Origin of the sequence: Streptomyces sp. RPT161, from assembly GCF_027533845.1 — a bacterium.
GTDB lineage: Bacteria > Actinomycetota > Actinomycetes > Streptomycetales > Streptomycetaceae > Streptantibioticus_A > Streptantibioticus_A silvisoli_A.
In genome coordinates, this window is sequence record NZ_JAPZVN010000006.1 from 55,631 (window position 1) to 167,944 (window position 112,314).

The 112,314-nt window shown below is 68.9% G+C and carries 105 protein-coding genes and 3 pseudogenes (1 of these 108 running past the window's edge); 43 read left to right on the forward strand and 65 right to left on the reverse strand.

What is annotated here, in order from left to right; translation table 11 throughout:
• Positions 1-62: 62 nt before the first annotated feature.
• Entirely contained in the window at positions 63-1,073 is a 1,011-nt protein-coding gene (locus tag O5O46_RS14915) for an alcohol dehydrogenase (RefSeq protein ID WP_269855902.1), read from the forward strand.
• A 179-nt stretch (positions 1,074-1,252) separates the two neighbouring features.
• Positions 1,253-1,939: a TetR/AcrR family transcriptional regulator gene (locus O5O46_RS14920; protein WP_333482379.1), complete on the forward strand. Its 687-nt coding sequence runs from the start codon at positions 1,253-1,255 to the stop codon at positions 1,937-1,939.
• A 107-nt stretch (positions 1,940-2,046) separates the two neighbouring features.
• On the opposite strand, the gene O5O46_RS14925 is transcribed toward O5O46_RS14920, so the two are convergent.
• From O5O46_RS14925 to O5O46_RS15005, 17 genes are all read right to left on the reverse strand, one after another.
• A complete protein-coding gene (locus tag O5O46_RS14925; protein ID WP_269855904.1) occupies positions 2,047-3,561 on the reverse strand; it encodes an SDR family oxidoreductase in 1,515 nt (504 codons plus the stop codon).
• Positions 3,558-4,493, reverse strand: a complete 936-nt coding sequence (locus tag O5O46_RS14930; protein ID WP_269855905.1) for a DUF3626 domain-containing protein — start codon at positions 4,491-4,493, stop codon at positions 3,558-3,560. Before O5O46_RS14930 ends, O5O46_RS14925 begins: the two co-directional genes overlap by 4 nt.
• Positions 4,494-4,639: 146 nt before the next feature.
• Positions 4,640-7,204 carry an ABC transporter permease gene (locus tag O5O46_RS14935; RefSeq protein ID WP_269855906.1) on the reverse strand — a complete coding sequence of 855 codons (2,565 nt, stop codon included), beginning with the start codon at positions 7,202-7,204 and terminating at the stop codon, positions 4,640-4,642.
• 120 nt (positions 7,205-7,324) lie between these two features.
• Positions 7,325-8,107 (reverse strand): ABC transporter ATP-binding protein, encoded by a 783-nt coding sequence (locus O5O46_RS14940; protein ID WP_269855907.1) that lies wholly within the window; start codon positions 8,105-8,107, stop codon positions 7,325-7,327.
• A 294-nt stretch (positions 8,108-8,401) separates the two neighbouring features.
• Positions 8,402-9,079: a response regulator gene (locus tag O5O46_RS14945; RefSeq protein ID WP_269855908.1), complete on the reverse strand. Its 678-nt coding sequence runs from the start codon at positions 9,077-9,079 to the stop codon at positions 8,402-8,404.
• Positions 9,076-10,797 (reverse strand): sensor histidine kinase, encoded by a 1,722-nt coding sequence (locus O5O46_RS14950; RefSeq protein ID WP_269855909.1) that lies wholly within the window; start codon positions 10,795-10,797, stop codon positions 9,076-9,078. Before O5O46_RS14950 ends, O5O46_RS14945 begins: the two co-directional genes overlap by 4 nt.
• A gap of 115 nt (positions 10,798-10,912) precedes the next feature.
• Positions 10,913-11,362, reverse strand: coding sequence for a DUF1931 family protein (locus O5O46_RS14955; protein WP_269855910.1), 450 nt, complete (start codon positions 11,360-11,362; stop codon positions 10,913-10,915).
• 47 nt (positions 11,363-11,409) lie between these two features.
• A complete protein-coding gene (locus tag O5O46_RS14960) occupies positions 11,410-13,104 on the reverse strand; it encodes an FAD-dependent oxidoreductase (protein ID WP_269855911.1) in 1,695 nt (564 codons plus the stop codon).
• 35 nt (positions 13,105-13,139) lie between these two features.
• A complete protein-coding gene (locus O5O46_RS14965; protein ID WP_269855912.1) occupies positions 13,140-13,403 on the reverse strand; it encodes a UBP-type zinc finger domain-containing protein in 264 nt (87 codons plus the stop codon).
• 15 nt (positions 13,404-13,418) lie between these two features.
• Positions 13,419-13,880: a thioredoxin gene (gene trxA / locus O5O46_RS14970; protein WP_269855913.1), complete on the reverse strand. Its 462-nt coding sequence runs from the start codon at positions 13,878-13,880 to the stop codon at positions 13,419-13,421.
• Positions 13,881-13,901: 21 nt separating this feature from the next.
• Positions 13,902-16,538, reverse strand: coding sequence for an ATP-dependent chaperone ClpB (gene clpB, locus O5O46_RS14975; protein WP_269855914.1), 2,637 nt, complete (start codon positions 16,536-16,538; stop codon positions 13,902-13,904).
• Positions 16,529-16,927 (reverse strand): chaperone modulator CbpM, encoded by a 399-nt coding sequence (locus O5O46_RS14980; RefSeq protein ID WP_269855915.1) that lies wholly within the window; start codon positions 16,925-16,927, stop codon positions 16,529-16,531. Before O5O46_RS14980 ends, clpB begins: the two co-directional genes overlap by 10 nt.
• Before the next feature lies 1 nt (position 16,928).
• Positions 16,929-17,885, reverse strand: coding sequence for a J domain-containing protein (locus tag O5O46_RS14985; protein WP_269855916.1), 957 nt, complete (start codon positions 17,883-17,885; stop codon positions 16,929-16,931).
• Positions 17,886-17,889: 4 nt separating this feature from the next.
• Positions 17,890-18,402, reverse strand: a complete 513-nt coding sequence (locus O5O46_RS14990; protein ID WP_269855917.1) for a nucleotide exchange factor GrpE — start codon at positions 18,400-18,402, stop codon at positions 17,890-17,892.
• A gap of 9 nt (positions 18,403-18,411) precedes the next feature.
• Entirely contained in the window at positions 18,412-20,307 is a 1,896-nt protein-coding gene (gene dnaK, locus O5O46_RS14995) for a molecular chaperone DnaK (protein ID WP_269855918.1), read from the reverse strand.
• 271 nt (positions 20,308-20,578) lie between these two features.
• The gene (locus tag O5O46_RS15000) at positions 20,579-21,403 is read right to left on the reverse strand and encodes an LLM class F420-dependent oxidoreductase (protein WP_269855919.1); all 825 of its coding nucleotides are present in this window, start codon (positions 21,401-21,403) and stop codon (positions 20,579-20,581) included.
• 153 nt (positions 21,404-21,556) lie between these two features.
• Positions 21,557-23,878 (reverse strand): FUSC family protein, encoded by a 2,322-nt coding sequence (locus tag O5O46_RS15005; protein WP_269855920.1) that lies wholly within the window; start codon positions 23,876-23,878, stop codon positions 21,557-21,559.
• Positions 23,879-24,432: 554 nt separating this feature from the next.
• Here O5O46_RS15005 and O5O46_RS15010 point away from each other — a divergent pair.
• Complete coding sequence (locus O5O46_RS15010) at positions 24,433-26,130, forward strand: PucR family transcriptional regulator (protein ID WP_269855921.1); 1,698 nt, start codon at positions 24,433-24,435, stop codon at positions 26,128-26,130.
• A gap of 84 nt (positions 26,131-26,214) precedes the next feature.
• On the opposite strand, the gene O5O46_RS15015 is transcribed toward O5O46_RS15010, so the two are convergent.
• The 11 genes from O5O46_RS15015 to O5O46_RS15065 form a co-directional block, all read right to left on the reverse strand.
• Positions 26,215-26,577 carry a gas vesicle protein K gene (locus O5O46_RS15015; RefSeq protein ID WP_333482380.1) on the reverse strand — a complete coding sequence of 121 codons (363 nt, stop codon included), beginning with the start codon at positions 26,575-26,577 and terminating at the stop codon, positions 26,215-26,217.
• A gap of 1 nt (position 26,578) precedes the next feature.
• Complete coding sequence (locus O5O46_RS15020) at positions 26,579-26,806, reverse strand: gas vesicle protein (RefSeq protein WP_269855923.1); 228 nt, start codon at positions 26,804-26,806, stop codon at positions 26,579-26,581.
• Complete coding sequence (locus tag O5O46_RS15025; RefSeq protein WP_269855924.1) at positions 26,796-27,623, reverse strand: GvpL/GvpF family gas vesicle protein; 828 nt, start codon at positions 27,621-27,623, stop codon at positions 26,796-26,798. The genes O5O46_RS15020 and O5O46_RS15025 overlap by 11 nt, the downstream gene beginning before the upstream one ends.
• On the reverse strand, positions 27,613-27,984 hold the full coding sequence (locus O5O46_RS15030; RefSeq protein WP_269855925.1) for a gas vesicle protein: 372 nt from the start codon (positions 27,982-27,984) through the stop codon (positions 27,613-27,615). The genes O5O46_RS15025 and O5O46_RS15030 overlap by 11 nt, the downstream gene beginning before the upstream one ends.
• Positions 27,985-28,007: 23 nt before the next feature.
• Entirely contained in the window at positions 28,008-29,174 is a 1,167-nt protein-coding gene (locus O5O46_RS15035) for an SRPBCC family protein (protein WP_269855926.1), read from the reverse strand.
• Positions 29,167-29,781 (reverse strand): hypothetical protein, encoded by a 615-nt coding sequence (locus O5O46_RS15040; protein ID WP_269855927.1) that lies wholly within the window; start codon positions 29,779-29,781, stop codon positions 29,167-29,169. The genes O5O46_RS15035 and O5O46_RS15040 overlap by 8 nt, the downstream gene beginning before the upstream one ends.
• A 54-nt stretch (positions 29,782-29,835) precedes the next feature.
• The gene (locus O5O46_RS15045) at positions 29,836-30,084 is read right to left on the reverse strand and encodes a gas vesicle protein GvpG (protein ID WP_269855928.1); all 249 of its coding nucleotides are present in this window, start codon (positions 30,082-30,084) and stop codon (positions 29,836-29,838) included.
• Positions 30,085-30,095: 11 nt separating this feature from the next.
• The gene (locus O5O46_RS15050) at positions 30,096-30,809 is read right to left on the reverse strand and encodes a GvpL/GvpF family gas vesicle protein (protein WP_269855929.1); all 714 of its coding nucleotides are present in this window, start codon (positions 30,807-30,809) and stop codon (positions 30,096-30,098) included.
• Between the two features lie 3 nt (positions 30,810-30,812).
• Entirely contained in the window at positions 30,813-31,247 is a 435-nt protein-coding gene (locus tag O5O46_RS15055; RefSeq protein WP_269855930.1) for a gas vesicle structural protein GvpA, read from the reverse strand.
• Positions 31,248-31,279: 32 nt separating this feature from the next.
• The gene (locus O5O46_RS15060) at positions 31,280-31,597 is read right to left on the reverse strand and encodes a gas vesicle protein GvpO (protein ID WP_269855931.1); all 318 of its coding nucleotides are present in this window, start codon (positions 31,595-31,597) and stop codon (positions 31,280-31,282) included.
• A 525-nt stretch (positions 31,598-32,122) separates the two neighbouring features.
• On the reverse strand, positions 32,123-32,872 hold the full coding sequence (locus O5O46_RS15065) for a TioE family transcriptional regulator (protein WP_269855932.1): 750 nt from the start codon (positions 32,870-32,872) through the stop codon (positions 32,123-32,125).
• A gap of 58 nt (positions 32,873-32,930) precedes the next feature.
• On the opposite strand from O5O46_RS15065, the gene O5O46_RS15070 reads away from it, so the two are divergent.
• Entirely contained in the window at positions 32,931-34,133 is a 1,203-nt protein-coding gene (locus tag O5O46_RS15070; protein ID WP_269855933.1) for an erythromycin esterase family protein, read from the forward strand.
• Positions 34,134-34,872: 739 nt separating this feature from the next.
• Here the strand turns inward: O5O46_RS15070 and O5O46_RS15075 are convergent.
• Positions 34,873-35,778, reverse strand: a complete 906-nt coding sequence (locus O5O46_RS15075) for a helix-turn-helix transcriptional regulator (protein WP_269855934.1) — start codon at positions 35,776-35,778, stop codon at positions 34,873-34,875.
• 173 nt (positions 35,779-35,951) lie between these two features.
• Here O5O46_RS15075 and O5O46_RS15080 point away from each other — a divergent pair, with 173 nt between their 5' ends.
• The 3 genes from O5O46_RS15080 to O5O46_RS15090 all read left to right on the forward strand — a co-directional run bounded on the left by O5O46_RS15080 (position 35,952) and on the right by O5O46_RS15090 (position 38,341).
• Positions 35,952-36,557: a non-oxidative hydroxyarylic acid decarboxylases subunit B gene (locus O5O46_RS15080; protein ID WP_269855935.1), complete on the forward strand. Its 606-nt coding sequence runs from the start codon at positions 35,952-35,954 to the stop codon at positions 36,555-36,557.
• Between the two features lie 87 nt (positions 36,558-36,644).
• Positions 36,645-38,066: a non-oxidative hydroxyarylic acid decarboxylases subunit C gene (locus O5O46_RS15085; RefSeq protein ID WP_269855936.1), complete on the forward strand. Its 1,422-nt coding sequence runs from the start codon at positions 36,645-36,647 to the stop codon at positions 38,064-38,066.
• 29 nt (positions 38,067-38,095) lie between these two features.
• A complete protein-coding gene (locus O5O46_RS15090) occupies positions 38,096-38,341 on the forward strand; it encodes a non-oxidative hydroxyarylic acid decarboxylases subunit D (protein WP_269855937.1) in 246 nt (81 codons plus the stop codon).
• A gap of 279 nt (positions 38,342-38,620) precedes the next feature.
• Here O5O46_RS15090 and O5O46_RS15095 read toward each other — a convergent pair whose 3' ends face one another.
• Entirely contained in the window at positions 38,621-39,079 is a 459-nt protein-coding gene (locus O5O46_RS15095; RefSeq protein ID WP_269855938.1) for an Lrp/AsnC family transcriptional regulator, read from the reverse strand.
• 62 nt (positions 39,080-39,141) lie between these two features.
• Between O5O46_RS15095 and O5O46_RS15100 the strand changes: the two genes are divergently transcribed.
• Complete coding sequence (locus tag O5O46_RS15100; RefSeq protein ID WP_443072540.1) at positions 39,142-39,888, forward strand: AzlC family ABC transporter permease; 747 nt, start codon at positions 39,142-39,144, stop codon at positions 39,886-39,888.
• Complete coding sequence (locus O5O46_RS15105; protein WP_269855939.1) at positions 39,881-40,213, forward strand: branched-chain amino acid transporter permease; 333 nt, start codon at positions 39,881-39,883, stop codon at positions 40,211-40,213. Before O5O46_RS15100 ends, O5O46_RS15105 begins: the two co-directional genes overlap by 8 nt.
• A gap of 212 nt (positions 40,214-40,425) precedes the next feature.
• Here O5O46_RS15105 and O5O46_RS15110 read toward each other — a convergent pair whose 3' ends face one another.
• The gene (locus tag O5O46_RS15110; RefSeq protein ID WP_269855940.1) at positions 40,426-41,028 is read right to left on the reverse strand and encodes a GNAT family N-acetyltransferase; all 603 of its coding nucleotides are present in this window, start codon (positions 41,026-41,028) and stop codon (positions 40,426-40,428) included.
• Positions 41,029-41,352: 324 nt separating this feature from the next.
• Between O5O46_RS15110 and O5O46_RS15115 the strand changes: the two genes are divergently transcribed.
• A complete protein-coding gene (locus tag O5O46_RS15115; protein WP_269855941.1) occupies positions 41,353-43,149 on the forward strand; it encodes a coagulation factor 5/8 type domain-containing protein in 1,797 nt (598 codons plus the stop codon).
• Positions 43,150-43,251: 102 nt separating this feature from the next.
• On the opposite strand, the gene O5O46_RS15120 is transcribed toward O5O46_RS15115, so the two are convergent.
• Together O5O46_RS15120 and O5O46_RS15125 are read right to left on the reverse strand one after the other, a co-directional pair.
• Entirely contained in the window at positions 43,252-43,749 is a 498-nt protein-coding gene (locus O5O46_RS15120) for an SRPBCC family protein (protein WP_269855942.1), read from the reverse strand.
• Complete coding sequence (locus O5O46_RS15125; RefSeq protein WP_269855943.1) at positions 43,737-44,639, reverse strand: RNA polymerase sigma-70 factor; 903 nt, start codon at positions 44,637-44,639, stop codon at positions 43,737-43,739. The genes O5O46_RS15120 and O5O46_RS15125 overlap by 13 nt, the downstream gene beginning before the upstream one ends.
• Positions 44,640-45,223: 584 nt before the next feature.
• On the opposite strand from O5O46_RS15125, the gene O5O46_RS15130 reads away from it, so the two are divergent.
• A complete protein-coding gene (locus tag O5O46_RS15130; RefSeq protein WP_269855944.1) occupies positions 45,224-46,234 on the forward strand; it encodes an iron-containing redox enzyme family protein in 1,011 nt (336 codons plus the stop codon).
• Positions 46,235-46,253: 19 nt separating this feature from the next.
• Here the strand turns inward: O5O46_RS15130 and O5O46_RS15135 are convergent, their stop codons facing one another.
• The 4 genes and pseudogenes from O5O46_RS15135 to O5O46_RS15145 all read right to left on the reverse strand — a co-directional run bounded on the left by O5O46_RS15135 (position 46,254) and on the right by O5O46_RS15145 (position 48,086).
• Entirely contained in the window at positions 46,254-46,493 is a 240-nt protein-coding gene (locus O5O46_RS15135) for a CDGSH iron-sulfur domain-containing protein (RefSeq protein ID WP_269855945.1), read from the reverse strand.
• Positions 46,474-47,136, reverse strand: coding sequence for a HemK2/MTQ2 family protein methyltransferase (locus tag O5O46_RS15140; RefSeq protein WP_269855946.1), 663 nt, complete (start codon positions 47,134-47,136; stop codon positions 46,474-46,476). The genes O5O46_RS15135 and O5O46_RS15140 overlap by 20 nt, the downstream gene beginning before the upstream one ends.
• Positions 47,137-47,380: 244 nt before the next feature.
• Positions 47,381-47,806, reverse strand: a pseudogene (locus tag O5O46_RS35480) (thiamine pyrophosphate-binding protein); the annotation flags it as partial.
• A gap of 109 nt (positions 47,807-47,915) precedes the next feature.
• Positions 47,916-48,086 carry a hydrophobic protein gene (locus O5O46_RS15145; RefSeq protein WP_269855947.1) on the reverse strand — a complete coding sequence of 57 codons (171 nt, stop codon included), beginning with the start codon at positions 48,084-48,086 and terminating at the stop codon, positions 47,916-47,918.
• Positions 48,087-48,224: 138 nt separating this feature from the next.
• On the opposite strand from O5O46_RS15145, the gene O5O46_RS15150 reads away from it, so the two are divergent.
• The gene (locus tag O5O46_RS15150; RefSeq protein WP_269855948.1) at positions 48,225-48,410 is read left to right on the forward strand and encodes a CsbD family protein; all 186 of its coding nucleotides are present in this window, start codon (positions 48,225-48,227) and stop codon (positions 48,408-48,410) included.
• A 245-nt stretch (positions 48,411-48,655) separates the two neighbouring features.
• Here the strand turns inward: O5O46_RS15150 and O5O46_RS15155 are convergent, their stop codons facing one another.
• Complete coding sequence (locus O5O46_RS15155; RefSeq protein ID WP_269855949.1) at positions 48,656-48,910, reverse strand: immunoglobulin-like domain-containing protein; 255 nt, start codon at positions 48,908-48,910, stop codon at positions 48,656-48,658.
• A gap of 163 nt (positions 48,911-49,073) precedes the next feature.
• Here O5O46_RS15155 and O5O46_RS15160 point away from each other — a divergent pair, with 163 nt between their 5' ends.
• Positions 49,074-49,994, forward strand: coding sequence for a patatin-like phospholipase family protein (locus tag O5O46_RS15160; protein ID WP_269855950.1), 921 nt, complete (start codon positions 49,074-49,076; stop codon positions 49,992-49,994).
• Positions 49,991-51,025: a 1-acyl-sn-glycerol-3-phosphate acyltransferase gene (locus O5O46_RS15165; RefSeq protein ID WP_269855951.1), complete on the forward strand. Its 1,035-nt coding sequence runs from the start codon at positions 49,991-49,993 to the stop codon at positions 51,023-51,025. The genes O5O46_RS15160 and O5O46_RS15165 overlap by 4 nt, the downstream gene beginning before the upstream one ends.
• Positions 51,026-51,350: 325 nt before the next feature.
• Here the strand turns inward: O5O46_RS15165 and O5O46_RS15170 are convergent, their stop codons facing one another.
• Positions 51,351-51,692, reverse strand: a complete 342-nt coding sequence (locus O5O46_RS15170; protein ID WP_269855952.1) for a VOC family protein — start codon at positions 51,690-51,692, stop codon at positions 51,351-51,353.
• Between the two features lie 541 nt (positions 51,693-52,233).
• On the opposite strand from O5O46_RS15170, the gene O5O46_RS15175 reads away from it, so the two are divergent.
• Both O5O46_RS15175 and O5O46_RS15180 read left to right on the forward strand, forming a co-directional pair.
• Positions 52,234-52,677 (forward strand): hypothetical protein, encoded by a 444-nt coding sequence (locus tag O5O46_RS15175; protein WP_269855953.1) that lies wholly within the window; start codon positions 52,234-52,236, stop codon positions 52,675-52,677.
• A 354-nt stretch (positions 52,678-53,031) separates the two neighbouring features.
• A complete protein-coding gene (locus O5O46_RS15180; RefSeq protein ID WP_269855954.1) occupies positions 53,032-54,144 on the forward strand; it encodes an RICIN domain-containing protein in 1,113 nt (370 codons plus the stop codon).
• 212 nt (positions 54,145-54,356) lie between these two features.
• Here the strand turns inward: O5O46_RS15180 and O5O46_RS15185 are convergent, their stop codons facing one another.
• The gene (locus tag O5O46_RS15185) at positions 54,357-55,388 is read right to left on the reverse strand and encodes a helix-turn-helix transcriptional regulator (protein WP_269856118.1); all 1,032 of its coding nucleotides are present in this window, start codon (positions 55,386-55,388) and stop codon (positions 54,357-54,359) included.
• Between the two features lie 93 nt (positions 55,389-55,481).
• Here O5O46_RS15185 and O5O46_RS15190 point away from each other — a divergent pair, with 93 nt between their 5' ends.
• A complete protein-coding gene (locus O5O46_RS15190) occupies positions 55,482-55,892 on the forward strand; it encodes a VOC family protein (RefSeq protein ID WP_269856119.1) in 411 nt (136 codons plus the stop codon).
• Positions 55,893-56,033: 141 nt separating this feature from the next.
• On the opposite strand, the gene O5O46_RS15195 is transcribed toward O5O46_RS15190, so the two are convergent.
• Positions 56,034-56,606: a helix-turn-helix domain-containing protein gene (locus O5O46_RS15195; protein ID WP_269855955.1), complete on the reverse strand. Its 573-nt coding sequence runs from the start codon at positions 56,604-56,606 to the stop codon at positions 56,034-56,036.
• Positions 56,607-56,756: 150 nt separating this feature from the next.
• Between O5O46_RS15195 and O5O46_RS15200 the strand changes: the two genes are divergently transcribed.
• Positions 56,757-57,884, forward strand: coding sequence for an arylsulfotransferase family protein (locus O5O46_RS15200; RefSeq protein WP_269855956.1), 1,128 nt, complete (start codon positions 56,757-56,759; stop codon positions 57,882-57,884).
• Complete coding sequence (locus tag O5O46_RS15205; RefSeq protein ID WP_269855957.1) at positions 57,881-59,224, forward strand: uracil-xanthine permease family protein; 1,344 nt, start codon at positions 57,881-57,883, stop codon at positions 59,222-59,224. The genes O5O46_RS15200 and O5O46_RS15205 overlap by 4 nt, the downstream gene beginning before the upstream one ends.
• A gap of 122 nt (positions 59,225-59,346) precedes the next feature.
• On the opposite strand, the gene O5O46_RS15210 is transcribed toward O5O46_RS15205, so the two are convergent.
• The 3 genes from O5O46_RS15210 to O5O46_RS15220 form a co-directional block, all read right to left on the reverse strand.
• Positions 59,347-60,591, reverse strand: coding sequence for a cytochrome P450 (locus O5O46_RS15210; RefSeq protein WP_269855958.1), 1,245 nt, complete (start codon positions 60,589-60,591; stop codon positions 59,347-59,349).
• 114 nt (positions 60,592-60,705) lie between these two features.
• Entirely contained in the window at positions 60,706-62,100 is a 1,395-nt protein-coding gene (locus O5O46_RS15215) for an NAD(P)/FAD-dependent oxidoreductase (RefSeq protein ID WP_269856120.1), read from the reverse strand.
• Positions 62,101-62,108: 8 nt separating this feature from the next.
• Positions 62,109-62,372 carry a ferredoxin gene (locus O5O46_RS15220; protein ID WP_269855959.1) on the reverse strand — a complete coding sequence of 88 codons (264 nt, stop codon included), beginning with the start codon at positions 62,370-62,372 and terminating at the stop codon, positions 62,109-62,111.
• A 154-nt stretch (positions 62,373-62,526) separates the two neighbouring features.
• Between O5O46_RS15220 and O5O46_RS15225 the strand changes: the two genes are divergently transcribed.
• From O5O46_RS15225 to O5O46_RS15255, 7 genes are all read left to right on the forward strand, one after another.
• On the forward strand, positions 62,527-63,018 hold the full coding sequence (locus tag O5O46_RS15225) for a winged helix-turn-helix transcriptional regulator (RefSeq protein ID WP_269855960.1): 492 nt from the start codon (positions 62,527-62,529) through the stop codon (positions 63,016-63,018).
• A 225-nt stretch (positions 63,019-63,243) separates the two neighbouring features.
• On the forward strand, positions 63,244-63,684 hold the full coding sequence (locus O5O46_RS15230) for a VOC family protein (RefSeq protein WP_269855961.1): 441 nt from the start codon (positions 63,244-63,246) through the stop codon (positions 63,682-63,684).
• A gap of 191 nt (positions 63,685-63,875) precedes the next feature.
• Entirely contained in the window at positions 63,876-64,121 is a 246-nt protein-coding gene (locus tag O5O46_RS15235; RefSeq protein WP_443072541.1) for a hypothetical protein, read from the forward strand.
• 120 nt (positions 64,122-64,241) lie between these two features.
• Complete coding sequence (locus O5O46_RS15240) at positions 64,242-65,351, forward strand: LppY/LpqO family protein (protein ID WP_269855962.1); 1,110 nt, start codon at positions 64,242-64,244, stop codon at positions 65,349-65,351.
• A 177-nt stretch (positions 65,352-65,528) separates the two neighbouring features.
• Positions 65,529-65,750, forward strand: coding sequence for a hypothetical protein (locus tag O5O46_RS15245; protein WP_269855963.1), 222 nt, complete (start codon positions 65,529-65,531; stop codon positions 65,748-65,750).
• 348 nt (positions 65,751-66,098) lie between these two features.
• Positions 66,099-67,043, forward strand: a complete 945-nt coding sequence (gene sigJ / locus O5O46_RS15250) for an RNA polymerase sigma factor SigJ (protein ID WP_269855964.1) — start codon at positions 66,099-66,101, stop codon at positions 67,041-67,043.
• A gap of 93 nt (positions 67,044-67,136) precedes the next feature.
• Entirely contained in the window at positions 67,137-68,336 is a 1,200-nt protein-coding gene (locus O5O46_RS15255; RefSeq protein WP_269855965.1) for an NAD(P)/FAD-dependent oxidoreductase, read from the forward strand.
• A gap of 317 nt (positions 68,337-68,653) precedes the next feature.
• Here O5O46_RS15255 and O5O46_RS15260 read toward each other — a convergent pair whose 3' ends face one another.
• From O5O46_RS15260 to O5O46_RS15270, 3 genes are all read right to left on the reverse strand, one after another.
• The gene (locus O5O46_RS15260; RefSeq protein ID WP_443072545.1) at positions 68,654-69,103 is read right to left on the reverse strand and encodes a DUF2267 domain-containing protein; all 450 of its coding nucleotides are present in this window, start codon (positions 69,101-69,103) and stop codon (positions 68,654-68,656) included.
• 128 nt (positions 69,104-69,231) lie between these two features.
• Entirely contained in the window at positions 69,232-69,630 is a 399-nt protein-coding gene (locus tag O5O46_RS15265; protein WP_269855967.1) for a DUF2267 domain-containing protein, read from the reverse strand.
• 98 nt (positions 69,631-69,728) lie between these two features.
• Positions 69,729-70,163, reverse strand: coding sequence for an Hsp20/alpha crystallin family protein (locus O5O46_RS15270; RefSeq protein ID WP_269855968.1), 435 nt, complete (start codon positions 70,161-70,163; stop codon positions 69,729-69,731).
• 130 nt (positions 70,164-70,293) lie between these two features.
• On the opposite strand from O5O46_RS15270, the gene O5O46_RS15275 reads away from it, so the two are divergent.
• The 4 genes from O5O46_RS15275 (at position 70,294) to O5O46_RS15290 (ending at position 74,956) form a co-directional block, all read left to right on the forward strand.
• Positions 70,294-70,956, forward strand: coding sequence for a type III effector protein (locus tag O5O46_RS15275; RefSeq protein WP_269855969.1), 663 nt, complete (start codon positions 70,294-70,296; stop codon positions 70,954-70,956).
• 286 nt (positions 70,957-71,242) lie between these two features.
• Positions 71,243-72,655 carry a family 2B encapsulin nanocompartment shell protein gene (locus O5O46_RS15280; protein WP_269855970.1) on the forward strand — a complete coding sequence of 471 codons (1,413 nt, stop codon included), beginning with the start codon at positions 71,243-71,245 and terminating at the stop codon, positions 72,653-72,655.
• A 103-nt stretch (positions 72,656-72,758) separates the two neighbouring features.
• Entirely contained in the window at positions 72,759-74,042 is a 1,284-nt protein-coding gene (locus tag O5O46_RS15285) for a family 2 encapsulin nanocompartment cargo protein terpene cyclase (RefSeq protein ID WP_269855971.1), read from the forward strand.
• A gap of 17 nt (positions 74,043-74,059) precedes the next feature.
• Entirely contained in the window at positions 74,060-74,956 is an 897-nt protein-coding gene (locus O5O46_RS15290; protein WP_269855972.1) for a geranyl diphosphate 2-C-methyltransferase, read from the forward strand.
• A 125-nt stretch (positions 74,957-75,081) separates the two neighbouring features.
• Here O5O46_RS15290 and O5O46_RS15295 read toward each other — a convergent pair whose 3' ends face one another.
• Positions 75,082-75,588, reverse strand: coding sequence for a nuclear transport factor 2 family protein (locus tag O5O46_RS15295; protein ID WP_269855973.1), 507 nt, complete (start codon positions 75,586-75,588; stop codon positions 75,082-75,084).
• Between the two features lie 411 nt (positions 75,589-75,999).
• Positions 76,000-76,935 (reverse strand): LysR family transcriptional regulator, encoded by a 936-nt coding sequence (locus O5O46_RS15300; protein WP_269855974.1) that lies wholly within the window; start codon positions 76,933-76,935, stop codon positions 76,000-76,002.
• Between the two features lie 134 nt (positions 76,936-77,069).
• Here O5O46_RS15300 and O5O46_RS15305 point away from each other — a divergent pair, with 134 nt between their 5' ends.
• Entirely contained in the window at positions 77,070-78,338 is a 1,269-nt protein-coding gene (locus O5O46_RS15305) for an MFS transporter (RefSeq protein WP_269855975.1), read from the forward strand.
• 155 nt (positions 78,339-78,493) lie between these two features.
• Here O5O46_RS15305 and O5O46_RS15310 read toward each other — a convergent pair whose 3' ends face one another.
• Complete coding sequence (locus O5O46_RS15310; protein ID WP_269855976.1) at positions 78,494-78,847, reverse strand: hypothetical protein; 354 nt, start codon at positions 78,845-78,847, stop codon at positions 78,494-78,496.
• Positions 78,848-78,861: 14 nt separating this feature from the next.
• A complete protein-coding gene (locus tag O5O46_RS15315; RefSeq protein WP_269855977.1) occupies positions 78,862-78,984 on the reverse strand; it encodes a hypothetical protein in 123 nt (40 codons plus the stop codon).
• Positions 78,985-79,116: 132 nt separating this feature from the next.
• Here O5O46_RS15315 and O5O46_RS15320 point away from each other — a divergent pair, with 132 nt between their 5' ends.
• A complete protein-coding gene (locus O5O46_RS15320; protein ID WP_269855978.1) occupies positions 79,117-79,527 on the forward strand; it encodes a VOC family protein in 411 nt (136 codons plus the stop codon).
• Between the two features lie 929 nt (positions 79,528-80,456).
• Here the strand turns inward: O5O46_RS15320 and O5O46_RS15325 are convergent.
• Together O5O46_RS15325 and O5O46_RS15330 are read right to left on the reverse strand one after the other, a co-directional pair.
• On the reverse strand, positions 80,457-80,645 hold the full coding sequence (locus O5O46_RS15325) for a transposase (protein ID WP_269855979.1): 189 nt from the start codon (positions 80,643-80,645) through the stop codon (positions 80,457-80,459).
• Positions 80,646-80,745: 100 nt separating this feature from the next.
• Complete coding sequence (locus O5O46_RS15330; RefSeq protein ID WP_269855980.1) at positions 80,746-81,384, reverse strand: TetR/AcrR family transcriptional regulator; 639 nt, start codon at positions 81,382-81,384, stop codon at positions 80,746-80,748.
• Positions 81,385-81,517: 133 nt separating this feature from the next.
• Between O5O46_RS15330 and O5O46_RS15335 the strand changes: the two genes are divergently transcribed.
• The 4 genes from O5O46_RS15335 (at position 81,518) to O5O46_RS15350 (ending at position 85,219) form a co-directional block, all read left to right on the forward strand.
• Complete coding sequence (locus tag O5O46_RS15335; protein ID WP_269855981.1) at positions 81,518-82,450, forward strand: alpha/beta hydrolase family protein; 933 nt, start codon at positions 81,518-81,520, stop codon at positions 82,448-82,450.
• A 41-nt stretch (positions 82,451-82,491) separates the two neighbouring features.
• The gene (locus tag O5O46_RS15340; protein ID WP_269856121.1) at positions 82,492-83,352 is read left to right on the forward strand and encodes an LLM class flavin-dependent oxidoreductase; all 861 of its coding nucleotides are present in this window, start codon (positions 82,492-82,494) and stop codon (positions 83,350-83,352) included.
• Between the two features lie 15 nt (positions 83,353-83,367).
• Positions 83,368-84,336, forward strand: a complete 969-nt coding sequence (locus tag O5O46_RS15345) for an alpha/beta hydrolase (protein ID WP_269855982.1) — start codon at positions 83,368-83,370, stop codon at positions 84,334-84,336.
• Positions 84,337-84,892: 556 nt separating this feature from the next.
• Positions 84,893-85,219 carry a hypothetical protein gene (locus O5O46_RS15350; protein WP_269855983.1) on the forward strand — a complete coding sequence of 109 codons (327 nt, stop codon included), beginning with the start codon at positions 84,893-84,895 and terminating at the stop codon, positions 85,217-85,219.
• 250 nt (positions 85,220-85,469) lie between these two features.
• Here the strand turns inward: O5O46_RS15350 and O5O46_RS15355 are convergent, their stop codons facing one another.
• Positions 85,470-86,495, reverse strand: a complete 1,026-nt coding sequence (locus tag O5O46_RS15355; protein ID WP_269855984.1) for an NADP-dependent oxidoreductase — start codon at positions 86,493-86,495, stop codon at positions 85,470-85,472.
• Positions 86,496-86,667: 172 nt separating this feature from the next.
• Here O5O46_RS15355 and O5O46_RS15360 point away from each other — a divergent pair, with 172 nt between their 5' ends.
• The gene (locus tag O5O46_RS15360; RefSeq protein WP_269856122.1) at positions 86,668-87,663 is read left to right on the forward strand and encodes a GlxA family transcriptional regulator; all 996 of its coding nucleotides are present in this window, start codon (positions 86,668-86,670) and stop codon (positions 87,661-87,663) included.
• Positions 87,664-88,300: 637 nt separating this feature from the next.
• Here the strand turns inward: O5O46_RS15360 and O5O46_RS15365 are convergent.
• From O5O46_RS15365 to O5O46_RS15390, 5 genes and pseudogenes are all read right to left on the reverse strand, one after another.
• On the reverse strand, positions 88,301-89,176 hold the full coding sequence (locus O5O46_RS15365) for a cyclase family protein (RefSeq protein ID WP_269855985.1): 876 nt from the start codon (positions 89,174-89,176) through the stop codon (positions 88,301-88,303).
• Between the two features lie 644 nt (positions 89,177-89,820).
• Positions 89,821-89,930: pseudogene (locus tag O5O46_RS35485) on the reverse strand (IS982 family transposase); the annotation flags it as partial.
• A 586-nt stretch (positions 89,931-90,516) separates the two neighbouring features.
• The gene (locus O5O46_RS15375; protein ID WP_269855987.1) at positions 90,517-92,424 is read right to left on the reverse strand and encodes a YncE family protein; all 1,908 of its coding nucleotides are present in this window, start codon (positions 92,422-92,424) and stop codon (positions 90,517-90,519) included.
• Between the two features lie 194 nt (positions 92,425-92,618).
• Complete coding sequence (locus O5O46_RS15380) at positions 92,619-93,074, reverse strand: hypothetical protein (RefSeq protein WP_269855988.1); 456 nt, start codon at positions 93,072-93,074, stop codon at positions 92,619-92,621.
• A 1,540-nt stretch (positions 93,075-94,614) separates the two neighbouring features.
• On the reverse strand, positions 94,615-94,818 hold the full coding sequence (locus O5O46_RS15390; RefSeq protein ID WP_269855989.1) for a hypothetical protein: 204 nt from the start codon (positions 94,816-94,818) through the stop codon (positions 94,615-94,617).
• 599 nt (positions 94,819-95,417) lie between these two features.
• Between O5O46_RS15390 and O5O46_RS15395 the strand changes: the two genes are divergently transcribed.
• The 3 genes from O5O46_RS15395 (at position 95,418) to O5O46_RS15405 (ending at position 97,149) form a co-directional block, all read left to right on the forward strand.
• Complete coding sequence (locus O5O46_RS15395; RefSeq protein ID WP_269855990.1) at positions 95,418-95,753, forward strand: ArsR/SmtB family transcription factor; 336 nt, start codon at positions 95,418-95,420, stop codon at positions 95,751-95,753.
• Entirely contained in the window at positions 95,753-96,457 is a 705-nt protein-coding gene (locus O5O46_RS15400; RefSeq protein ID WP_269855991.1) for a cation transporter, read from the forward strand. The genes O5O46_RS15395 and O5O46_RS15400 overlap by 1 nt, the downstream gene beginning before the upstream one ends.
• A 251-nt stretch (positions 96,458-96,708) precedes the next feature.
• A complete protein-coding gene (locus O5O46_RS15405) occupies positions 96,709-97,149 on the forward strand; it encodes a class I SAM-dependent methyltransferase (protein ID WP_269855992.1) in 441 nt (146 codons plus the stop codon).
• A 761-nt stretch (positions 97,150-97,910) separates the two neighbouring features.
• On the opposite strand, the gene O5O46_RS15410 is transcribed toward O5O46_RS15405, so the two are convergent.
• On the reverse strand, positions 97,911-98,333 hold the full coding sequence (locus O5O46_RS15410; RefSeq protein WP_269855993.1) for a hypothetical protein: 423 nt from the start codon (positions 98,331-98,333) through the stop codon (positions 97,911-97,913).
• Between the two features lie 533 nt (positions 98,334-98,866).
• Positions 98,867-106,747, reverse strand: coding sequence for a type I polyketide synthase (locus O5O46_RS15415; protein WP_269855994.1), 7,881 nt, complete (start codon positions 106,745-106,747; stop codon positions 98,867-98,869).
• Between the two features lie 675 nt (positions 106,748-107,422).
• Here O5O46_RS15415 and O5O46_RS15420 point away from each other — a divergent pair.
• The gene (locus tag O5O46_RS15420; protein WP_269855995.1) at positions 107,423-107,884 is read left to right on the forward strand and encodes a DUF6228 family protein; all 462 of its coding nucleotides are present in this window, start codon (positions 107,423-107,425) and stop codon (positions 107,882-107,884) included.
• A 182-nt stretch (positions 107,885-108,066) separates the two neighbouring features.
• Here O5O46_RS15420 and O5O46_RS15425 read toward each other — a convergent pair whose 3' ends face one another.
• The gene (locus tag O5O46_RS15425) at positions 108,067-108,438 is read right to left on the reverse strand and encodes a LysR family transcriptional regulator (RefSeq protein ID WP_333482382.1); all 372 of its coding nucleotides are present in this window, start codon (positions 108,436-108,438) and stop codon (positions 108,067-108,069) included.
• Positions 108,439-108,571: 133 nt separating this feature from the next.
• On the opposite strand from O5O46_RS15425, the gene O5O46_RS15430 reads away from it, so the two are divergent.
• Both O5O46_RS15430 and O5O46_RS15435 read left to right on the forward strand, forming a co-directional pair.
• Positions 108,572-109,003 (forward strand): tautomerase family protein, encoded by a 432-nt coding sequence (locus O5O46_RS15430; protein ID WP_269855996.1) that lies wholly within the window; start codon positions 108,572-108,574, stop codon positions 109,001-109,003.
• Between the two features lie 694 nt (positions 109,004-109,697).
• Positions 109,698-109,883, forward strand: a pseudogene (locus O5O46_RS15435) (Tn3 family transposase); the annotation flags it as partial.
• 100 nt (positions 109,884-109,983) lie between these two features.
• On the opposite strand, the gene O5O46_RS15440 reads toward O5O46_RS15435, so the two are convergent.
• The 3 genes from O5O46_RS15440 to O5O46_RS15450 all read right to left on the reverse strand — a co-directional run.
• Complete coding sequence (locus O5O46_RS15440; protein WP_269855997.1) at positions 109,984-110,709, reverse strand: dienelactone hydrolase family protein; 726 nt, start codon at positions 110,707-110,709, stop codon at positions 109,984-109,986.
• 138 nt (positions 110,710-110,847) lie between these two features.
• Positions 110,848-111,024, reverse strand: a complete 177-nt coding sequence (locus tag O5O46_RS15445; RefSeq protein WP_269855998.1) for a hypothetical protein — start codon at positions 111,022-111,024, stop codon at positions 110,848-110,850.
• Between the two features lie 268 nt (positions 111,025-111,292).
• On the reverse strand, positions 111,293-112,314 hold the 3' portion of the coding sequence (locus tag O5O46_RS15450; RefSeq protein WP_269856124.1) for an RNA polymerase sigma factor. Its footprint extends 124 nt past the window's final position; only the last 1,022 of its 1,146 coding nucleotides appear in the window; its start codon lies beyond the right edge, outside the window; its stop codon occupies positions 111,293-111,295.

Sequence of the window (112,314 nt, forward strand, 5' to 3'; positions counted from 1 at the left end):
GAAGCGTCCTAGGCCTTTCAGCCTCATCAAGTTCTTGTCTGCAGCAATAAGGAGAAATGGTTATGGCGTCCTCGACGATGCGTGCCGCGCAGGCGGTTACGGCGGGTGGCGAGTTCGTGATGGCGACTGTTCCGGTGCCGGAGCCCGGGCCGGGTCAGGTGCGGATCAAGGTGCACGCATGCGGTGTGTGCGCGGGGGAGAACATCGTGCGCCTCGGTCTGTTCGGTGCGCAGCTTCCGCGGGTTCCCGGCCATGAGGTGGCCGGTGTGGTGGACGCGTTGGGGCCTGGTGTGACCGCCTGGCAGGCGGGGGACCGCGTCGGTATCGGCTGGCATGGCGGGAGCTGCTTCGTCTGTGACCCCTGCCGTGAGGGTGACTTCACCAACTGCGTCGACCGCAAGATCGTCGGACTGCACTACGACGGTGGTTACGCGGAGTACATGGTGGCACCCCAGGACGCCCTCGCCCGTATTCCGGACGCGTTGTCGTTCGAGGAGGCGGGGCCGTTGATGTGTGCGGGAATCACCACGTTCAACTCCCTGCGCAACTCCGGCGCGCGCCCGGGCGAGACGGTGGCGGTTCACGGTATTGGCGGTCTGGGGCATCTGGCGGTGCAGTTCGCCGACAAGATGGGCTTTCGGACGGTAGCCATCAACCGTGGCCGTGCCAAGGAGGAACTGGCGCGTCAGTTGGGAGCTGATGAGTACATCGACAGCAACGAGGGCAGCGCGGGTGAGGCACTGGCGCGCCTCGGCGGCGCGGCCGTCATCTTGTCGACCGTCGGTTCCAGCCCGGCACAGTCGGACCTGGTGCAGGGGTTGAAGCCCAACGGTCGGCTGCTGATCGTCGCCGCTGACCACCAGCCGATCGATGTCTCGCCGGACGCGCTGGTCTTCGGTCGGCGTTCGGTTGGTGGCTGGTACAGCGGCAACGCCAAGGACAGTGAGGAGACGATGGCATTCGCAGCGCTCAAGGGGGTGCGCCCGATGGTAGAGACGCACCCGTTGGAGCAGGCCGAGGCAGTCTTCCAGTCCATGGGCAAGGCGCAGTTCCGAGCCGTGCTCGTGCCGTAGCCGGTAGCCGGTTGCCGAAAGGCATTCTTCGGCGCGCAGCGCGAGGGAGGGAGCGCGGGTGGTACGGCTTCCTCCCTCGCATGCCGTCGTGCGCCTTGGCATAGGTCCGGTGCCAACGTCGTGCGTATCGTCGCTAACAGTGGTCATCTAGCATTGGTTCTATGGTGGGTTGTGAGGCTGTGGACACGCGTGAACGCATTCTGATCGCTGCGGCGGACCTGCTGGCCGAGGGTGGTGCTGATGCTGTCTCCACTCGTGCGGTCAGTGCGGCGGCCGGGGTCCAGGCGCCCACGCTCTACCGCCTGTTCGGGGACAAACAGGGTCTGCTGGATGCGGTGACCGCCTATGGCTTCGAGCGCTATCTGGCTGACAAGCAGGCGATGGCGGCGACCGAGGATCCGGTGGAGGATCTGCGGCGTGGGTGGGACCTGCACGTGGAGTTCGGCCTGACACATCCGTCGTTCTACGTGTTGATGTACGGGGCGGTGCGTCCTGGCGAGCGTCCAAGCGCGGCGGGGGAGACGTACCGGGTGCTGTTGGGCATGCTGGGGCGGGTGGCGCGGGCGGGGCGTTTGCGGGTGCCGGTGGAGCAGGCTGCGGAGATGATCCAGGCCACCTGTGCCGGCGTCGCCCTCGCCCTGATCTCCGCCCCGGCTGATGCACGCGACATGGGTCTGTCGACACGGACCCGGGATGCGGTGCTGGCCACCTTGACCACCCAAAGCGCCCCAGCCAACGAGGAGGTATCGGTCTCTTCGCGGGCCATCGCGTTGGACGCGGTGCTGTCGCGTTCCTCTGATGCGTTCACGGCGGCCGAGTTCGCGTTGTTGCGTGAGTGGCTCGCCCGGCTTGCGTCCAGGCCGTAGCGCCCCGTGCGGCCCTTGCTTTCGACGGCAAGGGTCGCACGGGCGAACATGACGCCGGACGTCCCGCAGCCCCTGGTCGGCCGGTCAGGACGTCAGCGGCGTCGCCGTCACCACGGGGTGGGGGCGTAGTCCTTGAGGAAGCACCCGTAGAGGTCTTCGCCCTGTTCGCCGCGGACGATGGGGTCGTAGACCCGCGCCGCGCCGTCGACCAGGTCCAAAGGAGCGTGGAAGCCCGCGTCGGCCAGACGGATCTTGTCGGGGTGCGGGCGTTCGTCGGTGATCCAGCCGGTGTCCACCGCGGTCATCAGAATGCCGTCGGCCTGGAACATCTCCTGCGCGCTGGTGCGGGTGAGCATGTTGAGCGCGGCCTTGGCCATGTTGGTGTGGGGATGCCCGGCGCCCTTGTAGCCTCGGCTGAACTTGCCTTCCATCGCTGAGACGTTGACCACGTACGTACGTCGGGCCGGGGAGGCCGCGAGCGCCGGACGCAGTCGGCTGATCAGGATGAACGGCGCGATGGAGTTGCACAGTTGGACTTCGAGCATCTCGACCGGCTCGACTTCGGAGACGGTCTGCACCCAGCTGTTGGAGGCGGCCAGGTCGGGGACGAGCCCGCCCGCGTCGATCGCCGTACCAGCCGCGATCCGGGCTGGCGAGGCCGAGCCCGTGACCAGTGCCAGCGAGGTGACCTCCTGCGCGCCGAGTGCCTCGTGTTCCCCGCCGGCCTGACCGGGCAGCGCCGGGTGGTCGACGCTCCCGCTGCCGAAACGGCCGATCACCTCGCTCGTGGGCAGTTCTCCGGCGGGCAGGGGCGCGGACTCGGCCGCGACCAGCTCGGAGTAGGCGGCGGGGGAGCGGCGCACGGTCTGCGCGGCGTTGTTGATCAGGATGTCCAGCGGGCCGGCGGCGGCCACCGAGTCGGCGAGCGCGACCACCTGGGCCGGGTCGCGCAGATCGATCCCGACGATCTTGAGACGGTGTAGCCACTCGGCGCTGTCCGGCATCGCTTTGAAGCGGCGGATCGCGTCGTTGGGGAAGCGGGTGGTGATGGTGGTGTGCGCGCCGTCACGTAGCAGCCGCAGGGCTATGTACATGCCGATCTTGGCTCGGCCGCCGGTGAGCAGTGCGCGGCGGCCGGTCAGGTCGGTTCGCGCGTCGCGCCGAGCCCGGTTCTTCGCGGCGCAGTCCCGGCAGAGCTGGTGGTAGAAGGCATCCACTTCTACGTAGCGAGCCTTGCAGGTGTAGCAGGAGCGCGGGCGCTGAAGGATGCCGGCTATCTCGGTGGTGGTGGGGGTGGTGAGCCCGAAGACGCCCGCGGTCTCGTCGTCGATCCGGCCAGGCGCGCCGGTGGCGGTTGCGGCCGTCACCGCGCGGTCATGGGCAGTCTTGCGCGCCCGGTTCTCCTGGCGGCGGCGCTGTTTGACGGTGCGGAAGATGTGGGCCACGGCCTTGCGGACGGTGATCGCGTCCGGGTGGTCGATCGGCAGGTCGTCCAGTTCGGCGAGGACGTCGAGGCACAGCTGCAGGCGCTCCGGGGCCAGGCCCGGCCCGAACTCGGGTGCGGTGCCGTCCACGGCGTCCGGTTGGTCGTTGGTGTGCTGGTGTTCCGTGGTCGCCGTCATGGCCGTGTGCTGCTCTCTCTTTCGCTGGTTCCCACCCGATTATCCGTGAACTGTACGGAGTGGTCGGGCGGCCGCCCCACTGGGCCCGCGTCCAGCGGCGGAGGGCCGAAGCGCGCCAGGCAGTGCCAGACCTTCTTCAGGTCCTGCGGGTCGTAGCGGCCTGTCCGTACGGCATCTCCGATGATCTTCGGGTCGATCCGGCCGTCGACCGCGATCTCGGCTCCCAGGTCGACGTACCGCTGTCCGCGGTAGCCCGGGTGGCGGCGCAGACGGTCCACGCTGAGCCGGAAACCGGGATGCCACTCGATGGGGCACGGGAGTCGGCGGGCTGCGTCCTCCACGGTCGTGCCGCGGTAGCTGGGATCGAGAACCAGCGCCTCGACGTGGCGGTCGAGCCTGACCGGCCCGTGGATCTGCGCCTCGATGTGACCGTCCATGGCATCCAGGCCACCGGCCTCAGCCAACTCGATGAGCGAGAAACGAGCCGCGACGCCGAAGTCGGACGGCTCGGTGGAGCTGTCGGGGTAGCAGAACGTGGTTCGGGCCAGGGTGTCGCCGGTGAGCCGGAAGTGGGAGGAGCCGAATCGCGGTGCCCCACCCGCGGGGTCGCGCCGGAAGTTCAACGCACCGTAGACAGGGCGTTCGTCGGCGGCCACATGGTCGTAGGCGCCCGCGAAGATGCGGCTCTCCCAGCGCCATCGGTCCCCGCCCGGGTGAGCGGTCAGACCACCGTTGCTGGTGCCCGTTACGAACTGGGAGCGATAGACACGGTCCGCCGCCATCTTGAGCAGGATCGGCTGGCCGTCCGCTGCCCGGTCGGGGTGAAAGTTCATCGTCAGCCGCAGCCGAGGGTCGAGCGGATCTCCCGAGGACAGGGCCGTGACGTGGTGCAAAGCCCTCTTCTGCGGAGACCAGCCGGTGCCGGTTCCCATCGGTGAAGTGTGCAGGAACACAGTCCGCCACCACATCTCAATTAGCCTGCGCACGGTCCCCGAATCAGGGGCCTGAAAGGACGTGTGCGGGGAGCATGCCGGACCGCCCGCCGTCAGCTTCGCTGCGGCGGGCGGTTGCCGCGGCCCTACAGCTCCGTGGCTGCTCGCAGCGGACTGAGCGCGGCTGCGCGGCGGGCCGGGAGGGCCGCTGCGACCGCGCCGAGCGCGAGAGACATCAGGCATACGAGCGCCAGCGTTCCCCAGGGGAGTGCGAGCGAGTACTGCGTGATCGCGCCGTTGGCCAGCGCGCCGACCGCCCAGGCCCCGAACAGTCCGCCGAGCAGGCCGAGCAGTGTGCCGAAGGCGGCGACGGTCACCGCCTCCAGGCGGATCATTCGTCGGATGCCGACACGATCCATGCCGATGGCGCGCAGCACGCCGATCTCGCGAGTGCGCTCCGAAACCGACATCGCCAGGGTGTTGACGATTCCGAGCGCGGCGATCACGACGCCGATGACGAGCAACCCGTACATCAGCGTGAGCAGGTTCCCCACGGTTCCGGCGGCCTCGTGGACGAGTTGCCCCCGGTCCTGGACCTTCAGCAGCGGGTTGTTGCCCACGGCGGCGCGCAGCCGGCTCTCCGTGTCCTTCGACACGGCGTTGTTGTCGGTGCGGACCAGGAGGCGTTGGACGGAGCCGGGCATGAAGCTGTTGTTCTGGACTTCGGGGCGGTAGCCCAGCGCGTCGCGGGCCACCGGGTTGTCCTCGTAGACGCCCACAACGCTGTACTGCTTGAAGTCCTGGCCCCGGCCGATGCTCGCGTTGAGTCGGCTGCCCGCGCTCAGGCCGCCTTGCTCGGCGAGGGTGCGGGACACGGCGATTCGGCCTGGTCCGAGATTCTTGGCGGAACCGCTGACGAAGTGGAGCTTCATGACGCTGTTCACGGTTTCCGGGTCGACGCCGGAGATCTGCTGGGACTTGCCGCCGGTGAACAGGGTGGAGTCCGCGATGGCGCTGGCGGTCCGCACTCCGGAGGTGTCGGCCACCCGCCGTACGGCGGCCGTGTCGATGGCGGTCGTGGTGTCACGGGTGCTGATCACGTAGTCGGCCCCGAGGCCGGACGCCGCTTGACGGTCGAGGGCCTGCCCGGTGGAGTTGCCGATGACGGCGAGCCCGGCGACCAGCGCGGTGGTGATCATCAGGGCGGAGGCGGTGGCCGCGGTACGCCGCGGGTCGCGCAGGGCGTTCTCCCGTGCGAGGTGGCCGATGACGCCGAAGCGGGTGGTCAGTCGTCCGATGAGCCGGACCACCGGGTCGGCGAGCAGTGGCGCCAGCACGATCAGGGCGGCGCCTAGGAGAGCGCAGCCGAGCATCGCGCTGTCCAGGTTTCCCTCTGAGGCGTCCTTCGCCCCGGCGAGCGACACCAGCAGCCCGGCGCCCAGCACCAGCAGGACCAGCCCTACCAGCCCGCGGATCCGGGAACGGGCGGCGGAGGGTGGCTGCTCGGCCGAGCGCATGGCCTCCACCGGTGCGATCCTCGCCGCCCGGCGGGACGGCAGCCACGCGGCGAGCACCGTGACCCCCACGCCAACGGCGAGCGCCGCCACGACGGGCTGGGCACTGATGACCAGAGGGCCGCTGGGCAGCACCTCCTGTGAGGTGTTCAGGATGTCGGGCAGCACCGAGGCGACGCCCAGACCGAGCGGGAACCCGACCGCGGACGCGGCGAGGCCGACCAGTGCGGCCTCCAGAAGGACGGAGCGGACCACCTGGCGGCGCGACGCGCCGATCGCCCGCAGCAGGGCGATCTCACGGGTGCGCCGCGTCACGAGCATCGTGAAGGTGTTGACGATGAGGAACGAGCCGATGAACAGCGAGACGCCGGCGAAGATCATGGGCATCTTCTCGTAGCCCCGAGTCAACACGTCGACGTTGACGGCCTGTTGGGCGGCCTGGGCGGTGGCCGTGCTGACCTCGGCACGGTCGGCCGGAAGCACGGCGGTGACCCGGTCGGAGAGTTCGGACTGGGCGGTACCGGGCGCGGCGGCCAGGTCGATGCCGGTGTAGTGGCCGGGAGAGGCGAACAGCCGCTGGGCGGTCGCCTTGTCGAACAGGGCGAGAGTACCGCCGGCCGTCACCCGGGGGTCCTTGGTGGAGACGATGCCGACGAGCCGCTTGGTCATGACCGGACCGTTGGTGGCCATCGTGACCATGTCACCGATGCCGAACCCGCCGGCCGCGGCGGTTCCGCTGTCCACGGCCACCTCGTCACTGTTGTGCGGGGCGCGGCCGTTCACGAGCGGGTAGCGGCTGTCCCTGCCTCCCTCGCCGGGTACGTAGGCGGCTGCCAGGTTCGCCCATGTCTTGCCGGCACGCAGCGGGCTCCCGTCCTTGGCGGACAGGGTGGCAGTGCCGTCGGCCAAGGGGCGCGCGGTGGTGACACCCGGCAGCTTGGCGAGTTTCCGCACGAGCGCGTCGTCGAGCACGGTGGTGCGCTGGTCCTCCGCGGTGGCCGACGGGGCGAACTTCGGCGTCACGCTGACCGCGATGTCCGCGAAGTTCCTGGATACGGCGGCGCGGTAGGCGGCGGAGGAGGAGTCCGCGAAAACGAGCGTGCCGGAGACGAAGGCGACACCGAGACAGACCGCGAGCACGGTCATGAGCAGACGGGCTTTGTGCGCAAGGACGTTGCGCAGGGCTGTTCGCAGCATGGGGGCGATTCCAGGGGAGTGCGGAGTACGGAGAAAACAAAGAGCTGCCAGGTGCTGTGGGGGGCCCGAAACGCGGGTGACTGTGCGAGGCGCGTGGCGGGCGCCCGCCACCTGGCCGGGTCAGCGCGTGCGGCTCTGGGCCTCGAACCGGAGCATCCGGTCGAGGACCGCGTCAGCGGTCGGCTCGTGCAGCTCGTCCACGAGCAGGCCGTCGGCGAGGAACACCACCCGGTCCGCGTGTGCGGCGGCCACCGGGTCGTGGGTCACCATCACCACCGTCTGCCCCAACTCCCGTACCGAGTCGCCCAGAAAGCCAAGGATCTCGGCGCCGGAGCGGGAGTCGAGGTTGCCAGTCGGCTCGTCGGCGAACACGATCTCGGGACGCGAGACCAGAGCGCGGGCAGCCGCGACCCGCTGCTGCTGGCCGCCGGACAGCTCAGTGGGCCGATGGGCGAGCCGACCCGCCAGGCCCACGGTGGTGACAACCGTCTCCAGCCAGGCCGGGTCCGGCTGACGTCCGGCGAGCCGCAGCGGCAGCGTGATGTTCTCCAGCGCGGTGAGCGTGGGCAGCAGGTTGAAGCCCTGGAAGACGAATCCCACCTTGTCCCGCCGCAGCGCGGTGAGCTGCTTGTCCGAAAGGGAGGCAAGCTCGGTTCCGCCGATGCGCGCCGAGCCGGAGGTGACCCGGTCCAGCCCGGCCATGCAGTGCATCAGCGTGGACTTGCCGGAACCGGAGGGACCCATGACGGCGGTGAACCGGCCCCGTGCGAACTCGACGAACACCGAGTCCAGCGCGGTGACCCGCGTCTCACCCTTCCCGTACACCTTGGTCAGACCCGTTGCGCGGGCAGCCGGTTCGGTGACGGGGGAGCCGGGTGCGGGGGTGGGGAACATCTGGGACATGAGTACTCCGCCTGGGATTCGACGGTCCGCACAGAGCGCGGCGGGCCGGAGGGACACTCCCATCCTCACCGCCTCCACCTGCGCAAACATCGCTCTACGGGCGGGAGTTGGGCTCTGTCCGAGGGAGGAGCCGAACGGTCCGCCTCCGCCCTCGGGCAGACCCTCAGGGGGAGGGGCCTATGCCGTTGGGGAGAGGAGGGCCTGCCCGCGCGGGACCACACCTCGTGCCACGGCCTCAGACCGTTCACACAGCAGGGAACCCGCGCCGCGCAGCGAGTGTCGTGGCGACGTCCTTCAGGAGACCAGACCCGCCCGGTGGGCGAGCAGCGCCGCCTGCACCCTGCTCGCCGAACCGGTCTTGTCCAAGATCGCGCCGACGTGCGTCTTCACGGTCCCGATCCCAATGCCGAGCCGCTCGGCGATGTCGTGGTTGGAAAGTCCCTCGCCGAGCATCACCAGGACCTCCCGCTCCCGGGAGGTGAGCCGGGCGATCCGTTCGTCCCCGACCGCGGACCGGGCCAGCCCGGATCCGCCGCCGCGCAGCATCCGGGCGATCACCGAACCGGTGACGCCGGGAGAGAGCACGGCGTCACCGGCGGCAGCCGCCCGTACCGCGCTGATCAGCTCTTGGGGGCCCTCGTCCTTGAGGAGGAAGCCCGAGGCGCCCTCGCCCAGCGCCCGGACCACGTTGTCCTCGTCACCGAAGGTCGACAGCATCACCACACGCGGCGCCGGATCCAGGGCCAGCAACGGTGCGATCGCGCTCAGCCCGTCGCACACCGGCATCCGGATGTCCACCAGCGCCACGTCGGGACGGTGAGCGGCAGCCGCGTCCACGGCCTGGTGCCCATCGGCGGCTTCGGCGACGACGTCGATCCCGTCGGCGTGCCGGAGGATCAGCCGCACCCCGTGCCGGACCATCGCCTCGTCGTCGGCGAGCAGGACACGGATCGGCCGGGCGGGCTCGGTCACGGGGCGATCTCCCAGGGCGCGGCGTCCCGAACCAACGGGACGGTGAAACGGTCGATGGCGATCAGACGGTGTGCGGTGTCGAAGCAGTAGCGGGCCACGACCAAGCCGTCGGGGCGGCTCTCGGTGGCCCCGTTGAACGGGTAGACGCAGCCGACCGTGCCAGCGGGACGGGGCGGTTCGCGACCGGTGGCCGCGGCCCGCACGGCCAGGTTGTCCACCACGCCGTCCCTGGCCATGTCCTGGAAGCTCATGCCGATGTGGGGCAGCGGAGGCGGCCCGGTGCCTCGCGGGTGGCCGACGAACACGAAGCCGATCCCGAGGACCATCAGCACGCACAGTGCCACCATCCCGAAGGCGAGTGTCAGCGCCTCGGCCGTCCGGCGGCCGGGCTGAACGAAGTCCTGGCGCCCGACATGGTCCGCGCCACCGGACGAAGCGGTGTCGCCCGTCGGTCCGGGTGAGGCAGGCCCGGAGCCGGGTCGTTCCACGGCGACAATCTCACCGGGCTCGGTCGGCACGACCGCCTCCACCTGGAATCCGCCGGACGGCAGCGCAGCGGCGTCGAAGCTGCCGCCGAGCAGTTCGACCCGCTCCCGCAGACCGGCGAGGCCGCGCCCCGTGCCCATGTCCTCGCTGGGGGCCGACGGCTTCGGCGGCGCACCGTTGCGGACGGTGACCCGCACCGTCTCGTCACCGTGCACGACCCGCACCGTGACATGCGCCGCTGTCGCATACCGGTGCACATTGGTCAGCGCCTCCCGTACCACCCGGTGCACCGCGCGGCGAACCCGCTCCGGGCGGATGCCGAGATCCGCTCCCCTCCAGTCGAGCTGGACGGCGATTCCCCCGTCGCGGGACTCCGCCACCAGCGCCTCGATGCCCGCGCGGGTGCCGGTCGCGTCGGTGAGCGCGTCCGGCCCGGTGTCCCGGCCGAGCGGCCCGAGCACCCCGAGCGCCTGCCGCAACTCACGCATCGCGTCCTGGGTGGTATGCCGTACCAGGACGGCCTCCTCGCGCAGCTCCGGGTGGGCGCGGTCCAAGGCCAGCTCCAGTCCGCCGGCGTACAGCGAGACGAGGCTGAGCCGGTGGCCGACCATGTCGTGCATCTCGGCGGCGATGCGGGACCGCTCCTGGACACGCGCCTCGCTGTCAGCGAGCCGCCTGGCCCGTTCCGCCGCGTCACCGCGCTCACGAAGCGCCCTGACCAGTCGGCCCTGCTGTCCGTACGCCGTGCCGACCAGGCCGGGCACGACCACCGCGGTCACCGCGAGGACCAGCCCCAGCGCCACCCCGTACGGCACCGATCCGGGGCCGAACCAGGGGGCGACCGCCGTCGCGGACAGCACGCAGAGGAGACCGGCCGCACCGAGGAGTCGGGCCCGCCTACGCGCCCGAACCGTGCGGCGGGCCACGCTGTACGCGGTCGCCGCCGTGACCGGCCCGAGGCAGGGCAGCGTGCCGGTGAGCACCGCGAGCACCAGCAGCACCGCGCCAGGAAGCCGACGACGCAGCGGCAGGAGCACGGCACCGGCGGGAACCGCCAGCAGCTGGAATCCCGGGTGCGGCAGGTAATCGAGACGCACGGCCACCGCGTACAGGCCCGCAGTCGCCAGCGCCGCGCCGACCACCTCCACCACCGGCGACACGGATCCGCGGGAGAACGGCGCGGCGAACGGGCGGCAGCGGGTGAAACGGCGGAAGGGGCTGGTGAGCGACACGCTGACCAGTATCGACGTCCCACCGCTACACAGACGTGAACCTCACGGGCGATCTGCGCTCTACCGAAAGACAGAGGCAGGGCGCCGAACACGTCAACGCATGGCTCGGCAACGGCTACAGCAGCAGGTCGAACAGGCCGAGGACCTGCTCCCACTCCGGGGTGAGCGGGTGGGTGCGGTCCGGGGCGATGATCCGGAACGACTTCGCCATCGCCAGGCTCAGCCCGCCCGCGATGGCCGGGAGTCTGTGCTGTGTCTCCTCGCTGGCCGACAGTTCCAGTGCGGGGTGGGTGGCCAACTGGTCGAGCAGCGGCTGTAGTTCGATCTCCTGGTCGAGCTGTTTGAAGGCGTGGATGCTCTCCTGCAGTCCCTTGGTGATGGGAAGGTCCTGCGGTTCGATGATGTCCCGACCGTTGGCCTTGGCCTTGGCCTGGGCGATGAGGAAGAAGTCGTAGAGCTTCTGGTCGATGAAGTCGGCGTAGCGCTTGAGGTCGTTCTTGTCGACGGAGAGTCCGGCCGCGGCCCGAAAGAAGCGTTCGAACTTGGTCACACCCATGACGGGCATACCGATCACCTCCTGAGGTGGGTTGGGCCGTGTCGGCCCGATCGAGGTCAGTCCTGGGCGGAAACTCCCACCTCCCTGAGACGCTCGTGGATCAGGCGTACGGCCATCGCTCCCTCGCCGATGGCGGAGGCCACCCGCTTGATCGAGCCGCTGCGTACGTCTCCGACGGCGAAGACGCCCGGCCTACTGGTCTCCAGCGCCATGGGGGACCGGCCCAGGTAACTCCAGTCGTTCTCCTGGGTGTTCGCGGCGGCGTCCTGACCCGTCTCCACGAAGCCGTGCGAATCCAGGCAGACCGCACCCTCCAGCCATGTGGTGCACGGCTCGGCCCCGATGAAGATGAAGAGTGCTCGTACCGGCAGGGTGCGACGGTCCCCGGTGCGGTTGTCCTCCACGGTCACCGACTCCACGGAGCGGTCCCCGTGCACCTCACGCACTTCGGTGTGCAACTGGACGTCGATTCCCGGATGCCGCTCGATCCGGTCGACGAGGTAGCGGGACATGTCGGCGCCGAGGTCGCCACCGCGCACCAGCAGGTGGACCTTCGGCACCTGCCGGGCGAGGAAGAGCGAGGCCTGCCCGGCCGAGTTGCCCCCGCCGACCACCGCGACGGGATCGGCACGGCACCTGCGGGCCTCCACGAGCGTGGCCGCGTAGTACACGCCCAGGCCCTCCAGTTCGTCGATGCGGGGGACGTTCAGCCGACGGTAGTGGGCACCGGTGGCGAGCACGATCGTCCGGCCCATGGCCGGGCCCTCCTCGTCAAGGGAGACGACGTAGTGGTCTTCCCTCCGCTCCAGCCCGACCGCCTGTACCGGCACGGTGATCCCGGCACCGAACCGGGTCGCCTGCACGACAGCCCGCTCGGCGAGTTCGGCGCCCGAGATTCCAGCGGGGAAGCCGAGGTAGTTCTCGATCCGGGAGGACGTGGCCGCCTGGCCTCCGGTGGCCACTCCCTCCAGCACGGTGGTCCGCAGCCCTTCGGAGGCCCCGTAGACAGCGGCGGCGAGCCCGGCCGGTCCGGCGCCCACGACCAGCAGGTCACGTACGTGGTCGTTGGGTTCGGCGGAGCGCATGCCGAGGGCGCGGGCCAGCTCGGCGTTGCCCGGATTGCGCAGTACCCGGCTGCTGTTGAGCACGACCACGGGCGTGTCGGAGGCGGGGATGCCCAGCCGCTTGAGCAGTGACTCCGCTCCCTTGTCCTTCTCCAGGTCGATCCACCGGTGCGGAAGGCGGTTGCGGGCGGCGAACTCAAGCAGTCGGCGGGTGTCGGACGAGTAGCCCGAGCCGACGATCCGGAAGCCGGTGCCCTGCCCCACCAGTTCGGAACGCCGCAGCAGATAGGCGCGGAATATCAGGTCGCCGAGGGCGGGTTCACTGGCCAGCAGCGCGCGTAGTTCGCCGGCATCCACCACGAGGACCGTCCCGCTTTCGACGACCACGGCGGTGAAGAACGCGGCCTGGCCTTCCAGGAGCGCGAGTTCGCCGAGGAAGCGCCGCGGGCCGTGTATCCGCAGGACGCGTTCGTCGACTCCGTATCCCTCCAGGATCGCCACTTTGCCACTGAGCACGACGATGAACTCGGTGCAGACCTGGCCCTCGCGGAAGAGGACTTCACCGGCCTCCACCTTCCGCTTGTCGCCGCATGCGGCCAGCACCTCGATCTGCTGGTCGGAAAGCCGGGGGTACGCACCGTGTGTGTCGGGCGTCTCGTCAGCGCGCACGGCGTCGCCGCCGCCCATGACGGCTCCCTCTCCCCGGTCCGGTGCCCGGCCGCTCACACGAACGCCTCATGTGCGAAGCACCAGCGCCAGTTCTCGCCCGGTTGCAGCGAGCGGACGATGGGGTGTCCGATGGCGGCGGCGTGCGCCCTGGCGTGCCGGCCCGGCGAGGAGTCGCAGCAGCCGACGTGTCCGCAGGTGAGGCAGAGGCGCAGGTGCACCCAGCCCATGCCGAGCCTGAGGCACTCCTCGCATCCGTCGGGGGTCCTCGGAACGACGTCGCGGACCAGGCTCAGATGGGGGTCGTGAAGGACGGTCATGGTTGCCTCCGGGCGTCAAGCGGGTTGGGCGCGGCGGGAGAGCGTCTGCTCCACCCAGTCCCGCAGCACGTTGGGCGGTGCGGCGCCGGTCTGCCGTGAGATCTCCCTGCCCTGGTCGAGGATGAGGAGGGTCGGGACGGCCTGCACACCGAACCGCTGCTGCAACTGTGGAGACTTGTCGATGTCCACCTTGACCAGCTTGATCCGGCCGGCCATGTCGCGCGCCACCCGCTCCAGCGCGGGGCTGACCATTCGGCAGGGGCCGCACCAGGTGGCCCACAGGTCCACCAGGACCGGCAGCGTCGACTGCTCGGCGACCTCGGCGAAGTCCTGGCTGGTGGCGTCAACGATCCAGGGCAGCGCCTGGTGGCAGTTTCCGCACTTGGGGGTGCCGTCCGCGGCGGCCGGAATCCGGTTGGTCCTCCCGCAGTTCTCGCACCTGACGGTCTGCGTCCGCCGGTGTGCGGTGCCGCTCATGACGCCTCCTGACGACCGCGGTCACGCGGCCTTGGCTTGTTGCTGCGTGGCATCGGGGATCTCCACCACCAACTCGTCGTCGTGAGCGGTGACCACCACCGTGAGACCCTCCCGGATCTGGCCGCGGAGCAGAGCACGGCCGATCTTGGTCTCCACCTCGTGCGAGATGAAGCGGCGCAGTGGCCGGGCCCCGAAGACGGGGTCGAAGCCCTCCTGGGCGATGAGGCGGCGGCCCTCCTCGGTCAGTTCCAGGGTGATCTGCTGTTCTGCCAGCCGCTTGCGCAGCTCGTCGAAGAGCAGGTCGACGATCCGTTCGATCTCGGCGAGGCCCAGTGGCCGGAACAGCACCACGTCGTCGACCCGGTTGAGGAACTCAGGCCGGAAGTGGGCGTGCAACTCGGCCATGACCAACTCCCGCACCTCGGGCTTGATCTCGCCGCCCGCGGTGGCGTCCTGCAGCAGATGCTGGGAGCCGAGGTTGGAGGTCATGATGATGACCGTGTTGCGGAAGTCGACGGTGTGGCCCTGGGCGTCGGTGATCCGGCCGTCGTCGAGCACCTGGAGCAGGGTGTTGAAGACGTCCGCGTGCGCCTTCTCGATCTCGTCGAACAGCACCACGGAGTACGGCTTGCGGCGCACGGCCTCGGTCAGCTGGCCGCCCTCCTCGTATCCGACGTAGCCGGGGGGCGCTCCGACCAGGCGGCTGACGGTGTGCTTCTCCTGGTACTCGCTCATGTCGAGGCGCACCATGGCGTCCTCGCTGTCGAACAGCGCGGCCGCCAGCGTCTTGGCGAGCTCGGTCTTGCCGACACCGGTCGGTCCCAGGAAGATGAACGAGCCGATGGGCCGGCGCGGGTCGCGGATCCCGGAGCGGGCCCGGATGACGGCGTCGGCGACCAGTTGTACGGCCTCGTCCTGCCCGATGACCCGCTCACGCAGGATCTCGTCCAGCCGCAGCAGCTTCTCCCGCTCGCCCTCCTGCAACCGGGCCACCGGGATGCCGGTCCAGGCGGCGACGATCTCGGCGATCTCGTTCTCGGTGACCACCTCTGGCAGCAGCCGCTGTTCGCCCTGTTTGGTGGCGAGTTGCTGCTCCTCGGCGGCGAGTTTGCGTTCCAGTTCGGCGATCTTGCCGTAGCGGAGTTCCGCGGCGCGGTTCAGGTCGTAGTTCCGCTCGGCCTCTTCGGCTTCGTGACGGGCCTGTTCGAGCTCCTGGCGCAGTTCCTGGACGCGTCGGATGGCCTGCCGCTCGGCGTCCCACTGCGCGTGCTTGGCGTCCGCCTCGGCCCGTAGGTCGGCCAACTCGCGGCGCAGTTCCTCAAGTCGGGCCTTGCTGGCCGAGTCGTCCTCCTTGGACAGCGCGGCCTCCTCGATCTCCAGCCGGGTCACCCGGCGGGTGAGCTCGTCCAACTCGGCTGGCAGGGAGTCGATTTCGGTGCGCAGCCGGGCACAGGCCTCGTCGACCAGGTCGATCGCCTTGTCCGGCAGGAAGCGGTCGGTGATGTAGCGGTGGCTGAGGGTCGCCGCGGCGACCAGGGCGTTGTCCTGGATCTTGACGCCGTGGAAGACCTCAAGGCGTTCGCGTATCCCGCGCAGGATGGAGATGGTGTCCTCGACGCTGGGCTCGTCCACCATCACCGGCTGGAAGCGCCGCTCCAGCGCGGCGTCGGACTCGATGTGCTTGCGGTACTCGTCCAGTGTGGTGGCGCCGATCATGTGCAACTCGCCGCGGGCCAGCATCGGCTTGAGCATGTTGCCCGCGTCCATGGCGCCCTCGGCGGCGCCCGCGCCCACCACGGTGTGGAGTTCGTCCACGAAGAGCAGGATCCGGCCCTCCGCGGCCTTCACCTCGGCCAGTACCGCCTTGAGGCGCTCCTCGAACTCGCCCCGGTACTTGGCGCCCGCGACCAACGAGCCCATGTCCAGAGCGAAGATCGTCTTGTCGCGCAGGCCTTCGGGAACGTCCCCGCGCACGATGCGCTGTGCGAGCCCTTCGACGATGGCCGTCTTGCCGACGCCGGGGTCGCCGATGAGGACCGGGTTGTTCTTCGTCTTACGGCTGAGGATCTGGATCACGCGGCGGATCTCCGCGTCGCGGCCGATCACCGGGTCGAGCTTGCCGGCCTGGCCCTCGGCGACCAGGTCCCGGCCGTACTTCTCCAGCGCCTCGTACGCGCCCTCAGGCGTCGCGGAGGTCACCCGCTGGGCGCCGCGTACCTGGGTCAGCGCGGACAGGAAGGTTTCCCGGGTGACGTTGTGCTCCTTCAGGCGGCGGCCGGCCTGGGTGGCGCTGCCCTCGTCGATCATCGCAAGGATCAGGTGCTCGACCGAGACGTACTCGTCCTTCAGCCGCTTGGCCTCCCGGTCGGCGGTGTCGAGCAGCCGGGCAAGCCGCTGGGTGACGTACACCTGCCCTGGTGTGGCGCCCGGACCGGTGACCTTGGGGCGCCTCTCCAGGTCGCCGCGTACATCCGCCCGGAGTGCGTCGAGGTTGGCACCGCACTGCTCCACCAGGCGCGGTACGAGGCCGTCGCCCTGGGCGAGCAGGGCGAGCAGCAGATGTTCGACGTCGACCTCGGTGTGGCCCATCCCCGTTGCCGTGGTCTGTGCTTCCTGCAGCGCTTCCTGGGACTTCTGGGTGAGTCGGTTCATGTCCACGGCGGTCCACTCCTTCGCTGTCCGATGGGTGCGTCGGCTCGCGGATGGGCGGCGTTCACGCGGCGCAGTTCGGTCTCCAAGGACTCGATCCGGTCAAGTAGGTCCAGGACCAGCCCGATCGCGGCGTAGTTGAGACAGAGTCCGGTCCGCAGTCGTTGGACACGGGCGATGGCGGACGGTGCGGTCGCGGCGAACCACAGCTCTCCGGAGGCGTCCCGGGCGGCGTCCACCAGGCTCAGCGCGACGAACCGGCGGACCAGGTCGGGGTGCAGGCCGCTGCGGCGGGCGACGACGTCAAGGCTGAGCCGGTACGGGCGGGTCAGCGGGTAGTGGACCGTTGCCGTCTCCCGTGCGCGCTGTGCCGCGGTCGGCGTGGGACGGACGCTCATCTCACTGCCTCCTCGGGTCGAAGGTCGAAACGGCGGCCAACTCCTCGAACAGTTCCTTCTCCTTGGGAGTCGGCGAGGGCGGGACCGCTATTCGGATGTGGGCGTACAGGTCGCCCGGCCTGCCCTTCGGGTTGGGCATGCCTTCCCCGCGCAGCCGCAGTCGGCGGCCGCTGGAGGAGCCGGGCGGGACGGTGACCTTGGCGGTGCCGCTCGGTGTCGCCAGTGGCACGGTCGCGCCCAGGGCCGCCTCCCACGGGGTCACCGGCAGGTCGACATGGATGTCGCGTCCGGACAGCCGGTACCGCTTGTGGGGGAGGATCCGCACCCTCAGGTACAGGTCGCCGGCCGGGCCGTCGCCCATGCCCTGGCCGCCTTCTCCGGCGAGCCGGATCCGCTGGCCGTCGACCACACCGGACGGTATGTCCACGTCGTAGGTGCGAGGGTGCTCCGGTCCGCCGATGGTCACCTTCCGCTTGCCGCCGCGGTGTGCCTCCTCCACGGTGAGCCGGAGTTCGGCCTCCTGGTCGGCGCCCGGCATCGGGCCGGGGGCGCCGCGGCCGCCGAACATACCGCCGAACAGGTCCTCGATGTTGATTCCGGCGCCCTCGAAGCCCTCACCACTGGTGTAGACCCGAGTCCGTCCGCCGCCGGGCGCGCCGCCGGTGGTCCAGCGAACCCGACCGCCGCCACCACCGAATCCGGCGCCTGCGGCCACCCGCTCGTCGTAGTCCTCCGGAATCTGCCGGAAGTCCGGACCGAAGCGGTCGTACCGTGCGCGGGTCTTCGGGTCGGACAGCACCTGGTATGCCTCGTTGATCTCCTTGAACCGCTCTTCGGCGGCCGGGTCGCTGTTGATGTCCGGGTGGTTCTGGCGGGCGAGCTTGCGGAAGGCCTGCTGGATCTCGTCCGCGCTCGCGTTGCGCGACACACCCAGCACTTCGTAGTAATCGCGCGCCATGCCGTCACTCCTGTTTCCGGCTCACGGCCACGGCCGCTGGCCGAAGTTGCCGATCGGGGTCGCCGTATCCGGGCCGGAGCACCCGCACCACGGTGCCCGGCGCGGTGTCCGGCTCGTCGACCACCGTGACCACCTCGTGCCGAGTGGGGTCGAACGGCACATCCGTCTCGTCATGACGCGGATATCCGAGGTCCTTGAGGATCTGGACGGCCAGGTCGCGCACCGCCCTCACCCCTTCGACGACGGAGCCGGGGTCGGCCTCGGCGTGCGACAGCGCCAGTTCGAGGTTGTCGACCACCGGGAGCCAGGCGGCGGCGACCCGCCCGCGTTCGGCGTCCCGCACCTGCTGCAACTCACGGATGTGCCGCTTGCGTTGGTTGTCCAGCTCCGCCATCGCCCGGCGCCAGCGGTCGTCCAGTTCCTCGACGGTGGGGGTGGCGGTCGACTCCTCGTCCTGGCCGGTCGCCTGCCGCGTCGCCTGTTCGTCCGGCGGGTGCTGGTCCTCGTGCTCGGACATGGCGGTGCCTCATCCCCGATCGAATTCGGCGTCGACGACGTCCTCGTCGGGCCCCTCGCCGGTGGCCGGCCCGCCCTCTTCGGCCGGTCCGCCGCCTTCTGGCGGGGTGCCCGGCTGGCGGCTGGCGAGTCCGTGGTAGATCTGCTGCAGTTCGGAGGTGAGGCCGCGGACCCGGTCCACCGTCGCTTCCTCCTTGACGGCCTGACGGGCCTCGGAGACCAGCATCTCCGCGCGTGCCTTCTCGTGTTGCGGGACGGAGTCGCCCAGTTCGCTCAGCCGCCGCTCCACCTGGTAGGCGACCGCGTCGAGTTCGTTGCGTGCGTCCACCGCCTGGCGCAGGGACTGGTCCTCGGCGCGGTTGCGTTCGGCCTCGGAGACCATCCGTTCGACCTCGCTGCGGTCCAGGTTGGAGCTCTCGCTGATGGTGATTCCCTGCTCGGCGCCGGTGTCCTTGTCCCTGGCGCTGACGTTGAGGATGCCGTTCGCGTCGACGTCGAAGGTCACCTCGACCTGCGGCTCGCCGCGCGGCGCCGGGCGGATGTTCTCCAGCCGGAAGCGGCCCAGAACCCGGTTGTCCGCCGCCCGTTCGCGTTCGCCCTGCAGCACCACCACGTCGACCGCGGGCTGGTTGTCCTCCGCCGTGGAGAACGTCTCGGAGCGCCGGACCGGGATGGTGGTGTTCCGGTCGATGATCTTCGTCATGACGCCGCCGCGCGTCTCCACACCGAGGGACAGCGGGGTGACGTCGAGCAGCAGCACGTCCTTGACTTCGCCCTTGAGCACTCCGGCCTGGATGGCCGCGCCGATCGCCACCACCTCGTCGGGGTTGACGCTCATGTTCGGTTCCTTGCCGCCGGTGAGCCTGCGCACCAGCGCCTGAACCGCGGGGATGCGGGTCGAGCCGCCGACCAGGATGACCTCGTCGATGTCGTTCTCGGTCACCTTGGCGTCGCTCATCGCCTGGCGCACCGGGTCCAGGCAGCGTTCCACCAGGTCGGCGGTGATCTGCTCGAAGGTGGAGCGCCGGATCGTCTCGGTCAGGTGCTTGGGGCCGGAGGCGTCCGCCGTGATGAACGGCAGGTTGACCTGGGTCTGGGTGACCGAGCTGAGCTCGACCTTGGCCTTCTCGGCCGCTTCGAACAACCGCTGCAGGGCCTGCGGGTCGCTGCGCAGGTCGATCCCGTTCTCCCGCTGGAAGGCGTCCGCCAGGTGGTCCACCAACCGCCGGTCGAAGTCATCGCCGCCCAGGTGGGTGTCACCGGCCGTCGAGCGGACCTCCACCACGCCGTCGCCCACGTCCAGCAGGCTGACGTCGAAGGTGCCGCCGCCGAGGTCGAAGACCAGCACCGTCTCATGGCCCTTCTTGTCCAGCCCGTAGGCCAGTGCCGCCGCGGTCGGCTCGTTGATGATGCGCAGCACTTCCAGGCCGGCGATCTTCCCGGCGTCCTTGGTAGCCGTGCGCTGGGCGTCGTTGAAGTAGGCGGGCACGGTGATGACCGCTTCCGTGACCTTCTCACCCAGGGTCTTGCCCGCGTCCTCGGCGAGCTTGCGCAGCACCAGGGCGCTGATCTCCTCGGGCGCGTACTGCTTGCCGCGTACCTCGAAGCGGGCCAGGCCGCCGGGCCCCTCGACGACGTCGAAGCCCACCGCTTTGGCCTCTTCGGTCACCTCGTCGAAGCGGCGGCCGATGAAGCGCTTCGCCGAATAGATCGTCCCCTTGGGGTTGAGGATCGCCTGCCGACGGGCCAGCTGCCCCACCAGGCGCTCCCCGGTGTCCGTGAACGCGACCACGGAAGGAGTGGTGCGTGAGCCTTCGGAATTGGGGATGACCGACGCCTCACCGCCTTCCCACGCGGCGATCACCGAGTTCGTGGTACCCAGATCGATCCCGACTGCCTTGGCCATCTGGCACTCCTAGATCGTTACTCCCCCCTGCGGACGGCGCGATCCATCGGGTGGGATCCCATCGCACCTTCTGCCAGCGTGCTCGAACGGGTGGCCGCTGACATGGCCCCGCGGGGACGAATTACGCCCGCCGTACCGACCTGCCAGGTCGAGGGGGAGCGGTGGCCTGCCGCTTTCCGGCCCCGGAGGCGAGCTCCGCGGGGCCGGATCCGTCCCGTCGGCCGATCGCGGCTCGCGTCCGAGGACTGGCGGCGCTTCGCTGCTCGGCCGTTCAGCGGAAGCTGGCGGCGATCTCCGACAGCCGGTCCAACTCCGCCAACGACTCCCGCTCCGGCATCGTCTCCAGGTCCAGCAGCACCCGGTCGACCCCCACCTTGCGCAAGCCCTCCAGCAACTCGGGATCCGCGGGCGTGTAGGCCACCGTCACCGGCACATCGCGGTTCGCCATGCCGCGCAGGCGCTCCATCCGCTGACGGAGCTCCTCCGGGGGCATGACGTTGGCGATCCAGGCGTCACCGAGCTCCGCGATCCGTGGGAACGCGGCTTCGCCGCCACCCACGTAGATCGGCGGGTGCGGGCGCTGCACCGGCTTGGGCCAGCTGTACACCGGGTCGAAGTCCACGAACTCGCCGTGGAACTCGGCCTTCTCCTTGGTCCAAAGCTCCCTGATGGCATGCAACCGCTCGTCGACCAGCCGACCGCGGGTGGCCGGGTTGGTGCCGTGGTTCTCGATCTCCTCACGCAGCCAGCCCACTCCCACCCCGAAGATGGTGCGCCCGCCCGAGACCAGGTCCAGGGAGGCGACCTCCTTCGCCGTGATGATCGGGTCCCGCTGCACCACCAGGGCGATGCCCGTGCCGACGAGCAGCCGTTCGGTGACCACCGCCGCGGCGCTCAGCGCGACGAAGGGGTCCAGGGTGCGGTAGTACTTCTCCGGCAGCTCCCCACCGAACGGGTACGGGGTACGCCGCTCCACCGGGATGTGGGTGTGCTCGGCGATGAACAGCGAGTCGAATCCGCGTTCCTCGACGGCTGGTGCCAGTGCGGTCGGTGTGATGCCCTGATCGGTGATGAAGGTTGAGATCCCGAACTTCATGGCAACTCCTCTGCTCGATGGCGGGACGCGACCGACCCGCGGCGCTCACTGCGCCGGATTCCCGGACCCGTCCGTCTGGCAACGATCATCAGGCCTGCGGACACTCGGGCACCGGCGGCACGCCCCGCGTGGCCGTCCGGAGCGCCCGTTGCCTCAGGCGGCGATGACCTCGGCGTCGTCGTGGCGGTCGGATGGCTCCCGCTGGTCGGTGTCGAGTCGCATGCCCAGCGGGCGGGCCAGGCCGACGACCTCCTCATCGACCCGCCGTAGATGGCGTAGTGCCTGTGCGGCGGTCGTGTCCGGCTCCTCCGTCTGCCGTGCCTCCGGGCGCGGCTCGCGGACGGCCGACGACGTGCGCCGCCAGCGTCCGAACAGCGGTTTCGCGCCGGTATCGAGCGGCTCTCGGCAGTTGCCGCCGCTTTCCAGGCAGGTGATGAGCGCGTCGAGGTTGCGGTCGACGCGCTGGGCGGCCTCCCGCAGCCGTACGTCGGACCTCATCGTGCGACGTCCCGTGGCCAGTTGTGCCATGGCCGCCAGGCTGCGCGCGTGGTAGGCGGCCGTCTCCAGCAGCCCCAGGACGTATCGGGTGATCCTTCGGCGGTTGCGCAGCGGAGTGATCGGGTGCCGCAGCGGCTGGGTGGCGGTCCGCAACTCGTCCAGGGCGTTGTCCAGCGTCCGGGCTCGCTCCAGCAGATCCACCGGCCGGCCACCGCTGAGCTCCGCGACGCCCTGCCCGGTCACCTCCCGCAGCCGCCCCAGGACTTCGCGGACCTGCTGCTCGGTGCGTTCGTAGGTGTGTACGGGCAGGACGAGCGTGCCGGCGAGGATGGCGCAGGCGGCTCCGATCGCCGACTCCCCGAGCCGTAGCTCCAGCAGTCCGGGCGTGAGGCTGTGCAGCAGTGTGTACAGCAGGCAGAGCATGGCCGTGACGAAGAAGGACGACAGCGCATAGGTCGTCGCGGTGGTGTAGAAGCTGCCGAAGACACACAGCATGAGCAGCGCGAAGGCCGTCCAGGGTTCGTTGCCGACGAGGTCGGCGAGCCAGATCCCAGCCAGCACGCCGATCAGTGTTCCGGTGATCCGGCGGTAGCCCTTGACCAGGATCTCGCCGCTGGAGGAGGTGTTCACGAACACCACCCAGCAGGTGAGGACCGCCCAGGACCAGCGCTGCGGGGACAGCAGTTCGCCGCCCAGGATGGCCAACGCCGAAGCGACGGCGACCTGCACGGCGACGCGGGTGCTCGCCCGGCGCATGCCGGTTGGCTCGGTCTGTCGGCTCGCCGCCCGCTGCGCGGTGTCCTCCGCTTCCAGTACCGCCTCTTCCGTCTGCAGTTCCTCGCGCGAGCGCGCCGCCTCCGGGCTGTCGTCCGGGCTGTCGTCGGGACCGGCGAGTGCGATGCGCAGTCCCATCAGCCCACGACTGAGTTCCCCGATCGCCCTGAAGACGTCCCGCACCGGCGCCGGAGCCTCGGGGAGTCGCTCGGGATCCCGGTAGCCGAGCAGCCTGTCGCGGACGATCTTCAGGCCGACGCCCTGGTCGTTGACCGCGGTGCGGCTGGCGATCTCCCGCAGCGCCCTGAGGTCGGCAACGAGGCGGCGCACGAGGTCCGGCCGCGCCACCTCCAGCGGCACTTGCTCGGGCGGCCGACCCGCCACGAGACGGTCGGTCAGGTCATGGGCCACCGGATTGGCACCCGGCCTGCCCAACGCCCCCAGCAGCATGGCCCCCAGCCGCTCGGCGGCGACCTCGGCATCGGCGATGCGCCGCTGCACATCGGCCGCGACCGCGGGATCCCTGATCCCCTCGTCCAGGTGGTCCTGGATCATCAGCGCGGCCTGGTGCAGGCGCGCCGTACGCCGCCGGAGTCTGCGCATCGCCGGTTCGGCCGTAGGGGCGTCGGGTCCCTGTTCGGCCACCTCGATCAACGAGTCGATCAACTGCAGGAGCCGGGCCCGGAAGGACTCGCACAGGCGGAGCAGAGTGCGTTGCGGGGAGACGCGCACCACGGCGAACCGCACCACCACGGCGGAACACCAGCCGATCACCAGCACGGTGCTCTCCTGGGCCACCACCTCCGGTCCCGTGCGCACGAACAGGGAGATGAAGTACATCTGGAAGGCGATGACACCCAGATCACTGCCCCGCTTGCCGAACCGCCTGGAGTAGGCGGCCAGGAAGACCACCACCACGCACATCAGGTCGGCCAGCGGGCGGTTCGGTGCGATCAGGGTGCCGACCGTCAGCGCGGCCAGGCCGGTGGGCAGGCCGACGGCCAGTGTCACGGCCTGTTCCCTGCGGTTCGTGGCCGAGACCGCGAAGGAGAAGACCTCCGCCGCCGTCGCACCGGTGACCACCGTCCGCGGGGGGTAGTGCGACGCGGCCAGGAGCGCGGCGCACAACAGGATCGCCGTGACGATGCGGGCGGCGCTCAGGAATCGGATGAGCCCTGGGTCGGAGGCGATGACGCGGTCCACCGCCCGCCGCCACGCCTCCGCTGCCTGCGACGTCCAGGCGAGTGCTCGTCCGCTTCGGGTGTGCTGGTCCGTGGCTCCGCCTTTCGGATGTCCGGGGCGTCAGGTCGCCTGTGCCCCACCGGACGGCGTTCGGGACTCGGTGGACCGGGAGTCGGCCGGCGGTTCGGGCTGCCGGGGCTACGTGTGCTGCGCCGCGCCGAGCAGGGCGCTTCGGCCTCCCGGTCGGTGGGCGGCGGCTTCGTCCGTCCGGTCGTCCGACGCTTGAGCCCGGGTAGCTTCTTCGCCGGAAGGCTCCGGCGGGGTGACCCGGGCGGCGCGGGCAGGTATCTCCTTTCTCGTTTCAGCCTGCTCTTGTGTCAGCCTGCGCGGGGCGGGTAGAGGAGACATGGGCCTAGGGGGACAAAACGCACATAGTGGCTCACCCTCGCAGGTCAGGCCCCTTGCCTGACCAGGGCTCCTTCGCTGGCACAGAGGCCCGGCCGACCCGCGGTGCGCAGCCCGTACGGGCCCACGGGCCGCACGACCAGCGCCGCGCTCTTCGGGAAGGAGACGGCATGAATGCCATCCCGGTGAAGGGCGCGCCGCCGAACGCGTGGACCCAGCAGTGCCTGGGCAGGATGGCCAGCCTCTGCGAACTGGCGCCGACGATGTTCAACGGCCGGGACGAGAACGACGTCCTGAAACTCGCCGCGTCCTGGATCGCCTCACTGGGCAGTTCCCTGACCGCTGTGGGCTACTTGGCGCACGACGGGGAGCTGCGGCGTGGCGGGACCTCCGCGCTTGAGCCCGAGGACCACGCGATGGATGCCGGAGTACGCGCACTGGGCGGCCAGGACACCGCGCTCGACCTGCCGGGATTCGGCTGGGCCCGGGCCCTGGCGCTGCGGAACCGCAGTAGCTGCCTCGGCTACCTCGTCGTACGGTCGCCCACGGCCCCGGCCGATGAGGACACGCACCTCGTCACCCTCCTGGCACGTCAGACGGCCGCCGCGCTGGATCACGTCCAGGAGTGCGAGGGTGAGCGCGAGCGTGTGCGGCAACTGCGGCTGATCAACAACGGCGTGACCGCGGTCAACGCGTGCCTGCGGAGCGCCGTGGCCGAGCTCCAACGCCGGATGGTGATACACGAGGCGCTCAGCCGGGTCTCGGGCGAGGGCGAGCCGGGCATCGTGCGCCTACTGCACGAGCTGACCGGCTTCCCCACCCGGGCCGAGGACCGTTTCGGCAATCTGCGGGCCTGGGCCGGGCCCGAGGGCTCGGCTCGGCCCATCGGACTGGCCGCCGTGCGCCGGACGGCGGTGCTGCGCCGCGCCGAGCGCGAGCGCGGGCCGGTGCGCGACCGGGACCTCCTGGTCGGCGTGGTGCGATCGCGCGGGGAGGTGCTCGGCGTCCTCGTACTGGCCGACCCGCAGCACCAGGCGGGGGAGACCGAGACGTTCGCGCTGGACCAGGCCGGCACGGTGCTCGCCCGCGAACTCTCCCACGTGCGCAGCCTGGCTGATGCCGAACTGCGCATGCAGTGCGATCTGGTCGAGGACCTGGTGACCGGGACGGACGAGCAGAGCGCCTTCGCCCGGTCCGAGGCGGTCGGCCACGACCTGCACGGGGCCCACCACGTGGTGGTCGTCAGGTGGACGGGGCCGTGGGGCGACGGAACGGTCACCGCCGCGGTCGGTCGGGCAGCCGCGGCAGGGCGGCACGACATCCTGCTGGGACGCCGGTCAGGCGCGGCGGTACTGATCGTCCGCGGCCCGGCCGTCGGGGACGCGTTCTACGAGGATGTGGCGAAGGAACTCGGCTCCGCCGACGGTGTGATCGCGGTCGGCGGCCAGTGCGACGCCCCGTCCGACTTCTCCCACTCCTACCAGGAGGCGCTGCGCGCCCTGCAGATCCGGCAGAACTCCCAAGACCCCCGCGGCCTGATCGCCTTCGACCGGCTCGGTCTCTACCGGGTGCTGCGCACCAGTGACCACGACGCGCACACCGAGCAGTTCGTACGTGAATGGCTCGGCCCCCTCATCGACTACGACCAGATGCACCACGGCGACCTCGTCGCGACACTCACCGCCTATCTGGAGAACAGCAGCTACGACACCACCGCGGCGACGCTGGCGATCCACCGCAGCACGTTGCGGTACCGGCTGCGTCGCATTCGGGAGATCTCCGGCCTCGACATCACCGATATCGAGGTCCGACTCAACCTGCATGTCGCGGCCCGCATCTGGAACGTCATCACCAGACCGCCGCTGTGAAAGCAGGACGAGGTTCCACCGGTACCCACCCGGCGGTGCCGGCGGGCCGCACGGCGCGGCCGTCGCGGGGGAGGGCGGCTGACGTCAGCCTCCCGACTGACCGGAAGGGGCGCCGAGCACCGGCTGGTCACCGGCGCGCGGCAGCAGCGAACCCAGCGGCCCGAGGTCGAGGTTGAGGTCCTCCATCGTCAGCCCGTAGCGACCACACAGCTCGGACATCCGGTCCTGCAGGAGCATGAGCGTCATACCGACCCGCTCCTCCTGCTCCTCGCTCAGGTCACCGACGTCGACACGATGGATCGCGGTGCGCTCCATGAGCTGCCGGAGCAACTCCACGACGGTCAGGACAAGCCTGACCAGGTCGCGTTCCACGGTGTCAGGGTCCAAGGCGAGTCGTTCGGCAGCCCCACCGTCTGGGCGGGCGCACACTCCGGTCGGTTCACGCATCTCAAGGCTCCCAGCCGCCGACGGTGCCATCAGTGATCGATTCGATGACCGCGCGCAGGTTGATCCGTACCAGGTCCACGTCGGCGATGGACAGCACCAGATCACCGGTCAGGACCACACCACCGGCCAGCAGACGGTCCAGCAGGTCGATGAGCGCGACATGCCGACCCACGAGGGCGGTGTCTGCATCGCGGACCGGCGCGCCCGGCACGGTCGGTTCAACGTCCATCGTTGTCTTCGGTCGGCGAGCCGTCGTGAGCGTCCGTCGTGGCGAAGGAGTACGGAGCCCACGGCCCCGTGATCTCGATCCGCACCCCAGCCGCGTCGGCGGCCTGGGACCGCACGGCCCGCTGGAATCGCGCCGTGTGCTCAGAGGGCACGAGGAACGCGTAGTTCGCCACGTTCTCACCCTGCCCGGCGCTGACCGGACCGTCCTGCTGTGGGCGGTGCTCAACTCCCGCACTGGCGACCTCCCTTGCGGCACCGGCCACCCGGGCCGCGACCGCGTCCGCCGCGCGCAGTGCCTGTTCGTGCGCCTGACGTCGGGCGCGGCGCTGCCGGAGGTAGTCGCGACCGGGACTGGAGCCGACCGAGACGGTGGCCACCGGCGCTGCGGCGGTGGTGGGCGCGGCCCCGGGGTCGGCGTACACCTTCACTCCCCACTCCACATGCCCCTCCAACTGCTCAAGCAGCCGCGCGAGGTCGTGAGCACGCTCGCGCAGCATGTCCGCGACCCGCGCGTCGTCGAGGAACACCGTGGCCAGCCGCATGGGCAGTACGGTCGTGTGCTCCCACGCCGCGGCCACCACGGCGTGGTGGGCCCGGGCGATCACCTCCAGCTGATCGAGGCTCTCCAGTTGGTACTTGACGCCCTCTTCCGTGAACTGCTCGGCGGGCACGCTGGACACCAGCGCGCCCAGGCCGCCCTCGCAGACGGTACGCAGCCCGCGGTGCCCGGACGCGGCGGCGCCAATGGTGGCGGCTGATTCGAGCGCCGGTCCGCGCTTCCCCACGGCGTAGACGTAGCTCACCCGGTCATCGCTCATCTTCGATCTCCCTGGCACGCAGCCGACTCACCTCGGCTCGCAGTCGCTCGTTCTCCACCGCGAGTCGCTCGTCCCCCGAAGTCACCTCGGGGTCGCTGGTACGGGCGCGAGAGGAGAGTGAGGGGTCGTGTTCCCACCAGTCGATTCCCATCTCCTTCGCCTTGTCGACCGAGGCCACCACCAACCGGAGCTTGATGGTCAGCAGTTCGATGTCGAGCAGGTTGATGCGGATATCGCCCGCGATCACCACGCCCTTGTCCAGGACCCGTTCCAGGATGTCCGCGAGGTTCGCCGCCGAACCCTGCCGGTCGTAGGGCGACATGCGCTCGGAGGCGGTGCGGCCCTGAAGCAAGTCAGCCATGTGTCATCAGTCCCATCGGCTCGTCAGCGTCGGCCGGCGTCCGCCGCCTGACCGCGACGACCGGTGTCGTCCCGTCGCTCCGCTTCGCCAGTGTCCTCGTCGTGTTCGTGCCGGTTGGGTTCCTCCTCCTCGTCCTCCTCATCCACCAGGTCGCCTTCCGGGTCGTCGGCGTACTCGTCGTCCTCGGATAGATCGTCCTCGTCCGCGCCCATGTCCTCGTCGTCGAAGTCATCGACGTCGTCGAACCGCTCCGCGTCCTCCGGCTCGTCGTCCCGCACCGCATCATGCGGCGTGTCGACGTCGACCTCCGCGTCGTCCTCGGCCTGCTCCTCAGCCGGGTGCTGCTCAGCGGACCGCTCCTCGGCGTCCTCGTGGTCCCTGACCACCTTGCCGTCGCGTATCTCGCCGCGCCAGCCGTCGGTGGCCTCACCGCGCAGCATGATGAACTTGCGGTAGAGCTTGAGATCCAGGCGTGCCCGTCGGCCCTGCGCCCGCCAGATGTTCCCGGTCTTCTCGAACAGCCCCTTGGGGAAGTACTCGATGACAAGCAGGACGCGGGTCAGGTTGTCGCCGAGGGGATGGAACGTCACGACGCCCTTGATCGTCCCCTTGGGGCCCGATGTCGTCCAGGCGATCCGCTCGTCGGGGACCTGCTCGGTGACGTTCGCCGTCCAACTCCGGGTGGACTTGGCCACCTTCACGGTCCAGTTGCTACTGGTGTCGTCCGTCTTCTCCACGCTCACCACGCCCTTGGCGAACGTGCTGAACTCCTGGAACTGCGTCCACTGGTCATAGGCCTCGCGGGCCGGCACACCGACGTCGATGTCCTCGGCGATCGTGACGCTCTTGGACTTGCCCCCGCCGCCCTTGCGGCCCTTGCCGAAGAGGCCCTTGACCTTGTCGGTCAGGGCGTCCTTGAGGTGCGACTTGCCCAGCGCGGTCACCGCCTGCGCGGGTGTCTTCCCCTCGCTCAGCGCCTTGCCGCCCTTCGCCAGACTTGCGGCGAGCCGTCCGGAGCCCTGCCCCGGCTCGGCGAGCCTGCTGATGCCCTCGCCCAGCTTGTGGCCCAGGTCGGCCAGCGCGTGTTCCGCGCGCGCCTGCAGGTATTCCTGGAGTTCGTCCTTGAGCCGGGCGGTGGCGGGGTTCTGCTCCAGCAGCTCCCGGACCTTCGTCGTGGTGGACTCAGTCATCGCCGCCCCCACGCTCACTGGTCCTGCGCGTGCCGCGGCTGGCCGTCTTGCGGCCGGCGTTCGCGGTCCTGCGCGCCGCGGAGCTGGTCCTGCGCGCGCTGGAAGCCGCGGTGTCGCTCGCGGACTTGCCAGCGGTACGCCGGGCCGTGCCCGACGCCGAGCCGGCCTTGGAACGTGTGGCCCGGGGAGACTTGGCCGCCTTGCGGCGGGGGGACGAATCCGCTGCGGAGGAGTTGCTCCCGCTGACGCCTTCTCCCTGCCCGTCGTTGCTGTCGGCCGGGTCGTCACGGTCGTCGTCCGCCGCGCCGCTGGGTGCGTCAAGCTGGAGGGTGCGCTCGTGGAGCGAATCGGCAAGGCCGTTGATCCGCTTGGCCAGGGCGGCGGAGGCGGCGGACTTGGTGGCGTCCACCAGTTGGTCGCGGGCCTGGTCACTCAGGCCGCTGAGCACCGGGGAACCGGCGATCATCTTGTTCAGCCTGAGGGGTTCAAGGCGCAGCTTGCGCCCGGCGAGGAACATGCCCAAACCGATGGCCATCTTCGCCTTCTTCGTGCGCCCGAGAAAATACCCGCCGACCACGGCGAGGCCGATCTTGGCGTTGTTCATCATCTGTCGTCCACCTCGTTCTCCTTCGCTTTCACGGCGGTTCGCGCAGGGGATGTGCTACGCGCCGCCGGGGCGACGGAGTTCGAGCCACTCGATCTGGTCAAGCAACTCGTCCTCCAGTCTGTCGAATTCGGCCTCATCGATCTCACCGTCGAGCAACCGCTGTTCCAGGGCGGCCAGTTGCCGCCGTAGCGGCGCCGGATCGTGACACTCCCGCTCGGCGGTGAGCACCAATTGGTCGATCACCCACACCGTGCCTTCCACGGGGGCGAGCGGAAGCGTCAGAATCCGCGTGACGAGTCCCATCACCAACAGCCTCAGACGAAGCTGTACGGCGGCAAAGGGCCGTGCAGGCTCAGCGAATACGCCGGTCCGCGGCGGTCGGCCTCTTCCCGCACCGCACGCGAGAACGACTCCATGTTCTCCCGCCTCACCAGGAACGAGACGTTCAGGAAGTTCGAGTCCTGCTGCTCGGCGGCGTGCTGGCGTACCGTGAGGGATGCCAACCGGTCCACGATGTGCTGGGCCTGAACGGAATTACGGTGCTGGATTTCACGGGACAGCAGTTCGCCGAGCGCGATCTTCTGGTTGCGCGCATCGGGGTTCTCCCGGGTGAACTCGTTGAGCTGACGCGCCTCTTCCGACTCCGCGATGATCTCCCGCAACAGGTCGTCCTCGTCGCGGGAAGCCTTCAGGTTGAACTCCAGGCAGCCCTCGAGTTCCTTCAACCGCTCCAGGTAGGCGTCGCGCTGGTCGTCCAGCGCGGTGAGCACCTGCTCGTCGTCCGGGGCCACCAGGCCGAACCGCATCGGCAGCACCGCTCCGTCGGCCAGCAGCCGTTCCAGCACGTCCTGGTGTGCGACGAGGTCGCGGCGCTTGGCCCGCAGTCCGGCCGGGGCGTCGCTGACGACCGCGCTGAGCGCCTGCGTCCCGAGGGCACGCAGTTCGCTGGCCGGATCCCCAACCCCCTTTATGCCCTTGAGCCGCAGCGGGTGGTCCGCCGACGTGATCGCGTAGATGTAGGTCGACATCGCTCAGTCCTCCCGCCTGCGTGAGGTCCGGCGGCTCGATGACGCCGTGCTCCTTCGTTCCGGCTGCTCCTCGGGCTCCGAATCGCCGGCCCGTTGGAGGGAGTCGCTCAGCGCCTCCACCGCTCCGGTCAGCGCGCCCTTGGACTTGCCCTTCGCGCCGCTCTCCGTCGCCTCGCCGACTATGTCGGTGAGCTGCGTCGGCGCCTTGCGGCCCGATTCCAGATCGAGGCGGTTACACGCTTCGGCGAACCGCAGGTAGGTGTCGACGCTGGCGACGACAACGCGCACGTCGATCTTGAGTATCTCGATGCCGACCAGGGAGACGCGTACGAACGCGTCGATGACGAGCCCCCGGTCCAGGATCAGTTCGAGGACGTCGTACAGATTCCCCGAGCCGCTTCCGCCTGCTGTTGAATTCGATTGCGGTACAACCGTCATATCTCCTTCGCCCTCCAGGTTCCCGCGTTTCGTCAACGGTCCAGTTGACCTCGCGCATATCGGCGGGTCCGCTCGTAGCTGATGAGTTCGCCGTCGCTGTCGAGTGCCACCCGGTAGGAGGCCATCACACTCGTGGTCTCCGGGATCCGCTCGACCTCCACGACTTCGACGTTCGCCGACCAGCCGGCCTCGGTGGCTTTGACCGCGGATACCTGAACCGTCTGGCACTGCAGTAGTTCGCCGAGTTGACGTGCGGCGGCCCGCATCGCCGTGGACAACGAGATCCCGTTGTCCCGCGGCTTGCGCTGTTGACTTTCCTTGTTGTTGGCCTTGTGATCTGTGGTGGTCATGCTTCCGCCCAATCGATCACGCATCGCGTGCTGTGCCGACCCTTGTTAGCGAGTTCTCGTCGGCTGGCCGAACGCCTGCCCGAGCGAGCGGAACGTATGCACCGCACGCACGACGTGGCGCGCATCGCCGTATTGCCCCGCTGGTTTGAGACGGCGGGGCAATACGCAACGCCCTAGAAGCGCCTCAAAGCATGCGGGATGTTCTCGTGCCGTTTCAGTGGATTCGATCCTCCGGGCGAGGCCGAACTGGAGCGCTGCCGCTGGCCGGCACATCGGTGGCAGTTCGCGCGCTGAGCCTTCTCCGAGCCGATTGGCGCCCCTGCGGTCGTCTGGCGCCGGGCCTTCGCGAGTCGTTGTTGCCGACCGTCGGAGCGCCGTTGTGGCGGTCGAGTTGCTGTCTGGTGAGCGGTCGGGCCGGTGTGGGGCGTCTCACGGGGCGCCGTACCGCGCGGAGTTGGATCCGTACCGCTTCGCCGAGCCGGAACCGCTGGTGACTGCCGTTCTCTTCGGCCGGCGACCGAAGTCTCATCCGCGCTCGCGCAGGTACGCCTCCAGCTCGGCGGCACCGGTCAGCATCGCCCGTCCCCGGGCGCACAGCCGGCCGCGCCACTCGCACAGTGCGGCCTCCAGCGGCTCCAGCCCGCCGGCCGCCCGCACCTGGGCGATCAGCGGGGCGATCTGCTCCAGCAGGTAGCCGCCCCGCCTGAGCTGGTGGGCCAGCCGGGCGTCCCGTACGTCGGCCTCGTCGTAGAGGCGGTACCCGCTCAGCGGGTCGCGGCGCGGGCGCACCAACCCGGCGCGCTCCCATTTGCGCAGCGTCGCGGGCTGGATTCCCAGCTTCCCCGCCAGCGGCCCGATGAACGTGCCACCGGGCCCGGACACCGCGCCCGGCTCGGATCCCACACCGGGTTCGCAGGCCGTGGTGGGATCCAGATCGCGGAGGGCGCTCTCCACGGCCTGGAGGGTCCGGCGGTCTTCGAGGAGCTGGGCGTGACTCTCGTCGATGAGGCGGAACGCCTCCTCGGCCGCGCCCTGGTTCACCGCCCGCATGATCGACGTCGCCGTCTTGTGGCCGTGGCCGGGCACCAGGGCGAGGAACGCGCGCAGGGCCGCCGCGTGCAGCGAGGTATAGGTGCGGTAGCCGTGGGATGTGCGACCGGCGGCCGGAAGGATGCCAGCCTCCTCATAGTTCCTGATCGCCTGTGTGGACAGACCGTGCCCACGCGCCAGATCAACTGGCCTGAGCCGTTCACGACTTTGAGACTTTCGATCCATGGCCCCGCCGCTATCACGAAAAAGTTTCAACCGAAAGTTCAACGATACCGTTGAAGGCATGGATCCCGACATCAAGGCCACCACCCATGCCGTCGAGGCCGCCGCCGTCATGAGGCTGCTGCCGGCCCGGCCGCGGTTGCTCACCCTGGGCGAGCCCACCCACGGCGAGGACACTCTCCTCGAACTGCGCAACGAGCTCTTCCGGCAGTTCGTCGAGCAGGAGGGCTACCGGACGATCGCGATCGAGAGCGACTGCGTGATGGGCCTGGTCGTGGACGACTACGTCACCTCGGGCACGGGCACTCTCGACGAAGTCATGGAGCACGGCTTCAGCCACGGGTTCGGCGCGTCCGCGGCCAACCGCGAGCTTGTGCGCTGGATGCGGGCCTACAACGACGGCCGGCCCGCGCCCGAGCAGGTCCGCTTCGCCGGTTTCGACGGCCCGCTGGAGATCACCGGAGCCGCGAGCCCCCGGCAGGCCCTCACCGCACTCCACGGCTACCTCTCGGCCCGGGTGGACTCGGACCTGCTTCCCTGCACCGCGGAACTGCTCGACCATCTGCTCGGCGCCGACGACCGGTGGACCAATCCCGCCGCGATGATGGACCCGGCCCAGTCCGTGGGACAGTCGGCCGAGGCCAGCCAACTGCGGCTACTCGCCGACGATCTAGTGGCGCTGCTCGACCACCAGACGCCGCACCTGATCACGGCGACCTCGCGGGACGACTGGGACCGGGCACGCCTGTACGGGCGCACCGCAACCGGCCTACTGCGATACCACTACCGCATGGCCGACACCTCACCGGCCCGCATGACGCGGCTTTGCGCACTGCGGGACTTGATGATGGCCGACAACCTCCTTGCCGTCGCCGCTCGGGGCCCAGCACTCATCCACGCCCACAACTCCCATCTCCAGCGGGAGAAAAGCACCATGCAGTTGTGGGAGGGGCAGGTGGACTGGTGGAGCGCCGGCGCGCTGGTGAGCGCGCGACTCGGCGAGGAGTACGCCTTCGTGGCCACGGCCCTCGGCACGATCCGGCACCAGGGAGTGGACACCCCGCCCCCGGACACCGTTGAAGGGCTCCTGTACGCGCTCCCGGAGGACCGCTGCGTCATCGACGCGTCGCGGCTGGCCACCGCCCTCGACGACATGCGGCCCGCGCCCCGCCGGTCCCCGTGGTTCGGCTATGCCCCGCTTGACCCGGCCCACCTGGCGGACAGCGACGGCATCGTCTTCGTCAAGGACGTCCCGCAAAGTTAGTGTCCCCATCAGCAGTCCGGCCTGTCAGGGCGCCTGGGATGCGCGGGGGCGTCCTGACCGCAACGGCGAACACGACGCGGCGGCCACTCCTGCCGGATGGCCGCCGCGGCCGGGGCATGCCGGGGGGCGGTCGGCGTGTCGCAGAAAGAGAAGCGGAACGAGTCGTCGGCTGCGGGAAGGCTGCCATGCCGAGTGCTGATCCGCTCCTGTTCACCGGCGCCGCCGGTGGCGTCGGGGGTGTGGGTGGGAAGGCCTTCAGGGAGTTGCGCGAACACGGGGTGCCGATGCGAGCCCTGTGTGGCGGCCGCGGCCCTGGAGGGCCGAGTGCTCGAACTTCTGGTCAACATCTCACAGATGACTGCCTATCAGCGGTTAAGCCTCGTCAGCCGCACGGAGTTGCACCAGCAGCGGCTGCACCGGCTCTCCGAACACATCCTCAACGGGGCCGGGCTACCTGTCATCCACATCTGGCCGACGGTGTTCATGGAGAACGCACTCTTCGGCAGGCTCGCCGTGGCCTCCATCCAACGCGACGACACCATCCGCCTCCCGTTCGGCACCACACGCACCTCGCCGGTGGCCGCACGCGATGTGGCCGAGGTGTCAGCCGACCCGCGGAGCCTGGCCAACCTGTCCGCCCGCCGACAAGCCCGCGGGCGCGCATTGCTCGCTGTGCGAGACGCGGCTGACGGCTCCGGCAAGTGCCTGGAGTCCTATGTAGCCGTAGGGCGCGAGGGGATCAGTGTCCTGCGGGGGGCTCGCCGGTCCGTGCGCGGGCGCGGAAGGCCGCCGGGGTCTCATGAGTGCGGCGGCGGAAGAACTTGGTGAAGACCGTGGCGCTGGAGAAGCCGAGCCGGTTGGCAACCTGCACGGGGGAGAGGTTGGTGTGGACCAGGAGGCGCTTGGCCTCCAAGGCGGCGCGGTCGTCGAGGTACTGCTTGGCGGTGCGGCCGGTGGCGGCCAAGCAGGCACGGGTGAGGGTGCGGACGCTGTAGCCGAGGGCTGTGGCGTAGTCCTCGACGCGGCGCGTGGTGGCGAAGTCGCGTTCGATGGCCTGGTGGTAGCGGTGGAAGGCTTCGCTACTGCCGTCGGGGCAGGGCCGTTGACGGTTGTGGAGGTGGCCCAGGCGCAGCACGAGCGCGGCCAGGAGGTGGCGTACGAGTTCGATGTGCGCGTCGATGGACAGGGCGCCGATGCGGAGGTAGGTGTCCTCCAGCAGGCCGAGCGTGGTCTCGAGTGCGGTGCCTTCCTGGGCGTCGGGGATGAGTGGGCCTTCAGGGTAGGGAGGGTCCAGGCGGGCGGCGGAGACGGTGGCGGCGTCAGCGAAGGCCGGCATGAACAGCAGGACCGTCCCCTCGGCGCGGTCAAGGCCGCCGCGGAACCGGTAGACCTGGCCAGGGCGGATCCACAGCCAGGCACGGGCCGGCACCACGTACTCGGCGTCGTCCACCCAGCAGCGCAGGGAGCCGGACTTCACGGCGATGAGGTGGTGGAAGGCGGCCCGTAGTGGCTGGTGCAGGCCCAGGCGGTGGCTTTCGGCGCGCTCGGCAAGCCGGGCGAAGTCCCATACCTCGACGCCCGGTGGCCCCCCGGGAGACGGCCGGAACGGAACCTCGATGATCTGAGCCTGTCCGTTTTTGTCCATGGTGTGTCCCCAGCGTACGCCGGACTGCCCGGCACGGCACCTACCGTGGAATGCGGCGGAGCCTGGCCATGGCCTCACATCTGTGGTGGTCGACGTATTCGTCCGTGCTGTTCGTGTGACCGAAATATTCCGCAGTGGGCCAGTGGTGAGTAGACGTGGAGGAGCCGTACATCATGCGACTGATCGTGGGCATGACAGGAGCGACGGGCGCGATCTTCGGCGTGCGCCTGCTGGAGAACCTGCGCCAGCTGCCCGAGTTGGAGACCCATCTCGTTCTCTCCCGGTGGGCGCGCACCACCGTCGAGCTGGAAACCGGCCTGTCGATGCGCGAGGTGAGTGAGCTGGCCGATGTCACGCACAGTCCCGAGGACCAAGGGGCGGTCATCTCCTCCGGCTCCTTCCGGACCGACGGGATGATCATCGCGCCCTGTTCGATGAAGACGCTGGCCGGGATCCGGGCCGGCTACGCCGACGGGCTGATCGCCCGCGCCGCGGACGTGGTTCTCAAGGAGCGCCGCAAGCTGGTGCTGGTCCCCCGTGAGACGCCGCTGAGCGAGATCCACCTGGAGAACATGCTCGCCCTGACGCGTATGGGGGCGCAGATGGTGCCGCCCATGCCTGCCTTCTACAACCACCCGGCGTCGGTGGACGACATCGTCGACCACGTCACGGCCCGCATCCTCGACCAGTTCGGCCTCCCCGCGCCCGCCGCCAAGCGGTGGGAGGGCATGCGTGCCGCCCGCGCGCAGCAGCCCACCCGGGGACTCACCATCGCCTGACCCCCGGCGCCTGCGTGCCCGAGCATCCACAGACATTCACCGGCACGCTCCTTTTCCCAAACCCGCCACAGCCCAAAGGAGTTCACTATGGCCTACGACGACCTGCGCAGCTTCCTGCAGACCCTCGACAAGGAGGGGCAGTTGCTGCGCATCACCGAGGAGGTGATGCCGGAGCCGGACATCGCCGCCGCCGCCAACGCCGTACCCCGCCTGGGCGATGCCGCTCCCGCCCTGTACTTCGACAACGTCACGGGCTTCACCGATGCCCGCATCGCGATGAACGTGCACGGCTCCTGGGCCAATCACGCACTCGCGCTCGGCCTGCCGAAGGAGACGGGAACGAAGGACCAAGTGCAGGAGTTCATCCGCCGCTGGGCGAAGTTCCCCGTCAAGCCCGAATACCGCGAGATGCCGCTGTGGGCCGACAACAGCGTCGAGGGTGACGACATCAACGTCTTCGACATCCTGCCGCTGTTCCGCCTCAACGACGGTGACGGCGGCTTCTACATCGACAAGGCCGCGGTCGTCTCCAAGGACCCCGACGATCCGCAGAACTCCGGCAAGCAGAACGTCGGCATCTACCGCATCGAAGTCAAGGGCAAGCGCAAGCTGGCTCTCCAGCCGGTGCCGATGCACGACATCGCCCAGCACCTGCGCAAGGCCGAGGAGAAGGGTGAGGACCTTCCCATCGCCATCACCCTGGGCAACGACCCGGTGATCTCCATCGTTGCCGCCACCCCGATGGAATACGACCAGAACGAGTACGAGCTGGCCGGCGCCCTGCGCGGCGCGCCCGCCCCGATCGCCAAGGCTCCACTGACCGGGCTTCCCGTGCCCTGGGGCTCAGAGGTGGTCATCGAGGGCGTCATCGAGGGCCGCAAGCGGGAAATCGAGGGCCCCTTCGGGGAGTTCACCGGCCACTACTCCGGTGGCCGCAACATGACCGTCATCCGCATCGACCGCATCTCCCACCGCACCGACCCAGTCTTCGAGCACCTCTACCTCGGCATGCCGTGGACCGAGATCGACTACCTGATGGCCGCCAACACCTGCGTGCCGCTGTACCAGCAGCTCAAGCGGGACTTCCCGGAGGTCCAGGCCGTCAACGCCATGTACACCCACGGCCTGGTCGTCATCGTCTCCGTCAAGAAGCGCTATGGCGGTTTCGCCAAGGCCGTCGGCATGCGCGTGCTGACCACCCCGCACGGCCTCGGCTACGCCGCCACCGTCATCGTCGTCGACGAGGACGTGGACCCCTTCAACCTGCCGCAGGTCATGTGGGCGCTGTCCACCAAGATGAACCCGTCCGACGACCTCGTCGTCGTCCCCAACCTGCCCGTGCTGGAGCTGGCCCCCCAGGCCAACGCCCCCGGCATCATCGACAAGCTCATCATCGACGCCACCACCCCCGTCGAGCCCGACCGCCGCGGCAACTACGGCAACCAGGTACGCGACCTGCCCGAGATGGGCGCCTGGCTCACCAAGCTCCAGGCCCTCGCCGGCCGCTGAACCCCGTACAGCACGAAAGGATTTCCGACATGGAAGCGCAGAACACCATCTGCCCGCGCTGCGCGCACGAGACCATCGACAAGGTCTACACCTCGCCGGTGCCTGGTGCGTGGGACGTGCTGCAGTGCGCCCAGTGCCTGTACACCTGGCGCACCAGCGAACCCCCTCGCCGCACTCAGCGCGACGCCTACCCCGACAGCTTCAAGATGACTGTCGAGGACATCGCCAACGCGCCAGAGGTGCCCACCATCCCGGCGCTGCGGCCCACCGCGTGAACGACGTTTGTAGGCTTAGCGCGAGAGTCGCTTCGGCAAGCACCGTGCACTCGGTGAAGCACGAACTGTCCGTCCACGTGCGCAAGATCGCGCCGAAGTGGAACGGCGCCACTCCGCAGGGGGCGACGAAGGGCGAGGCGCGCCCCGCACGATGTGGACACGTGGTGGGGACAGCACGTGTACCGGCGGGTCAGCAGTGCTGGCGAGGGGCGGCGCGTGCGCGACTGGTCGGCTGCCGGATCCGGTACTGAGGCCAACCGCGCGGTCCCGCGCCGCAGATCATGAGTCCAACTTGATCTTTCGCATGGTCAGGTGGGAAGTGATCCGCAGGAGACCGGGGAGTCCGCTGAGTTTGCCGGTCAGGAAGGCCTCGTAGGCGGCGTGGTCCGCGACCGCGACGCGGATGAAGTAGTCGGGGCGTCCGAACATCCTGCGGAACTCGATGACTTCGTCGTAGGAGGTCACGGTCTCCTCGAACTCCTCGATTGTCTTGCGATCGTTGGCGTAGACCTCGACGTCGACGAGTACTTCCAGGCCGCGGCCGACGGATTCGGGGTCGAGCACGGCGCGGTATCCGGCGATGACGCCGATGTCCTCCAGACGCCTGACGCGCCGAAGACATGGCGGCGGCGTCAGCCCGACCCGCTTGGCCAGCTCGACGTTGGTCAGCCGACCGTCCTGACGCAGATGAAACAGAATTTCGCGGTCGATGGCATCGAGGTCGCTTTCATTGCCCATAGAGCCAGCCTAGGGCCATTACTTGGAACCATGTGAGTCGACTTTCATTCTAATATTGCTCCATGAACGCACTTCCGGTCACCGTGGGCGGCCCCCCGCCTCCTGCCCCCGCCTCCCGGGCTCGAACGGCGGATGCCCTTGCCGCCTTCAAAGACTCCCGCTCCGTAGGGATGGCGTTGCTGCCACTCGGCCTTGCCTTCGGGGTGTTCGTCACCCACTCCGGCCTGGCCTGGTGGTGGGCGAGTGTGTTCACCACCGTCATCTACGCCGGATCGTTTGAATTCATGCTCGTCGGCATGGTCAGCGCGCTCGCGCCGCTGGGGGCGGTCGCGGTGACCGCCTTCCTCGTCAACGTCAGGCACGTCTTCTACGCGTTGTCCTTCCCCCTCGACCGCGTCCAGGGACGCCGTGCGAAGGCCTACAGCACCTTCGCCCTGACCGACGAGGCATACGCCCTGACGGTGAGTGAGCAGGCCCGCTCCTGGTCCAGCAGTCGCATTCTGTGGCTTCAGGCGTACATGCACCTGTACTGGGTCGGCGGCGGAACGGCGGGCGCACTGCTCGGCTCGCTGATACCCGACAGCGTCACCGGGCTGGACTTCGCCCTGACAGCCTTGTTCGCCGTCCTGGCGCTCGAAGCCATCAGGGACCGCCGCGGCGACCTGCCCACTCCCGTTCTGGCCCTGCTCGGCGCACTGGCTGCCCGCCTCCTGTTCCCCGGCCAGATGCTGCTGGTCGCCTTCACCTTGTTCACCGCCGGTCTCCTGGCCCGGCGCCTTGCCACCAGGAAGAAGTCAGCACATGCCTGAGACGCCCTACGTTCTCGCCGCGGTCGCCGTCTCCGCCGGCGTAACGTGGGCCCTCCGCGCCCTGCCTTTCGCGGCCCTGACCCCACTGCGCGCCAGTAGAACAGTCCACTACCTCAGCACCCGGATGCCCGCCGGGATCATGGTGATCATTCTCGTCTACTGCCTGCGCGACCTGCCGCTGACCAACCCCGTGCGTCTGTGCGCCCCGTTGCTGGCCCTGGCCGCCACTGTCGGCCTGCACCTGTGGCGCCGCAACGCTCTGCTCAGCATTCTCGGCGGCACCACCGTCCATGTGGCGCTGGCCAGTACCCTCCACCTCCACTGAACAGTACCGGCAGGGTCGCCGTGCCACACCCGGCAACAGCCGGCAGGTCGTGCTCGGCGAACAACTGCGGCACCTGCGGCGACGGTGTGCCACCCCCCGGCGATCAGCCCGCCGAACGGCGCTGTTCGCGGAGCGCCACTCGCCGCCTCGGTTCGGGACGACGCGTGCACCGGTGCTTCTCAACCGCTGGGCCGAGCCTTCCGGTTCAGCGGTCAGCCGCGGGCAAGGCGCTTCATAAGGTTGGCTTTTGCCGCTGGCCACTCGTCGGCGAGCATCGAGAAGTACACGCTGTCCCGCCAACTGCCGTCGGCTTGCAGCTTGTGGCGGCGCAGTACGCCCTCCTTGACCGCGCCCAAGCGGGCGATGGCTTGCTGGGATCGTTCGTTGCGGTGGTGGGTCTTCCACTGCACCCGCCCGTAGCCCAACTCCTCGAAAGCGTGGGTGAGTAGCAGGAGTTTGGTCTCGCTGTTGACGGCGGTGCGCCAGGCGGAGCGCACGTACCAGGTCCAGCCGATCTCCAGGCGCTCGTCCCGCTCTTCGATCTCCAGGTAGGTCGTCCAACCGAGAGGACGACCGGTGGCGCGGTCGATGACGGCGAACGGGACGAGTGCCCGGCGTTCGGCGTCCGCGAGCAGCTTCTCGGCGGTGGCCCGTAGATCGTCCGGCGTGCGGGGCGCGGGCACGGGCAGCCAGCGCCATATCTCCTCGTCGTCCGCGCCAGCCGTGAAAAGGCCGGCGACGTGGTGGAGGGTCAGCGGTTCCAGTCGGACGTGGCGACCTTCGAGCACGACCGCTGAAGGGGTCTTTGCGGGCATGATCGAACCCTAGACCGGCTTCGCACTAGGGGCAATTGGCTTTGTGTTATTGCAAAACCGGCACCGGCTGGGCCGCCTCCCGCAGGACGCCCCTTCGAGGGATCACCTCTTGAACGCAAGGGTGCTGCTGCTGGCACTTCGCATGCGGGAATAGTCATGACATGGCGGCAGAAAGGACGCGCACCTACATGCGAATTCCAGCCGTGCGCAAGGGATTTGGACTCCGACTCTTGACGTGACATTCATCGGGATGAAGCATTCATCGGCGACAGAGCGCTCCCCATCCCCCACGACGTTCACTTCCTGAACGAGGAGAGTCGCCCCATGCCTTCTGCCACCAACCCGTCCACGCGGCAGCCCGTAATGCGCCGCCGGGCCGTCATCGGTGCCGCGGCCGCCGCGGCTTCGGCCCCCGCCCTGCTTCGGCTGTCTTCGTCAGCGTCGGCCGCCCCTGTGCACAACGGCCCGCGCGCCCTGCCGGGCGGCGGCGATCTCGGCCCCAACGTCCTTGTCTTCGACCCGTCCACGCCCGGTATCCAGGCCAAGCTCGACGACGTCTTCAAACAGCAGGAGTCGGCGCAGTTCGGTACGGGACGCTACGCACTGCTGTTCAAACCCGGTACGTACAGCGGGCTCAAGGCCCAGATCGGTTTCTACACCTCCATCGCCGGCCTCGGGCTGTCACCCGACGACACCACCATCAACGGCGACGTCACGGTCGACGCAGGGTGGTTCAACGGCAACGCCACGCAGAACTTCTGGCGTTCCGCGGAGAACCTGGCCCTGGTCCCGGCCAACGGCACCGACCGCTGGGCCGTCGCGCAGGCGGCGCCATTCCGGCGCATGCACGTACGTGGCGGACTGAATCTGGCCCCCAGCGGCTACGGCTGGGCGAGCGGCGGCTACATCGCCGACTGCCGCATCGACGGCTCTGTGGGACCGTACTCACAGCAGCAGTGGTACACCCGCGACAGCGCGGTCGGAGGCTGGAACAACGCCGTGTGGAACATGGTGTTCTCCGGTGTCGAGGGTGCGCCCGCACAGAGCTTCCCCAACCCGCCCTATACCACGCTCGACGCCACCCCCGTCTCGCGTGAGAAGCCGTTCCTGTATCTCGACGGCAGCGAGTACCGGGTCTTCCTACCGGAGATGAGGACCAACGCCCGCGGCGTCACCTGGGGCAACGGCACGCCGCGGGGCACCTCGTTGCCGCTGTCCCAGTTCTACGTCGCCAAACCCGGCGTCGCCGCGGCCACCCTCAACCAGGCCCTCGCGCAAGGACTCCACCTCCTGCTCACCCCCGGGATCTACCACCTCGACCAGCCGATCCAGGTGCGCGGGGCCAACACCGTCGTGTTGGGACTCGGCTTCGCCACGCTCATCCCCGACAACGGCGTCACCGGACTGACCGTCGCCGATGTCGACGGGGTACGCCTCGCCGGATTCATCATCGAAGCAGGACCCGTAAACTCCGCCACCCTGTTGGAAGTTGGCCCGAAGGGCGCCTCCGCGGACCACTCCGCCAACCCGACCACCGTCCAGGACGTCTTCATCCGCATCGGTGGTACCGGTCCCGGTAAAGCCACCACCAGCATGGTGATCAACAACCATCACACCATCGTCGACCACACCTGGATCTGGCGTGCCGACCACGGCGACGGCGTCGGCTGGGACACCAACCGCGCCGACTACGGCATCCGCGTCAACGGCGACGACGTCCTGGCCACAGGGTTGTTCGTGGAGCACTTCAACAAGTACGACGTGCAGTGGTACGGGCAGCGTGGCCGCACCGTCTTCTTCCAGAACGAGAAGGCGTACGACGCCCCCAACCAGGCCGCCGTCCAGGACGGTTCGGCCAGGGGGTACGCCGCCTACAAGGTCGATGACGCGGTGACCGCGCACGAGGCGTGGGGGCTCGGCAGCTACTGCTACTACGACGTCGACCCGACCATCGTCCAGGACCACGGCTTCGCCGCCCCCAACACCCCGGGGGTGAGGTTCCACGACCTGCTGGTCGTATCCCTCGGCGGCAAGGGCCAGTTCGCCCACGTCATCAACGACACCGGGGCCGCCACCTCGGGCACCTCCACCGTTCCCTCCACCGTCGTCTCCTACCCGTAGACGGATGCAACGGCCAGGCGCGTAACGCCTACCGTGTCGCCATCGCGGGAGCGGTAGGCGTTACCGCGTCGCAGACGTGGTGTGCTCGAACCAGGCGGGGCGTCACTGAACGGCTGGTTGGTCACCCGGCGAGTCGACACGTCGGGGGCGGTCGGCCCGGTTGGCTGTGAGTGCTGTGTCGGCGGCGTCGAGGATCTTGCCGAAGACGTGGGTGATGACGGGTTGGGCGAGCACGCGCGTGATGGCCGCACCGAAGGGCAAGCGGACCTGGCAGGTGGTCGTCCACACGACCAGGGTCCCCCCGGCGACTTCGGTGAAGGTCATGCGGCCGAGCTCGTGCCGGGCGGGCGGGAAGCTGCGATCGACGACGTAGTCGAACTCGTGCGGCGGGTTGTAGGCGGTGATCCGTTCGCGGAACCAGCCGATCGTCCACGTGTGCACCCGTACGGCGCCCACGCCATAGGGCGCGCCCACGCCCGGCCGGGCCAGTCGTGCCCTGAGGACGGATGGCGTGCGGGTGTAGTTGGTGGTTGTGGCGCACCAGTCGAATACATCGGCCATCGGCGCTGCGATGACACGTCGTACCGTCACGGTTTCCATGTCCAGTCCTTCCTCCTGGTCAGATGGCGCGGGACGATGACGGCGCCCAGCTTCTCGGGATTGCGCACTGCGTACATGCCGTGGATCAACGTGTCGGCGATCTCGAAGACCACTACGGAGTCGAGCTGATCGCCCGAGCGGCACAGCACTGCGGGCAAGGCGTTGTAGCTTGCGAACTCGACCCGGGCGCCGAGCCCCGTTGTCCTGGCGACTCCCGCGACGAACCGCGCTACCTGCTCGCGCCCCCTGACCGGGCGGCGGGCGGCGGTGATCCGGCCCCCGCCGTCGGAGATGTGGACCACGCCCGGCGCCATCAGGCTCATCAGGGCTGTGACGTCGCCGGTGTTCGCCGCGCGCAGGAACCGGCCGACGATCTCGTCCGCCGTCCGTGGGTCGTGGTCGAAGCGCCTGCGCCGTGCTCGCACGTGCTCGCGCGCGCGGTGCGCGATCTGACGCGCCGCGGTCTCGGTCTTGCCGACCAGGTCGGCGACTTCACGATGCGAGTATCCGAACACCTCGCGCAGCACGAACACCGCGCGCTCATCAGGGCTCAGCGTCTCCAGTACCAGCAGCATCGCCATGGACACCGACTCCGCGAGATCGGCGTCCTCGCTCACGTCCGGCTCGGTGCGGACCGGTTCGGGAAGCCAGGGCCCGACGTAGTCCTCTCGCCGCCGCCGCGCCGCGCGCAGGTGGTTCAGCGCCTGCCGGGTGACCGTGCGCACCAGATAGGCGCGCGGATGCTCGATGTGCTCCTGCCGCACAGCGTGCCACCGGAGGTAACTGTCCTGCACCACATCCTCGGCGTCGGCGGCGCTGCCGAGAATCTCGTAGGCGATCGTGAACAGCAGCGGCCGACATTCGGCGAAGTCCCTTTCCTCGCTCAACATCCACCCCGCATGCTCATCACCCTCCTACGCGAACCAGGCTCCCCATGTAGACACCACTCGTCCCGGAATCGTGACACCTTCGCTGGTGACGCCCATCACATTCGGAAGTGAACTGCCAGCCACTGTCGGCCGGACCACGCCACTCCCGGCCAACTGCCGTGTAGAAGCGGCCATTGGGGAGTCGTGTCGACCGCGTTCGTGATCTGCGGTGGGTGACCCTCCGTGCGCTGGGCCGGAGAGCTTTCGGCTGCCCGTTGGCCATCTCGCGGCGGTCGTGCCACCGCCATCCCGCTTCGGCTCGCACGCCCGCTGGCGAGTGGGGGCGACCCCGTAGGGGCGGCTTGCGGGTGCGTCCGCATTGTGCCGCGTTACCGCCGGTAGTGGCTCGGCTGGCGGGCTCTACTGCGCCGGGCTCCCGCACACGGCGTCGGCCCTGCCTCGGTGGGGATGCCGGTCGCGGGTTGGGCCGCTCATCGTGGGCCTGCCTGTTGCTCAACCGGGTACACGTACCTTTGTGCGGGCCGGAAACGGAACTCCTAAAGTCGTGGCCACAAGGTGCTTCGCGGTGGCCGCAGGAGGGCGTCATGGGTGTTTCCCTTCGTGCTGAGGCCGGGGCGGTGGCCGCGCCGAAGGCACGTGGTGAGCTGTCCGAGGCGCTGTTCAGCGCCTGGCGGACGCAGGGCACGCTGCCGCGCCTGCCGGACCCCGCCCCTGGTGTGGACGCCTTCGGCGAGGACGTGCAGCTCGCGCTCTACGCGTGCTACGAACTGCACTACCGCGGCTTCGACAGGGTGCCGGCCGAACGTGAGTGGGATCCCGAGCTGCTCAGGTTCCGCGGTGCTCTGGAGTCCCGCTTCCTCGATGCCATGCGCGAGCACGTTGGCTCGCCCGCGGACCATCGTGAGCTGCTGGGGGAGCTGCTGACGGAGCCGCCCGACGGCACTGGAGCCTCGCACTTCCTGCTGAAGCAGGGCACGCTCGAACAGTTCCGCGAGTACGTGGTGCATCGCTCGGCCTACCACCTGAAGGAGGCTGACCCTCAGGCGTGGGTGATTCCCCGTCTGCGCGGGCACGCCAAGGCCGCGCTGGTGGCCATCGAGTTCGACGAGTACGGCGGGGGCCGTGGAGAGTGTCTGCACGCGCGGCTGTTTGCGGAGATGATGGACGCTCTCGGACTCGACCCCGCGTATGGCCGATACGAGGACTGGATTCCGGCTCCGGCGCTGGCTGTGGTCAACATGATGTCGCTGTTCGGCCTGCACCGTGCGTGGCGCGGGGCTCTGGTGGGGCAGTTCGCCACCGTGGAGGTGACTTCTTCGCCGGGGGCCGCGCGGCTGGCGGCCGCGCTGGAGCGACTGGGGATGGGCCCGGCGGGCCTCCGTTTCTACCGCGAGCACATCGAGGCCGACGCGGTGCACGAGCAGCTGGTGCGGCGGGAGGTGATCGATCCGTTGCTGGCCGACGAACCGCACCTGGCGCAACAGGTTGCCTTCGGGATCGCCGCCACCTGTTCGCTGGAAAAGCGGCTCGCCGACCACCTGCTCTCCGCCTGGCACCGCGGCCAGTCCTCGCTGCGGGCCCCACTGCCTGTGTGAGCCGCCTGACGACCGTCGATCAGGCTTTTCCCGGCGGTATGCGGTGCCGACGGTGGCTGGTGTCGCACCACGGCAGGATACGGCTGCGCCTGCACATGCACAGCGCCACCACCACTCGGTCGCTGCGCACGACCCGCCCGTCAGGCAACTCCACCTCGACCGGGCCGGGCAACAGCATCGGTCCGCACTCGTCGATCCGTATCCGCAACGGTTCCCGTGCCCTGCGGTCGCCGCCCGTCTCACTCTCGTGCGCGCTCACCGCGGATCACCACCAACTCCTCCTCGCGACTGCCTGGTTCGATCAGGCCGCGCTGTTCCAGCCAGGGTGCGCGTTCGTGCATCACCGGCCCGAACGGGATGCGGCGGCGCCGTACCACCCGGGTGGCCAGGCCCCAGGCCTGTAGCGCGGCGCACGTCGCGTCGGGGTTGGCCACGCGGGATTGGACCAGCATCACGCGTCCGCCGGGGAGCAGCAGGTCGGGGACGCAGGCGCAGATGCGGTCCAGCACGGCCCGGCCGTCCCAGCCGGCGTCCCACACCCGCGCCCGGCCGTGTCCCGCGGGCAGAGCCCGGCGCCCCGGCACATAGGGGGGATTGGCGATCACCACGTCATAGCGCCCCAGAGAGCGCCCCAACCCAGGGGCGAAGACATCCTCGCGGCGCACCTTCACCGGCACCCCGTTGAGTTGTGCGTTCAGGCGCGTCGACAGCACCGCGCGACGGGAGACGTCGACCGCGGTCACTCGCGCCCCTGCCCGGGCCAGGACCACCGCCAGCCCTCCGGATCCGGTACACAGCTCCAGCACGTTTCTGGCGGGCGGAGACTCCCGCAGGACCGCCCCGAGCAGCAGCAGCGAATCCTCCTGGACGGGGTAGACGCCCGGCAGTCTGACCACTCGCATACTCCATGGTCCGGGTGGTCGCGCCTGGGCCGCAACATGAGAGTGGCTTTCTCCGCCACAAGATCAGGGCCGTGATCCCATCGGGGCCGGGGAGCCGCGGCCCCGCCCGTCCGGGCTGCGAACGGACCGCTATGCCCCCAGCGGCGCATTGCCTGCCATCGATCATGAGGCCCGAAGCGCTCGACGCTGGACGCAGGACTCGCCCGCCCGCGAGTTCCTCGGCCGACGGCGCTACGAGCAGCGTCGTGGCGGGGCCGTTCTGCGCCGCGACAACGGCGATCGGGTGGGCGACGCGCGCATAGCCGTCCGCCATCGCGCCACCGGCGTTCTCCGTGCGGTATCCCATCTGTCGGATACCGCGCTCCTCGGCGGCCAGTAGGAAGGCGGCCGGCAGACTCTGACCGAACACCTCCCGGACTCCGTGCCGCACCATGGCGTCGGCGATGGCTTCGGCCGCTGTCCTGCGCAACGGGTCCTCCACGGGCGGTGTCGTTGCGGCGTGCACCAACGCTGTCGCGCATGGACTGACGGCGTCCAATATCAGCTTTCTCTCAGCGGTTGTCGCGCCTCGGGACGGTCGGGCGCGATGGCGCGTATGCGGCCCGGGCGCGTTGGGCGGGAGGTTGCGCGGTCCCCAGCTCGGACCCAACGCCCCCGGGTTGTAGGGCACTTACCCAGCGGGGCGAATGATGATCCGTGTGAAACCCTTTCGCCCTGGCATAGCGAAGCGGGCCCAGCCGCAATGGAGCGCCTGGGCCCGCTTCGCGGACGGGGTGCATTCACCATCGATACCAGCGGCTTCGACCCCCGGCGGCGTCCGTGGAGCGGACCAGGAAACCGAGCAGCCAGATGACCAGAACCGCTACCGCGACCCACCAGAGGATCTTTACGGCGAAGCCGACTCCGAAGAGGATCAGTGCCAGCAGAAGGACCAGAAGCAAGGGACCCATGATTATCAACCTCCTGACCCGCGTATGCCCTGCGGCATCAACTCCAATCCTGTCGGCGGCTGTTGTTTGCACCGTCGGTTCGCGGGCAGCAGGACGATTACTGCAACAGCATTAGAGAGACGCAAGGAGGCTTTTCCGATGAGTGCGGGCGAGAAGGCGAAGGCCAAGACCGAGCAGGCCAAGGGCGCTGCCAAGGAAGCGACCGGCAAGGTGTTGGGCAACGATCGCCTCGTGGCCGAAGGCGAGGCGGACAAGATGGCGGGCGATGCCCGAGAGACCAAGGAACACACGAAGGACGCCTTCAAGGACACGTTCAAGCGCTGATCCGCGGGCGGCTCTCAACGTGCTGGCGACCCCTCATTAATGAGGGGTCGCCAGCACGTTGAGAGCCGATTGGGCAACGTGTGATTTCCGCGTCCGTTTTCCTGCCCGGCATTTCACGGATGGGTAGCGGGAAGCGGGCCGCGCGAAGTCCGAATTATCAACCAGCCGAATCCACGAACCGAAAGATCCCGGAGCTCTGCCCGCAGGTACGGGGTGCTCGCTGCATGGTTGCCGCAGTGCGGCTGTCAGCAGACGGTCACCTGCACGATGCGTTCGGCGCTCACACCGCGGGCGTTCTCCACGAAGAAGGCCACCTGATAGGTGCCCGGCCGCGATGTGTCGACGTTGGAGTCCTTCACCAGGGCCACGCTGGTGATGTCTCCCTCTTCGGCGTCCGTCGCCCTGAGCCCGATCTCGGGCCAGTAGAGGGGGTTGAAGTCGGCCCCGAGCGAGACGCTCACGTCGTTCGCGGTGATCTCGGGCGCGTGATCAGTCGCCATGAGACTCCTCCGTTCGCTGGACCGCACGGGCTCGCTGCCTTCGTCGTCGAGTGCTCAGGTACTGCCCAGGGCGCGGTGATGTATGCACCCTGGATCACTGCCCGGGCTCGTGCCAGCGGAAGCCGGTGGACTGCGGAACCGTCACCGGGGGCACATTCGGTTCATGAACGACAGCCGAGAACCAGGTGCTCAGCAGGCCGATGCGGCGCGCAGCGGCCCATCCGGCGACCAGCCGTCGACACACGCTCGCGCCTTCGTACTCGGTGGCGGGGGAGCACTGGGAGCACACGAAGTGGGGATGCTGAAAGCGCTGCTGGAGTTCGGACTGCGCCCCGACCTGGTGGTGGGAACGTCCGTGGGTGCCATCAACGGCGTCGTTGTGGCCGCCGACCCTACGTGTGCCGCAGTGGACCGGTTGGCCGAACTGTGGTCGGAACTGGGGCACGCGGGCGTCTTCTCCGGCTCGCTGCTGGAGCGGATCGGCACCGTGGTACGCAGCGGTACCCACCTCCACTCCGCCGAGCCGCTGCGCGAACTGCTGAAGGCCCACCTTGCCGTGGATCGGGTCGAGGACCTCGCGGTGCCGTTCCAGTGCGTGGCGTCGAGCATCGAACGCGCCGCGGAGCACTGGTTCGCCGAGGGACCGCTGGTCGAAGCCGTCCTCGCCTCCTGCGCGGTGCCGGGGCTGTTGCCTCCGGTGCGCGTGGGCGACGAGCACTACTTGGACGGCGGCCTGGTCAACAGCATTCCCGTCGGGCGCGCGGTGGCCCTCGGCGCCCGTGAGATCTACGTGCTCCAGGTCGGCCGCGTCGAGTCCCCGCTCAGCCCCCCGCGACTGCCCTGGCAGGTCGCGATGGTCTCGTTCGAGATCGCGCGCCGCCACCGCTTCGCACGGGACATGGCCGACCTGCCGCCCGACGTGACCGTGCATGTGCTTCCCAGCAGCGCTCCCACCGCAGAGCCGCGCGGGACGCTTCGGCAACTGCGGTACAAGACGTTCAACCAGACCGCGGAGCGCATCGACCGCGCCTACTCCGCGTCGTGCCGCTACCTGAGCGAATTGCGCCTCGGCGAGGGGCGATGAGCGGCGCACGGGACGACGGCCCTGTCAGAGCCGTCACCGCCGGGGTCCTGACCGGGGCGCGCCGGATCCTCACCGTCCCCCTGACGGCGTGTCTGGTGCCCGTTGCCGCCGTCTTGCTGCTGGTGGTCACTGTGCTCAGCGCGCCCGTCTCGGCGCTGCGTCATGGTCGCTGGCGGCTCGTCAGGATCTGTGGCTTCGCCCTGTTCTACCTTGTGGTGGACCTGTTCGGGCTGATGGCGGCCGCGTTGGTGTGGCTGCGGTACGCGCCCGGAACGCGCGACGCGGCAAGGCGGCGCACGGCGACCACCTTCGCCTTGTTGGATCGTCTGCTGCGGGTGCTGACGCGGGCCGCGGGCCCGGTGTTCGGGCTGAGGGTGCGGGTGACGCCTGCCGTACCGCGCGTCGCGGGCACCGGTGCGCCGGTGGTCGTTCTGGTGCGGCACGCCGGGCCTGGCGACTCGTTTCTGCTGCTCCACGTGTTGCTCGACCGAGCCGGGCTGCGCCCGCACACCGTCCTCAAGCGGATGCTGCGGTTCGACCCCTGTCTGGACGTGATCATCGGACGGCTGCCGCACTGCTTCCTACCCGCGCGCCGAGGGAGGACCGCGGCGGACGCGGTGGGCAAGCTGGCGAGCGGGCTGCGTTCCGGTGATGCGCTTGTGCTCTTCCCCGAAGGGGGGAACTACACCGAGCGGCGGCACCGCAGGGCCGTCGCGTCGCTGCGGCGGCACGGCAAGGTCCGAACTGCCGCACGGGCGGCACGCATGCGTCACGTCCTACCGCCGCACGCTGGCGGCGCCCTCGCGGCACTGGCTGCGGCGCCCGGAGCGGACGTTGTCTTCGTCGCCCACACAGGCCTCGACGCCATCGACTCGCTGCCCACGTTGTGGGAGGGCATACCACTACGCGAACCGGTCCGCGCCCACTGGTGGCGGGTTCCGGCCGCCGAGGTCCCCGAGGGGGACGCCGCGCGCGAGGAGTGGTTGCTCGCCCAGTGGGCCAAGGTCGACCGCTGGATCGCCGACCACTGAACGGAGTGCTCGCCGAGATGGCTGGCCCGGTGCCGAGTGCTTCGGTCGACGTGCGGTGCCAACCGAAGCACTCAGCGAAGTGGCCGGGGAAGGCCGCGAAGTCACGCAGTCCTGCTTCGCGATTGCTTCCTGTAGTTCGATGACCATGCTGTCCGGGCCTTCGGGGCACGCCAAGGTCACCTTGCGGCGCGGGCCGACCCTGCGGTGTCCGGCATCCTCCGACCGTCCCGCAAGCGCTTGGTGGTTGGGCAAACAGTCGTCCATCGGCCCGCGGTGCAGGCTGCCCGCTCCAACTCGGACGGCTCTCCCCAACGACTGGTTGCGGTCAGAGTGGAGCGCCGCCGAATCCGAACTCGTTGCCGTCCGGATCGCGGTACGTGATCTTGCGCACGCCTTCCGTGTAGGTCTCGCGCTTCGTGGACTCCAGTCCCCGGTCAGCGATCTGGGCGACGAGGGTGTCGAGGTTTTCGACGAAAACGGTGTGCATGGCGTTTCCGGCCTGCGCGGGCCGCTGCACGATGTACACGTACCGGTGTTCCGCGAGTTCCCACACGGCTTCCGCGTCATGCGGGAAGAACGCGGGCGGCGAGCCGAGGAGCCGTTCGTACCAAGCCAGCGCCGCCGCGAAGTCACTGACCGGGATGCCTGCGAAGAGGTCGAGGGCCATACCGACATGGTAGGGCTGGCAACTTCGTGAATCGGTGCCCGAGCAGCAGCCGTGATGCGGCAGCCTCACTTGTCTACCCGAAGACATCTCACCGGGGCCGAGGACGCGAACAACCGGTACCGCGGCCGCCGTTCCTCGGGCCGACAACCGGCCGTAGCTCCGACACTGCGTGCGCGGGCGAGCATGTGCTTCCCATCAGCCATGGCTGCCGTGCCGCCTCACCAGCTCTGTGTGCCCAGCCGATCCGTCGGCGACTGGCCCGCGCCCGGGTCCGCACCCCCCAGCGGCGACTGTCGGGACAGTTGGCCTCGCCTTACCCGTATGCCCACGCCGATGCGACCTCCGCGAAGTCCGGGTTGGCGAGCGCACACGGTTCGGACCCACAGCAGGGGGTAGGCGCAGCTGCCACCGCTGACCGAGCGGTCGGAACGTAACGTAGGGAGAGATCATGCGGCTGCTGGCCCAGGGGCGAAGCAGTAGTGGGTTGTCCCGGGCGGGGCACGAGCTGTCACGGCGGCTGCGAAGCGCGTACCGCGATCACGTGGGACCGGCTGAGCGCTCTGTGCTGGTGGCATGGTCGACGTTCACCACGACCTTCACCGCCACACGTGCTGTCACCCACTGGATCCGGGACGGACACGGCCCGGCCAGCGGAGGGATCACTGTCGGAGGACGACACTTCCACCACTACAACATCGGCATCGCCCTGCTCAGCGCAGTAGGCGCGGTGGCTCTGCGCGGACAGGAACGACACCGTCGGCACCCCGTGACCGCGATGGCGTACGGCGCGGCCAACGCACTCATCGTGGACGAACTGATGCTGCTGCTCGACCTGAAGGACGTGTACTGGGCCAAAGACGGCCGCACCAGCGTGGATGTCGCCGTCGGCCTGATCGGAGTCGGCGGCATCTACCTGGCTGCGACCCCGTTCTGGCACCGCGCCGCACGTGAGCTGGCTTCAACAGCCGTCCACCGCCCGGCCTAGGGACTGTCTGACAGGTCGGTGACGAGCCCCGGCGCGGCTCGTTCGGGGCAGCGTGGGGCGGGCGATGAAGAGTGGGATCGGCTGCAGCCGCACTTGCCGAAGAGCGTTGGTCGGGACAGGCGGTGGAAGTGTCATCGAACGGTGGTTAACGGTTCGGCTCTGGCTCCGCTCATGAACCGCCGGACACTCCGTAGCAGTGGCCTGGAATGAGTCCTAGACGCCCCACCTGCTCAGTGGTTGGCTCATCTCTGCCCCAATCGCTGCATTCAGTGACGCAATACCGCGTACGCCGTGATCAGTGCTGCCCGTGCAGCGGGCCGGGTTTCGTCCTCCGCGAGTGAAAGGGTGGCCGTAATGCCGCAGATCCCAGCTGGCCGGTCCTACCGGCTCAAGAACAAGCGCAGCGATCTGTACATGAACGTCAGGGCGTACAGCCACGACGAGTCCATGGAACTCCAGCTGTGGCACCTCCAGCCCCAGTCCGACCGCAACCGGGCGAGCCAGATCTGGCATGTCTTCCCGCTCGACTTCGGCATGTACCTGCTGGCCAACAAGGCCAGCGGCCTCGTGGCGAACATCGGCGCGAACCAGACCGACCCGGGGTGGCACCTGGAACAATTCCACCTTCAGCCGCTGAGCGACCGTCCCGCCCAGCGATGGCTGTTGCACGACGTGACCGGCGGGGCCGTCCAGATCATCAACGACAAGAGCCAGTTACTGGTACAGCCCTGGAGCCACAGCACCCAGGCAGGAACACCGCTCCAGCAGTGGACCCTGGCCAGCGGCGTCGATGCCGCCTCTCAGCACTGGCTCTTCGAGGCCGAGGACGAGTACAAGCCCATCCTCGACCTGCCCGACATCACCTACCCCGGCATCGGCGACATCCACCGGATGACCGACTACAAGCCGACCACCTCCGACAAGACCCAGCCGGTGCAGGTCGGGGCGATGGCGTATCCCTTCCCGCTGGTCAAGGACCCAGCCTACGACCGCAAGCGCCAAGCTCAGGAGAACCCCTACTACATCCTGCGCCGGTACGGCTTCTGGGAGCGGGTCTACTCCTACGAGCACGGCGGCGCCTCGGACTACACCCACACCGAGAAGACGACGGTGGGCCTGACGACCACCGATTCCAAGACCATCGAAGACACCACCAGCATTTCGGTCACGGCCGAGGCGAGCTTCGGGTTCAAGGGCTTCGGCGCATCGCTGAGCGCGACCATCAGCCGCGAGCTGAAGGTGACCACCACCCACGAAGAGGTCAAAGAGCACAAGAAGGAAGTCACCATCGAGCGGAAGTACTTCGCCGGGAAGCGGGTGACCGAGGGCATCTGGTACCGCAGCGACAAGTACGTCCTCGAGCGCCTCAACGGGACCAAGGTCCTCGAATGGACCACGCGCGACCCCAACACCTCCATCGCCGACGCGTGGCCCCGCCCCGCCGTGAAGGCCCCCGAACAGCACTGACGCGCACCGTCCAATCCTCCCGGCTTTCCCATGCGGCAGGACTTGCTGTGGGAAAGCCGACTGAGAGGACGGCGAAGGTTCAGCGAGCCGGTCACGCTGGCCCTCGCCGTCCGCCGCCACCACCTCGCCCACCAGGCGTGGGTGGGAAAAATACACCCATGCAGGTCAAACGGTCGTGTGCGCGAGTGGGGATACGCGTTCATGGCGGGTTATCAACGCGATTCGTCATTCGTGCTCGCGTACTGAGCGAGGTGTTGCGCCAAGTCGGCTATGTGGCCTCGCAGTTCGGCTGGCCGCTCGACAACGAAGGGACGGTTCAGCGCGGCTAGCAACGGTGGGATCCACTCCAGCCGTTCGGCGCGGAGTCGAATACGGAACCAACTCTCACCCGGGCTCGGCTCGTTGCTGTCTTCCGGCTGCGTGCGCGTTTGCGACGTCGGACGGACCTCGTCGACGATCGCGATCCCTTCCGGGAACCGGGTCCGGATGTGATCGCGGGTTGCTTGGACGCGAAGGCTGACGTCGTGCGTCCACGGGGTCTCGGCGAGACCGGCCAGGACATGCGCTTGGGCGTCGAAGTCCTTTGGCTGGTCGAACGAACTGGACAGCGTACGCACGTGCTCTATCCGATCCACCCGGAACGTCCGGACCTCTCCGCTGGTCGAATCGGCGCCGGTGGCATACCACCGCCCGGAGTGGGCGACGAGGCCGTAGGGGTGAAGTACCCGTTGGCTGCGTCTGCCGTCGCGTGCGCAGTACCAGATCTCGGTTGGGTGCCGATCCCAAGCGGCCTCGGCAAGGGTCAGTAGAACACGCCCGCCCGGCCCGGCGGCGGCATCGTCGGTCGGCGTGGTGAACTGCGCCGTCGCGAGCAGCGCGTCCAGGCGTCGACCGAGCGGTTGCGGCAGCACACGACGGAGCTCGGCGGTTGCGGCGTCGGCAGCCGCGGCTGACGTCGTGGAGAGCCCGGCCCGTCGCACGGTCATCAAGCCGAGCAACGTGGCCAGTGCCTCGTCGTCGGTCAGCATCAGCGGGGGGATTCGGTACCCACGGGCGAGCCGGTAGCCCCCGTACCGTCCCCGCACCGACTCAACGGGCACGTCGAGGTCGGCCAGGTGGTCGACGTATCGCCGGACCGTTCGCGCGTCCACGCCCAGTCGGTCGGCGAGATCGGCGACAGGGTGGACGCCGCCTGACTGGAGGATTTCCAGGAGTGCGAGCACCCGAGCAGTAGGACGACTCATGCCTACGATTTTCTCCTGAATACCGGGCGGTTTCTGTCCGGTATCCGCCGTACGGTCTGCCTCATGACACAACAGATCGCACAGGAGCCTGCCATGTACTTCGCTTCGATCCGCATCATCACCGAGGACGTCGCCCGCGCCGTCGGGTTTTACGAGAGGGTCACGGGCCTGGTGGCGAAGCGGTCCACGGACGACTTCGCCGAGATCATCACCCCGAGCGGAACCCTCGCTCTCGCGAGCACCCGCACGGTGCAGGGGCTCGGTGCACAGGCGCCCCGACCGGCAGCCAACCAGAGTGTGATCGTCGAGTTCCGGGTCACCGATGTGGATCGCGAGTACGAGAAGGTCAAGAAGTTCGGTGACGTCGAGATCGTGAACGGGCCCACGACGCAGCCCTGGGGCAACCGTTCGCTGCTGTTCAAAGACCCGGACGGCAACCTGGTCAACTTCTTCGCCCCCGTCACCCCGGACGCCGTCAGGCGATACGAGCAGCAGGACCACTGAACTCGTAGTTCGGTGTCGGGCGTCGAACACGCCCTGAACTTGCGGAACTTGGCGCGGTTCAGCGCGGCGTAGTGCGTAGGGCAAGCGTCGCGGTCGGCGGTGGCGTCAGCGAGACAGGCGTACGGGGGACTCCGCTCTGTGTCAGCGGCGCGGGTCGGCGGTGGCCTCGATGTGGTCAGCGACGGCGACGAGCACGACCCGCGTGTCCGGTTCGAGAGCGCGCCAGCTGTGCGGTACGCCGCCGGAGAGATACAGGGTGTCGCCGCGCCGCAGGCGGTACGTCTCGCCGCCCGCGTCGACCTCGGCGGATCCGTCGGCCACGTACAGCAACTCGTCGTTGCGGTGATGGAACTCGCGACCGCTGGCGTGGCCGCCGGTGAACTCCAGCGCGTGCAACTGGTGATGGCCACGCACCAGGGGCCGTACCCGAGCTTTCCCGGCCGAGGAGAGGCCGGGGTCATCCTCGGCGCGTACCACGTCCACGCTGCGCGGAGTCTCGGCGGCTGCCAGCAGGTGGACGGCGGTCGTGTCGAGAGCGTCGGCGATCGCCTGGAGCGAGCGCATGCTGGGCCGGGCGCGGGCGTTCTCGATCTGACTGAGGAACGGCACCGACAGCCCGGCGCGGGCCGCGACATCGGCCAGGGTGAGGTCGAGAGCCCGGCGGCGGCGCCTGACGCTGGCCCCGACCGTTGGTGCTGCCGCTTCGTCCGTCACGCGAAGTCCCGCCTCAGTCCCGCTTCCTGATTGCTCCTGGCCACCCTACGCACTGATTTCTCGTCGTTTCACACTGCTGACACAACCGGCCGCTACTGTCAAACTCGTTTCGATGTCATCAAACAAAGTTTGACAGAGAGGCTCCGCAGCATGGCCACCGTCGACCAGAACTTCCGCCGCCGCCGTGGAACCGGCCTGATCGCGCTCGACGCCGACGCCGCGTTCCCCGGCTACACCCTGTACGCGCCGCTCACCGGCACCGGCGAGGTCTACCTCGTCGACCTGCGAGGAGAGGTGGTGCACCGATGGAACCTCCCGTACCGCCCGGGCCGCCACGCCCGGATCCTCCCGGGCGGCAACCTGGCCTACAACGGGGTACTGCCCGACGAGCCCGCACTCTTCCCGATGTGGCACAAGTACCGAGGCGGCGTGATGCTCGAAGCCGCCCCCGACGGCACCGTACTGCGTGAGCACCGCGACCCGTTGCAGCACCACGATGCCCATCACCTCGGCGACGGCCGCGTCCTCTATACCGCGCTGGAGCCGTTGCGCGGCGCCGAGGCCGACGCTGTGCTCGGCGGAATCGCCGGGTCGGAACCGGACGGCACGGTGTGGGCCGACACCATCAAGGAGGTCGATGCCGAGGGGAACGTCACCTGGTCGTGGCGGGCCGCCGAGCACCTCGACCGCGTCGAGTACGCCCTTCACCCGCACTACTCGCGCGAGCACTGGCCGCTGATCAACAGCGTCTCGCCGCTCGCCGACGGCAACATCCTGGCCAGCCTGCGCAGCGTCTCCGCCGTGATCGTCATCAGTCGCGCGACCGGAGAGATCCTTTGGCGCACCGAACTCGGCATCGTCTCGCAGCAGCACTGCCCGACCGAACTGCCCAGCGGCAGCATCCTCGTCTTCGACAACGGCGTCTTCCGGCCGGGCTGGGACGTGCCGTTCTCCCGCGTCATCGAGATCGACCGCACCAGCGGAAAGATCACCTGGGAGTACCACGACCCGGCTCGCGAGGCGTTCTTCGCCCCCTTCATGGGCAGCGCGCAACGGCTGCCGAACGGCAACACGCTCGTCACGGACTCGCCCTCCGGGCGGCTGTTCGAGGTGACCGCCGACGGATATCTGTGCTGGGAGTACGTGGTGCCGTACTTCGGCGCGTACCGCGAGTCGGAGGTGCGCACGCTGTTCCCGGCAGAGCCCAACGCGGTGTTCCGGGCCTACCGTTACCCGCCGGAGGAACTGCCGTGGCTGGACGTCGGGGCGCGGGCATGAGCAACACGGAGGCCCTGACGGTAGACGAACGGCCCGCGCTGCGACGGCTGGTGCCCCTGTCCGTGCAGCACGTCCTGGCGATGATCGCCGCGCCCGTCTCCACGGTGTTCCTGACCGGGCAGGTTCTCGGACTCGCCCCCGGCCGGACCACATCCCTGCTCAGCGCGACGCTGATGCTGTGCGGCGCCGGCGCGCTGCTCCAGTCGCTGAGCCTCGGGCGAATCGGCGCCCGGCTGCCGTTCGTGATGCTCCCCGGTGGCGCGGCGTCCGCGCTGTTCCTGCAGATCGCCAGGGACCACGGGCCCGCCACCGCCTGCGGGTCGGCGCTGCTCGCGGCCGGACTGCTGCTGGCGGTGACTCCGCTGTACGCCCGGATCGTGCGGTTCTTCCCGCCGCTGGTGTTGGGAACCACGGTGCTGCTGATCGGGATCGGCATGGTGCAGGTGGCCTCCCAACTGATCACCGGGCAGGGGGCGGTGGGCCGCGCTGCTCCCTCCGCGGTGGTACTGGCGGGGCTGACCATCGGGTGCACGCTGGTGTGCTTCGCGGCACTCCGCGGCGCCTGGCGGCAGTCGGCCGTGCTGCTCGGCATGGCCGCCGGCACCGTGCTGGCCGCGGTCACGGGCCTGGGCCACTTCGGTGCGGCGAGCGTCGGAAGCCCGGCCCTGCCGCAGCCGTTGCCGTTCGGCGCACCACGCTTCGACCTTATGGCCGCGCTGCCGTTGCTGATCTTCGCGCTCGCCTCGCTGGCCGAGGCGACCGGGCAGACGGTGATGAACAGCGAAGCGGCGGGCCGCACACCGGACCCGCGGCGCGACGTGCCGCGGGTGGTGCGCGCCGACGCGGTCGTGTCGCTGGCCGGAGCCGCCTTCGGCACCTCGCTGCTGACGACGAGTTCGGAGAACATCGGCATCGGACAACTGACAGGCGTACGTAGCCGGTTCGTCACGGCTGGCGCGGGAGTACTGCTCGTCGCGGCCGGGCTGCTGCCGCCGGTACCCCGGATGCTGGCCGCCATCCCGGCACCCGTGGTCGGCGGCAGTTCCCTGATGGTGTACGCGATGATCGCGGTGATGGGCGTGACGATGCTGCACCGGGCCGACCTGGGGGACCGCTCACACGCCATGGTGGCCGCTGTCGCGCTCGCTGTCGGGCTGCTCCCGATCGTCACACCCGGCCTGTACGCGGGCTTCCCGGGGTGGGTGAGGACCGTGCTGGGCAGCGGGGTGGTCGCCGGGACCCTGACCGGCGTGCTGCTGCACGCAGGCGTACGGGCGGCGCACGGCGGCAGGTCAGCCACCCCACGCCGCCCGTGGCACGCTGCCAGAGCATCACGCTGAGCCCGGTCGGACACCGGCCGGTGCCGCTCCGCCGCCGCCGACCGCCCCCTTGGCTGACAAGCCGTCACCGTACTTTGAGCGCTGGCGCGTAGGTGGGTGTGCGGTCGAGTCGGACGGTCCGGTCAGGGGCGGACGCGGTCGACGTTGAGCCAGAGGTGGCGGGGACCGCGAAGGGCGGCCGTGGGCCGGTACGGGGGCGGGTCCTCGGCCAGCCGGGGGTTCTCCAGGCGGCGGACGAGTTCGGGGAGCACGACATGGGCTTCGAGGCGGGCCAGGGGAGCGCCGACGCAGTAGTGGATTCCGCCTCCGAATCCGAAGTGTTCGTTGGGGGTTCGGTCGGGGATGAACTGCTCGGGCTGGTCGAAGTGGTGGGGGTCGCGGCTGCCTGCGGCCAGCAACAGCACGACCGCGGAGCCGCCGGGGATGGTGGTGCCGCCGACGTCGATATCGTCGAGGGTGGCGCGATAGCGGAACTGCACCGACGGCTCGTAGCGCACCAGTTCCTCGACCATGGGCACCACCAGCGCGGGCTCGCGGCGGAAGCGAGTGAGGATGTCGGGATGGCGCAGGAGGGTGAGCATTCCGTTCGTGATCAGGTTGACCGTGGTCTCATGGCCGGCGATGAGGAGCAGACGGGTGGTGACCACGAGTTCGTCGCCGCGCAGGGGTTCCGTGTGGGCGCCGCCGGTGAGGAGGCCCGAGATCAGGTCTTCGCCCGGGTTCTTCGCGCGCTCAGCGGTGAACTGCGTGAGGTAGTCGGCGAGCGCGTCAGCGGCGTGCTGAATTTGGTCGGCCTCCTCCTGCGTCATGTCCGGGTCGCGGTCGAGGCTGCGCGCGAGGGTGTCGGCCCAGACGTGGAAACGTGCCTCGTCCTCGGGCGGTATGCCGAGAAGCTTGCAGATCACGCTGACCGGCAGGGGGTAGGCGACCTCGTCGACGAGGTCAATTCGGCCCTGGGACCCGGCGGCGTCGAGGAGTTCGCCGGTGATACGGCGGACATCGGCACGCAGGGATTCGACCACCGCGGGGGTGAACCTGGCCATGACCGCGCCGCGGAGGCGGTCATGGCTCGGCGGATCGCGCAGGATGAACGACTTCTCGGCGCCGGGGGCCGACTCCTGCCCCGCGTTGCGCATGTCGGAGCTGATGCGCGGGTCGTGCAGCAGGGCGGCTATCTCGTCGTATCCGCTGACCACCCACGTACCGTCGGCCTGGCGGGAGACCGGTTGCCTGCGCAACGCGGCATACAGGGGGTAGGGGTTGGGGCGGCTTCGCTGGTCGAGGACGCGAGCGAACAGGTCCTGCTGAGGAGTTGAAGCGGCGAGGTCGACAAGGGACCGGGCGGTGGTCGGGATGTGGTCCGACATGATGCGCCTCCTTGAATCGAACCGCTCTCGCAACGGAGCACGTCGGAAACCGAATCGGCTGCCGCGCCAGAGCGGCGTACGGTAGAGGACTGTTCAGAGGGCTGCCGTGCGGCACTACAGGGACGGGCGGGCGCCTGCTCGTTGTTCGTCGGGCTGCGGACGACCGGCGTCGGGGGCGGCCTGCCCGAGCGGTGGCAGCGCGGTGTCGAGAACCCGGATGGGATCAGGGGCGTCGGGGATCCGCGCAACAGGGGGAAAGCTGGCGCGGTTTGTGATCATCGTGGCGTAGGCGTCGAGTGCGCGGGGCATGTTGACCGCCAACGCGCCGATGACCCGGCCCTGTTGACCGTAGGCGGCGACGAACGCGGAGTTCTCCACCGAGCCTTGCACGACCGCGAACTGATCGGCGCGGGCGGGAACGCCGACCGACTTGATGTTCACACCGAACTGGTTGGACCAGAAGGCCGGCAAGGCGGTGTGCTGGAGGACCGGGCCGTGGAGCATGGTCACCGCGGCGACGCGTGCCTGCCGGACCGCGTTGTCCCAGTGCTCGACCGCAAGGAGTTCGCCGTCGAAGAGTGGGTGGGGCCAGCGGGCGATGTCGCCTGCCACGAGGACGTCGTCGTCGGGCTGCCCGGCGCTGTCGACCGCACGGCAGTACGCGTCGCACCGCACGCCACGGCCGTCCACGCTGAGTGCGGAGCCGGCGAGCCATTCGACGTTGCGGACCGCACCCAGGGCGACTATGGCCACGTCGACATCGAGGATGTCACCGTCAGAGAGTGCCGCCCGGCGCAGGCGGCCGACTCCGTCACCTTCCAGGGACCGCACCGAGGTGTTGGTGCGCAGGTCGACTCCGTGGCGCCGTTGCAGTCGCCCGGCCGCGCTACCGGCCGGGCCGCCCAGAGCGCCCACCAGCGGCGCCGGGGAACGCTCGACGACAGTCACGTCGAGGCCCAGTTCCCGGCACACCGAGGCCGCCTCCGAACCCACGAAACCCGCGCCGATCACCAGGACCCGTCGAGGCCGAGTGGCCAGCCGGGCCTGCAACGCCCTGGCGTCGTCACGGGTGCGGATGCTGAAGACCCCGCCCAAGGCGGCCTCATGGACCTTAGGCCACGGGCGGGCCCTGGCACCCGTGGCGATGAGCAGTTTGTCGAAGCCGAGCACATCGCCGTCGGCGAGTGTCACTGTCTTCGCCGCCCGATCGAGGGACACCGCCGCGGTGCCCAGGCGCCACTGCGCCTCGAAGTCCTCCCGCTGCGGCAGTCCGGTGTCGTCGGCCGACATGCGTCCGGCCAGCACCCGTTTGGACAACGGCGGCCGGTCGTACGGTGGATGGGGTTCCTCTCCCACAAGCGTGATCTGCCCGGCGAACCCCTGCTCGCGCAGGGCCTCGGCCCCGTGCAGGCCGGCGAGGGACGCGCCCACGATCACCACGTGGCCGTCGTCCGGTAAGCCGGCGGCCGTCGATGTGGGGGAGAGCCGGTGCTCAACGCCGACTTCCATGGCATCGCTCACCGCTGCCCCCCAACCGTGTCGATCGCCGCAGAGCGCGGCGGGGCCGCGGTGGCGTCCCTGGTCGGGCCGGCCGCAGGTCCGATGGTGATGGCTTGGACCGGGCATGCGGCGCGTGCTCGTTCTGCCTGCTCGCGCAGGTGGTCCGATGGAGCGCTGTCGTATTCGAGGACTTCCGGGCCGGTCAGCTCGAAGACTTCCGGGGCGGCGAAGACGCACTGCCCGTAGCTCTGACACCGCGCGAGATCGACCACGACTCGCATCACGGCGACTCCTTCCTCGTGTTCTGTTGCATGGCGTCCTGCGGGCCGTCCGCGGTGTGTCCTGCCGAGCGGCCCACCCCAACTACTATCGATATGGAAGTACATGCTGTCTAGAGGTACTTTCGATTTTGAGGCAGTTGGGTACCCTGGAGGCATGTCGACCAGCGAGCGAAGTCAACGTCACGGCACCCGCGCCCACTGCCAGCCCGATCTGCCGACGGCTCAGGAACTGTTCGCCCTGCTCGGCGAGCGGTGGAACTACGCGATCCTTCGCGAGGTCTTCTACGGCGTCGAGCGCTTCGGGGCGTTGCAGCGCAACCTGGGCATCGCCCCCAACACGCTTACCGCGCGCCTGAACGGACTCGTCGAGGTCGATCTGCTCGAGCGCCACCGTTACCGTCCGGACAAGGACTGGTTCGACTACCGGCTCACCGCCGGCGCCCGCGAGATCGTCCCTGCCTGGATCACGCTCTCCCAGTGGACCCACAACCACTGGCACACCGACCAGCCCATGCGTCGCGGCCTGCGGCACCGCACCTGCGGGGAACTCATCACTCCGCAAATCATCTGCGGCCACTGCGGCGGCGTCCTCAACGGCCTGGACCTGGAGCCCGTCGTACTCTCAGCTGAAGGCGACGCCGAGTAGGGCAGCGCCAACGGCACGCAGGCCAAGGGGACTTGACGGCGCGCCGCAGTCGCCCGGCCACCTTCACCGGAACGGTGGACGGCGTGGATCGACCTGCATCGCAAGCATTGGATGGCGCCGACGTTGGAGTACCTGCCGGATACGCGAGGTTGCGCACCCACACCGGCAGGTATCCGTCGACCAGGTGCGGACAGAGCCCTCGCCGCGTTCCTTATGCTCGGAGACATGACCATTCAGCGGATGGACAACGTCGCCATCGTCGTCGACGATTTGGACGCGGCTGTCGCCTTCTTCACCGAGCTCGGTATGGAGCTGGAAGGCAAGGGGCAGGTCGAAGGCATTTGGGCGGACCGCACCGTCGGACTCGACGGCGTCCGGAGCGACATCGCGGTGCTGCGGACCCCGGACGGCCACAGCAAGCTGGAGCTGACCAAGTACCACACCCCCGCGGCGTCCGGCGCCGAGCCGGAGAACCCGCCGCCCAACACGCTGGGCCTGCACCGCGTCATGTTCGCCGTCGACGACATCGACGACACCGTCGCCCGCCTGCGCGCCCACGGCGCCGAACTCCTCGGTGAGGTGGCGCAGTACGAGAGCACCTTCCGACTCTGCTACCTCCGCGGCCCTGCGGGCATCATCGTCGCCCTGGCCGAACAGATCGGCTGACGCGAGCCTGCCGCGCGGGGCGGGCGCATCAGCGATGCGCTAACGGACTGCATGAGCGCAGATACAACCGTTCCCGAGCTCGGGGCGACCAAGGAAGACCAGCGTGTGGATGCGCCAGCCAGGTCCGCGCGCCGCCACGATCTCCGCACGCACAGAGTGAGGAGTCCGGGGTTGAACCGGCAGAAACGCGTGTGCGAACGCTGCGGCAACGACGGGTGCTGGCGTACTACGCGATCGCCAACGCCTCCGCGTTCACCCTGACGGCGCAAGAGGGTCGCCCGCCGCGCGCCGTGCCGGTGGTGGGCTTGGTCGGTTGCGCGGTGCTCGCCCTCTCCCTCCCGGCCACCTCGGTCATTTGCAGTGCCGCGGTGCTCGGGTTGGGCGCGCTCTGGTACGGCCTGCGGCGAACCATCGCCTACCGGTCACATCGCCGGTGACCTGCACCATCACGGCAGGCAAGGCCCCGCGTGCTGCGAGGCCTCCGCGCGCGCCGCCGCTTGGGACGTGGTGGGCTGTCGGGAGGAATCCGGCCACTCCGACAGCGCAAGGAGGACCTGATGCCCCGTCTGCGTCAGTCGCGGCGCCGCGCGGTGATCGCCACCGTCGCGGGCACCGCAGCCCTCGCCACAGCACTGACGTTCTCCCTCGGCAGTGCCTCCGGGCAGGCCCGCGGTATCGACTGGACGGCGGTCGGGCAGGCCATCGGCCAGCCGCTGACCACCGAGGCGCAGAACGTGCACACTGCCGAGTGGCTGCGCACCGACCTTCACGAGGTCAATGCCGGTGTCAGCGAGAACCCCGGCATGGAACTCAACGCCGAGGCGTCCTTCCACCAAACCGGCCCCGGCCAGGCGGTGATGATCGGCGAGACCACCCTGCGCGCCAGCGAAGTCAACACCTTCGCCGACCGCCTCCAGCAAGGCGGCGTGACCATCACCGCCCTTCACAAGCACATCCAGGACGACACACCGCGTATCTGGTGGATGCACTACTGGTCCCTTGGCGACCCCCTCAAGATCGCTCGCGCCCTGCACAGCGCCCTGGCCACGACCAGCATCCCCCTGCACCAGAAACCCGGCATCGAGCGGCCGATCGCGTTGAACACCGGCGCCCTGGACCGGGTCATCGGCTCGCACGGCGAGAACGTCAACGGCGTGTGGCAGTACCACATCCCGGTCTCCCAACCGGTCACAGACACCCGCGCCCACATCACCCTGCCGTACCTGATGGAGGCGTCCACACTGCTGATGTTCCAACCGCTCGGCGGCCAACGCGTCGCGGTCAACGGCGACTTCACCATGACCGCCGACCAGGTAAACCCGGTCATCAAGGCCCTACGCTCCCACGGCCTGAGCATCGTAGAACTGCACAACCACATGCTGTATGAGCAACCCCGCCTGTTCTACCTGCACTTCTGGAAGGCCGGCGACGCAACTACCCTCGCCCACGACCTACGCGCCGCCCTCGACCAAGTCCACGCCCCCGCGGTTGACCAGGCGAGGCATCTCAACGCTGCGGTTGGTCACCGAGGACTTCGCGGGCAGCTGCGCCAGCGCCGCTCGGTCCTCGGCCAGGGCCCGGTGCCCAGCCTCGGTGGCGCGGCAAACGCGCGCCCGCGCGCGGCGCCCCGGAGAGCCAGATGGAAGACCTCGATGGCGACGGTATGAACATGGCCGCGTCGCATAGTTCGTCGGAGGAGGGCGCGCCCCGTGCGGTGGGACCGGCATGACACGAGCTGCGCCTTCAGGGTCGCTTTGTGAGCGGTGGGTAGCACTGTCGTGGAGGATTTTCTTGGCACCCGTGGACACTGACACTGGGAGCCGCAACAGCGACAGGGAGAGGCCATGGCATCGAAGCGCAAGCCCAACAAGCTGGTCCTCGCCGTATTCGGCGGATTGCACGCCACGGCGATGGCGCTGACCTGGCGGGACTTGCGGAGGCGACCACCTGCGCTGATCCGTGGAAACAAGAAGATCTGGCGCATTGCCAGCACCATGAACACAGGTGGCGCGGCCGCGTACTGGCTCATCGGACGGCGACGCACTCCTGCACCCGCAAAGCACTAGCCAAACCCGGTCACTCCTGAAGCGCTCACCCGGCAGATTGGAGCGTGCTCGTCGTACCCGGCCACCCCGCCAGCGGCCACACCAATGTGTGACGGTGAACGATGAATGGAACCGGACCGCGGCGGTGACGCGGTCGTTTTGACCCTCACGGTGAACCACAGTTGGAACCAGGGTCGAGACCACTGTTCCGCGGGGGAGCAGCCAGCTCTTTCGCCTGCGGAGATCTGCTGGTGCGCGGCCAGAGGGCAACGGCGTCCAGTTCGACCCGGCAAGCGGGAACTCGCTCCGCATCCCGGCCCCTGCGTAACGCTGCGGCCGTCGTGCGCCGCGAGCGCTACCATCGCGGCCATGCCCTTGACCATGGCCGACGTGGACCGGTTCGAATCCTCCAGACCCCGCCTGGAGGCCATCGCCTACCGCCTCCTGGGCTCCGCGACCGAAGCCGAGGACGCCGTGCAGGAAACGTTCCTGCGCTGGCAGGCCGCCGACGTCGACCGCATCAAGGTCCCCGAGGCCTGGCTGACGAAGGTCCTCACCAACCTGTGCCTCAACCAGCTGACCTCGGCCCGCGCACGGCGCGAGACCTATGTGGGCCAATGGCTCCCCGAGCCGCTGCTCAGCGGGGACCCGATGCTCGGTCCGGCCGACACCGCCGAGCAGCGTGAATCGGTCTCGTACGCGGTCCTGACTCTCATGGAGCGCCTGTCCCCCAACGAGCGGGCGGTGTACGTGCTGCGGGAGGCTTTCGACTACCCGCACCAGGAGATCGCCGGGATCCTCGATATCACCGAGGCCGCCAGCCAGCAGATCTTCCACCGTGCCAAGAAGCACGTCGCGGACGGCAGGGTCCGCACCGAGGTCGACGAGGCGGCCGCCCGGCGGATCGTCCAGGAGTTCCTCACGGCCGCCACCAGCGGCCGCACCGAACCGCTCGTGCGATTGCTCACCGAGGACGCCATCTCGATCGGCGACGGCGGCGGGAAGGTCCCGGCCCGCGCCAAGGCGTTCGAAGGTGCCCTCGCCGTGGCGACGTTCATGCGCGGCTTGTTCAAACCCGGCAAGGCCAAGCGGGCCATCGCCGGTGGCTCACCCGAGGTCTACGCCTCGACCGCCAACGGCGACCCCGCCGTCGTGGCGGTCGTCGGCGGCCGGGTCGTCGGCGTCTTCTGCCTGGAGGTCACCGCCGAGGGCGTCGCCGCGTTCCGCAACCAGGTCAACCCCGACAAGCTCGAACGCGCGACCAAGCGGTGGGCGGCCGCCGACCATGGAGAGCCCCTGCTCATCGCGTTCTGATCCCGATGTGAGGTGCTTCACGTCGCGCTCCTGTCAGGAAACGACGGTCCGCCCGGCTCAAGTGGCGAACCCACGCACGACAGGAGCAGCGACATGCAGCACCGCATCATCGTCCTCGGAGCCGGATACGCCGGAGCCACCGCGGCCGGGCGCCTCGCCAAGCGGCTGACGCGCGAGGACGCCGCTATCACCCTCGTCAACTCCGAACCTGACTTCGTCGAGCGCGTGCGACTCCACCAACTGGCCGTTGGCCAGGACCTCAAGCCCCTGCCCTTCAGCGAGATGTTCGCGGGCACCGGCGTCGAACTGAGGCTCGCCAAGGTCACCGGCGTCGATGTCGACCGCAAGACCGTTGCCGTCACCGACGCGCATGGCGCGGAGGAACTGGTGGAGTACGACACCCTCGTGTACGCCCTCGGCAGTGGCTGGAACGACCAGGGCGTCCCAGGCACCGCCGAGCACGCCTACGAGATCGCTGGGCGCCCCGGAGCGCTCCGGCTGCGCGCGCGGCTGGCCCGCCTGGAGGAGGGACAGTCCGTGGTCGTCGTCGGCGGCGGCCTGACCGGCCTGGAGGCCGCCGCCGAGATCGCCGAGGCCTGCCCGAACCTCCACGTTGCCCTTGCCGCCCGCAGCGGCCTCGGCGACTGGCTCTCGCCCAAGGGCCGTCGGCACCTGCGAAAGGTCTTCGACAAGCTAGGCATCACCGTGCACGAGCACGCCGCCGTCACCGGCGTCGAGGCCGACCGCGTCACCACCGCCGACGGCACGGCCATCCCTGCCGCGGTCACCGTGTGGACCACCGGCTTCGCAGTCCACCCGATCGCGAAGACCACCACCCTGGAGGTCACCGGCCAAGGCCAGATCGTGGTCGACCCGACCATGCGCTCGGTCTCGCACCCGGACGTGTACGCCATCGGCGACGCGGCCATGGCGATGGGCCCCGGCGGCAAGCCGCTGCGGATGTCGTGCGCGTCGGGCACGCCCACCGCGTGGCAGGCGGCCGACGCCATCGCGGCGCGCCTGACCGGCGGGAAGCTCCCGAACGCGCCGCTGCGCTATTTCAACCAGTGCATCTCGCTGGGCCGCAGGGAAGGCGTGATCCAGTACGTCACCGCTGACGACCGGGCCGTGCGGGCGGCGCTGACCGGGCGGCTCGCCGCCGTCTACAAAGAGCTGGTCTGCAAAGGCGCGGCCTGGGGCGTCGCCAACCCGACGCTCGGGATGCCGACCCGGCGCCGCCGCGTGGTGCGGGAGCGGGCCCAGGCAGGCTCGGCTGTCACGGCGCTGACCTGAGCCGCGCCGCATGCGTACCGACTCATGACGCCGAGGCCCCGGCAGCGGTCTCCGTCGTGGGCTTCGTGACGGCCCGGTGGGCGCCGGAGCGGCTCCGAATCCTCTTCGGCACAGCGATGCCTGTGGAAACACTGGCAGCGCCCGGCGTCCTCCGGCCCCACGAAACTCGCCTGTACGCGGAGCACGTTGTTCTCCGTGACGCGGGCCGCCACATCTGGCGCAGGAGGGCAGTTGCCTACGCGTCACACCCCCCGCCCTACCAGCCCCACCCACACGCCGAGACGAAACCCGAGATCGATCCCGACCTCACACAGTGTCTAGGCCGCCTGGCGCTGCTGCCGGGGCCGGAGTTCGGGCCGTCCGAACAGGAGGGCGTAGCCCTCGGGGAGTTGCTCGAGGATGCGGTCCAGCAGGTCCGGTCCGATCAGTTGGGCGAGGACGCAGAAGACGGTCCCGGTGTTCCACCGGGCGACCGCGGGCGTGGTGCCGGACCGCCGCGCCAGGTCCTTGACGAAGCCCCAGCCGCTCAACTGCTCGGTGGCGGGGGCCTGTCCGGTGAGTGCCAACGCGGCCTCCAGCGGCAACTGCGCGGCCAGTGCGACCCGTTCTTCGCCGGTGAGCTGGCGGCCGAGCAGGGCGAGGACCTGGAGAACAACCTCCTGTGCCTGTTCCCGGGTGGGGTAGGCGCCTTCGTACCGGACCTTCGCCAGCAGGGCCTCGAAGGTCTCCGCGGTGTCGGGACAGTCCGGGTGGCGCTGGTCGATCATGACGGGTGGCATGCCTTTCGTTTCCACATGGTGCCCGCCGACCGCGCCGCGCCGCACCGGCGCGGCGCGGTCGACGGCTGGCGGGCTGGGATGGGTGGGGACGCCGGCGGTGTGCGGCGTGGACTGGCTCAGGCCGATGAGGGGCGGCCGAACAGCAGGTCGTAGCCGACCGGCAGTTGGAGTAGCAGCCGCCGGGTGAGATCTTCGCCAGCCGCCTCGGCCACCACGCTGAGCACCGCGCCGACATCCCACTTGGCGGTCTCCTCGGTGGCCCCCTCGATCCAGGCCGCAGTGGCCCGGACGAACCGTTCGGGGGCCAGCGGTTCGGCCGCGGGCAGGGGGTTGAGCAGGATCATGGCGAAGGTCTCGGGCAGCCGGGCCGCGAGTGCGGACCGCTCCTGGCCGACCACGTGCGCGCCGAGCAGGGCGAGCACCACTCGGGCGGCGCGTTCGGCCTCCTGCCGGGTGTCGTACTCGCCGCGTTCCCGGATGCGCTCCAGGAACTCCTCCGAACGGATGGCCACCATGGTCACCCCTCCTGCGCAGGTCGGGGAGCGGACGGCGGGGGGCGGGAGTGCCGGGGGACGCCCGCCTCCACCGCTGCTGCGGAACGGAACGCGGCGGGTCAGCCGCTGATCTGCTTGCGCTCCGACGCACCGCCGATGGAGATCTTGCGGGGCTTGGCGCGCTCCGCGATCGGGATGCGCAGGGTCAGCACCCCTGCGTCGTAGTCGGCCTCGATGTGCTCGGTGTCGAGGGTGTCGGCGAGCATCAGCTGGCGGGAGAAGACCCCCAGCGGCCGCTCGGACAGCTCCATCTGGACGTTCTCGCTCTTGGTCGTCGGCCGACGCTCGGCCTTGACGGTCAGCATGTTCCGCTCGACGTCGATGTCGATGGCGTCGGTGGTGACTCCGGGGAGGTCCAGAGCGATCACATACACGTCGCCTTCGCGGTAGGCGTCCATCGGCATCGGGGACGGCCGGGACCAGGTGCCGGACGTGCCAAGGAGCTGCTGGGTCAGGCGGTCAAGCTCGCGGAACGGGTCGGTGCGCATCAACATCGCGGGACACCTCCAATGAGACGGGCAGTAACTGCTGCCAATGCGCTGTACCTGTCTTCTCTTGTAACATGTCATCGAAGCGATGACAAGCAAGGTGTCGTCGGAACGACGACGAGAGGAAGGAGTTGCGGTGACATCAGCCGACGAGCAGCCCCAGCGCCTGACCCCGGCGTCCTACCTCGCGGCGGAGGCGGCCCTGCGCGCCATCGAAGAAGCGGTGCGCGCCGCCCGCACTGCCCCGCCGGGCGAGCCGGCCACCGCACCGCCCGGCCCGGAGCAGGCGCTCGCCGTCCTCCTGCTGCTGCGGGACGTCCGGCACCAGCTCGCCGACTGGGAACCGGGCCTGATCGAGGCGGCCCGCGCGGCGGGCGCCAGCTGGGCGGACCTGGCCGGCCCCCTGGGTGTCGCCAGCCGCCAGGCCGCCGAGCGGCGCTATCTGCGAATTCGCCCCGGCACCGCGGGCAGTACGGGCGAGCAGCGAGTCAAGGCCACCCGCGACCGCCGTGCCGCCGACCGCACAGTCACCGCCTGGGCCCGGGGCAAGGCCGGCGAGCTTCGCCAGCTCGCCGGCCAAATCGCCGCCCTACCCGACCTCCCGGACGCTGCCCTGCCCTCCGTCCGCCGACTCGCCCGTGCCCTCGCGGACGACGACGCCGCCCTGCTGCTCGTCCCGCTGACCGACACCGAGCCGCACCTGCGCGACAGCCACCCGGGACTGGCTGCCCGGATCGAGCACCTCACCCACCACACGGACCGGCTCCGCCACCGCAGCAACACCACTCGCCGCGCCTAGACATGACCAGCGAACCACCACAGCCTCGCGAGGCACATGCAACTCAATAACTTCTGAACTTCACAAACCAGACGTTCTCTGAAAACAACGTCAGCCAACCGGGCAAACCTTGCATGCGGCAGGATCACTGCATGGAGCTAATGTCAACGATTTTCCAAGGCTGACGGGGCGTAACGGCCCGTACTGTGGCTCGGGAGCTGGACGGATTGCGTGAACGCCCCGTCCTTTTGCTCTTTCCCATTGACGTGCCACGCCGGCCACCGCCCTCACGAAGAGAGCTCGCCTGATGACCGTTGATATCAGCCCGCAAACACAGCCAGAGTCGCCTCAGCAGTCCAGCCTGAGCACGGCGGCTGCTCGCAACCTTGCCACTACGACCAAGTCCGCCCCGCAGATGCAGGAGATCACCTCTCGCTGGTTGCTGCGGATGCTCCCCTGGGTAGAGACCAAAGGTGGCACCTACCGGGTGAACCGTCGGCTGAGCTACACCGTCGGCGACGGGCGCATCGACTTCATCCAGGACGGCGGCGAGGTCCGGGTCATCCCCCGCGAACTCGGCGAGCTGGCCTTGCTGCGCGGCTTCGAGGACGTGGAGGTGCTGTCTGCGATCGCCGACCGGTGCGTCCAGCACGACTTCCGCGCCGGTGAAACGCTGGTCGAGCGCGGTACACCCGCTGAGCAGATCCACCTCATTGCCCATGGCCGGATCACTCAGACCGCTGTCGGCAAGTACGGCGACGACGTCACCGTCGCGGTGCTTGCAGACGGCGACCGGTTTGGTGAGAACGCCCTGTTGGACGCGGACGCCCAGTGGGACTACACCGCCACCGCCGTAACCGCCGGCACCCTGCTCACGCTGTCCCGCGCCGACTTCGCCGCCGTGATGTCCGCGGCGCCGAGCCTCCAGACCCACATCCAGCAGTTCAGCTCGCTGCCCCTCCAGAGGCAGAACCGTCACGGGGAGGCCGAGATCGCACTGTCGGCCGGCCACAGCGGCGAGCCCGAGCTGCCGGGCACGTTCGTCGACTACGAACTGAAACCACGCGAGTACGAACTCTCCGTCGCGCAGACCGTTCTGCGGGTCCACACCAGGGTCGCCGACCTCTACAACGAGCCCATGCACCAGACCAAGGAGCAGCTCAGGCTCACCATCGAGGCGCTACGGGAGCGCCAGGAGCACGAGTTGATCAACAACCGGGAGTTCGGTCTGCTCCACAACGCCGACTTCAGGCAGCGCATCCAGCCGCACTCCGGTCCCCCCACCCCGGACGACCTCGACGAACTGCTTTGCCGCCGCCGCGGCTCCAAACTCTTCCTCGCCCACCCCAGGACGATCGCGGCGATCGGGCGTGAGTTGAACTCTCGCGGGCTCTACCCGAATCACGTCGACCTCGGCGGGCAGCAGGTTCCGGCCTGGCGGGGAGTCCCCATCCTGCCCTGCAACAAGATTCCCATCACCGACGGGAACACGAGCTCGATCATCGTCATGCGCACCGGAGAGGACAACCAGGGCGTCATCGGTCTGCACCAGACCGGTCTACCGGAGGAGTACGAACCCGGCCTGTCGGTGCGCTTCATGGGTATCGACGAAAAGGCAATCATCTCCTACCTCGTCAGCACCTACTTCTCCGCCGCCATCCTTGTGCCAGACGCGCTCGGTGTGTTGGAGAACGTACAGATCGCCCGCAGCCACGACTAAAGGACCTGCCCTACCCGGCAGTTACGGCAGCCGAACCCTTTTGGGCCAGCCGAGCATGCCCGGGATCCGGAAGACAACCACCCACGCCACCCAGGAGCCATGGATGCCCAACCCTGGGCCTTTTCCACCACAGTTGAGCCCATCCGCGGCTGCTCTCCACTTCGGGACGACGGCCCTGAGCGATGCAGCCGCCCGTGCCTGCGACGTCAAGGCCGCCGTAAGCGGCCCCCCTGTGTCTTCCGTGCCTGTCCCGCCGTCCGCCGATGTCCCAGCAGCCGAAGCAGAGACAGCGGACGCGGCTCTGGAACGGATCCTGCGGGGCCCAAGTGGCCTGGGTACGACGAGCCTGCACCTGGCACTGCGTGAGGAGCCCCCGGCGCTACCAGAGTCGCGGGCGGCTCCAGCCGAAGGCAACCCGATCCCCGGCCTCTACTACCACCCGGTGGCGGAGCCCGACCCGGTGCGGGTGGAGGAGGTCAGCCGCAGGATCAAAGCCTGGGCGCTGGAAGAGGTCGACCTGTACCCCGAGGAATGGGAGGAGCAGTTCGACGGTTTCTCTGTGGGGCGCTACATGGCCGCCTGCCATCCGGACGCTCCCAGCGTCGACCACCTGATGCTCGCCACGCGCCTGATGGTCGCCGAAAACGCGGTGGACGACTGCTACTGCGAGGATCACGGAGGCTCGCCCATCGGCCTCGGGGGACGCCTTCTGCTGGCGCACACCGCCCTCGACCCCCTCCACACGACGAAGGAGTACCAGCCGCAGTGGGCGGAGTCGCTTCATTCGGATGCGCCTCGACGTGCCTACCGCTCCGCCATGGAGTACTTCCTCCAAGAGGCCAGCCCTTCCCAAGCCGACCGGTTCCGGCACGACATGGCCCGTCTGCACATGGGGTACCTCGCAGAAGCCGCCTGGGCCCAGACGGAGCATGTCCCCGAGGTGTGGGCGTATTTGGCGATGCGCCAGTTCAACAACTTCCGTCCCTGTCCCACCATCACCGACACGGTCGGCGGCTACGAACTGCCGGCGGACCTGCACGCTCAGCCCGCTATGCAGCGGGTCATCGCGCTCGCCGGGAACGCCACCACCATCGTGAACGACCTGTACTCGTACACCAAGGAACTCGCCAGTCCCGGTCGGCACCTGAACCTTCCCGTGGTGATCGCCGAGCGTGAGGGCGTCTCCGACCGCGAGGCCTACCTGAAGGCGATCGAGGTCCACAACGACCTCATGCACGACTTCGAGGCCGAAGCCGCGGCCCTGGCCGCCGCCTGCCCCCTCCCGAACGTGCAGCGCTTCCTGCGGGGTGTGGCCGCTTGGGTCGACGGCAACCACTACTGGCACCAGACCAACACCTACCGCTACAGCCTTCCCGACTTCTGGTAAGAAGGATGGACTTATCTGTGACCAGCACCGAGCTCGCCGCCACAGTCGCCACTTCCACCAGCAACTCCGCAGGCACCCCCGCCCCGGCGATCCCCTACCAGAAGGACATCGCTCGCTACTGGGACCATGAGGCCAGGCCCGTGAACCTGCGTCTCGGCGATGTAGACGGCCTTTACCACCATCACTACGGTATCGGCGACGTCGACCACGCCGCCCTCGGCGACGCCGACGACAGCGCATACGAGAAGAAGTTGATCGCCGAGCTCCACCGCCTGGAATCGGCGCAGGCCGAAGTCCTCCTGGACCACCTCGGCCCCATTGAGCGCGGAGACATGCTTGTTGACGCCGGCTGTGGTCGTGGCGGCTCGATGGTCATGGCCCACCAGCGCTTCGGGTGCAAGGTCCAGGGCGTCACCCTGTCGGCCAAGCAGGCCGACTTCGCCAACCAGCGCGCCCGCGAACTCAGCATCGACAACCACGTCCACGCCCGCGTCTGCAACATGCTCGGTATGCCTTTCGAGACCGGTCAGGCCGCCGCCTCGTGGAACAACGAGTCGAGCATGTACGTCGACCTGCACGACCTCTTCGCCGAGCACTCCCGCATCCTCGCGTTCGGCGGCCGCTACGTGACCATCACCGGCTGCTGGAACCCGCGCTACGGCCAGCCCTCGAAGTGGGTTTCCCAGATCAACGCGCACTTCGAGTGCAACATCCACTCGCGCCGAGAGTACCTGCGCGCCATGGCCGACAACCGTCTCGTGCCGCAGGCCGTCATCGACCTCACTCACGCGACTCTGCCCTACTGGAAGCTGCGGGCCACGTCCTCCCTAGTGACAGGCATTGAGGAGGCGTTCATCAATTCTTACCAGGACGGCTCCTTCCAGTACCTCCTGATCGCAGCAGACCGCATCTGAGTGGACGTTCGTTTGAGGCCACTTGGCCAGCTTGTGCGCTAGCGGCTCTGTCGGGGCAGGCTGTGGATGGGGGAGGCAGGTCTCGGCCGGGCGATGCTGTCCATCGCCCCCGCAGTCGCATGGGTTCATCGGTCGCGGTCCGAGACCGGCTCAGCTAGCGCTGCCCGCTCAGGAGGCGCCTGGAAGGGGTCGGCGAAGTACTGGGTCTCGTGCGTTACCAGATCGTCGGTGAACTCCATGACGCTCACCGTGTAGGTGGGCACGCCGTCGTAGGTGATCACGCACTCGCTCACCCAGAGGTCGCCACTGCCCCGAATCCGGAGGATGGTGAAGTGGCGTTCGGCCGGGTGCCCGCCGCGTTGCGCCTGGATCTTTGACCGGCCCCGGAAGCGCTCCCCGGACTGCGGGTAGTCCAGGACCGCGTCTGCAGCGTAGATAGCGTGCTCAGTGTCGATGTCCCCGCGGTCGGAGGCCTTCCAGTGCTGCTCCAGCCGGGCGCGGGTCCTGGCGTCACGATCCACTGTCCCGTTCACCTGGGCCTCCTCAGATCTCGCCCGACCGGCGTTCGGCCGCGCTGCTGGGTCCTCGTCCAGTTGGCCGAAGAACGTGCTGGGCTGGGGGTAGGCGGCCACGTCGAGCCGGTCCGAGGCGTTGCGGTCGATGATGACCTGGAGCGCGGTCCGGCAGTCATCGCCGACCTACCTACCCTCGGCGTCGGTGCGGCTCTCGATGAGGGGATCGAGCGCCTCACGAGTTGCCGAGGTCGTTGGCAAGGTACCGCTGCGGAGGGCGGAGCGCCGCTTGCGAACGACGTACCAGGTGTCAGGTAACCCGTCGGTGCCTGGGTCCGAAGAGGCGCCGTTCGAACGGTGGTCTGTGGGTCTGGGCTGTGAAGTCCCGGGTCAGCGCGGCCTCGCTGCGGGAGTCCAGTTGCGCTTCCAGGCACTGCCGTGCGGTCGAGGCCCGTGCACACCGAGGCAGACGTGGCCGACCGGCTCGGCGACGACAGATCCGACCACGATGGTCGAAGACGCGGCGGCCGTTCAGCCCGGAATCACCCAGCCCGGCGCCCAGGTACCGGCGGCGTCGTGGCCGACCGCTGTGGCGGCGAGGTGGGCGCGGAGGGTGGCCAGCGCTGGGTGGGGGTTGTCGCGGTGCCAGAGGAGCGAGTGCGGGTAGACGGGCGTCGGGTCGGTCACCGGGATGCGGCGCAGTCCGTGGTCGGCGGGCCAGACAAGGCGGGTGTGCTCGCCCATGAAGGTGGCCAGGGCCGGGGTGTCGGCGACGGTGTCGAGGAGCGCGTCGGAACCGAAGTTAGGGCCGGTCGCCTCGATGGTGAGGCCGAACTCGGCGACGAGGTCGTCGTAGTACGCGGCCCACTCGGTACCGGGGACGATGCCGGGCATCCAGATCCGATGCCCGGCGAGCTGAGCGACGGTCACCGACCGGGCGCCCGCCAGCGCGTGGGCGGGGCCGGTGAGGAGTTGGAGCGGCTCGTCGAGCACCCGGGCGGACACGATGTCGTCGGGGAGGGGGCGGCCGGGCATGGCGACCGCGCGGAACGACGCGTCGATCTCGCCGGACCGGATGGCGGCGACGGCCGTCTCGACGTCGAACAGCATCACCACGTCGAGGTCGATCTCGGGGTGCGCGCGGTGGAAGCCGCGCATCAGGCCCGACGGCGCGACGCGCGAGGCGATCACGTCGACGCGCAGCGGACGGCGGCCGGTGCGCACGGACGCGACCGCGCGCTCGGCGACGCGCAGCAGCTCGCGCGCGTGGGGCAGGAACGCCTGCCCGTCGATGGTGAGCCCGGCGCCGCGCGCGGTGCGGGTGAACAGCCGCACGCCGAGGTTGCGCTCCAGCGCGGCGATGCGCTTGGAGACGGCCTGCTGGGTGACCGCCAGCTCGGCGGCGGCCTCCTGGAACTGCCCCGCGTCGGCTGCGGCGACGAACGTCCGGACGGTGTCGAGGTCCATGCCGACACCCTAGGGACACAACCGTTGGTTGTGTCCAGGCGGCCCGGCGGTTGTTTGACCCCCGGGTATGTGCTCGCTTTGGATGCTTCCGATCGCGAATCGGTTGTGCGGGTGAGTGGCGAGGGGCGGCGGGCATGAGGAGCGGGCACCGGTTCGGGCATCTGCTCGGACATCGGCTGGGGCGGCGGTTCGGGTGGCTCTGGGGAGCGTACGGGACCAGTGCGCTCGGCACGTGGCTCGCCTTCGGCGCGTTCCCGCTGATCGCCATCCGGGTGCTGCACGCCGGACCGGCCGAGGTCGCCGCGCTCTCCTCCGTGGGGGCTGCGGTGGGCGCGGCCGTGGCGGTACCGCTCGGCCCGTGGATGGAGTTCCGCCGCAAACGGCCAGTGCTGATCGCGATGGACCTTGTGCGGTTCGCGGCGCTGCTGACGATCCCCGCCGCGTTCGCGCTCGGCGCGCTCACCTTCCTTCAGCTCCTGCTGGTGTCGGTCGTCGTCGCGGCAGCCGACATCACCTTCCGCGCCGCCTCCGGCGCGTACCTGAAGACGCTGCTGCCGGCCGAGGACCTGCTCGTCGCCAACGCCCGGTTCGAGTCCACGGCCTGGACGACCACGATCATCGGGCCACCGCTAGGCGGCGCCGCCATCGGGCTCCTCGGTCCGGTGGCGACGGTGGTGGCCGACGCGGTCAGCTACCTGCTCTCGGCCCTGGGCATCCGCGCGACGGGTGGGCGCGAGCCGCGGCCCGAGCGCCGGGAGGCCGAGCGCATGCGGGCCGGGGACCTGCTCGACGGCTGGCGGTACATCCTCGCCGACGCGACGCTGCGTCCGCTGTTCTTCAACACCGCCTTGTTCAACGGCCTGGTGATGGCCGCCCAGCCGCTACTGGCCGTCCTGATGCTCGGTCGACTCGGGTTCGCGCCGTGGCAGTACGGCCTTGCCTTCGCCGCGCCCTCGATCGGCGGGCTGCTCGGTTCGCGGCTGGCCCGACCGCTCGTCACCCGGTTCGGACAGCACCAGGTCCTGGTCGTGGTCGGGGCGCTGCGCGCGATCTGGCCCCTCGGCCTGGCTTTCCTGGGGCCGGGGACCGGCGGGCTGCTGCTGGTGATGGGCGTCGAGCTCGGGCTCATCTTCTGCTGCGGGGTGTTCAACCCCGTCTACGCCACCTACCGCCTTGAGCGCACCGCGACCGACCGGGTCACCCGCACGCTGTCCGCCTGGGCGGTGACGACCAAGGCCTCGACCGCGCTCCTGACGGCCGTCTGGGGCGTGCTGGGCGGCCTGCTCGGCCCGCGTACGGCCATCGGCCTGGCCGGCGTGCTCCTGTTGGCGACCCCGCTGCTGCTCCCGCGCCGCACGGCAGCGCACCTCTCCGAGCCGGATCCGGCCCCGAGCCGCGCCTGACGGGCCGCTTGTTCACCGCTTGGGGAGTCACTGCTGACGACCGGGAATCGAACAGGTCACGGCAACGGACGGCACCTCGTGGTGAGCCCCAGCGTGCTCGGCTGCTGCTGGGCGGCGTGCCGCGGCTGGCCGGATACTTTCCGATGGCGTCGAGTTCAGCGATCGCGTCGGCGGGCGGGGCCAGTTCGGCGGCGATGTTCTCGCGTAGGTGGGCCAACGAGGATGTGCCGGGGAACAGGACCGTGGACGGGGGAGCGCTGCAGCAGCCAGGCCGGCGAGACCTGCTGGCGGGCGGCGCCCAGGCGGTCGGCAACGTCGGTGAGCGTCTGCGACTGCAGCGGGCTGAAGCCGCCGAGCGGGAAGAACGCGGCGTAGGCGATGTTCTCTGCTGTGCAGCGGTCGACCAGGGCGTCGTCGGTGCGGTTGGCCAGGCTGTAGAGGTTCTGCATGGTGACGACGGCGGCGACGGTCTGCGCCTCGGTGAGCTGGGCATCGGAGATGCCGCTCAAGCCGAGGTGGCGGATCAGGCCTTGCGGCGCATCTCGGCCAGTGCGCCGAACTGCTCGGCTATCAAGTTGTCGCTGCAGGCTTCGAGCGCCGCTGTTCGCAGGGTGGCGATGTGCAGGTCGGCGGGGAACGCGTGCACGGGTCGCTCGCCGGGTGCCCACGGTGGCGGGCCCCGATATGAACAGTTGGGATAGTTGGTCGCAGGCCCCGTCCACTATGCCGAAGGCAAAGGGGAAAGGCTTACCGCACGACTCTGAGGAGAGTAAGCAGGATGGCATCCGCGGCACCGCAAAAGATCACTACGTTCCTGATGTTCGAGGGTCGGGCAGAGGAAGCGATGACCTACTACACCTCGCTGTTCGACGACGCCGAGATCATTGACATCACCCGCTACGGTGCCAATGAACCAGGGGAGGAGGGCACCGTTCAGCGCGCCACTTTCTCCCTCGCCGGACAGCGGTTCATGTGCATCGACAGCTATGTGAAGCACGACTTCAGTTTCACCCCGGCGGTCTCGCTGTACGTGCAGTGCGAGACCGAGGCCGAGATCGACCGCCTGTACGCCGCCCTCGCCGAGCAGGGCTCGGAGCTGATGCCGCTGGGGTCCTACGGCTTCAGCGCCAAGTTCGGCTGGGTGAACGATCGCTTCGGCGTCTCCTGGCAGCTCGACCTGCCCGAGTAGGCCTGGCGCGTCCGGCCCTTGGCCGCAGCGTGGAGCCTCTGTCACTGCTGGTGGCGTTACGCAGCAGGAGTTGGAAGGGCCATCGAGCTAGGCATGGCGTGGGGTGACGTGTTTTTCCCGCCGCCCCTCCTCCTGCACAGCCGGCAGGGAGGGAGTCCGACGCCGTAGGTAGGTGTCGGCCTCATCAACGCGGTGAAGCCAAGCGTTCGCGCTGTGCTCCGCACGCAGAAGAAGCCCAACGTCACGAAATCATCGACGACTTGTACCGGAAGCTCCGTGAGGTCATCGCCAAGGCGGTCAAATTGAAGGCAACTTCGACGCGTTCGCCACGGTGACCGAGAACATCTACTACGAGAACCTCAAGTTGAATGAGCAAGGCGAGCGCGCGGCGCCAGGGGCGGGTCACCGCGCTGCCGACGTCCGGCCCCTGGAATGGGTGACTACCCAGAGGCCGAGGTCGAGGCGGTCGCCGTTCACGACGATTCCGCGCGTGAGCCTTCACTGGTTCGCAGGCCTGCCTGCCATCCGCAGCGGTACGGCCCCGTGCGGGTGTGGCAGCTGACAGCACCGGAACCGAGGCCCCGCCTTGAAGCTCCGCTCCGGGCCGGACGCGACTGCCCGCCTGGACGTGGAGGAACTCGTCGCGGACCTGCGCGCGGTGAGCTGGTTCCCGTCGACCGCCGCACCGATGAGTCGTGACGCTCTCTGGCAACGGCCGGGCCGTCGCGCGGTCTTCAGCCACCGGTGGAACCCGGACCGGGACAGATTCAGCAGGGTGCACAGCCGCTTCACGCCGAAGGCGTCGCGATGGTCGGCAACGAACTCGAAGCGGCTCACCAGTTCGTCTCGCCCGCAAAATACTTGGCCGCCCGGCGCAGGATGTCACGTTCCATCTCCAGCTCGCGGACCTGCCTGCGCAAGGCCGCGATCTACGCGTCCTTCGTGGACTCCGCGAGCGCCTCGGGACGCTCGGCGTTCTCCGCAGTCTTGATCCAGTGCCGTAACGTCTCGTGGTTCACGCCGAGTTCGGCAGCGATGCGTGAGACGGGCCGGCCCGACGAACGGGCCAGCGCCACAGCGTCGGCCCGGAGCTCCGCCGAGTACTTGTAGGTCCCCACTCGGGACTCCTCTCCCTGAACTCAAGATCCAGTGTCGAGGTGTCCACGATCAAGGTGGAGGGCCCGTCCCGGGCTCCACCGCCGTAAGCAACAAGCCGGGTCAACACGCTCGGTCGTTCACGGCCGAGTTGATGACCTCATTGTCTGTCGGTGCCGGGGCGGGCTGAGTAAGGCCGGCGAGCAGCAGGTCGATCATGTGGCGAGCCTGGTAGTCGGGGAACGTTTCGATTCCGATGCACAGGTTGCCGATGGCCAGCATGAAGTCGTAGGCCCGTACGTCGGCGCGTGTGTAGCCAGCGGAGGCGGACGCTTTCAGGAGTTGGTCGAGCACGGGTAGCAGGCGTTCGACGAACTCGTTGTGCAGGGTCTCGAATCCGGCTTGGTCCGAGTGCAGCGCCTCGGCGAGGCCGTGTTTGGTGACGAGGAAGTCGGCGAACTGGTGGACCCACTGCCGCAGGACTTCGTAAGGGGTTTCGGCAGTCTGCGCCGCGTGGGCAGCTGCGGCGAGTGCGTCAACCTGGTGGCGGAAGACCGCGACCACCAAGTCCGCCCGGGTGGGGAAGTGGCGGTAGATGGTGCCCATGCCGAGGCCTGATTCCGCTGCGATCTCCCGTACGGGAGCGTGGACCCCCATACGGACGAACACGGCCGCAGCTGCGTCCAGGAGCTTCTGCTCGTTTCGGCGGACGTCGGCTCGCTTGCGGCTTGCAGCTGCTGGCGGAGTGTCGGCTGTGGACATCGTGAACTACCTCCCACTTGCAATACGGAGCGCCGCTCCGTATTCTCATCCGGAGCGGCGCTCCATTTTTTCCAATGATGCCAGACGCCGCGCCGCACAGCCCACTGGGCACATCGAGAAAGGCATTCACCACATGAGCAGCACCACGTCAGCGGACGGCGGCAACGCCCTCACCGCCTCGGTCATCTCTGTCAGTCCGATCGCGTTGCCCGCCCCGGACCGCGGCCAGGACGTGCAGGTACGGGTCACAGCGCCCACGACCGGCCACAACCTGCCCGTCGTCGTCTTCTCGCACGGCATGACCCTGACCATGGACGATTACGCACCACTGGTCGGCTTCTGGGCCGCCCGCGGCTTCGTCGTCATCCAGCCCACACATCTCGACTCCCTTGGCCTCGCCCCGGACGACCCGCGCACCCCGCTCATCTGGCGCATCCGCACCGACGACCTCACTCACGTCCTGGACCAGCTCGACACGCTTGAAGCCGCCGTGCCCGGGCTGGCCGGCCGCATCGACCACGACCGCATTGCGGTAGCCGGACATTCCTGGGGCGCGCAGACCGCCAGCACCCTGGCGGGCGCACGGGTCGTCGGCGCCGACGGCACTCCCAGTGAGAGCATGGCCGACCCGCGAGTCAGCGCGGCCGTGCTGCTGTGCCTGCCCGGTACCGGCGGCGCCGATCTGAGTCCGCTCGCCACCCAGTACTTCCCGTTCATGAACCCTGATTTCGCCGAGCTGAAGACACCCAGTCTTATGGTCGCCGGCGACGCGGACCAGTCTCCGCTCACGGTGCGCGGTCCGGACTGGTTCACCGACGGCCACCGCCTCAGCCCGGGCGCCACCGATCTGCTGACCCTGTTCGGCGCGGAACACGGACTCGGCGGCATTCAGGGCGCCAACGACCCGCGCACCACCGACGAAAGCCCCGAGCGTGTCGCGCTCGTCCAACACGCCACCCTGGCGTATCTGCGTACCGCACTGGGCCTGGACAACGACGCGTGGCCTACCGCCCGTCGGACTCTGGCTGCGGCCGCCGACCCGCTGGGAAGCATCGACTCGAAGTGACCAACCACCTGGCACCGACCGGTAAATCCAGCTTCGGAATCATGACCGCCCCGGCGCAGGTCGCCTACGACGACGTCCTGCGGGTCTGGCACGAGGCGGACGGCATCCCTCAGATCGAGCACGCCTGGCTGTTCGACCACCTCATGCCGCTCGGCGGCGACCCAAACGGGCCCACCTTCGAGGGCTGGACACTGCTTTCCGCTCTCGCGGCCCAAACCGAGCGGTTGCGGCTCGGGTTGATGGTCACCAGCAACAGGTTCCGCCCACCGGCCATGCTGGCCAAGATCTCCGCCACTGTCGATGCCGTCTCCGGCGGTCGGCTCGAGTTCGGTATCGGCGCGGGCTCTCGCACCGACGTGCCACTGGCCCGGCGTGAGTACGCAGCTCACGGCCTTCCCTTCCACGATGCCGCCCACGCGGTCGGAAGCCTCGCCGAGGCGTGCACGATCATCCGCAGACTATGGACCGAAGCCTCACCATTCGACTTCCACGGCGAGTACCACCATCTGACGGGCGCGTTCTGCAGTCCCAAACCCGTCCAGCATCCACGCCCCCCGATCCTGATCGGCGGCCAGGCCACCCGGACGCTGCGCGTGGTTGCCGAGCATGCGGACCGGTGGAACATGCCCGGAGGCAGCATCGACAAGGCGATCGAGCGCAGCGCCACCCTCGACCGGCTGTGCGAGGAAACCGGCCGTGACCCGGCTGAGATCACCCGATCCATCGTCCTGCCCGTCTCCTACGATCGCCCTCAGCACACCCGCCACACCATCCGCGCGGCGCTCGATGGCGGGTTCAGCCACATCGTGCTCGGACTGGGCGCGCCCTACCCGACCGGCGTCGCACGCTGGGTTGCCGACACCATCATCGCCCCCCTCTCCGACAAGATCACCGCTCCCTGAACCGAGGAATCGCCGATGGCCAGGACACACCCACCGCTCGATCCTGAGCTCGCCGCAGTGCTGAGGGTCGTACACGAACACCTATCACCGACCATTACCGCCGAGGACATCGAGGAACTGCGGGCCAACCCCATATTCGCGGTCCCGGACGAGCTCCTGACGCGCAACGGGACGCTCCAACTGCAGAACTTGTCCGTACCCGGCCCGGCGGGCGCTCCGGAGGTTTCGCTCCTCGTCCTCAAGCCGGTGGGTCTGGCGCCAGGAGCGCCCATCCTCTACTACATGCACGGCGGCGGCATGATCATCGGCAACAACCGCACGGTAGGCGGCGGCGTGCTGGACTGGGCCGTCGACATCGGCGCCATCGTGGTGTCGGTGGAGTACCGCCTGGCACCGGAGCACCCCGACCCGGCGCCGATCGAGGACTGCTACGCGGGTCTGCTGGGGACCCATAGGCTCGCCACGGAGATAGGCGGTGACCCGAACCGCATCGTCGTCACCGGAGCGAGCGCCGGCGGCGGGCTCGCGGCCGGCGTGGCGCTTCTCGCACGCGACCGCGGTGGCCCTGAGCTGCTGGGTCAATTGATCATGTGCCCGATGCTCGACGACCGGTTCCTCACACCGAGCAGCCAGGAACTGCACGGCGAGGGCCTCTGGGACACCACCAGCAACATGACCGGATGGAACGCGTTGCTCGGCGAACGCAGAGGTGGCAGCGACGTCAGCATCTACACGGCGCCTGCGAGGGCGACCGACCTGGCTGGCTTGCCCAGCTCCTTCATCGACGTCGGCTCTGTCGAGACCTTCCGCGACGAGGACATTGATTACGCCGCTCGGCTGCTGCAGGCCGGCGTCCAGACCGAGTTGCACGTCTGGCCGGGCGGTTTCCACGGGTTCGACGGCATCGCGCCACAAGCTGCGCTGTCGCAGACCGCATCGGCGACCCGCAGCGCCTGGGTCAGGCGACTCTTGGCCGCGGGCTGACAAGCAGCAGGACGACTTGATCTGCACGCGCGTGAACACCTGGAGATGGCGGGCCAGACCACTCTGCTGGGCGCGGCGCGGATCCAGTAAGCCGCTCGCGGGAGACACGACGGCCGTCACGGCGAGCTACCGCAGCACTGGCGGCGGAGGAAAGGACGGCGTCAAGGCCTACGTCCTCGCTACGAAGGTCCCGCTGGACGCGTCCAAGCAGGTGGAGTCGATCACCCGGCCGGCGCTGGCCGTCGATCAGGCACAGTCGGTGGCCACGACCCTCGGCGAACTCGCCCTCGGGACGCCTCTGAGCGGCAGCGCCCCGGGCCGGCTCACCGGTTGGTGCGCTCGATCGGCTCCCGGGCCGCCGTGCGGAACCACCCGCACGCGCTGGACGCCGCGACGCGGGCGCCGGTCCTGCAGGCCGTCGAGTCCGCCCGGTCGGTCCTCCCGCTGCTCGGCGCGGAGGCGACCGGGCCCTCCCGCGCCGGCTCGGCGGTGGCGGACCGGCCGTCCAGTTCCGGCCACAGAACCGGCTGCCCTCCAGCCGGTACCGACGGGCCAGTTGAGCTTCTCGCTGGCCTCGCTAGTGCCGCCGGAGGCCGTGGCCCGGTTGAACGCTGCGCTGGCCAGCGATGATCCTGAAGGGGTGGCGGCAGGCCGGCAGTACGCCGAGCAGCTGGGCGGCGCCGTGGTCGAGCAGGTCCAGGCACGCTGGGTGGACGAGGGGCCGGTGACCGGGCAGGTGCGCCTGGAGATCACCGCCACCGTCGACCAGATGCACGCGGCGATGCAGCTCACCCGGTTCTCCGCCGACCGGCTCGGCCACCAGATCCAGCTCACCTTCGGGCCGATGGGGTCGTACAACATCTGCCCCTCCGGGACCCGGTGAGAGGCGCCCCGGCACGCCGCGTACATCCGGGTCGCCGCCGGACTGCCAGGCAACAATCATCGGAGGCCGTGGACGGGAGCTGGCCAAGCCCGGCAAGGGACCGCGGTCGTCGCCGGGCTGATGCGGCAGGCCGACCGTGCGGCCGGCACCCCTCCTCGCCACCGCGTCCTCCTCAAACAGCGGCAGGCTCCGGCACCACCGAATGCGGGACAGGGCCGTTGACCGGACACCCCTTCGTCGCTGTCATGGCTCAGCGCACGGTGAGGACCAGCTTGCCCGTGGTGCGGCCCGTCTCCGCGAGGGCGTGGGCCCGGGCGCCTTCGGCGAGGGGGAAGGTTCCGGAGACGTGGGCGCGGAGCCTGCCCCGGTCGACGAGCTCGGCGATGGCGCGCATGCCGGCCTGGTCGTGCTCGACGGCCAGGTGCGCGGCGCGGACCTGTGCCTTCTCCGCCGCTGCGCGGGTTCCTTCGGCGCCGGGCAGCAGGGTGACGAGGACGCCGCCGGGGCGGAGCACGCCCACGGAACGGATGGCGTTCTCTCCGCCGAGGGCGTCGAGGACGACGTCGTAACGCTCCTGGGTGTCGGTGAAGTCCTCGGAGCGGTGGTCGACGCAGACGTCCGCGCCGAGTTCGCTCAGGAAACCGTGCTTGGGGGCGCTCGCCGTCCCGGTGACGTGTGCGCCGCGCTCCTTGGCGATCTGTACGGCGAGATGACCGACACCGCCGGCCGCGGCGTGGATCAGCACGCGCTGCCCGGCCCGGAGGCCCGCGGTGTCGACGAGTGCCTGCCAGGCGGTGAGCGCGGCCAGCGGCAGAGCAGCCGCCTGGACGTGATCGATCCCGGCGGGCTTGGCGACGAAGGCGCGGGTGGGGCCGGTCACGTACTCGGCGTGGGAGCCGGCCCCGTACGGGTAGGGGAGCATGCCGAACACCTCGTCACCGGGCCGGAAGAGGGTGACGCCGTGGCCGGTCTCCACCACGGTGCCGGAGACGTCCCAGCCGAGGGTCAGCGGCGGGGGCGGCAGGAAGCCACTGTGGGCGCGGTGCTTGAAGTCCGTGGGGTTGAGTCCGGCCGCGTGCCCGGCGACGAGGATCTCCCCGATGCCGGGCGCGGGCCGGGGAAGCTCGGTCAGCCGTAGAACCTCGGGGCCGCCGAGGGCGGTCTGATGCAGGGCGAGCATCCTGGGAGCACCGTCCGGGACGGCAGGGCCCGGGGAGTCCGTGGCGTGCGCACTGGCCGGGGAGTCGAGGTTCTCAGGGGTGTCCGTCGAAGTCATGCCCCGATCCTGGCCGTACGGTCCGGCCCGGGGCGATGGCTAGAAGGTCATCATCCGATACATTCCTGCCATGCCCCCTGCCACCCCCCGCACTCCGAGCGTCCGCCCCGCGTCCGCCGCGCCCTCCCGGGCCCGTGACCTCGCCGAGCGCACGGCCGAACTGGACCGCCGAATGAGCCCGGACCCGCGGCCCGGCGCCCACAAGGTCGTCGTCCTCGCCCTCGACGGCGTCTACCCCTTCGAACTCGGCATCCCGCACCGAGTGCTGGGTTCCGCCGAGGGCCGCTACGAGGTGCTGTCCGCGAGCGTGGACGGGCGGCCCGTGCGTACCGACTCGGACCTGACCGTCACCCCCGGGCACGGTCCCGGGGTGCTGGCCGAGGCGGACACCGTGGTCATCCCCCCGTACGCGATCACCCGGGCCTCGGCCGCCGCCCCGGACCCGCAGGCCCTCGCCGCCCTGTCCCGCGTCCGCCCCGGCACCCGCCTGGTGTCCATCTGCACCGGTGCCTTCCTGCTGGCCGCCGCCGGTCTCCTGGACGGGCGCCGGGCCACCACCCACTGGGCGCTCACCGACCATTTCCAGGATCTGTTCCCCCGGGTCGAGCTTGACGCCGGCGTGCTCTTCGTCGACCACGGTGACGTGCTGACCTCCGCGGGGGCGGCGAGCGGTGTCGACGTCTGCCTGCACCTGGTGCGCCGGGACCACGGCAGCGAGGTGGCCAACCAGGTCGCCCGCCTTTGCGTCGTGCCGCCGTACCGGGACGGCGGGCAGGCGCAGTACATCGAGCGGCCGCTGCCGCCGGCGAGCGGAACCGGCACCGGGCCGACCCGCGACTGGGCGCTGCGGCGGCTGGAACTGCCCCTGACGCTGGACGAGCTGGCCGCGCACGCGGCGATGAGCACCCGTACCTTCGCCCGGCGCTTTAGGGAGGAGACCGGTCTGAGCCCCGGCCGCTGGCTGATCCAGCAGCGGCTGCGGCGGGCGCGGCACCTGCTGGAGTCCAGTGACCTGCCAGTGGAACGGGTCGCCCACGAGGTCGGCTTCGCCACCGCCACATCGCTACGGCGGCACCTGGCGGGGGAGGCGGGTGTCGCCCCGTCGGCGTACCGGCGCACTTTCCGCGCCTCCCACACAGGCGTTCACGACCGGTATGACCAAGCATGACGATCACCGTGCTCGGCTGCCGTTGGATATGAGCCGGAGCCGGTCGAAGCCGCGTGACCCGTGTCCCGGGGACCGGGGGCAGAGCCCCGTTGCCCGTTCCAGCAGGGCGACGCCGAGGTACATCACTGTCCGGGGCGCGGTGCCGCCGAAAGCAACGGTGGTCACGGCCGAGACCCCGGTGAGGACGAACAGCGCCGGGATGTCCGGCCGCACCGACACCGCCCGGTTGCGCCTGGACCACCTGCGGTAGTGCCTTGCGCTCGCCCGAGTCGAGGGCCGGTCCGGGCGACGGGGTGCCGCAGGAGACCGTCGGCGATGCCCGGCCCTACGGGGCCGCATGGGGACGTCCCTCCCCGTCGGCCATGAAGCCACCCGGCGGCTCGAACGGGACATCCGCAACGGTGCCGTCCTGCGACCAACGGCATCTCGACGCCGATCGGGGGTGCGGTGGTGCCTCTGCCCGCGGCCGCGAGCGACGGAGCCGGCTGATGAGCCCTGGGCGGACGAGACACGGGACGCGAGTGCGGGCCCCTGGATTCGGTCGCATGCCCGGATCCAGGGGCCACCACGACTGCAGGCGCGGCTATTCCGGCCGGCCGCCGGGCACTGGTCCCAGGCGGCGCCACAGTGGTGTCCGTCAGAAGACGGCCAGCGGGTTGACCGGGACGCCGGTCAGTCCGTGGATGCGTGGGGGTGCCACCACGAACAGGAAGGCGTAGCGGTTCAACTCCGTGCATACGGCGGCCAGTTCCTCCACCTCCGCCACGTCGATCAGGGGCATGCCCAGCAGTGGCAGAGCGACGCGGTGCAGCGGTGCGGGCACGGCCGTTTCCAGGGCTGGGTAGGCGTCGCCGAGGTCGCCGGCGTACAGGGATATGCCGCGCTGGTGCATCCACCGCACCGCGTCCAGCGTGACGCCCGGCAGCGGTTTCTCGAAGTCGACGACACCGGCCCATCCGCCGCGCAGCACCAGGGCGTCCCCGGATTCCAGCCGTACGCCCTGGCGGGCCTCGGCCGCCTCGAAGTCCTCCGGGGTGATCGGGTGCGCCGCGGGCAGCGGGCCGTCGAACGCCAGGTCGAGCAGGACGCCCCGGGTGGAGATGCCGGCGGCGAACGCCGCGGTGGAACCGCGCCGTACGCCGGCCGGTGTCACGCTCTCGGCGAGGGGATGTCCCGGGTAGACCTTGCCGTCCAGAACCTGGTGCCCCAGGGCGTCGATGTGGGTCGAGCTCACGTGATGGTTGGTCACCAGGATCATGTCCACGGTCGCGGGCACGTCCCCGGCGTACTGCATGATCTGCTGGACCGGCGAGCTGTCGCGGGCGAGGGGCGCGAAGGGCCCGCTGACGAACGGCGTCGGCCGGATCGGCCGGGCCAGCGACACCGTTCGTCCGGTACGGGCCTGTGCGGCACCCCTGGCCCGGGCCTCCTCGGTGATCAGGTTGAGCGTGCCCAGTTCGTCGTCCGCGCCCCATCGGCCCCAGTTGCTCGGCAGTTCCTGGTCGTTGGCCATGTCTGTGATGTCCTCTCTCTGTTGTCTTGCCCGTGGTGGTGGGATCGGGGGAGGGGCCGGTCGCCCCTCCCTGCGTGTGTGCGTCGTCGGGAGGTGAGCACTCCGGTCAGGTCACTGCCGACAAGCGGCAGGTCCTGTTCGCCGAGGACGCGCCAGGCATTGGCGCGACCGAGCCGGTCAAGCCGGGCGCAGGCACCGGCGGGAGGGTCCCGCTTGTCCCGCAGTCACCGCTGCTCGAGCCGGCCAGGCCTCTCGACGGGGCTTCTCCGCCGGGCGGTCGGCCGGCTGCCTGGGCTGGTTCGTGCGGCTGATCGCTGCTGACCGTGGCTGATCGCTGTCGGTCTCCGGACTGTCGCCGGTGTCTCCGGGTTCCGGAAGCGGCCAGACGGTGGCAGAGCCGGGGGAATCCCTTCATCCTTTCGGGTGGCGGTGACGCCGCCGGTGATCGAGATCGTCGAGTCACCGTCGGTGGCGGTCGGCGCGGGGTCGCTTCTGCGAGCGGTGCCGTTCCCTGACGGAGCGCCAAAATGGAAGCGCAGGACGGTTCGGCGCACGAGCAGAAAGCGGAGCGCTGCTCCGTATACTATACGGAGCGCGGTTCCGTTGTGCAGGGGGCAGCCGCACCAACTCCGGCTCCGCCGTCGGACGGTCTGCCCCGGAGTGCGGCGACGACGTGGGGTGCGGTGTCCAAGGTGCCGCCGAGGGCCTCCCGTTCGCCGGCCGCGGCGCCGGTGAGCGCGAACAGGACCGGCAGCGCGACCGGTTCGGCGTTACTGAACGCGGGCACGATCGGACAGTTCGGGGGATCGGCTGCTGGCGGTTGGAGCCGAGCCGCGTCGGGACGGCGGTGATCCGACGCGGTTGGGCGCGGGATCCGAGGTTTCCTCTGACGGTTGCCGCTGCGCGCTTCTGAGCTCCGCAGCCTGCCGGTCGGGGAGCCGCCATGAACTTGACGTCGTCGAGTGCAAGTGATGACACCAGATGTCATCCCTTGTGTCGCCTGCGCGGAAGCCGCAGGTGCGCCCGATCACTCACCGGCCGGCGTAACAGGTGGGGGCGCAGGGGCGTCCCGGAAGGATCGACGGAGGCGGCTTATTGAGAAGTAGACCGGTCTATTAGCGGCAGCCAGCCCCGGGGCCGAACGCCCCACGGGCCCTTGGTGGCCTCCTCGAGCCTGGAGCCCGCGGAGACCTTCACGCTGTAGCCGACGGGAATGCCGACCGGGTAGCCCTCCGACGATATGGCAAAGGCGGGCATGAGCAACCTTCGATCACGTGAGCCTCGGGAACCCACACGATCAAGGCATCCATGCCCGCCCACCCGAAAAAGAACGCCCTACGCTACGACTTTGTCGAGGCGTCAGGCAGCACGCCGGAGATCCGCAACAGCTTGCCCTGCCGGTTGCTGACGTAGATCCAGCCCTTGTCGCGGTCCAGCGCGACGCCGCAGACCGTGCCGAGACCGTCGGCCACCACCCGCTGACGTCCCTTAGCCTCGCCGTCAGCCACGACGACCTCACGCAGCTTGCCGCCGCCCGAGTCGGAGACGTATGCGTTGACCGCGCCATCCAGCGCTACGCGAACGCTATTCCCGAGATTGGTGGCCACGAGCTGCGGAGTGCCGCCATCTGCCTTCAGGTCGACCTCGTACAGCCCGCTGCGGTCGTACTCGCCGACGTACGCCTTGCCCCCCTTCAGCGCTACTCCGGCGGCCCTGGGCACGTCCCAGGTGCGCCGCTTCTCCGCCGGTTCGCTGTTCAGGTCGAACTCGATCAGCTTCCCGCTTTCGACGTCGGTGACATAGGCCTTTTTGCCCGGCAGGTCCAGCGCGACGCCGTACGCGTACATGCCCTCGGCGACCGTGACCGGGGAGGCGGAGCGGTCGGACAGGTTCACCGTGAACAGACGCCTGCCGCTGTAGTCGGCGACGTAGGCCTTGTTGCCCGGCAGGTCCAGCGCCACATCGTTGACTTGGCCCAGCTTCTCCAAGACCCAGTCCGTGCCGCCGCTGGTGAGGTCCACCTTGTACAGCTTGCCGCCGTTGTACCGGTCGGTGACGTACGCCTTTTGGTTCACAAGGTCCAGCGCAAGGCCATCGGCAGTCCCAAACCCGGTGGCGAGCTCGACGGGAGCCTCTCTCGAGCTCTGTTGCTCTTCGCCACCACCCTTGTAAAGAGGGTGATCCTTCTTGTCGAAGTTGAGTTTTTCAAGCTCGAAGACCTCGTGCACGCCGGCGAGGGTAGAGACGACCTCGGCTTCCCCTTTTTGCATAAATGGCTTGCCTTCATCGGTCAAGTCGAAGGTCTCCGTAGCCGCACCAGTTTCACCGAGTTTCCAGGCAATCACCTTGGAGTATTTGGGTTCCTGGGCTTGTGGGCCGTCCGGGCGGGTCTCCTTGACCTCTACTGGCTCTGGGTAGTACAAAGCGACCCACCCGCCAAAGGAGATGGGGAATTCGTAGTCGAACCTCCTCACCTGACGTCGCTGCGTGGCCAGGACATCTACCCGGCTGCCAACATCCCCGCTCAGCGTGGACGATGTTTTGAACGAAGTGGTCAACGAACCACTGACGGAAGCAGTGATCCCAAGCATCAGCTGTGCCGATAATTCCCCGGTACCCGTGGCGGTACTCGTGGCTGTCGTCGTACTTGTCGTTTGTGACTGAGACTCTGCGTCAACACCCTGATTGTCTTTGCTGTTCTTCAGGGTCATCTTCTCGGATTGGTTCACCGCCATGCTCTTCTGCAGTTGCTGCTGGAGTGATGCGGTGGTTTTTGCCCCGAAAGTGAGCTGTACCTGCCCCTGGAGCGACCAGCTGATTGTGTTCGAAATCGAGAATTCGACAGTGTGCGACCACTTGGTGGGAGTGGGGTCGGTTCGGTTGACGAACGTTTGCTTGGAGATCACGTCAGGCGGGGGCTGTGCAATGTCGCTGCGTTCTTCGACCAGCGGTACGCCCACTGTCATGTAGGCGCGCCACCCGCGCTCGTGTGCCGCATCCTCCCCATCGGGAAAGTCGCCGAATCGCCCCTTGTTCAGAGAAAACCCGGTAGGAGCGATATACCGGTCCGTGCCATCTGCTGATTTCTTCTCGGCCTTCCTCTTCAGTTTATCCTTGTCCCGCTCCAGGATGGCAGAGGCCTTGTCGGCAATATTGAGCTCCTTAAGGTTTCGCCCTGTCAGCGGGTGGCGCACAAATCGTTCGCCAAGATAGGCTGTACTCACGTTGCTATTGGTGGCGCCGCCCATGCCCCTCAGCCTCCTTGTGTAGCAGAACTCAACGATTTGTCAGTGTTGCTTGTGAGCTGTTCCCGGCCCTGGCGTGACCGGATGAGAAGCCGTCAAGCCGCCGAGTAGGGCCGTTGCTGCTGCTCAAGGGCCGGATCATGAAACCGGGACTTTGAACAGCCGTCCGGCCCTCAAGGTGGCTTCCTAACCGGCCCTCACCACTTGACCGACCCATCGTCAGTCCTTGTGACGCTTTTGGCCGATTTGTAGTTATCCTTCTTCAACTCTTCTAGATCTCCGTCGCTGATCTTTGGTCGGTCTTCGTCCCTAATCTCGACCTCCACCTTTTTGAATGCCTCATCCTTGGCCGAAGATGCCATACCGGATGTCGATTCGGGGTTTTCGCTGGCTTCCCGCTGCTTGGCGGCTACTGTCTGGGTGTTCTTGAATAGGGGAGTGATGAAGTTGTTCATGATGTCGAGCGCCTCAGGCGACGTCTCGCGCATGATCTTCGGGTCGCGCGCAGCTTCAGGAATGCCGTCGTAGAGCTCCGGATCAACCCCTTCCCGTTCGGGCCAGGCGCCCGGAATGTTTTCGTATACCTTTTGAGCGGACTCTTCGGCGGACTTGGCTTCACTTCCGCCGCTGTCGAAGATGTTCTTAAAGGACATGACCTTCCCTTCGGGTCCTCTCGCGGACGCAAAATCACACCTTGTAAATAGGGTGATTTTTCTCGCGGTGATTAAGCCTTCCCCTTCGAAGACCTCGGTGAACGGCTTGGCTTTGTCGGTCAGGTTGAAATGTTCCTTATCGTCGTCGCCAGCCTCGCCGAGCCTCCATGACCGCCTTATGGTATTTCGGTTCCTCGGTCTGACCGTCTTGTGCGAGACTCCTCGGTCCTACTCGCTCGGGTAAAGCAAAGCGACCCATGCAAAGCAACCCATCCCCCCAATGGCGATGAGGTTTTCGTCGTCGAACGTCCTCACCTGACGTCGCTGCGTGGCCGGACATCTACCGGCTACCAATACGCGCACTAAGGCCAGTCATATTTCGCCAAGGCAGCTGGTGCGGAACGGCACTTTCGCCGCCCATTGCCTGGAGCCTCCTTGCGTCATCCGCTGTGTGCACCAGGATCTTCCTGTGCTTGCCTACCCTTCTGATGATCGACCTATTCAGCTCGGCCATGCGATTTCTCGCCCACCGCCTGGCTGCAGGCTGGCTGTGGCATTATTTTGGGCCACCGCGACGGCTGGAACTGATCCCCGGTTGGTTTCCGATTGAACGATGCTCTCAAATGGCCCCGCCTACGACCTGCAAGGACCAGCTTGGAGGGGCCGTCTTAGGACGTCATCGAACTGCAGATTGCGTTGAGTCCTGGCCAAATCGGTGGTCCCCAAAATTGAGCCAGACTGGTGGGTCTCCTGCCTATTGGTCGGGTGTGAGTGCCGCGAGGGGGGGACATGCGGCAACTGGCGCCTGCGGCGTAGGAGGACCTGCGGCTAGGGGCATTGCGGCGCTGGAGTCGGGGCGAGTTCGGACGTACGGTCGGGCCGCAGTGGTCTTCAGGGTGTTGGAGCGGTCGGTGCTCACTTGGTGGCGGCCCTTCCGGGCGGTCGGCCAGGCGGTGCGGCAACCGCGCACCGGTTTGGACGAGTTGCTCGATGCCTCGGCGCGCGGGTCGGCACTTCAGGCGATGATGGGGACTGAACATCCCTGCGCACCCGAGTACGGAGCGGTTCTCAACAAACCGTCGCGTCCCTGCTCCTCGGCAGGGCAACTTACCTGTCCCGTGGCCGGGGAGCCTATAGATCGCCACCAACACCACCGCTACGCGGACCGGCCGAACCACCGTGTGAGGATGATCTCCGGCTGCGAACTCGCCAGAGCCGCTGAGGTGCAGAGACGCGTACGCTTGAACTTGCCTTGGGCCATCGCCTTCTCGTCCTCCTGGAACTCGTGCGGGCAGCGCCGCCCACTGAGCGCCACGCCGGTGCTAGTTGCCTACTTCTTCGATCCTGACGTGATCGGTACGCTGCCCGACGCGCGTGTCCCGGATGCCTCGGTGGAGGACCGGCAGGCACTCCTCGACCTTGTCGGTGAATCCGGCTGGAAGAACCAGTACGCCGAGGATGAGACCGTGCTGCTGGGGCCCCGGTGCAGACAGTGCTCTCTCGTCCGGCCGACGCCGAGTGTGCCAGTCGAGCGTGGGGCTCACGGGGTCCAGCGGAACTTGTCGCCTCCTAGCCAGCGCACGTCCTCCGGGTCGTCCAGGTCGACGTGTTCCAGTCCTGCCTGGTGTGCGAGGCGCAGCACGTCGAACAGGTCGTGAGCGATGCCGACGCGGTCCCTGCGGATCTGCACGACGCGGAATGGCGGGTCCCCGGGTTGGACAGGGAAAACGACGACTGCGCTCATGGTGTCTAGCGTGCGGCAACCATTCGTCAGAGCGCTACTAGACACTCGCCAACCCTGCCTCCATGGTGCCGGGAGCCTAGCCGGCGAGCGCGGCACGGTCGAAGGGCACGATGCCCAACTCAAGAGCAGCGACTCGCGCGGGCTTCGTGGAAGTCGACGTCGTGATCAGTACGGCCACGTCGGCACCGTGCTGCGTGGAGCAGGTTCCGGCGAAGCTCTGCGCCTCGCCGGAAGTCACCTTGTGGCTGGAGGGCGTAGAGCTTGCATTGAGAGGCGATGAATCGGCCGGTTGGGGCGTTGGCGGAGACGTCCTTCGCGAGGTCTCCAGCACCACCCGTGCGCGACGCGTTGGCGCAGCCATCGTGGAGTGGCGAGTTGGGTGGAGACACCGTCGATGGAGTCCCCAACCCTCGATCAGCTTCAGGTCAAATCTGACCTGGCGGGTGCGGGCCGGTTGGCGTTTCCCGTTTCGGCGGCCACTTGATGAAGTGTCAAGTGGCCGCCGTTTGACCACGCCAAGTAATCGCGGGGCCGTCCTGTTGAGGGGGCGGCATGCGACAGAGATTCCTGAATTCAGGATCTCCTGTATCGTCAGAGGTGTGCTGACACTTGTCTCCGAGGTCGAGGTGCTGGCGCGGTTCGGCCGCGCGCTCGCCGACCCGATTCGCTGCCGACTGCTGCTCGCGCTGCGCGAGGCTCCCGCCCACCCGTCGGACTTGGCCGACCGGCTGGGTATCTCCCGCACCCGGCTGTCGAACCACCTGGCCTGCCTGCGCGACTGCGGGCTGGTGGTAGCGGTACCAATTGGCCGCCGCACACGCTACGAACTCGCCGACCCCCGTCTCGGGCACGCACTCGACGACCTACGGACCGCCGTGGTCGCCGTCGAGGCGGACCGCGGTTGTGTGGACGCCGACGAGAAGGGCTGCTGCTGATGGCTGTCCTCACCCTCGGCCCGTCGCGGGCCCGCCGGGACATCCTTGCCCGCCGCATACGCCTGCTGGTGTTCGCGACCATCACCTACAACGTCATCGAGGCGGCCGTCGCCCTCACCGCCGGCGCCCTGGCCTCGTCCACGGCGCTGATCGGCTTCGGCCTGGACTCCCTGATCGAGGTCTCCTCCGCCGCAGCGGTCGCTTGGCAGTTCTCCGCCCGTGACCACGCGGTGCGCCAGGCACGGGAGAAGGCCACGCTTCGGATCATCGCCGTCTCGTTCTTCGCACTCGCCGCCTACGTGACCGTCGACTCCGCCCGCGCGCTCGCTGGCTCCGAACAGGTCCAGCACTCCCCGCCTGGCATCGCCCTGGCCGCACTGTCCCTGGCCGTGATGCCCGTTCTATCCGCCGCCCAGCGCCGGGCTGGACGTGAACTCGGCTCCGCCGCCGCTGTTGCCGACTCCAAGCAGACCCTGCTGTGCACCTACCTGTCCGCCGTGCTCCTGGTCGGCCTGCTTGCCAACGCCCTGCTTGGCTGGTCCTGGGCCGACCCGATCGCCGCTCTGATAGTCGCGGTGGTCGCCGTGAAGGAAGGCCGCGACGCCTGGCACGGCGACGCCTGCTGCACCCTCCCCCCGCCCGCGCTCACGCAGGCCGATCGCGCGGCTGGCGGCTGCCGAGCTGGCTGCGACTGCTGCACGTGACCTCAGCCGTCACGCACGGCAAGGCCGCCGGCAGCCATAGGCGTAACTGGCCGCCAGTGGCGAGTCGCAACTGGCCGTCCGCAGGGAATCCTTCTGGCCACTGCTACTTGGTGGGCCTGAGCCCTTGGGTTGGCCGGTGGCGAACCGGTGTGGCCTGTCGCCTGCGTTGTCGTGGAGATGCGTGGGGTAGTCAGACGTCCTGATGCTTCTGATGCGTGGGAAACTCGTCTGTGGTCGGTCGAGATGACGTCATGACCGCAGCGTTCGACCGGCATTCCTGGGCAGGAGCGCTGGTCGCAAGCCCTTCGCGAGCACGGGGGGCGTGGTCGCAAAGTGCGTGCCGAAACGCCCATTTGACCGAGGCGGTCGGGAGTCTGGGCCCCGGCGTCGCCCTCGATGCGGGCTGTGGGCACGGGGCTGAGGCGCTCTGGCTCGCCGCGCGTGGATGGCAGGTTGCCGCGGTCGTCTTCTCCAAGTCCGCCCTGGCTCATGCTCGGTCGACGGCCGGAGTCATCGGGGCGGACGTGGCCGAGCGCGTCGACTGGGTCGAAGGGGATCTTGCAACCTGCGCCCTGCGGCCTGGCCGCTACGACCTCGTCGCCTGTCTGTACGTCCACGTGGCGGTGGCGATGGAGGAGATGGTGCAGCGGGACTGCGACGGGGGTCGCGCTCGGCGGGAGGCCTGTTCCTGATCGGCCACCGCCCGATCGACCCGGCCACCGGAGCCGCAACTCTCGCGGCCGGTCAGGTGCAGGTCTCCGTCGATGAGGCGGTCGCTGCACGCGATCCCGCCCGCTGAGAGTCCGTCGTCGCCGACGACCGCCCACGTGCCGTGGCCAGCGCCGGTGTCTGTCATTTGGGCTCGATGCCTGTCCTGACAGTGAAACCCGATTGCTGCCTTTCGGGGCAGCACAACAACTCACTTCTTGATCACGCAGCCTCAGCACTTCAGCTGACGAATCCCACCAGATCGAGAGCTCTGGGCTGCGACCGGCCAACTATCGGTAGTCCGACCGCAGGACTTTGGTTGCGCCGTTCGCGGTGCCGGGTCGCGGGCAGCCGACGAGTGGTACACCCTCACCGGCGGCCCCGTGCCACTCCCGCCGAACCTGTTGGGAGCAATCCACGCTGCCGTCCTTAAACGTGGACGGCGCGCGGAAGGCCAGAGCTCCCCGTGACTGCGACTGCTGCGTGGTGTGGGGAACGGCGACAGCCGCAGCGCTGCCAGGCGTACCCCGAGCTTACGAAGTAGGGCGAGCAAGCCGGTGGAGGGTCGTTTCCCAAACTTGGGAAACGACCCTCCACCGCTATGCGTATGGCCGTGGGCGAGCCCCCAACCGGCCGGGCCCTCGCCGACGGCCGCGCGTCGCCTCTTGCCTGGAGATGTGAACGCGCGGCGTGTCGTTGGTTCTTCGGCCTTTAGCGCCTGCTTGCGAAATCATTTCCGCGCAGGTCAGCGGACGTGCACCGTCACCACTTCGGAGGCGTGGAGGCGCACGGGGCGGTGGTCGTGCTTGCTGGTCAGGCCGTAGAGCACCGCACGGAATTTCAGGTCGCCGCGGCGCGCGGACGTGCCGTGTGTGCTGACACGCGCGTCGCCCTTGGCCGGGACACTGCAGTTCTCCTGGTGCCAACCCTCGCCGAAGCCGTTCTCCTCCAGGCATAGCTGGTGCAGGTAGCCGGCGCTGTCGTCGGTGCCGTGCGCCGTGACCGTGATGGTCTTGCCGACGTGCGCCGTGTGCGGCGCCGTGATGTCCACACCGCCCTTGGCGAACGCCGGCGCGGCGGCCAGAGTCACCGTGGCCAGACCCAGCGCACCGATCACGGCCACACGGCCGCCCCGCGCCTTCATCCCGGTCTTCTTCGTCCTGGTCATGGACTTCCCTCCCGTGGATCTCCCCCATGGTGAGACCCACCCCCTTCGCGAAGGCGCCCAGTGCGCCTCGCTGATCACCCACACGAGCTCGCCACCCGAGCCGGTTGCAACTCCCCGGGCGCCGTTACAGATCCACGACAAATTGCATTAGCAGCCGGAGCGGTTGGTCCCACCGAAGATGCGCCGCACCGCCCGAGGTTGAACCGCGTCCGCGTGGGCGATGCGGTTCATGCACCCGCGCGTACGACCCCGCAAACCCTCTTGACCGAGGCCGCGGACCAGGAGAAATGCAGCGCACCGGATGATGCGCCAGCCCTCGGCGCCCGCACCGGCGGCCGGTGCATATCGACCGCACTGGAGGGGCACAGGTGTGGCGGCGGCGCGGCTATCGGTGCGCACCGGCCACAGGGCGTTCCGTGGGCCCGATTCAGGGGCTCGGTGCGCATTGCCTACCGCCTACCATGCGCAGCATGTATGACCATGGCCTGGTGGTGTGCACCGAGCGGGAGCTCACCGGTTCTGGTCGGGCTCTACTACGGGCAGGCTTGTGGTGTGGTGGGGTCGTGCCGGATGCGTGGCCCTGGCAGGGGCCTCGGGGTGTCGGTAGGGGCGGTCGCCAGGCCGAGGCGGGTGTGGATGATGCGGGCGAAGTCGGCGATGGTGCCGTTACTGCGCAGGAGTTCCATTGGGGGGATGTCGATGTCGTACTGCTGGCGGACGGTGACCAGCAGTTCGGTTCCCATGAGGGAGTCGAGGCCGTATTCGTCCAAGCGGCGGTGGTGGTCGATGCGGTCGGCTGTGGTGTGGAGTACCGCGGCGAGGAGTTCGGCCATGGAGTCGGCGATGAACTGGTGGGCTTGCGCGGGGCTCAACTCGGCGAGTAGGGCCAGTAACTCCTCGTGGGTATGTGCGGTGGCATCGATGTGCGACGGCAGCAACAACGCTATTCGGGGGGCTTGGAGAGTGGGCAGGAGCCTGGCTAGCGGAATCCAGTTGTAGCGGCCGATGGCGACGGATGCCTCGCCCGTGACCAGGGTGTCTTGCAGGGTGCGGAACGCCTCGGCGGGGGTGAGGGGTTCGATGCCGGCTTGCGCCATGGTGCGGGTGAGGTTGTTGCGGGCGACGTACCCGGTCTCACCGATGGCTCCCCAGGAGATCACGTTGGCGTGGTGTCCTTCGTGGCGGCGGTGTCGGGTGAGCGCTTCGAGGTAGAGGTTGCCGGCCGCGTAGGGGGCTTGGGTGATGTGACCGATCGTGGCGGCGACCGAGGAGTAGGAGAGGAACAGGTCGATCGGCCGGTCGGCGGTGAGGGCGTTGAGGGTGTGGGCGCCGGTGAGTTTGGGGGCGAGTACGGCGCGGAACCGCTCGTCGGTCAGTTCTGTCAAGGGTGCGTCGTCCAGGTGCATGGCGCAGTGTGCGACGCCGCGCAGTGGATGCCCGCTGGCGTCGATGGCGCGGGCGATGTGGTGCAGGGCCTCGGGGTCGGTGATGTCCGCGGTGTAGGCGTGGGCGTGTACGCCGCGTCCGGCTAGGTCGGCGAGGAGAGCGGGGGCTTCGGGGGACTGGTCGCCGCGTCGGCTGACGAGGGCCAGGTGGCGGGCCCCGCGATCGGCGAGCCAGCGGGCGGTGGCCGCGCCGAAGCCGCTCAGCCCGCCGGTGACCAGGTAGGTTGCTTCGGTGCTCAGAGGGGCGACGGGGCGGTGGCGCTCGATCGCCGGGGGTTCGTCGAGAGGGTCGAAGGTGATGACGATCTTGCCGATGTGCCGGGAGTGCTGCATCAGTCGGAAGGCGTCGGCGATGCGGGCGGCCGGGTGGACGGTGTGCAGTAGTGGGCGGTAGCGGCCCGTCCGGATCGCTTCACCGATCTGCCGGAACTGTTCTCTGGCGCGGTCGGGGTCGTGCAGGAGGGCTGTGAGGTCGACGCCGAAGAAGGCGATGTTCTTGGCGAACGGCCGCAGCAGCAGTGGTTTGTTCTCGTAGATGTCGCGTTTGCCGAGTTCGATGAAGCGTCCACCGAAGGCGAGGGTCTCCAGGCCCCGGGAAATCGCCTCCCCTGCCAGGGAGTTGACCACCACGTCCACGCCACGGCCGCCGGTGATCTGCCGGACCTGTTCGGCGAAGTCCAACGTGCGGGAATCCAGGACGTGTTCGACGCCGAGGTTATGCAACAGGGCCCGTTTGACAGGGTCCCCGGCGGTCGCGATGACACGGGCGCCTAGGTGCCGCGCGTACTGCAGGGCCGCGAGCCCCACGCCACCGGCGCCTGCGTGGATCAGTACGGTTTCGCCGGGCGCCAGCCGGGCCAAGTGGCCCAGGCTGTAGTGGACGGTGAGGAAGACGACGGGCATCGTGGCCGCTTCGGCCCACGTCATGTCGTCGGGTACCCGCATCACCGCGTCGGCGGTGATGCGCACGTGGGAGGCGAGCGCCCCGGGAGCCAGGGCGGCGACACGGTCGCCGATGGCTATCCCGCAGACGCCTTCCCCGACGGCTTCGACGACTCCGGCGCACTCCATGCCGGGGCCGACCTGGGTTTCGAACCCGGCGTCGGCGTCGGCGGGCAGGACTCCGATGGTCTGCATCAGATCGTGGTAGTTGAGGGCGGCGGTGCGGACGGCGATGACGACCTGCCCCGGTCCGGGGGCGGGGCGCTCGGTCTCGGTCCAGGCGAGCCGGTAGGCCAGGCCTGGACTGTGCACGTTGAGGGTGAAGGCAGGCACGTCGGCCGGTCCGGTGGTGCCCTGTGGGGTGATGGTCCGGTCGGTGATCCGGGGGACGAACCGGCCGCCGCGTGTGAGGGCGATCTCGTCTTCGTCACCGCGGGTGAGCAGTTCTCTGGTGGCACGTCGGGCGGCAGCGACCGGGTCATCGCCGGCGTCGAGGGACAGGCGGCGCACGGTGATGCGAGGGTGTTCGTTGGCAAGGGTGCGGGCCAGTCCCCAACTGGTGGCGTCCACTGGGGAGAGGGGCAGCTCAGGTGCAGGCAGGGCACCGGTAGGCCGGGTGATCAGCCACAGCACGATCCGCTGTACCGCGGGTAGGCGCTCGCAGGCGGCGGCGAAGGCACGTAGCACGGCGGCGCGGTGGGTCGCTGTGCGCAGTTCCGTGGCGGCATCGCAGCGGGTCTTTCCGGCAAGGACGAAGGCGACAGTGACTGTTGGGGCGCTTTCGGCTTCCAGCAGGTCCTGCCAGCGGTCGACATCAGTCGGGGCTGGCAGGTGCCGTACGGGTGCGCCGGTGGTTCGCAGGCTTTCGACCAGTGCGTCGCAGAGCGTTGGGGCCGACCCTTCTGCGGCAGTCGGGTCGACGGCCACGATCCACCTGCCGTCCGGCGGCGCCGCGGGCAGCGCGACAGGGCTGGCGGCACCGCCGGGCGCCGCGGCGAGAAGCACAGAGAAGTCACCGCAGGTGGCTTCGTGCGCGTTCTGGACGACGTCGGTGTACCCGACCTGGCGCAGCAGTGGCGGCCAACGGTCGGCGGGGAGCAAGATGCCGTCGGGCCGCAGTTCGTGGTCAGTGAAGCTCCAGAACGCCTCCATCATGCCGAACTGGGGGGCCAGCACGCGGGCGTTGTGGGTTTCGACAGCCAGGAGGTGGCCGCCGGGCGCCAGAAGACGGCGCACTCTCGCCAGCGCGCCCGTCAGGTCACGGGAGGTGTGCAGGGCGTTGGACGCGATGACGAGATCGAACCCGCTGTCGGTGAAGCCCTGCTCGACCAGATCGCGGTCCAGGTCGAGGGTGCGCGGTTCAAGGAAGTCCCAGTCGGCGAACCGCTCTTCGCTGCGACTCAAGAAGAGCGGTGAGACGTCGGTGAACAGGTAGCGGGTGCGTTCCGGCGGCAGCAGTGGCAGCAGCGCCCGTGTGGTGCCGCCGGTGCCCGCCCCCACCTCGAGGACGCGCAGCGGTCTGTCTGCCGGCCAGCGCGCCACCATGGCACCAACGAGGGCCTGCACGGTGCGATTGAGGTGGTTCATGACAGGGGCTGTACTGAAGAAGTGTTCGAACCGCTCCATGCCGCCGTCGCAGACCAGCGCTTCGAGAGGATCCAGCATGCCGCGCCAGATCTCCCCGAGGTGCGGGGCGTTGAAGGCATACAGCGCGGTCTCGGTGCAGTAGGAGGGCAGATCGCGTACCAGACGGTGCACGAGATCCTCGACACCCAGGTCAGTACGCCTCAGTTGCCACCTGCCGTCGTCCTGACGCCGCAGCAGCCCGTGCTCTTCCTGTATGGAAGCGAACAGCTCCAGTACACGGCGGTGGCGCACCAGCACCCCGCATTCGATGAGGTCCTCGATGGTGAACGGCTGTGCTGGATCGGGCAGCAGACCAGCGAAGGCCGCGGCACTGGCGTACGCAGTGATCTCGAACAGGGCGCGTCGTGCGCGGTCCCAGTGATGCCGCCGCCAGTCGGGCAGCAGCGCTGTGGTGCGCTCCCGCGCCTCCTCGGCGAGAATCGACGGTCTTGGCAGCGGGGACGGTTCACACGGCAGGTCGGTGTGAGGAGCGGCCCGCATGACGGGGACATGAATGCTCAGAGGGGTGGTGCGCATACCGTCGAAGCGTCGCAGTCGGCACCCTTCCAACTCGGCGACCACGGCGCCGTCGGGATCGGTGACGATGATGTCCCAGCACACCTCAGTCGAGGTACGGACGCGTTCGCGCACGTGCACCCGCCCCTCAGCCGGTGGCGTGCGCCAGACACGGACGGCGTCGAGCGCGCTGGGCAGATAGGCTCGTCGACCGTCAGCCATCAGGTCGGCGAGGAGCGGCGCACCGGCCTGAATCGCGCCGTCCAGCAGGGCTGGATGGGCCTCGTAGCCCTCGGTCGGGCCGACATGGCGGTAGGCGGCGATGACCTCCCCGTCGCCCACGCGTAGTTCACGCAGCACCTGGAACGCCGGGCCGTAGTCCAGCCCCGCGGCAGCCAGTTCGCGAGACTGCGTTGCGACATCGACCAGCCGGACGCAGCGCGCCTCGACCGCCGCGAGGTCGACGACGGACGGGCATGCACGCAGCAGTCGGCGCACCAGGCCCCGGGCGTGCTGCTGAACCTGACTGTCACCGCCTTCGCTGGCGCCGATACTGACGATCCCGTCCTCGGGTGAGAAAGCCACGTGCAGGAGGACCTGCCCGGGGTCATTCCACGGCACAACCAGCGCCCGGTAAAGCTCCAGGTGTGTAACCTCCGCAGGGGCGTTGAACACGCGCCGTCCGGCGGCCAGTGCCATCTCCACGAAGCCGGTAGCGGGCAGGATGACCGTCCCGCCGACGCGGTGTTCGCCCAACCAGGGTGCCTGACCTGGCTCCACCGCGCCCTTCCACGTCGGCCAGACCTCACGCATCCGGTCGCCCAGAAGCGGATGGTCGTATCCGCCGCCTTTGCCCAGGCCCCCCGTCCACGCCGACGCATCCCCGCTCCAGTACCGCTGGCGCTGCCAGGGATAGGCCGGAAGTGTGACCACCCGGCCGGGCTTTGGGAAGTGGACGTGCCAGTCAACCTCGGCGCCGGAGGCGATCAGCGCGGCGGTGGCATGAGACATCCCGGTTGGCCCGTCCTCGCCGCGGACGATGGTGGGCACCAAGGCCACCTGCCGGGTCGTGCCGTCGGCGATTCGGCGCAGGTACGGGCGCAGGATCGGGTGCGGGCCGATATCGGCGAAGACGTCGTACCCCTTGTCCAGCAGGTGCTCGATCGCGGGGGCGAAGAGCACCGCCTGGCGCATGTTGAGCCACCAGTAGTCGGCATCCAGCACAGCCCCGTCGATCGGCGCGCCGGTGACACAGGAGATCATGGGGATACGGGCCAGCCGCGGGCGTAGCGAGCTCAGAGCTGACTTCAAGGGAGCCTCGGCCGGGTCCATCGCCCGACTGTGGAAGGCGTAGTCGAGGTCCAGAAGGGTACAGACGATCCGCCGGTCCCTGAGATCCCCCACGAGGGCTTCCACCCCATCCGCGGGTCCCGCTACCGTGACGTCACGGCCGGAGTTGACGCACGCGATCTCGACTCCGGAAAAGGGCGCGATCGCCTCCTCGGCTTCCTCCCGGGGCAGAGTAACGGAGGCCATCCGTCCCTGAGCCGCCATCTGTGCTTGCAGACGGCTACGGGTGGCCACCACCAGCGCCGCGTCTTCGAGGGTTAGCGCCCCGGCCACATACGCTGCCGGGATTTCGCCGACGCTGTGGCCGACGACCGCTGTCGGCTCCAGGCCCTGAGCGCGCAGCACTTTCGCGATCCCGATCTGGACCGCGAACAACATCGGCTGGGACACCGCTGTCGAGCGCAGCTGGCTCTCCTCCGGCATGCGCCGCATCTCGTCGAGGACCGACCAGCCCAGCAACGGAGCGAGCACCCGGTCGGCCTCCTCGACCGTCTCTCGGAACACCGCAACCTTGGTGAGCAGATCAGCCGCCATCCCGGGCCACTGCGCCCCGTTGCCGGAGAACGCGAACACGCAACGGCCGCCACGCACGGCTTCGGCGACCGCACCTGACCGGTCCACCTGGGAGGCGTGAGCGTGGTATCCGGCATCGCTTCCGCGCTCTTGCCGCGCGTCGCTGGACGCGGACGCGTCGGCTGGCCCGTCAGTGCCGGGTGCTTCGGTTGACAATTCCTCCACGAGCCCGGCGACCGGTTCCGGCGAGTCAGCGTCTTCGGGCACGCCGTTGGCCTGCTTGGTCAACGAGCGCCGCAGTAAGGCCAGTTTGCGCCTCACCTCGGTCGTGCCGCTCGCTAGATCATCGTCGGCCACGGCATCCATCGCTGCTGGAACCTGTTCGGCCAAGGAAGTCAACCGCTCGGCCGCCTCGGCCGCGTCGGCCGCGAAAACCACCGCCCGGTGTTGGTGTCGGCCGCGTCGCACACACGCGGTGTAGGCCAAGTCGTAGAACTCCTGCGGGCAGGCGGATGCCAGCCGCTCGGCGGTGCGCCGCAGGGCATCGGCCAGCGCGGGCCGGGAACGGCCGCTGACCAGCATCGGCAAGACCGTCTCGTCCCGGGAAGCGCTCGCCTCGGAGCTGACGGGGTCGCCGGGTGTTCCAGGCAGCGCCTGTTCCGGCTTCACCGGAGCAGCCGGTAAAGGCAGCGCCACGGTCCCTTCGGCGGTCAACGGGGCTGCGGCCAGCACCACGTGGGCGTTGGCACCGCCGAAACCGAAGGAGTTGACGCCCACCACGGTGCGCTCGCTCACCTCGATGGGCACGGCCTCGACAGCCGGCGCCAGACCCAGTGCAGCGAAGTCGACGTGCGGGCTGGGCGGTGTGGCGTGCAAGGTCGGTGGGACCAAGCCGTGCCGCAGTACCAGCATGCCCTTGAACACACCGGTGATTCCGGAAGCTGGTTCTGAGTGGCCCAGGTTGGACTTCACCGAGCCGATCGGCAGCGCACCGCAGGTTCGGCGCACCCCAAGGGCGTTGCCGATGGCCTGGCACTCGATGGGATCGCCGACCGGGGTGCCGGTGCCGTGCGCCTCCAGATACGCCACGTCATCCGGGTCGACCCGGCAGCGGTCATAGACCTGGCGCAGCAGGGCCTCCTGGCTCTCTGCCTTGGGCAGGGCCAGGCCCGGTGTTCGCCCGTCGCTGCCCGTGGCACCGTCGACCACGACCGCGTGGATCCGATCACCGTCGGCGAGCGCGTCCGACAGGCGCTTCAGCAGTACCACACCGCCGCCCTCGGCCCGCACGTATCCGTCCGCGTCCGCCGAGAAGGAGCGGCACCGCCCACTGGGTGAAAGCATCGCCGCCTGGCAAAACCCGACAAAGTGGTACGGGCTCAGCAGGACGTTCACGCCCCCGACCAACGCCATCCGACTCTGCCCAGCCAGTAACGCCTGATGTGCCTGCACCAACGCCACAAGCGAGGACGAACACGCCGTGTCCACCGCCATACTCGGCCCACGCAGGTCAAAGAAGTGCGACAGCCGATTCGCCGCGATCGACGAAGCCGCCCCCGACATGGTGTAGGCATTCACGCCTCTCGGCGAGAGCATCTGCAACGCACCGTAGGACTGGTCGGAGATCCCAACGAACACTGCAGTGTCCGAACCCGCCAGCGCCTCCGGGCAAATGCCGGCATCGTCCAGCGCTTCCACCGACATCTCCATCAACAGCCGCTGCTGCGGGTCCATCTGCGTCGCCTCACGCGGCGCGATGCCGAAGAATTCGGCGTCGAAAGAGTCGATGCCCTCCAGAAAACCGCCCGCCGCGGTGTACGACTTGCCCGGACGCGGCATCAAGGTGTCGACGAACCGCTCAGGGGCGAACCGCTCGGCCGGCACCTCCCCAATAAGGTCGAGGCCCGCTTCCAAAGCCAGCCACAGACCGTCAAGGTCACTGATGGCGCCTGGCAGTCGGCAACCCACGCCAATCACTGCGACCGGCTCCACCGGCCCTGCCGCGAACCCACTCCCGCGCATAGCCCAGCCCCTTTGTTCCCACTTGCAAGGTCCTAACCCGCACGGTCGCTGTGAGCTCGGACGGCCGCAGGTGCCGATCTCGGAATGGCGCGAAGCTTGATCTTCAACCGTTCGCCTTGAACGGCACCCCGGACGTGATCATTCGGATCGTTAACTGCCCTATACGTGGGTGGACTTCGACTGATGCTGTGCTCTGACCAACGGACGCACACGCAACCAGCACGAAAGCCGTAGGCACGAGTCTGCTCCACCCCTCGGGTTCCACAGGACCCATTGCCTGAACTGTCACTCCTTCGAGGTAACTTCCGCTCATGCCTGACCAGGGGCTGGCTCGATTGTTCGAGTTGGCTAACGCGGGGCGTGCGTAGGCTGACCGGTGCGGTATGGGCTGGAGGGCTCGCAGAAGAGCCCCACGCTGGCTTGACGTGAGGCCAAGCTCCCATACCGGGAAGTTTGCGCTCTGGGGCGTGAGACCACAGGGAAGAGCGCCGCCTCGGCGGCACCCTCGACGACCAGTACGGCTCGGGCGAGCACAGCGTGCGCTATTACGCCGCCGGGCGGGCGCCGTCCTGAAGCCACCCTGATCCATCTCGCCGACCCCGTGGACTCCGGACGCCTCCCTAACCAGCACAAATCGCCATGACGGGCAAGCCGCGAACGTCTACTCTCCAGTGAATGACCGAACACGGACTTGAACATCTCGCATCCCCCGAAGTCATCGTTCGCCACCAGGACGACCCGGGCACCCAGGTCAGGCTCTGCGACCGATACTTCCCCGATGAGCACGGCATCGGCTTTGCGGTGGAAATCCGTGCGGACGGGCTGCAGGCTCGCCTTGATTCGATCGAAACCTGGGTGTGGGACCACAAGCCCTTGACCGACTTTCTTGACGGTCTCGCTGCTGACTTTCGTGGCTGGGACGGCGAACGCACCTGGAGCACCAATCACCTCGTGCTGCGAGCCGTCTTCAATTCCGGTGGCCACGTCGCCCTGACCTGGACACTCATACCCTGGACCACCCGGCAGGACGCGTGGGAAGCTTCCGTGACCACCTGGCTGGAGGCGGGTGAGGAGATGTCCGCGCTCGCAGCTGACCTGCGGGAGTTCCTTACAGCAGAGGATGTTGCTCGTGGCTGATCTGCAACTGACCTGGACGCTCTGCGGACACGGCTGCGCCGACTGCCATGTAGTCGACGAGCGGGCAGAGGTGGAGGTCACCGCCTCGTATATCACCCAGGCCCCCGAGGACTTTCTGGCAGCAGTCACCAGGGTTGTCGCCGACGAGCCTCGAGCCGTTCGTTGGCCAGGAGCTGTGCGAGTTAGCGCTGCTTGAGTGGCGGCCAGCGGACCGTGACCTGGCAGATGGAACGCAGCGCGGTGAGGGCGCGCGGCAGGAGCAGTGCTCCCGCGCTGGGGAACGTGCCGAGGCGCGCGACATGGCGCTCGGGGGAGCCCTCGCAGTTTCCGTTCGGCCGCGGCGACGGCGTCCAGTGCCACACGGCGTGCCGCAGCAGTGCCTGACCGGTCGCTGTAAGGGAGACGCCGCAGGGGCGGCGGCCGAACAGCTTCACCCCGGCCGCTTGTTCGCGTGTGGAGATCCGTCGGGTGCTAGCGGATTGGGGATAGAGGAGTTCTGCTGCGGTGAGGCTGCCATGCTCTGCGACTTCGCGCAGCGCCCGCAGGCCACCAATGGGAGGCCATGAGGTTTATGCATACCCACCATGCCAGACTTTCGCTGGCTGCATGGAGCGGTTCTGCCTAGCGTTGACCGGGTCAGCAGCAGCGATTCGCGCGGCTGCGGGAGCACACATCCGAGGAGCACCCATGCCGTTCGTGGAGATATACCTACGCAAGGGCAAGACGCCGGAGTACCGCAAGGCCGTGTCCGAGGCGGTCCACGCTTCGATGAGAGAGGTATTTCAGATTCCCGAAGACGACTTCTTCCACGTAGTGCACGAGATGGAGCCCCGCGACATCCTTCAGGCCCCGACGTTCTTCGGCGTCGAGCGCAGCGCTGACTCGGTGATCATCCGGATGACCTTCAACCACCGGCCCGCGGGGCAGAAGGCCGCTCTGTTCGAAGCGGTCGCCGACCACCTAGTGGCCGCACCGGGGATGCGCCGCGAGGATGTCCTGCTGACTGTCTTGGAGACCGCCGCGGAGAACTGGTGGGCGCAGGGGCGGCTCATCGACCCAGAGTCCGGGTTCGACGTCCGGATGAGTCCCGAGGCCATGCAGGCGGGACGTATCGGCTGACCCACCGTGAAGTGGAAGACGCCGGATGTCGGGCGTGGTGCGGGCCGGATCAGCTGACAGTTCGCGGGGGACACCGGTGAGTGAGGGTTCCGGACCCATGGTGACCTGACACCGGCTCACCTGTGCTAGACCGGGTGGGCACCCTCGATAAGAGGATGCCCACCCCGCCTCTTCGGCAAGTTCGGGATTCTCCGCTCCCGTGCGTCGCGGCCGTATCGCAGGGTAGCGGGCCGCTCCCAGCAGTGTCAGCGTCGCGCGGACGGTACCGTGCTCGACTTCCCAACCACCCCACTCGCACCAACGGCGGCTGCGCTCCAGCATCATCTGCCGAGCGGCCTCGGCGAGCATTGCCCAGAAGTCCAGGGTCACAGGATGGGCATCCGCGATCTCAATGAGCACGTCGAGCGCCATCTCCCACTCCTGGAGCTCGATGTCCTTACGAACATCCCCGACCGCCTGGCCGTTGTCTGCTACGGCGTCTTCGGGCAGTCAGTCGACAGTCCGCCGCAGAAGTGTGAACGCATCATCCATGTGATGGGTTGTCACCTGGTCCCGGGTGCCCTGGCACAGACGACCACCAGGACGCGGTGATGCGACGCGCCCGGACACTCCACCGGCTTCAAGGTTTCTGACCACCACTTCAGTGGCTCGACTGCCAACTGCCCGCAGTGGCTGTCAGCTGGGCTGGTTCGGACAAGACCAGATCTGCGCGCTCGGCCCGGTCCTCAACGCCGTGGTGCAGTGGACCACGCGGTACATCGACGCCGCCGTGGAGCAGCTCCGTGCCGAAGGCCACGAGATCCGCGACGAGGACGTCGCCCGGCTCTCCCCGCTCAAGCACAAGAACCTCAACGTGCTCGGCCGCTACAGCTTCACGCCACTGCCTCGGCTGGCAGCGCCCTGCACTGCTGCGCGACTGGACTCGCCGGAGCTGGACGAGGACGACGTCGGGCAGGAGAGAGCGCCAGGAGTTTGCCAGATCACTCCGTTACGGGGATGCACTCGGCGAGCAGGTCGACGATGTCGCGCCAGGCTCGCTGTGCGTGCTGTGGGTGGTAGCCGACGCCGGAGGGCACGGGGTGGTCGACCGGTGGGTGGTGGAAGGCGTGCAGGGCTCCGCCGTAGACCACGAGGCGCCAGTCGACGCCCGCCGCCTGCATCTCGGCGGTGAACGCCTCCCGTTGCGCGGGCGGCATGATCGGATCCTCCGACCCGACTCCGGCCCATACGGGGCAGCGAATGCGCGCCGACTCGCCAGGTCGGCCCGTGGTCAGTGCGTTGACTGTCCCGATCGCGCGCAGGTTGACGCCGTGTCGCCCGAGTTCCAGCGCGATTGCGCCCCCGGTGCCGTAGCCCACGGCGGCGATCCGGTCGGGGTCGGCCCGCGGTTCGGCACGCAACACGTCGAGCGCTGCGTGGCCGATGCCCCGCATCCGGTCGGGGTCGGCGAGCAGTGGCATGCAGCGGGCCAGCATTTCCTCGGGGTCGCCCAAATAGCGTCCGCCGTGGAGGTCAAAGGCCAGCGCCACGTATCCCAGTTCAGCCAGGGCGTCGGCTCGGCGGCGCTCGACGTCGCTGAGTCCCATCCCCTCGGGCCCGATCAGGACTGCGGGCCGACGGTCGACACCGGCGGGGAGTGCGAGGTGCCCGATCATCGTTAGGGCGTCGGCCGGGTATTCGACCGTACGCGTTGTGATCGTCGTCATGAGACTGGACGGTAGTGACCGTCGAGCCCCGTCGGGCCGGTGTTCACCGCTGGCAGACGGTGGTCTGTCCCGGTCCCGGCTGCACCACTACGTGCACGGGCCGCCTGTCGGCAAGCCTTTTGACGGGCCGGCAGGTACTCAGACGGCTTGGAGGACGGTGAGGGCGGCGTCTACGACCGGCGGAGCGAAGGCGCTCAGGAGGCGCGGGTTGGGCAAGGACGAGAAGGAAATCGTCAGTTCGCCGCGGTCTTCGCCGTCTTTGCGTAGGGCGTGGTCGTCGATGAGCAGGACGGTGGCCGGCCCGAGGTCGGCCATGGGGTTGTAGGTGGTTGCGCGTTGTACCGGCTGCGACTGTTCCTGCTCCAGTGCCGTGCGGACGACCGCCGCCCATGGTCCGTCGAAGAGTTCGTGAAGTCGAGCGTCGCTTTGTGGGCGTCACCACGCCTCCAGCGCGCATGTCGTCGCGGCTGGATTTCCCTGTCGGCAACGCGTTGGGCAGCTTGGCTTGACCCGCCTACTCCCTGTGAGGCGACCGCTCTGGCCACGGGCGCGCCCAGTGCTGCGGGAATCCGAGCGCGACCCGTCAGCGACATCGGCGGGCGTTGAGCCGGGCGGCCTGGCGCGTCAGGTGGTCGCGTTCGGCGAGGTTGGGTGCCTTGTGGGCCGCCTCGGTGTACAGCCGTTCCGCCGTCGCCAGGTCGCCGTCGCGCTCGTGGAGATACGCGGCCACCGCGGCGTGGCGGGGCAGTGAGGCATCCAGCGCCGCGAGCGCCGCCAGGCCGGCGCGCGGTCCGTCCGCCTCCCCGACGGCGACCGCGCGGTTGAGCCGGACGACCGGGCTGTCGGTCAGGCGCATGAGCTCGTCGTACCACTCGACGATCTGCACCCAGTCGGTCTCCTCGGCGGTGGGCGCGTCGGCGTGGAGGGCGGCGATGGCGGCCTGGGCCTGGAACTCGCCCAGCCGGTCGCGGGCGAGGGCCGCTTGCAGGATCTCGACCCCCTCGGCGATCGACTCGGTGTCCCACCTGCCGCGGTCCTGCTCGGCGAGCGGTACCAGGCTGCCGTCCGGCGCGGTCCTACTGGCACGCCGGGCGTGGTGGAGCAGCATGAGGGCGAGCAGCCCCGCCGCCTCGGGGTGGTCGATCGAGGCCGCGAGCTGCCGGGTGAGCCGGATGGCCTCGGCGGCGAGGTCGACGTCACCGGAGTACCCCTCGTTGAAAACGAGGTAGAGGACGCGCAGCACGGTGGCGACATCGCCGGGCTGGTCGAACCGGACACCGGAGACCGTGCGCTTGGCCCGGCTGATGCGTTGCGCCATGGTCGCCTCGGGCACCAGGTAGGCCTGGGCGATCTGGCGGGTGGTCAGCCCGCCCACGGCGCGCAGCGTGAGGGCGACGGCGGACGACGGCGTCAGTGAGGGGTGGGCGCACAGGAAGTAGAGCTGGAGGGTGTCGTCCACCGCGGGCGCGGGTCCGGGTGCCGGCTCCTCGTCGAGGCGGTCCTCACGCCGGCGGCGGGCGGCATCCGAGCGGGTGGCGTCGAGGAACTTGCGCCAGGCCACGGTGACCAGCCAGCCCTTCGCGTCCCGCGGCGGGTCGGCCGCCC

Excerpts from the sequence above, each read along its gene's own strand:
- O5O46_RS15145 (WP_269855947.1), bottom strand. The coding sequence starts at position 48,086 with ATGGGTCCCTTGCTTCTGGTCCTTCTGCTGGCACTGATCCTCTTCGGA.
- O5O46_RS15245 (WP_269855963.1), top strand. The coding sequence starts at position 65,529 with ATGGCATCGAAGCGCAAGCCCAACAAGCTGGTCCTCGCCGTATTCGGC.
- O5O46_RS15380 (WP_269855988.1), bottom strand. The coding sequence starts at position 93,074 with ATGTCCTTTAAGAACATCTTCGACAGCGGCGGAAGTGAAGCCAAGTCC.
- O5O46_RS15180 (WP_269855954.1), top strand. The coding sequence starts at position 53,032 with ATGCCGCAGATCCCAGCTGGCCGGTCCTACCGGCTCAAGAACAAGCGC.
- O5O46_RS14980 (WP_269855915.1), bottom strand. The coding sequence starts at position 16,927 with ATGAGCGTCCGTCCCACGCCGACCGCGGCACAGCGCGCACGGGAGACG.
- O5O46_RS15305 (WP_269855975.1), top strand. The coding sequence starts at position 77,070 with ATGAGGAGCGGGCACCGGTTCGGGCATCTGCTCGGACATCGGCTGGGG.
- O5O46_RS14990 (WP_269855917.1), bottom strand. The coding sequence starts at position 18,402 with ATGTCCGAGCACGAGGACCAGCACCCGCCGGACGAACAGGCGACGCGG.
- O5O46_RS15185 (WP_269856118.1), bottom strand. The coding sequence starts at position 55,388 with ATGAGTCGTCCTACTGCTCGGGTGCTCGCACTCCTGGAAATCCTCCAG.
- O5O46_RS15160 (WP_269855950.1), top strand. The coding sequence starts at position 49,074 with ATGAACGACAGCCGAGAACCAGGTGCTCAGCAGGCCGATGCGGCGCGC.
- O5O46_RS15445 (WP_269855998.1), bottom strand. The coding sequence starts at position 111,024 with ATGGCCGACCTCGGGCCGGCCACCGTCCTGCTCATCGACGACCACGCC.
- O5O46_RS15255 (WP_269855965.1), top strand. The coding sequence starts at position 67,137 with ATGCAGCACCGCATCATCGTCCTCGGAGCCGGATACGCCGGAGCCACC.
- O5O46_RS15020 (WP_269855923.1), bottom strand. The coding sequence starts at position 26,806 with ATGGACGTTGAACCGACCGTGCCGGGCGCGCCGGTCCGCGATGCAGAC.
- O5O46_RS14935 (WP_269855906.1), bottom strand. The coding sequence starts at position 7,204 with ATGCTGCGAACAGCCCTGCGCAACGTCCTTGCGCACAAAGCCCGTCTG.
- O5O46_RS15105 (WP_269855939.1), top strand. The coding sequence starts at position 39,881 with ATGCCTGAGACGCCCTACGTTCTCGCCGCGGTCGCCGTCTCCGCCGGC.
- O5O46_RS14985 (WP_269855916.1), bottom strand. The coding sequence starts at position 17,885 with ATGGCGCGCGATTACTACGAAGTGCTGGGTGTGTCGCGCAACGCGAGC.
- O5O46_RS15355 (WP_269855984.1), bottom strand. The coding sequence starts at position 86,495 with ATGACTTCGACGGACACCCCTGAGAACCTCGACTCCCCGGCCAGTGCG.
- O5O46_RS15330 (WP_269855980.1), bottom strand. The coding sequence starts at position 81,384 with ATGTCCACAGCCGACACTCCGCCAGCAGCTGCAAGCCGCAAGCGAGCC.
- O5O46_RS15040 (WP_269855927.1), bottom strand. The coding sequence starts at position 29,781 with ATGATGAACAACGCCAAGATCGGCCTCGCCGTGGTCGGCGGGTATTTT.
- O5O46_RS15415 (WP_269855994.1), bottom strand. The coding sequence starts at position 106,747 with ATGCGCGGGAGTGGGTTCGCGGCAGGGCCGGTGGAGCCGGTCGCAGTG.
- O5O46_RS15220 (WP_269855959.1), bottom strand. The coding sequence starts at position 62,372 with ATGCGAGTCGTGGTCGATCTCGCGCGGTGTCAGAGCTACGGGCAGTGC.
- O5O46_RS15405 (WP_269855992.1), top strand. The coding sequence starts at position 96,709 with ATGACCGCAGCGTTCGACCGGCATTCCTGGGCAGGAGCGCTGGTCGCA.
- dnaK (WP_269855918.1), bottom strand. The coding sequence starts at position 20,307 with ATGGCCAAGGCAGTCGGGATCGATCTGGGTACCACGAACTCGGTGATC.
- O5O46_RS15050 (WP_269855929.1), bottom strand. The coding sequence starts at position 30,809 with ATGTCGACCTACATCTACGCGATCACGTCGGCGGACCACCCGCTGCGG.
- O5O46_RS15420 (WP_269855995.1), top strand. The coding sequence starts at position 107,423 with ATGACCGAACACGGACTTGAACATCTCGCATCCCCCGAAGTCATCGTT.
- O5O46_RS14940 (WP_269855907.1), bottom strand. The coding sequence starts at position 8,107 with ATGTCCCAGATGTTCCCCACCCCCGCACCCGGCTCCCCCGTCACCGAA.
- O5O46_RS15155 (WP_269855949.1), bottom strand. The coding sequence starts at position 48,910 with ATGGCGACTGATCACGCGCCCGAGATCACCGCGAACGACGTGAGCGTC.
- O5O46_RS15400 (WP_269855991.1), top strand. The coding sequence starts at position 95,753 with ATGGCTGTCCTCACCCTCGGCCCGTCGCGGGCCCGCCGGGACATCCTT.
- O5O46_RS15060 (WP_269855931.1), bottom strand. The coding sequence starts at position 31,597 with ATGACCACCACAGATCACAAGGCCAACAACAAGGAAAGTCAACAGCGC.
- O5O46_RS15190 (WP_269856119.1), top strand. The coding sequence starts at position 55,482 with ATGTACTTCGCTTCGATCCGCATCATCACCGAGGACGTCGCCCGCGCC.
- O5O46_RS15375 (WP_269855987.1), bottom strand. The coding sequence starts at position 92,424 with ATGGGCGGCGCCACCAATAGCAACGTGAGTACAGCCTATCTTGGCGAA.
- O5O46_RS15115 (WP_269855941.1), top strand. The coding sequence starts at position 41,353 with ATGCCTTCTGCCACCAACCCGTCCACGCGGCAGCCCGTAATGCGCCGC.
- O5O46_RS15030 (WP_269855925.1), bottom strand. The coding sequence starts at position 27,984 with ATGGCTGACTTGCTTCAGGGCCGCACCGCCTCCGAGCGCATGTCGCCC.
- O5O46_RS15205 (WP_269855957.1), top strand. The coding sequence starts at position 57,881 with ATGAGCAACACGGAGGCCCTGACGGTAGACGAACGGCCCGCGCTGCGA.
- O5O46_RS15260 (WP_443072545.1), bottom strand. The coding sequence starts at position 69,103 with ATGATCGACCAGCGCCACCCGGACTGTCCCGACACCGCGGAGACCTTC.
- O5O46_RS14930 (WP_269855905.1), bottom strand. The coding sequence starts at position 4,493 with ATGGGAACCGGCACCGGCTGGTCTCCGCAGAAGAGGGCTTTGCACCAC.
- O5O46_RS15210 (WP_269855958.1), bottom strand. The coding sequence starts at position 60,591 with ATGTCGGACCACATCCCGACCACCGCCCGGTCCCTTGTCGACCTCGCC.
- O5O46_RS15075 (WP_269855934.1), bottom strand. The coding sequence starts at position 35,778 with ATGGACAAAAACGGACAGGCTCAGATCATCGAGGTTCCGTTCCGGCCG.
- O5O46_RS15025 (WP_269855924.1), bottom strand. The coding sequence starts at position 27,623 with ATGAGCGATGACCGGGTGAGCTACGTCTACGCCGTGGGGAAGCGCGGA.
- O5O46_RS15230 (WP_269855961.1), top strand. The coding sequence starts at position 63,244 with ATGACCATTCAGCGGATGGACAACGTCGCCATCGTCGTCGACGATTTG.
- O5O46_RS15130 (WP_269855944.1), top strand. The coding sequence starts at position 45,224 with ATGGGTGTTTCCCTTCGTGCTGAGGCCGGGGCGGTGGCCGCGCCGAAG.
- O5O46_RS14955 (WP_269855910.1), bottom strand. The coding sequence starts at position 11,362 with ATGCCCGTCATGGGTGTGACCAAGTTCGAACGCTTCTTTCGGGCCGCG.
- O5O46_RS15110 (WP_269855940.1), bottom strand. The coding sequence starts at position 41,028 with ATGCCCGCAAAGACCCCTTCAGCGGTCGTGCTCGAAGGTCGCCACGTC.
- sigJ (WP_269855964.1), top strand. The coding sequence starts at position 66,099 with ATGCCCTTGACCATGGCCGACGTGGACCGGTTCGAATCCTCCAGACCC.
- O5O46_RS15200 (WP_269855956.1), top strand. The coding sequence starts at position 56,757 with ATGGCCACCGTCGACCAGAACTTCCGCCGCCGCCGTGGAACCGGCCTG.
- O5O46_RS14915 (WP_269855902.1), top strand. The coding sequence starts at position 63 with ATGGCGTCCTCGACGATGCGTGCCGCGCAGGCGGTTACGGCGGGTGGC.
- O5O46_RS15225 (WP_269855960.1), top strand. The coding sequence starts at position 62,527 with ATGTCGACCAGCGAGCGAAGTCAACGTCACGGCACCCGCGCCCACTGC.
- O5O46_RS15345 (WP_269855982.1), top strand. The coding sequence starts at position 83,368 with ATGGCCAGGACACACCCACCGCTCGATCCTGAGCTCGCCGCAGTGCTG.
- O5O46_RS15140 (WP_269855946.1), bottom strand. The coding sequence starts at position 47,136 with ATGCGAGTGGTCAGACTGCCGGGCGTCTACCCCGTCCAGGAGGATTCG.
- O5O46_RS15240 (WP_269855962.1), top strand. The coding sequence starts at position 64,242 with ATGCCCCGTCTGCGTCAGTCGCGGCGCCGCGCGGTGATCGCCACCGTC.
- O5O46_RS15000 (WP_269855919.1), bottom strand. The coding sequence starts at position 21,403 with ATGAAGTTCGGGATCTCAACCTTCATCACCGATCAGGGCATCACACCG.
- O5O46_RS15430 (WP_269855996.1), top strand. The coding sequence starts at position 108,572 with ATGCCGTTCGTGGAGATATACCTACGCAAGGGCAAGACGCCGGAGTAC.
- O5O46_RS15300 (WP_269855974.1), bottom strand. The coding sequence starts at position 76,935 with ATGGACCTCGACACCGTCCGGACGTTCGTCGCCGCAGCCGACGCGGGG.
- O5O46_RS15100 (WP_443072540.1), top strand. The coding sequence starts at position 39,142 with ATGAACGCACTTCCGGTCACCGTGGGCGGCCCCCCGCCTCCTGCCCCC.
- O5O46_RS15065 (WP_269855932.1), bottom strand. The coding sequence starts at position 32,872 with ATGGATCGAAAGTCTCAAAGTCGTGAACGGCTCAGGCCAGTTGATCTG.
- O5O46_RS14925 (WP_269855904.1), bottom strand. The coding sequence starts at position 3,561 with ATGACGGCGACCACGGAACACCAGCACACCAACGACCAACCGGACGCC.
- O5O46_RS15170 (WP_269855952.1), bottom strand. The coding sequence starts at position 51,692 with ATGGCCCTCGACCTCTTCGCAGGCATCCCGGTCAGTGACTTCGCGGCG.
- O5O46_RS15120 (WP_269855942.1), bottom strand. The coding sequence starts at position 43,749 with ATGGAAACCGTGACGGTACGACGTGTCATCGCAGCGCCGATGGCCGAT.
- O5O46_RS15045 (WP_269855928.1), bottom strand. The coding sequence starts at position 30,084 with ATGGGACTCGTCACGCGGATTCTGACGCTTCCGCTCGCCCCCGTGGAA.
- O5O46_RS14960 (WP_269855911.1), bottom strand. The coding sequence starts at position 13,104 with ATGGGCGGCGGCGACGCCGTGCGCGCTGACGAGACGCCCGACACACAC.
- O5O46_RS14965 (WP_269855912.1), bottom strand. The coding sequence starts at position 13,403 with ATGACCGTCCTTCACGACCCCCATCTGAGCCTGGTCCGCGACGTCGTT.
- O5O46_RS15090 (WP_269855937.1), top strand. The coding sequence starts at position 38,096 with ATGGAAGCGCAGAACACCATCTGCCCGCGCTGCGCGCACGAGACCATC.
- O5O46_RS15265 (WP_269855967.1), bottom strand. The coding sequence starts at position 69,630 with ATGGTGGCCATCCGTTCGGAGGAGTTCCTGGAGCGCATCCGGGAACGC.
- O5O46_RS15070 (WP_269855933.1), top strand. The coding sequence starts at position 32,931 with ATGGATCCCGACATCAAGGCCACCACCCATGCCGTCGAGGCCGCCGCC.
- O5O46_RS15340 (WP_269856121.1), top strand. The coding sequence starts at position 82,492 with ATGACCGCCCCGGCGCAGGTCGCCTACGACGACGTCCTGCGGGTCTGG.
- O5O46_RS15365 (WP_269855985.1), bottom strand. The coding sequence starts at position 89,176 with ATGGCCAACGACCAGGAACTGCCGAGCAACTGGGGCCGATGGGGCGCG.
- O5O46_RS15320 (WP_269855978.1), top strand. The coding sequence starts at position 79,117 with ATGGCATCCGCGGCACCGCAAAAGATCACTACGTTCCTGATGTTCGAG.
- O5O46_RS15095 (WP_269855938.1), bottom strand. The coding sequence starts at position 39,079 with ATGGGCAATGAAAGCGACCTCGATGCCATCGACCGCGAAATTCTGTTT.
- O5O46_RS15080 (WP_269855935.1), top strand. The coding sequence starts at position 35,952 with ATGCGACTGATCGTGGGCATGACAGGAGCGACGGGCGCGATCTTCGGC.
- O5O46_RS15360 (WP_269856122.1), top strand. The coding sequence starts at position 86,668 with ATGAGCCCGGACCCGCGGCCCGGCGCCCACAAGGTCGTCGTCCTCGCC.
- O5O46_RS15335 (WP_269855981.1), top strand. The coding sequence starts at position 81,518 with ATGAGCAGCACCACGTCAGCGGACGGCGGCAACGCCCTCACCGCCTCG.
- O5O46_RS15280 (WP_269855970.1), top strand. The coding sequence starts at position 71,243 with ATGACCGTTGATATCAGCCCGCAAACACAGCCAGAGTCGCCTCAGCAG.
- O5O46_RS15010 (WP_269855921.1), top strand. The coding sequence starts at position 24,433 with ATGAATGCCATCCCGGTGAAGGGCGCGCCGCCGAACGCGTGGACCCAG.
- O5O46_RS15390 (WP_269855989.1), bottom strand. The coding sequence starts at position 94,818 with ATGAGCGCAGTCGTCGTTTTCCCTGTCCAACCCGGGGACCCGCCATTC.
- O5O46_RS15270 (WP_269855968.1), bottom strand. The coding sequence starts at position 70,163 with ATGTTGATGCGCACCGACCCGTTCCGCGAGCTTGACCGCCTGACCCAG.
- O5O46_RS15055 (WP_269855930.1), bottom strand. The coding sequence starts at position 31,247 with ATGACGGTTGTACCGCAATCGAATTCAACAGCAGGCGGAAGCGGCTCG.
- O5O46_RS15035 (WP_269855926.1), bottom strand. The coding sequence starts at position 29,174 with ATGACTGAGTCCACCACGACGAAGGTCCGGGAGCTGCTGGAGCAGAAC.
- O5O46_RS15150 (WP_269855948.1), top strand. The coding sequence starts at position 48,225 with ATGAGTGCGGGCGAGAAGGCGAAGGCCAAGACCGAGCAGGCCAAGGGC.
- O5O46_RS15410 (WP_269855993.1), bottom strand. The coding sequence starts at position 98,333 with ATGACCAGGACGAAGAAGACCGGGATGAAGGCGCGGGGCGGCCGTGTG.
- O5O46_RS15440 (WP_269855997.1), bottom strand. The coding sequence starts at position 110,709 with ATGACGACGATCACAACGCGTACGGTCGAATACCCGGCCGACGCCCTA.
- O5O46_RS15125 (WP_269855943.1), bottom strand. The coding sequence starts at position 44,639 with ATGTTGAGCGAGGAAAGGGACTTCGCCGAATGTCGGCCGCTGCTGTTC.
- trxA (WP_269855913.1), bottom strand. The coding sequence starts at position 13,880 with ATGAGCGGCACCGCACACCGGCGGACGCAGACCGTCAGGTGCGAGAAC.
- O5O46_RS15285 (WP_269855971.1), top strand. The coding sequence starts at position 72,759 with ATGCCCAACCCTGGGCCTTTTCCACCACAGTTGAGCCCATCCGCGGCT.
- O5O46_RS15015 (WP_333482380.1), bottom strand. The coding sequence starts at position 26,577 with ATGCGTGAACCGACCGGAGTGTGCGCCCGCCCAGACGGTGGGGCTGCC.
- O5O46_RS15165 (WP_269855951.1), top strand. The coding sequence starts at position 49,991 with ATGAGCGGCGCACGGGACGACGGCCCTGTCAGAGCCGTCACCGCCGGG.
- O5O46_RS15085 (WP_269855936.1), top strand. The coding sequence starts at position 36,645 with ATGGCCTACGACGACCTGCGCAGCTTCCTGCAGACCCTCGACAAGGAG.
- O5O46_RS15215 (WP_269856120.1), bottom strand. The coding sequence starts at position 62,100 with ATGGAAGTCGGCGTTGAGCACCGGCTCTCCCCCACATCGACGGCCGCC.